Genomic DNA, 113,037 nt, shown 5'->3' with positions numbered 1-113,037 from the left:
GCGTGGGTTCGCCGCCGGTCGTCGGGCACGCCTCGGACGGCAGCCAGGCGAAGCGCACCTCGTACGCCGCGCCGGGCTGCAGGACGAGCGTGCTCGCCTCCAGCGAGGGGTCGGGCAGGGCCGCCGCGCCGTCGCCCGCCACGTGGGAGGCGACGGCGATCTTCGTGGGGTCCGCCGCACCCTGGGCGTCGCGCTGACGGCACCCGCGGCCTGGACGGTGCAGCTGCTGCCGGAGATGTTGGTGACGCGGAAGCTGCCGTAGACCTTGTTGTCGGCCTCGGCGGGGCCCGCGCTGCCGGTGGCGCCGAGCTGGGCCGCGGCGCAGACGGGCGAGGTGGCGGCCTCGGAGGTGTCGGGATCGGGCGAGCCCGTACCACCGCCGCCCGTGCCGCCCTTGCCCTTGCCTTCCTTCTTGCCCTTCTTGTCCTTCTTGTCCTTCTCCTTGGACTTGCCGGGTTTCTTGCCGGCGTCCTTCTGGCCCTTCTCGGGGTCCTTGCCCTGGCTGGAGCCGCCCTGCGCCTCCTGGCTGTTGCCCGCGATGGAGGGCCGGTCGTCCGAGCCGCCCCGGGAGTTGGTGACGTGCACCAGCGCCGGGACCGCGGTGCCGATGAAGAGCGCCGCGGCGGCGAGGCCGACGACGGCCTGGCGCTTGCGGGCCCTGCGGGCGGGGACCGCCTGCCGCAGATGGTCGAGGGAGCGCTCGTTCGGCTCGATCTCCCGCACGGCCTCCCGCATCATCCGCCGCAGCGCGAGCTCGTCCGAGCCCAGTTCGTCGGAGCGCAGTCCGTCCGGGCCCGGCTCGTCGGAGCCGGTGCCGTCCGCCGGCCCGGTGCCGCCCGCGGGGCGAAGCCCGTCGGATCCGTTTTCGGGGCCGTGATTCACGTTTCCGTTCCCGCCATGGTGCTCAGATCCGCCCTGCTCGTCACGCTCGCGCTCACTCATGCCGGCGCCTCCATCGCGACCCGGAGGGCCGCGATGCCGCGCGAGCCGTACGCCTTCACCGAGCCCAGGGATATGCCCAGGGTCTCGGCGACCTGCGCCTCGGTCATGTCGGCGAAGTAGCGCAGCACGAGGACCTCGCGCTGGCGCCGCTGGAGGCCTCGCATCGCCTTGATCAGCTCGTCGCGCTCCAGCAGGTCGTAGGCCCCCTCCTCGGCGCTCGCCATGTCGGGCATCGGCTTGGAGAGCAGCTTGAGCCCGAGGATGCGCCGCCGCAGGGCGGACCGCGAGAGGTTCACCACGGTCTGGCGCAGGTAGGCGAGCGTCTTCTCCGGCTCCCGCACGCGCTTGCGCGCGGAGTGGACCCGAATGAACGCCTCCTGCACGACGTCCTCGCAGGAGGCCGTGTCGTCCAGGAGCAGCGCGGCGAGGCCGAGCAGCGACCGGTAGTGGGCGCGGTAGGTCTCGGTGAGATGGTCGACTGTGGTGCCCGCGGTCATCGTGTCGTCAGCGCCCTCGCGCTGGGCCGGGATGGCGGCGGGCCGCGCTGCGGGCATGGGCGCGATCACCGGCATACCGCCGGTCGCGCGGGTACGACGAGGGGGACGCAGCGCTGTCGCGCCTCTCGCCTGTACCGCTGTGAAGTCGAGTACCTCTGCCACGCCTGTTGGACACGCTTCCCCCCGTCAGGGTTGTACGCGTCCGGCATCGCGTTTGCGGCGAGTCGCGCGGGCACCGCTTGTGACGATGCATCAAATGCCCCCATGCGTACCAGCTCTTCCCCTATGCCCCATTTTTGCGGCGCCCAGGCCACCCCCGGAGAGTGACCGCTAAAGACGCCCCCCGTCCCGCTGCCGGTTGCAGTGATCGGGCGCGAAATCATCGAACGCCGAGATGATCCAGTTCAACCGTCCTGGCCACCGGGTTGGACACAGAACTTACACAGACCTCACAGAGATCTTGGCCCTGGGGCTGCATACCGATCAGTTCTTGGGGCATACGTCCGGGTTGGCCACTCGACCCGCGCGCTCAACCCGCCGTGAACTCCCCCGCCACCAGCTCCGCGATCTGCGCGGTGTTCAAGGCGGCCCCCTTGCGCAGGTTGTCCCCGCACACGAAGAGTTCCAGGGCAGTCGGATCGTCCAGCGCGCGCCGCACCCGGCCCACCCACGTCGGGTCGGTGCCGACCACGTCCGCGGGCGTCGGGAACTCCCCGGCGGCCGGGTTGTCGAACAGCACGACCCCCGGCGCGGTGGCGAGGATCTCGCGCGCGCGGTCGACCGTGACCTCGTCCTCGAAGCGGGCGTGGACGGTCAGGGAGTGCGTGGTCACCACCGGGACGCGTACGCACGTGGCGGCCACGCGCAGCGACGGCAGCCCGAGGATCTTGCGTGACTCGTCGCGGACCTTCATCTCCTCGGAGGACCAGCCGTCCTCGCGCAGCGACCCGGCCCACGGCACCACGTTCAGCGCCACGGGCTCCGGGAAGGGCCCCGTGTCGTCGCCGACGGCCCTGCGCACGTCCCCCGGGCTGGTGCCCAGCTCGGTGCCGGTCACGAGCTTCAGCTGGCGCCGCAGCGTCTCCACGCCGTCCCGCCCGGCCCCGCTCACGGCCTGGTACGAGGAGACGATCAGCTCGCGCAGCCCGAACTCGGCGTGCAGCGCGCCGACGGCCACGATCATCGACAGGGTCGTGCAGTTCGGGTTGGCGACGATGCCGCGCGGCCGTACGCGCGCGGCGTGCGGATTGACCTCGGGGACGACCAGCGGGACGTCCGGGTCCATCCGGAACGCGGCGGAGTTGTCGACCACGACGACGCCCTTGGACGCGGCGAGCGGCGCCCACTGCGCGGCCACCTCGTCGGGGACGTCGAACATGGCGACGTCGACCCCGTCGAAGACGTCCTCGGACAGGGCCAGGACCTCGGTCTGCGCACCGCGCACGGCCAGCTTGCGGCCGGCCGAGCGCGGTGAGGCGACGAGTCGGATCTCGCCCCAGATGTCGGCGTGCTGCGACAGGATCTGGAGCATGACCCTGCCGACGGCCCCGGTCGCTCCGACGACCGCGAGCGTCGGCTTACGGCTCATCGGCCGGTGCCTCCATAGACCACGGCCTCGTCCGTGTCGGAGTCCAGGCCGAAGGCGGTGTGGACGGCGCGCACGGCCTCGTTCACGTCATCGGCGCGGGTGACGACCGAGATGCGGATCTCGGAGGTCGAGATGAGCTCGATGTTCACGCCCGCGTCGCTGAGCGCCTCGAAGAACGTCGCCGTGACCCCGGGGTTGGTCTTCATGCCGGCGCCGACCAGGGAGATCTTCGCGATCTGGTCGTCGTAGCGCAGGGAGTCGAAGCCGATGGCCGAGCGGGTCTTCTCCAGGGCGTCGATGGCCTTGCGGCCCTCGGCCTTGGGGAGGGTGAAGGAGATGTCGGTCAGGCCCGTCGAGGCGGCCGACACGTTCTGCACGACCATGTCGATGTTGACCTCGGCGTCCGCGATCGCGCGGAAGATGGCGGCGGCCTCGCCCGGCTTGTCCGGCACGCCGACGACCGTGATCTTGGCCTCGGAGGTGTCGTGCGCGACACCGGAGATGATGGCCTGCTCCACCTTGCGGGCTCCTTGCTCGGAGTGTGCTTCGTTGCTGTTGCTGACCCACGTTCCCTGGAGCCCGCTGAAGGACGAGCGGACGTGGATCGGGATGTTGTAACGGCGCGCGTACTCCACACAGCGGTGGAGGAGCACCTTGGACCCGGAGCTGGCCAGCTCCAGCATGTCCTCGAACGAGATCCAGTCGATCTTCCGCGCCTTCTTGACCACACGCGGGTCGGCGGTGAAGACACCGTCGACGTCCGTGTAGATCTCGCAGACCTCGGCGTCGAGGGCGGCGGCGAGGGCGACGGCGGTCGTGTCCGACCCGCCGCGGCCCAGCGTGGTGATGTTCTTGCCCTCCTGGCTGACGCCCTGGAACCCGGCGACGATGGCGATGTTGCCCTCGTCGATCGAGGTCCTGATCCGCCCGGGGGTGACATCGATGATCCGCGCCTTGTTGTGGACGGAGTCGGTGATGACGCCGGCCTGGCTGCCGGTGAACGACTGGGCCTCGTGACCCAGGTTTTTGATCGCCATGGCGAGCAGCGCCATCGAGATCCGCTCACCCGCGGTCAGCAGCATGTCGAATTCTCGCCCGGCGGGGATCGGCGATACCTGCCCGGCAAGATCGATCAACTCATCCGTCGTGTCGCCCATCGCGGACACCACGACAACGACCTGATGGCCGTTCTTCTTGGCGTCGACGATTCTCTTGGCGACCCGCTTGATGCCCTCGGCATCGGCTACGGAGGAGCCTCCGTACTTCTGCACGACAAGGCCCACGTGCGCTCCTCGCTCAATTCCGTTGTGCGGTCGGCTCAGTTTAACGAGCGACCGAAATTCGCCTCGCGGATATCACATCGTGAGATGTCCCGCTCACGAGTTGATCACCTCAGGCATACGTTCCCGCTTGTCGGGTCGTACGTTCCGGCCGCTCGGCTGGGCACATGCCCGCTGCGGAGCGCAGCACTCCGGAAAGTGGGGCGGGTCACACACCCCCGCCCGGTCCCGCGAACCGTGGGGCCGCGCCGTGTGCCCGCGCTATTTGACCGTCCGCAGGCCCAGCGGCCCCGCGATCTCCTCCGCCATCACCTTGCCCGCCTCCTCGGCGAGCGAGTCCTCCATGAGGTCCTCGTCCGTGTCCAGGCCGTCGAGGTCTTCCAGGGGCTGGTTCAGGCGGACGTGGGCCACCAGGGACTGGAGCGCGCGCAGGGCGGCGGACGCCGTGCCTCCCCAGTTCGAGAAGTACGAGAACTGCCACCACCACAGGGCCTCGGTCGTCCGGCCCGCGCGGTAGTGGGCCAGGCCGTGGGAGAGGTCCGCGACGACGTCCGCGAGGTCGTCCGAGATCCGGGCGGGCACCGGCGCCTTGCGGGGCTCGTACGGGTCGAAGACCTCGGAGTAGACGTCGATGGGGGCCAGCAGCTCCGCGAGGCGCTGACGGAGGTCGTCCACGTCCTGCTCGGGGCCGAGGTCCGGTTCGTACCGCTCCTCGGGGACGATGTCCTCGTGCGCGCCGAGGCGTCCGCCGGCAAGGAGCAGCTGGGAGACCTCAAGGAGCAGGAAGGGGATCGCCGAGTCCGGCTCGGCGCCCCGCGCGACCTCGCGGACCGAGACGATGAAGCTCTCGATCTGATCGGAGATCTGGACCGCGAAATCGTCCGGATCGTCGGTCACGGTGTTCAGCGTGGCGTCAGACATCTAGGAGTCGTCTCCCCTCGAAAGCGCGGCCCAGGGTGACCTCGTCCGCGTATTCCAGATCTCCCCCGACAGGGAGCCCGCTGGCCAGGCGGGTGACCTTCAGGCCCATGGGCTTGATCATGCGGGCGAGGTACGTCGCTGTCGCCTCGCCCTCCAGATTCGGGTCGGTGGCCAGGATCAGCTCCGTGACCGTGCCGTCCGCGAGCCGCGCCAGGAGTTCCCGTATGCGCAGGTCGTCCGGGCCCACGCCCTCGATCGGGCTGATCGCCCCGCCGAGGACGTGGTACTTCCCGCGGAATTCACGGGTCCGCTCGATCGCCACGACATCCTTCGGCTCCTCCACGACGCAGATGACCGAGAGGTCGCGGCGCGGGTCGCGGCAGATGTTGCAGAGCTCTTCCTGTGCGACGTTCCCACAGGTCGCGCAGAAGCGGACCTTGTCCTTCACCTCAAGGAGGGCGTGCGCCAGGCGGCGCACGTCCGTGGGCTCCGTCTGGAGGATGTGGAAGGCGATCCGCTGCGCGCTCTTGGGACCGACGCCGGGCAGCCTGCCCAACTCGTCGATGAGGTCCTGAACCACGCCTTCGTACAACGGAACGCCTTTCCTGAAGTCCCTGAAGGACAGTGCCGAGTCTCTACGTACGGTAGATGGCCGAGGGGTTTCTTAGAAGGGAAGGCCCGGGATGCCTCCGCCGCCGAGGCCCTGGGCCAGCGGGCCGAGCTTCTGCTGCTGGAGGGTCTGCGCGTTCTCGTTGGCCGCCTGGACCGCCGCGACCACGAGGTCCGCCAGCGTCTCGGTGTCCTCCGGATCGACCGCCTTCGGGTCGATCACCAGGGCGCGCAGCTCGCCGGAGCCGGTGACCGTCGCCTTGACGAGGCCACCGCCCGCCTGGCCGTCGACCTCGGTGCGCGCCAGCTCCTCCTGCGCGGTCGCGAGATCCTGCTGCATCTTCTGGGCCTGCTGGAGCAGCTGCTGCATGTTGGGCTGGCCACCACCGGGGATCACGATCAGCTCCTGGTTTCTCACGGGTGCGATGAGCGGGTACAACGGGCGGGGTATCCGCCTGAAACGAGCCTACGTGGTCGGGGGTGCCGCCGCCCCAGCACTCTTTCGAGTGAGAGATGCCGTCTTCCTATACCTGATCAAGCGACTCTTCCGGGCGGAAAAGCCGTGAAACCGGGCTCACGCCCACCCATTGGGCGGTAGGACTTGTGCCACCCCATCGGCACGGGATGTCGCGCCGCCGCAGGGAGCAGGCCGCAGGGAACTGTCAGGATCTCGTAGAGCTCGTAGAGGAGTGCCGGGTGAGCCAGCCGGAGATGCAGCCCGAGGGGGTGCCCCCCGAAGGGCAGGGTGCGGGGGCCGGACCGGGTGCGGGCGGGCAGCGGCTGGGAGATCTGACCGGGCGGGCCTTTCCGCACGGCGACTGGGGTGAGCCCGCCGAGCGGCTCGACGAGCTGTACCGGTGGGTGGAGCGGGGCGCGCTGGAGACCGCCGAGTGGTATCTCACCGACCGGGGCTGGAAGCGGCGCGGGGCGCGGCTGCTGCGGGCGGGCACCGCGCTGGGCGCCGTGGGCACGGGGGTGCTGCCGCTGCTCGATCTGGCCGGGGCCGTGAGCGGCGTGGCCACGTGGGGGTTCGTCTCGCTGCTCGCCGGGGCGGCGTGCGTGGTGTGCGACCGGTTCTTCGGGCTCACGTCCGGGTGGATGCGGGACGTGGCGACGGCGCAGGCCGTGCAGCGGCGGCTCCAGGCGCTCCAGTTCGACTGGGCGTCCGAGAGCGTGCGGGAGGTCCTCGGGCCGACGGAGGGCACCGCAGGGGAGGCGGCCGAGCGGTGCCTCGGGGTGCTGCGGAAGTTCTCCGAGGACGTGACGGAGCTGGTGCGCGCCGAGACGTCGGACTGGATGGTGGAGTTCCGGGCGGGGCCGGTGCCGCTGGTCATGCAGGCGATGGTCCCCGGCGGCCCGCCCCGGGAGGCGCACGCCGCCCCTGGACGGTTCCCGCTGCCGCCGGGGGCGCGACCGAACATGCCCCGGCAGCGGCCGCCGGAGCCGAGGTAGCGGGCGCCGGAGCCTCGGTGGTGCTGCGGGCGCCACCGGTGGCAGTTGCCGTCGGTCACCGGCTTCGCCGAGTTCGTCCTCAATCGCCGGACAGGCTTCTTGATCTCAGGGTTCTCAGCTGTAGATGATCATCGAGCCCTGCGCCAGGCTCCGTGTCGTCGCCGCGTGCAGGCCCAGCCAGACGTGGCGCTCCCGGGCGTACGGGCTCGCGTCCGGAGGGATCGGGGCCGCCCGCTCCTCCAGGGACGTGGGAGCCGCCGGCGGCGTCGGGGCCAGCGGGGGGTTCGCCGGGTCGATGCCGATGGACGGGGCGACGAACTCCAGCTCCCGCAGGAGCGCCTGGGAGGAGCCCAAGGGGCCGCCGCCCGCGAGGAGTTCGTCATTGGACAGCGGCGCCGGGAAGTCCACCGGGACGTACGCGCCCGCGTGGTCGTAGTGCCAGACCAGGTGCGACCGCTGGGCCGTGGCGTCGAACATCTCCAGCAACTGCTCGTAGTCACCGCCCAGTTCGTCCACCGGTGTGACCTCCAGGCCGCAGATCCGCAGGAGGTAGGCGCGGCGCAGGAAGTGCAGGGCGTCGTAGTCGAAGCCCGCGACCGGGGCGACGTCGCCGGACAGGCCCGGCATGTAGGAGAAGACGGGGACCGACGGGAAGCCGGCCGCGTGCAGCGCCTTGTCGTAGGCGGCGATCTCTTCCGCGAAGGGGTTGTCGGGACTGTGGCACAACACATCGACGAGCGGGACCAGCCACAGGTCGCAGGCCAAGAAGGACTCCTCGGGTCAGGTCGGACGGTACGTGCGTCGTGCGCAGCCGTGCGTTGCCTCGCGTGCAGGCAGCGTAGTCGTGCTCCGGGCCCGCTAGCTGCCCCTGTGCAGGTCCCATACCCACACGCCGTTCGCCCACTGCCCCGGGCGGCCGACGAGTGCGTCGACGGTCGTGCGCAGTTGACCGTCGTTCGGCTGCGGGGGCAGGACGAGGACGCCCGCCTTCCAGAACTTCAGGTCCTCGCGGGCCGCCGCGCGCCAGGCGGGGGTGACCTGCGGGATGCGGCCGCTCTCGCTGACCTGGCGCAGGAGGTTCGAGGTGTTGCGGGGCGAGGGACCGTAGATGCCGACGCGGTCCGGGCCCCAGGGGCCGTTGAAATAGCCGCCGGGCAGGCGGAAGCCCAGGTCGGCGGTGGTCTGCCAGTGCAGGGCCTCGGCGTGGGCGGCGTCCGGCACGGGGATCGGTACGAGCGTCTCGTCCTCGCCCAGGTGGTCGCGCCAGGTGCCCTGGGCGATGTACGGCGGCACCTCCACGCGGTCCACGGCCTTCAGCGGCGCCGGCACGATCGGCAGCAGGGCGACGGCGACGGCCGCCAGGCCCGCGTACCGGGCGGCGCCCAGCCCCTCGTAGGCACGGACGCCTTCGTACGTGGGGGCGGGCCGGGGTGTCAGCAGGCGGGCGAGGGCCAGCGCGAGCAGCATGCCGAGCGCGGGGGCGCACACCATGCCGACGCGCGACTCGATGACGGACTCGAAGAGCGGCCGGTCGGAGAGCAGCGCCCACGGGCCGGGCAGGACGATGTCCGTGAGCGGGATACGGAACTTCTGGCCGAGTGAGAGCAGCGCCGCGCCGAGCACCGTGACGGCGAGCGCCTTGACCACCGCGCGCTCCCACAGCCGGACGACGATGGCGAAGGCGAGGGCGGCGAGCGGCCAGCCGTAGAAGGCGTTCTGCTCGGTGGGGTTGATGGCGAGGGCGTCGGCGGTGTCCTTGTTGCCCGCCAGCGAGCGTTCCGCGAAGGAGAGGAAGGCGAGGGGGCTGTTGTTCGCGTGGTCGCCATGGAGCACGCTCTTGTAGCTCTGCGGACCGAAGAACTGCCAGTACAGAGGGAAGGCGACCAGGGGGAGGGTGACCGCGAGGGCGATGCCGAGGCCGCGCGCGAGCGGGCGCCAGGAGGCGCGCGCCACGTCCCGGCGCACGAGGGCGTAGGCGGCGGCGAAGAGCAGCATGCCGAGCACGGCCAGGAGCAGCGGCTCCTCACCCAGGAAGATCTGGTACGTCGTGAACAGGCCGAGGACGACGCCGTCGCGGACGACCCGGGTGCCCTCGCACAGCCGCAGCGCCCTGTCGATGATCAGCGGGATCATGAACAGGACGATGAAGTTCGGATGGGCGTTCGCGTGGCTGATCATCGGGGGCGCGAACGCGGCGAGGCCCGCTCCGACGGCGGCGGCGCCCCGGTGCGGCACGAGCCGTTTGGAGATGAGCCGGTACCAGCTGACGGCGGTGGCGGCGAGGCCGCCGGTCATCGCCACGTTCAGGGCGAGGGCCGGGCCGAAGAGCCAGGTCAGGGGTGCCAGGGGGACGGAGAGGCCGAGCATGACCGTGTTGGCCATGAGGTTCACGCCGTCGGGGAAGTTCTGGAGGGTGGTGAACAGCGGGTTGTCGAAGTTGCGGACGTTCTTGGCCGTCACCGCGAAGAACCACTCCCACTGGTTCTGGTCCTGCATGGAGTCGATCAGGTAGCGGTGGTCCGGCGACGTCCAGCGTCCCGAGTACAGGACGAACGACAGGGCCAGGAAGCAGAGCGTGGCGAGGAGGTCGGCGCGGCGGACCGCGCGGGCCTTGAGGGCGGTCAGTTCGGCGAGAACCCGTACGTAGTCCAGGGGGCGGACCTTGGAGCCCTCCTGGTGGGACCAGCGCACGGGCACCTCGGCGACCGGCCAGCCCGCCCGGCGGAAGTACTGGAGTATCTCGACGTCGATGCCCCAGCCGCGCAGCCGGGACGCGGCGAAGGCCTCGCGGGCGCGGTCGCCGTCGAAGAGCTTGAAGCCGCACTGGGTGTCGCGGATGCCGGGGACGGCGACCGAGCGTATGAGGAAGTTGCCGGTGCGGCCGAGCAGCTCGCGCAGGCGGTGCTGGTGGGCGCCGATGGTCGCGCCGGGGCGGGCGCGGGAGCCGATCGCCGCGGTGGGTCCCTCGGCGAGCGCCTTGTCGAGGTGGCCGAGTTCCTCTATGGGCGCGGCGAGGTCGGCGTCGGTGACCAGGACGCGGCGGCCGCAGGAGGCGAGGACGCCCTGGCGCAGGGCGTGGCCCTTGCCGCGGTTGCGCTCGCCGCGGATGAGCTGGACGCGGGGGTCGGCGGCGGCCGCCTCGGCGGCGATCTCCGCGGTGCGGTCGGTGGAGCCGTCGTCGACGACGATCAGCTCCCAGGCGCCCTGTTCCGAGGCGTCCAGGTGCGCGCGGATCGCGTCCAGGGTGGGGCCGAGGCGCCGTTCTTCGTTGTAGGCCGGGACGACGACCGTCAGATCGGGGCTCATGCGGCGGCCAGCCGTTCGATGAGGGTCAGGGAGTGCGCGTTGTACTCCCTGACGATCGCGTGGGCGCCCGCCGGGTCGCGGCGCACCAGGGCGTCGACCAGCTCGGTGTGCCGGGACCAGAGCGTGCCGCGCAGGTCACCGCCGCCGCTCTCGCTCCAGCGGCGCAGGTGCGTGACGGCGCAGACCCAGGACTTCACGCGCAGCCGGTGCAGGAAGTCAGAGAGGTGGGGGTTGCCGTAGAGGGCGCTCAGCTCGCGCCAGAAGCGCAGGTCGTAGCCGATCAGGACGTTCAGGTCGCCCGCGCAGGCCGCGCGGGCGGCCTCCTCGCCGCGGCGGCGTACGGAGAGCAGGGCGTCGTCGGCCATGTCGTCCCGGGACCCGCCCTTCGCCACCTCCTCCACGAGCTCGCGGAACATGCCGTCGGCCACCAGGCCGCGGGCCTGGAGCATGCCGCGGTAGTCGGCCAGGGTGTGCTCGTGGACGCGGAAACCGCGGTGCTGGTCGGCGTCGAGGAGACCCTGCGCCGTGAGGTTCACCAGGGCCTCGCGGACCGGCGTCGCGGAGACGCCGTACTGCTCGGCGATCTCCTTGACCGTGAACTCCTGGCCCGGCTCCAGCCGGCCGGCCAGGACCTCGTCGCGGAGGGCGTCGGCGATCTGCTGGCGCAGCGTGCTGCGGATGACGGCGGGGCCGTCGGGTCCGGGCATGGTGGTGGGCCTCCCCCGCGGAGTCTGACGTGGTCGCTCAGCTGACCTGATCGCTTAATGGTCGCTTCGTGCTCGCTTGTGAGCACGTCAGACTACGCGGTGAGGGTTTCGGTCCGGCTGCGGCGGTTCCCGGGGGCGGGCGCGGGGCCCGAGGCGGGCGTTCCACGCCACGTCCTGCGTCGCGTTGCGCTCCCCGCTCCACGCCACGCTCTACGCCATGTTCTACGCCACGTGTTCGTCCGCGGCGCTCAGGGCCTCGTCCAGTGCCGCGAGGCCCTCCTTGGCCTCGGCCTCGGTGATGGTGCACGGCGGGACCACGTGGGTGCGGTTCATGTTGATGAACGGCCACAGACCGTTCTTCTTCGCGGCGGCGCCGAACGCCGCCATGGGGGCGTTCGCCTCACCCGTGGCGTTGTAGGGCACCAGCGGCTCCCGGGTCTCCCTGTTCTTCACCAGCTCCAGGGCCCAGAACATGCCGAGGCCGCGCACCTCGCCGACGCTCGGGTGCCGCTCGGCGAGGTCGGCGAGGCCGGGACCGATCAGCTCGGCGCCGAGGCGGGCCGCGTTGTCGATCACGCCCTCGTCCTCCATGACGTGGATCGTGGCGACGGCGGCGGCGCAGGCCAGCGGATGGCCGGAGTAGGTGAGCCCGCCGGGGTAGGGGCGGCGGGCGAAGGTCTCGGCGATCGCGCCGGAGATGGCGACGCCGCCGAGCGGGACGTAACCGGAGTTCACACCCTTGGCGAAGGTCATCAGGTCCGGTACGACGCCCTTGAAGTGGTCCACGGCGAACCACTTGCCGGTCCGGCCGAAGCCCGCCATGACCTCGTCGAGGATGAAGACGATGCCGTACCGGTCGCAGATCTCGCGGACGCCCGCGAGGTAGCCGGGCGGCGGCGTCATGATGCCGGCGGTGCCGGGGATGGTCTCCAGGATGATCGCGGCGACGGTCTGCGGGCCCTCGAAGGCGATGGTGTCCTCCAGGTGCTGGAGGGCACGCTCGCACTCCTGCCGCTCGTTCTCCGCGTAGAAGCGGGAGCGGTAGAGGAACGGCGCCCAGAAGCGGACCACGCCCGCCGAACCGGTGTCGGAGGCCCAGCGCCGCGGGTCGCCGGTGATGTTGATGGCCTGCTGGGTGCCGCCGTGGTACGAGCGGTAGGCGGAGAGGACCTTCGCGCGGCCCGTGTGCAGACGGGCCATGCGGACGGCGTGCTCGACTGCGTCGGCGCCGCCGTTGGTAAAGAAGATCTTGTCCAGGTCGCCGGGGGTCCGCCCGGCGATGAGGCGCGCGGCCTCGGAGCGGGCCTCGACGGCGTAGGCGGGCGCGAACGTCGTCATCGTCGCCGCCTGCTCCTGGATCGCGGCGACGACCTTCGGGTGCTGGTACCCGATGTTGGTGTAGACGAGGCCGCTGGTGAAGTCGAGGTAGCGGTTCCCGTCGTAGTCCCAGAAGTAGGAGCCCTCGGCGCCGGCGATGGCCGGCGGGTCGATGAGCTCCTGGGCGGACCAGGAGTGGAAGACGTGTGCGCGGTCCGCGGCCTTCACGGCGGCGCCGGCCTGCGGGTTCGGCTGAGGGGTCATGGGGCCGAGGGTAAGTGTCCACCCAGTGGACACGACATGGGCGTCCTGTCTGACGTGTGCGGCGGAACCCGACACTGTGTCGCATGGCGGTGGACTGTGTCGCATGGCGGTGGGCGGAGGGCTCAGTCGCCATTGGCGGGGGGCAGCTCAGTCGTCGTCCCTGTCCGCCGCCACCTCGGCGTGCGGGACGCCGTCCGTCGTGCAACGGATCTCGTACGACAGGTCCTCCCGCTCGTCGTCGTCGCCCGGCTCCGCCTCCAGGCGGGCGACCGCCGCGGGGCCGCGCTCCACGTCGTCGTCGATGTGGAACCCGTCGGCGGGGCTCCAGGAGACGAGGAAGACGGCGCCGTCGGCGCGGCACTCGACGGTCGCCGCGCCGCCGGTGAAGCGGACGGTGGACCGCTCGGGGGCGGGTGGCGACGAGGGCGGGGCGACCGGCTTCTCCGCGGGCTTGTGCGAGGGCTTGCCCGAGGGCTTGCCCGAGGGCTTGCGCGGGGGAGGGGAAGCGGAGTCGCCGCCGGGAGTCCTCCGCGGTGCGGCCGGTGTCTCCGACGCCTTCGCCAGAGCCCTGCGCACCGCCGCCTCATCCAGCGGCCGGCTGTGCGCCGCGTCGCCCCCGCTGTCCGCACCGGCCAACTGCCAGGCGCCCAGCGCCCCCGCCGCCGTGCCCACGGCCACCCACGCCGCCGTGACGACGGCGCTCCGCCACTTCCTCATCCCGCCACTGTGCCGCATCGTTTCCTAACGCCCGGTTAAGACCCTGACAACGCCCCCGACAACGCCCCCGGTACAGCCCGCGGCCCGGCCCTGACTACGGTGGTTGTATGGCGCATCTTCTCGTCGTCGAGGACGACCCGCAGCTCCGCGGCGCGCTCGTGCGGGCCCTGCGCGACAAGGGGCACGCGGTGGCCACCGCCCCCAGCGGCATGGCGGGCCTCGACGCGGCCGTGACCAGCAGGCCCGACCTGGTCGTCCTGGACCTCGGGCTGCCGGACGTCGACGGGGCGCAGGTCCTGCGGATGCTGCGCGCGGTCAGCGACGTCCCCGTCATCGTGGCGACCGCCCGGGACGACGAACCGGAGATGGTCGCCGTCCTGGAGCAGGGCGCCGACGACTACATCGTCAAACCCTTCGGCGCCGCCCAACTCGACGCCCGCGTCAAGGCGGTCCTGCGGCGCCTCGGCGTGAGCGAGACCGAGGAGCCGCTGTGTGTCGGCGGCCTCCGCGTCGACCCGGCGTCCCGCGAAGTGACCCTGGACGGCGCGCCGGTCGACCTGACGCCCCGCGAGTTCGACCTCCTCGCCCATCTCGCCCGCCGCCCCGGCCAGGTCGTCTCCCGCCGCGAGCTGCTCGCCGAGGTCTGGCAGCAGCCGCTGGGCGGCGCCGACAAGACGGTGGACGTGCACCTGTCCTGGCTCCGCCGCAAGCTGGGCGAGACGGCGCAGCGCCCGCGCTATCTGCACACGGTCCGCACGGTGGGCGTGAAGCTCACGCCACCGGACGAGCCATCACCGTACGAGCCGCCACCGGACGAGCCCGTGGCCCCCGGGGACACGCACTGATGCGCCGCAGCCTCCTCCTCCTGACGGCGGCGACCACCGCGCTGGTCCTCACCGCCCTCCTCGTCCCCCTCACCCTCCTCACCCGCACCCACGCCGCCGACCGCGCCACGGCCGAGGCCACCGCACGCGCCCAGTGGGTGGCCCACGCCCTGGGGCCCGCCCTGGCCACCGCCGGTGAGCGGGAGACCGCCGAGCAGACGGTGGAGAGCGTCAACGGCAAGGACCTGCCGCGCACTTCGCTGATCCTGGCCGACGACACGGTCATCGGGCCGCGCGTCGAGAAGGACACCGCCACCACCGCCCCGGTCCGCCTGGCCCGCACCGGCCGCGCCTTCACCTATGAGCCCGCGTCCGGCGGCCGTCTGGTCCTGGTCCCCGTGCAGGGCGCGAAGAACGGCACGGCGGTCGTGCAAGTGACGCTCACCGAGCGGCAGTTGTACGCGGGCACGCTCGCCTCCTGGCTGGTCCTCGCGGGCATCGGCGTGGGCCTCGTACTCCTCGGGCTCCTGCTCGCCGACCGGCTCGGTGCCCGGCTGGTCGGCGCCACCCGCCGCCTCGCCGGTACGGCGGACCGGCTCGCCGCCGGTGACCTGACGGCACGGGCCACCCCGGAGGGCCCGCCCGAGCTGCGCCTGATCGCGGGTGAGCTGAACCGCCTCGCGGCCCGCATCGACGAACTGCTCGCCGCCGAGCGGGAGAACGCCGCCGACCTCGCCCACCGCCTGCGCACCCCGGTCGCCGCGCTGCGCCTGGACGCCGAGACGCTGCGGGACCCCAACGAGGCGCACCGCATCGCGGCGGACGTCGCCGCGCTGGAACACAGCGTCGACGACGTGATCCGCAAGGCGCGGCGCCCTCTGCGCGAGGCGCCGCGCGCGGACCTGGCGGCGGTGGCGCGCGAACGGGCGGCGTTCTGGGCGCCGTTGGCGGAGGACCAGAACCGCGCGGCCGACACCACGACGCCCGCCCACGCGGTCCCGGTGCCGGTCCCGGCCGACGAACTGGCCGCCGCGCTGGACGCGTTGATCGGCAACGTCCTCGACCACACGCCCCACGGCACGCCCTTCACCGTCACGGTCCGGCGCACCGCCTCCGGCGAGGCGGAGCTGACCGTCGCCGACGAGGGCCCGGGCTTCCCCGGCACCGCCTCCCCCGACCGGGGCACCAGCGGCGCGGGCTCCACGGGCCTCGGCCTGGACATCGCGCGCCGTACGGCTCAGGAGGCGGACGGCCGCTTCGAGACGGCGAGCACGGCCGACGGCGCCCGGGTCACGCTGACGTTCCCTCCCGCCCCGGAGACGGGGACGGAGACGGGGACGCCTGGGACGGAGACGGGGACACCTGAGACGGGGACGCCGGGCGAGGGAACGCCGTCCGTACCGCCCGCGCCCACTTGTTGATGCCCAGTTCGGGCCGGACCGCCGCGTACCCGCCGCAGTACTTGGTGAACTCCGCCGCCCGCACCCCGAAGCGGTGCAGTACCCGGTCGGCCTCGGTCAGCTGCCCCTTGGTCTTGGTCTCCACGAGGACGAGTCCGCTGTCGGCGGCGGCGGTACGTCCGGTCATCGTGTCCCGTACGACCAGACCGGCGTCGCAGGTGATGCGCTGCCCGTCGGCGACGAACGTGGCCCGCTGGTAGTCGGTGACGAGCGAGGCGGTGAGCCCCTCCGGGGCCGCTATCCCGTACGAACCCCTCAGCACACCGGCCAGGAAGCCCTGGCGCGCCTCGTCCAAAGCGTGGTCCTCGGCTTCGAGCCGCTGGCGGTGCTTGACGGTCTCGCCCCGCCCGCTCTTCAGCTTGATCTCGAACTGCCGCTCCCCGCTGTCCCGGTAGACCCGCTCCCGTATGCGGTAGCGCAGCCGCCTGCCCTGCCGGTGGTCGTGGAAGGTGCCGAGGTCGGGGGTGTCGTAGTACGTCGAGTGGTACCGGAACCAGCGCTTCCCGCCGATGCTGAGCGCCCGGAAGGGTCCGCAGGGCCGCCGGGGATCGGTCAGCAGCGCGGCGAAGTCCTGGAAGATCTCGACGGGGACCAGATAGCTGTTGTCGAAGCGGGCGAGCAGCTGCGCGCGGGCGTTCACCTCGTCCAGGGCGATGGGGTGCGCGGCGAGGGCGGCGCGGCCGATGGCGCGTACGGCGGGGTTCACACGGTCTCCTTCGGGTGGCTGGGGGCGATCGTGCGGGACCGGGTCGTGCGTCGTCGTTGCGATTCCTCATGGGGACGTCGGACCGTCTTCCGTGGGAACTCCCCGGACCGTACCGAAGGTTCCGGCTGGCGGAAGCGGACTTCCAGGATCATGAGGTCGCGTACGTAGTCGATCTCGCGCACGGTCCAGCCGAGCGGCTCCCCGAGGCGCCGCGCCAGCTCCGCGCGCAGGGCGGTCTCCTCGCGGTAGACGGCGTCCAGGGTGACGACGGCCCGCCGGTCGCAGGCGAAGAGGCGGGGATGGTCGGCGCCGTACATGACCACGAGCAGCACGGCCGAGAGCCCGGCGGCGACCGGCAGGCTCAGCGCGGGCAGCCCGCAGAGCAGGCCGAGCACCAGGGTGATGAAGTAGTACGCGACTTCCTGGTGCTGCAACGCGTCGGAGCGCAGCCGCACGATCGAGAGCACCCCGAAGAGCCCGAAGCCGAGGGCGAGTCCGCCGTCGCCGCCGACCGTCCCGAGCCCCGCGACGACCGCGAACAGGGCGACGTTCAGGGCGAGATAGGCCGGGACGAGCTCGCGCCTGCGGTGCCGCGGATAGAAGACGCCGAAGGTCAGCAGCGCGACGGCGGCCAGGTCGAGTCCCAGGTGAGCGCTGAGGGTCAGTGTGCTGTCCATGACCGGGACGGTAGGGAGCGGCGGGTTAAGGCCGCCCCTGCCGGACGTTAACGAACCTCTCGGGCCGTGGAGTACTTGCCAGCATGCTGCCATCACGACAGCATCCTTACTTACTGCTACGGCTGAGCACTGCTTACGCACGCGCTCACGTACACGCTTACGTACATCTCTCTCCCGGAGGCGCGTATGTCCCGCAAGCCTGTACACCTGGCCGTCTACGACACCTTCGCCGACTGGGAGACCGGCCACACCACGGCGTGGCTCGCCCGCGTCGGCTACGAGATCCGCACGGTCGCCCCGTCCGCCGCCCCCGTCACCTCGATCGGCGGCCTGCGCGTCCAGCCCGGCCTCTCCCTCTCCGAACTGCGCCCCGACGACAGCTCCCTGCTGATCCTGCCGGGCGCCGACCTGTGGGACACGAGCGACGACCTCGCGCCGTTCGCCCGCGCGGCCCGCGCGTTCCTCGACGCGGGCGTGCCGGTCGGCGCGATCTGCGGCGCCACGGCGGGCATCGCCCGCGAGGGCCTGCTCGACGACCGGGCGCACACCAGCGCCGCGCCCCTGTACCTGGCGGCCTGCGGCTACCGGGGCGGCGAGCGGTACGTCGAGGCCGACGCGGTCACCGACGGCGACCTGATCACGGCCGGCCCGACCGAGCCGGTCGCCTTCGCGCGGGAGGTCTTCGGGCGGCTCGGCGACGTCTTCGAGGGCGAGAAGCTCGACGCGTGGTACCGCCTCTTCCACGACTCGGACCCGGCGGCGTACGAGACGCTGAACGCGTAGGCGGGGGCGAGGAAGTGAACGCCGACGACATGCGAAGCCGCGCCCAACAGGACCTGCTGAGCCGCACCGCCCTGACCGTTTTCCGGCTGAACGGCCAGTTCCTCGCTCGGTCCGAGGAGCTGGCGCGGCCCGCGGGACTCACCGCCGCCTGGTGGCAGGTGCTCGGCGCCGTGCTGCGCGAGCCGCTGCCGGTGGCGGGGATCGCCCGCGCGATGGGCATCACGCGCCAGAGCGTGCAGCGCGTGGCGGACCTCCTCGTGGCCAAGGGCCTCGCCGAGTACGCGCCGAACCCCGCGCACCGCCGCGCCAAACTCCTGCGCCCGACGGAGCACGGCAGGGCGGCCGTGGCGAGGATCGACCCGGCGCACGCGGAGCTGGCGGGTTGGCTGGCGGCGGTGCTCGGTGAGGACGAGTTCGCCGATACGGTACGCGTGTTGGAACGCCTGTCCGAGGTGCTGGACGCGCTCTCGGACCCGGCGGCGGAACCTGCCACGGAGCCGGTTTCGGAACCCGTTACGGAACCGTAGAGAGCCGGGCGGCTCCCTCTGTCGTAGTGCCGCACTATTCTCACTCTGTTGCACACCAATGGGGGGAGGTCGGTGCGGCGATGGAAAAGCTCGGGCCAGGGGATCCGCAGCGGATCGGCGCGTATCGGCTGCTGGCGCGGCTCGGCGCGGGCGGCATGGGGCAGGTCTATCTCGCGCGGTCCGGCAGGGGCCGCACGGTCGCGGTCAAGCTGGTCCGCGAGGAACTCGCCGAACAGGACGAGTTCAGGAACCGTTTCCGGCAGGAAGTGCTGGCCGCACGGCGGGTCGGCGGAGCCTGGACGGCGCCGGTCCTCGACGCGGACACCGAGGCGGCGATCCCCTGGGTCGCCACCGGCTACGTCGCCGGGCCCTCGCTCCAGAGCGTCGTCTCGCGCGACCACGGACCGCTGCCCGAACGGTCCGTGAACATCCTCGCGGCCGGCCTCGCCAACGCCCTGAGGGACATCCACGCGGCGGGCATCGTCCACCGCGACCTCAAGCCGTCGAACGTCCTGGTCACGATCGACGGCCCGCGCGTCATCGACTTCGGCATCGCCCGCGCCCTGGAGACGGTCACCGACGGCGGTCTGACCCGCACGGGCGCGCTGGTCGGCTCGCCCGGCTTCATGGCGCCCGAGCAGGTGCGCGGCGACCGGATCACGCCGGCCTGCGACGTGTTCTGCCTCGGCTCCGTCCTTGCGTACGCGGCCTCGGGCGCGCTGCCCTTCGGCACGGCCAACAGCGGGGTGCACGCCCTGATGTTCCGCATCGCGCAGGAGGAGCCGGACCTGTCGGGGCTCCCCGAGAACCTGGCCGAGCTGATCGCGCTCTGCCTGCGCAAGGACCCCGCGTCCCGGCCCACCCTCGACGACGTCCTGGAGCGGACCGGCGCGCAGGACACCCTCAGCGAGGGCGGCCGCACGCTCGACCCCTGGCTGCCGGGTGCGCTCGTCGCCCAACTGGGGCGGCACGCCGTGCAGTTGCTGGACGCGGAGGATCCGGACGAGGCGGGGGCCGCGGGGTCGCCGGATGCCGGTGAGGGCAAGGGCGACAGTCCCGTGGCAGGGGCTGGCGTGGCCGGTTCCTCTGCGGCCGGCTCTGCCCAGGGCGGCCCTGAGGACAGCCACGCCTCTCAGGACAGCCACGCCTCGCAGGGCAGGGCCCCCGGGTCCGGCCCGGACAAGGCGGTCCCCGCGGCCCCGGACGCCGCGCCCACGCCACCGCCTCCGGGAGCGCCCGGCGCCGCGCCCCTCGACCACCTGCCCACCATGGTCGCCGGCCAGGCCCCGCCGCCCTCGCCGCCGCCCGGCGCCCCCTCGTACGGCTATCCCCAGCACGCCCAGCAGCACCCGCAGCATCCGCCGCACCCGCAGCCGGCCGCCTACGGCTACCCCCAGCAGCCCCCGCCCGGCTATGGCCCCACGCCTCCCTACGGCCCCGGCCTCTACACCCCCGTGCCCGCACCGGCACCCGAGCCGCCGCCGCGCCGCAGCGGCCGGTCGACCGCCGCGCTGGTCGCCGTCGCGTTGATAGTGGCCATAGGAGCGGGCGGCACGGTCTACGCCGTCATGAACGGCGACAGCGGCGAGAAGAAGAACGACTCCAGGAACTCCGCGAGCAGCGACCCGTCGGACCAGGACCCGGACCCCACCTCACCGTCACCGGACCGGACCAGCCCGGACCCGACCAGCCCCGACCCGACCAGCCCCGACCCGTCGCCCTCCACGGAGGACGACGAGGAAGGCGCCGTACCGGACAAGTTCCTGGGCTCGTGGTCCGGCGGCCTCGACAACAAGCACGGCCACCACACGCGCCGCCTCACCCTCCAGCAGGGCGAGACCGGCGACACGACCCTGTCCCTGACGGCGGAGGGACCACTGGAGACCGGCGGCACCTACCGCTGCGTCTTCGAGGGCGAGTTGGAGTCCGCCTCCGACGAGCGGCTGCACATCGGCCCCACCAGGATCACGGTCGGCGAGCCCATGTCGGCCTGCACCCCCGGCGAGCCCAGCGTCGTGACGATCCTCGGCAACGGCAAGCTGCGCCGCGCGAATACGGACGGCAAGGGCGAGTTGACGTACGACAAGGCCGGCTGAACGGGCCGTTCCGGCCGAACCGGCTGAACCCGCGGCGAACAACGTCCGACGGTCCGGCGAAGGCGGCCCCCGGCTCGCGCGGGCCGCCTACCCTCACCGCCCATGGAGTGGTTGAGCACCGAAAACACCATCGCCGTGCTCACGGCCGTCCTCGGCCTGCTCGCGACCGTCGGCGCGCTCTGGTACGAACGCCGGGTGCCGCGGCGGAAACGTATCGGCTACCGCGTCCAGATGGACACGGCCATAGGGGACAACGTCCGCACGGGCGGCGCCAACGCGCGCCTCGGCCTGTTCGACGAGACCCCCGAGATGTCCGACGCCACCCTCGTCCTGCTCCGCGTCGAGAACGACGGCTCGCAGGCCGTGTCCGACTCCGACTACACCGGCCGGGCCCTGCACGGGCTGACCGCCGTCTTCACCGGCCGCACCATCCGCGGCCTCGCCGTGACCGCGCCGACCGGCGCCGACCACCTGATGGAGCACTTCACGGCGGGCGCGGGCCTGCGGTACGAGGGCAGCACGCTGCACATCCCGCGCGTCCCGCTCAACAGGGGCCAGCACTACAAGCTGCTCGTCCTGCTCACCGGCGGGCCCGTGGGCGGCGAGGTCACCATGTCCGGCGGCATCCAGGCGGGCGAGGTGGTGCCCAACCGCTCGACGACGCCCGACGACAAGCCGCCGCTGCTCTCCCGGCCCGCGCGGCTCCTGACCGTCCTGCTCACCCTCTCCGTGGTCACGCTCGCCTCGATCATCGTGCTGCGCGACGCGGACCCGCCGCCCATCGAGTGCGCGACGGGCGAGCTGACGGTGCTCGGCTCGACGGCGTTCGCACCGGTCGCCGAGGAGCTGGCGGACAAATACGAGAAGGACTGTCCGGGCTCCGACATCACGGTGAGCGCGCACGGCAGCGCGGCGGGCGTGCGCGAACTGGACGACGAGGGGAAGAAGGCCGCCGGCGAAGACCGTACGACGGGGAAGGGCTCCCCTCCTCTCCTCACCTTCTCCGACGGCCCCAAGTCCGACGGTTTCCCGCGTCTGGCGGAGACGCGGGTGGCGGTCTCCGTCTTCGCGCTCGTCCTCAACGACCGTGTGCCGCTGCGGAATCTGAGCCGGCTCCAGGTGCGCCGCCTCTACCGGGGCGACGTACGCAACTGGAAGGAACTCGGCGGCCCCGACCTGCCCGTCGTCCTGGTGAGCCGTGGGTCGAGCTCCGGCACGCGTGACACGCTCCAACGCCGGGTGCTGGGCGGCGACTTCGAGATCAAGGCGTCGTCCAACGACTGCCTGGGCAAGGACGACCGGTCCGTGCCCGTGACGCGCTGCGAGCTGGACTCCACGGATCAGGTCCTGGACGCGGTGGGCCGCATACCCGGCGCCATCGGCTACAGCGAACTGCGCGCTGCCGAGGGGCTGACGGGCCTGCACCGCCTCGACCTGGACGGCCACGAGCCGTCGGTCGAGCAGCTGGCGGAGAGCGGCTACCCGTACCGCGAGATCGAGTACGCGTACACCTACGGGCAGCCCCCCGCGGACTCCCTGGCCTCCAGCTTCCTCGCCTACGCCCGCGGCACCGGCCTGGACGTCATCCGCACCCATGGCCACCTGCCGTGCGCGACGCCGGAGGGCTTGCGGATCTGCGGGGACGAGGCCGGGGGGTGAGCGGGGCGGGCCCTCGGCTTGGGCCCGCCCCGCCCTACCTCACGGCAGCCGGATCGTCCGCACCAGCGGCATGTCCGCGTACAAATCCGGATCGGTCGTCACCACGGGCCGGCCGTCCGGCCAGTCGGGCGTCGGCCGGGACAGGTGGACCGCCTGCCCCAGTCGCCACTCGACGCCGTCACGCAAGAGCGCGCCCAAGGCCGAGGCTCCGGCGAAGTTCAGCTCGACGATCTCGGCGGCGGGCAGCGCGCCCACGTGCTCGGCGAGCCCCTTCCGCATCCCGTCGGCCGCCGCGAGGCAGAGCGCCGGTACGTAGACGTGCCGGGTGGGCCCGTGCTCGGTGTTGGAGATGAACTGGGAGGCGAGCCGGTTGCCCGACCCCAGGGCGAGCAGGGCGGTCTGGTCGTAGATCACCGCCGTCGACCCGCTCACAGGCTGTCCACGGGCCGACCGGCCTCCAGGTCCTGCCAGGCCTTCTCGGCCCTGTCGTGGTCCTCGTCCGTCAGCGTCACGCCGAAGTGCGTCTCGCAGTACGCCTTGGCCTCCTCGTACCGCTTCTGAAGCTCCTCCTTGGTGGGCGTGGCGCCCGCCAGCTCAGCGATCAGATCACGCATGGTCATCCCGCGCTCGCGGGCGAGCACCATGAGCCGGTCGCGCACAGCGGGGTCAACCTTGACGGTGGTGTCAGCCATGACGACAGTATACCTCCGGTATACCGTCTCGGGCCGCTCAAGCAACGTGGTCATTCCGTTCCTTTCGGTGGGTGGACCCGGCCTCGCGGGTGCGGGCCGGGAGTCTGATGCCTGGGTCAGGCGAGCAACGGCACGGCGCCGCCCCGCAGCGCCGCTCTCGCCGCCATCCCGCCCCGCAGCGCCGCCGCGACGAACCCCGGCTCCCCCGGCGCCCGCCTCTCCTCGCCCTCGCGGGGCGCTCGCGGCGGGGGCGGCGAAGCCGGCAGCTTCCGTCGCAGCCGGTCCTTGAGCAGCGCGGCGGCCGAGTACACGCGCGGCGGCAGCCCCTGCGTCAGCGCGGCCCGCACCGCCGCGTCGCTCGCGCCGACCGCCCACCACTCCTCGACGAGCGGCGCGAGGCGGGCGGCCTCGGCGGCGCCGATCGCGAGCCGGGGTTCGCGCCTCCCGAGGGAGGCCAGCAACTGGGCCGCGGGCCCCGGCGGTTCCGCGTCGCGCGGCTGCGGCTGCGGCTGCGCCTCCGGGGAGGGAGGTTTTTCTTCCCTGGTCTTTTCTCCCGAAGGGAGAGGGCCCGCCGCCGCGGAGGGCGACACGCCGGGGGCCAGGTTTTGAACTTTTTCACCGTCACCCTCTGGGGGCTTCTCGTCGTACGGAGTATCGAAGACCTCGTAGACGGTGAAGAGTTGCTTAGTCTCCGGGTCCTTGCGGACGACTCGCTTCAAGTACCGGGATTCCTCCAGCTCACGCAGGGCGGCGGCGACCCGCATCCGCCCTTCCTTGCGTTGCTCGGCGAGCGAACGGACTGTGGCGCGGGCGCCGTTGGGCAGGCTGAGGAGGTACATCAGTACGCCTGCCGCGCACCAGGAGATGGACCTGTCGCGGAGAAGAGAGTTGGCGAAGCTGGAGAACGCGCGCGTGGGCGTCGTACGATGGATACGCATCTGGAGGTGTTTGCTCCGGGTGTCGAGCCCCCAGGTGTTCCCGCACCGTGGGGGCAATCTCATGCGCCGCCGACCGGCCGCGCTGTTGGCGGCGACTCTATGCCCCTGCAAAGTGGCGCACGCAAGTCTGAACTCCCGTTTCAGCAGCTCGCGTTCATCAACTTCACTCGTGCGAGTTAAGCGCGGCGCGCAGCAGCAGCGTGTGTACGCGGCGGTCCGCGCCGCTGGGCCGGTAGCGCCAGCTGGGCGGCCAGGTATGGCCCTCCAGCGCGGGTACCGGTACGTACGAGACGTGCCCCTGCCCGGCCGTCAGGCGGGTGACCCCGTCCGGCCACGACCGGTGCGACGTACTGCCGACCGCCACGAGGAAGTACACCGCGCGGCGCCCGTTCTCCTCCTGGACGATCGGCCCAGGATGGCCGCCCGTGAGCCACGCCAGCTCGTCGGCGATGGCACGGCCGGGGTCGCCGTCGACCCGTACGGCGTCGAACTGAACGCCCGCCTTGCGGAGTTGGAGGCCGGTGCGAGGGAGCCAGTCGGCCTGCACGTTGTACGTGTTCATGGGTTCAGCCAAGCGGTGGCGGGATAGCTTTTCCATGACTCTGCGTCGACTGCCGTGCACGGTCGGATACGGGCCGAGTGTGGTTGAGGCCGGTTGAGATCGGTTGAGATCCGGTGAGTTCGGAATACTTTCGGAGGTGACCGCGATGGCGCGGTCCGCGAACAAGGACGAGGCGGGCGGGGTCACGCACCTCGTCGCCGCCCTGGCCAGGGCCCTGCGGGAGCAGCAGCGGCTTTCCCAGACCGAGGTGGGTGCCATGACGGGCTATACGGCGTCCGCGATCAGCGCGATGGAGACGTGCGCGCAGCCGGCCAGTGATCAGATGCTCGTCAAGTTGGAGGGGGCGATCGGCTGCGGTCTGGGGGTGTTCGACAAGGCGCGGCAGTACATCCTGATGGACAAGTACCCTCCGCAGTTCAAGGACTTCTCTCTGATGGAGGCGCAGGCGGTCACGCTGTCCTCGTACCAGACGTACGTCGTGGACGGGCTCTTCCAGAGCGAGGATTACGCGCGTGCGCTGATCGGCGGTGGCTACCCGAAGCTGCCCGAGGCCAAGGTGGAGGAGCTGGTCGAGGCCCGCATGGCCCGCAAGGCCCTCTTCGACCGCGAGCCGACCGCGATGGTCGAACTGATCCTCGACGAGTCGGTGCTACGGCGGCCGTTCGGGAGCTGGGACGTTCTGCGCGGGCAACTGCGCTCGCTCGCCGAAGATGCCCAGCGGGACAATGTCAGCATCCAGGTGCTGCCCTTGGAGCGCGGGCTGCGCGGCACTCATGCGGGGGCTCGTGGCGACATGATTCTGGTGGAGACCAAGGAACACCACCACGTGGTCTACCTGGAGATCGAGGACGAGAGCCACCTCGTCAGCGATCCCGCCAAGGCATCCCAACTCGCCCACCGTTATGCGAAGATCCGAACACAGGCTCTGAGCCCGGACGACTCGCTGAGCCTCATCGAGCGGCTGGCAGGAGAAGAACGGTCATGAGCAGCACTCTGTGGTGGTTCAAGTCGAGCTACAGCAACGACAGCGGCGGCCAGTGCCTCGAAGTCGCCTACGAGTGGCGCAAGTCGAGTTACAGCAACGACAGCGGCGGGAACTGCGTCGAGATCGCCCCCTGCCCCCAAGCCACCACCTCCACCACCCACATCCGCGACTCCAAGAACCCCGAGGGCCCCACCCTCGCCGTCTCGGCGGACGCCTGGACCGCGTTCCTCTCCTGGGCCGAGTAGGGCTCCCCCGCGCGGTGGAGGCGGACCGGCCCCGGAGGTGATCCACCGGGCCGGGATCGCGGCGAGGCTGGTGGCATGACCACAGCAGCCGCACACGTCGCCCCCGCCCCGACTCCTCCCACCACCGCCCCCGCCTGGACCGTCCGGGTCGCCCACGCGCTGTCCCTGCTCGCACTCCCCGTCTGCGTGTGGCGGCTGCCCTTCGCCTTCGGGTACGGGATGGGCGGGGCGGCCCCGGACCCGGTGTGGTGGAACACGCCGTACGTGCTCGGGCTGAGCGTGCTCACCGAGCTGGCCGCGCTTCTCGGCCTCGGGTTCGTGCGCCGCTGGGGCGAGGTCTTCCCGGCCTGGGTCCCCCGCCTCGGCGGGCGACGCGTACCGCCCGCCGCCGTGATCGTGCCGGGGGCTCTCGCGGGGGTGCTCTTCAGCGCGCTGTGCGCCGACTGGCTCGCCCTGGCCTTCACCGAGGGCCCGCGAGGCTGGCCCTACGCCGACGGCTGGAACGTCCTCGCGATGACGGTGAGCGGACTGATGACGCTGTGGGGGCCGCTGCTGCTGATCCTCACGGTCGCTTACCACCGGCGCCGACGGTAGGCGCCGGGAGCGGTCCTGTCAGGTGCGGTAGCGGGGAAACGCGTCGGTTTCCAGCGTCCACCGGTCCACCTCGACGGTGTCACCGAACTTGTAGCGGCGGGGGGCGTCCGCGTAGCGCGGCTCCCCGGCGGAGGTGTCCGGCCCGGAGTGCACGGTGATCGTGCCGTCCCGGGGGTCGACGATCACGTAGACGGGGATGCCCATGCGGGGGTAGTCGCGGAGCTTGGTGATGTGGTCGTTGCCCGGGTTCGAGGGGGACACGACCTCGACCGCCACGGAGACGTCGGGGCCCAGCGTGGCGAACTCCTCCGTCTGCCGGTCGCGGACCTGGCGCGTCAGGAGGAGCAGGTCCGCCGACCGGCACAGACCGAGGTCGGGGCGGTGCACGCGGTTCTCCGCGAGAGCGACCGCGTCGCGGTCCTGGGACCGGATCTGGAAGACGACCTCCGACACGATCTCACCATGAGAATTTGAGGGGGACATCATGTGGACGGTGATCTCCTGATTCGCAATGTCTGCCCGCACCAAGTCGCCGCGGCACTCCGCAAGGGCCACGATCTCCTCGGCGTACTCACCGAGCTGCTGATACGTGACCGTCGGCTTGATCGACTCCACCGGCTGCGCACTCATCGGGCTACTCCTCGCTCGGGCATGACGGAGATGCTCTCCAACCGTAACGCCGCTCGCTGTCATGTCCGCCAGCCTTCCGGACATGCCGAAGGGGCGGGTCGCACTCCAGCGCGACCCACCCCTTCGAGTGAGCTGAACCCCGGACCCCGGGGCGGGCGGCTCAGACGAACGAGTTGATCTCGATCGTCTCCGTGCGGCCCGGGCCCACGCCGATCGCGGAGATCGGGGCGCCGGACATCTCCTCCAGGGCCTTCACGTAACCCTGCGCGTTCTTCGGCAGGTCGGAGAAGGTCTGGGCCTTGGTGATGTCCTCGGACCAGCCCGGCAGCATCTCGTAGATCGGCTTCGCGTGGTGGAAGTCGGTCTGCGAGTAGGGGAGTTCCTCCACGCGCTTGCCGTCGATCTCGTACGCCACGCAGACCGGGATCTGCTCCCAGCCGGTGAGGACGTCGAGCTTGGTGAGGAAGAAGTCCGTCAGGCCGTTCACGCGGGTCGCGTAGCGGGCGATCGGGGCGTCGAACCAGCCGCAGCGGCGGTCACGGCCGGTGGTGACACCGCGCTCGCCGCCGATACGGCGCAGATCCTCGCCGTCCTGGTCGAACAGCTCGGTCGGGAACGGGCCGGCGCCGACACGGGTCGTGTACGCCTTGAGGATGCCGATGACCCGGCTGATCTTCGTCGGGCCCACGCCCGTACCCGTGCAGGCGCCGCCCGCGGTCGGGTTCGAGGAGGTGACGAAGGGGTACGTGCCGTGGTCCACGTCCAGGAGCGTGCCCTGGCCGCCCTCGAACAGGACGACCTTGTCCTCGTCGAGCGCGTTGTTGAGGATCAGGGTCGTGTCGGCGACGTACCGCTTGATGTTCTCGCCGTGCTCCAGGAGCTGCTCGACGATCTGCTCCGCCTCGATCGCGCGGCGGTTGTACAGCTTCGTGAGGAGCTGGTTCTTGATCTCCAGCGCCGCTTCGACCTTCTGCTGAAGGATCGACTCGTCGTAGAGGTCCTGCACGCGGATGCCGGTGCGGTTGATCTTGTCGGCGTAGGTCGGGCCGATACCGCGCCCGGTCGTCCCGATCTTCCTCTTCCCGAGGAAGCGTTCGGTCACCTTGTCGACGGTCACGTTGTACGGCGTGATGATGTGCGCGTTACCGCTGATCAGCAGCTTCGACGTGTCGACGCCGCGCTCGTTCAGACCGCTCAGCTCGGAGAGCAGGACCGACGGGTCGACGACGACTCCGTTGCCAATGACCGGGACGCAGTCCGGGGAGAGAATCCCGGAAGGGAGGAGATGCAGCGCGTACTTCTGGTCGCCTACGACGACGGTGTGGCCGGCGTTGTTGCCGCCCTGGTAACGCACTACATAGTCCACGGAGCCACCGAGCAGGTCAGTGGCCTTTCCCTTGCCCTCGTCACCCCACTGAGCACCGAGCAGCACAAGTGCGGGCACAGGCGTACACCCCTTCCGGGCGGGGCATGTCCAAGGTCAGGGGCCGTAGCCGCCGTATGGGTGTGCCTTGGATGCTGCCCCGGAATAGACGAAGCCCCTGGCGCAATAGCGCAAGGGGCTCTTGCACAAAGATGCTACCCGAGGTCTCAAAGAACGGCTAAAAGAAAGGGCTCGCGGTGTCGGCTCGCGACCAGCTCCTCGTCGTCATCGACCCGGTCGCCCGGCGTGCGGACGGTGAGTCGGTACGGATCGCGAGGGATGTGCTCGGCGCGGGTGCGGCGGTGCGCTTCTGTCTGCCGGACGGGCCCGAGGACTTCACGAAAGCCCTGGCCAGGCGGGGTGCACGCCGCCTCGTGGTGATCGGTGACGACCGTGCGCTGCTGCGGGCCGTACAGGCGCTGCACCGGGAGCGGGGGCTGGCCGCGTCCGCGCTCGGGCTCGTCCCCGTGGGGGCCGCGCAGACGCTCGCGCGCACGCTCGGCGTGCCCGCCGGGGCGGTCGCGGCGGCGCGGAACGTCCTCGATGGGGCGGAGCGGCGGCTCGATCTGCTGGTGGACGAGAGCGACGGGGTGGTGCTCGGCGATCTGCGGATCCCGCCGGTGGACGGCGGGCTGCTGTCCGGCCCCTCGTCCGGCCTGGCGTCCGATCCGTCGTCCGGCCGGGCGGTCGCCTCCGCCGTGTCCGCACGTGCCTCCGGTCTCTCCCGTGCCTCCGCCGCCGAGGGGCACGCGTGGCTGCGGACCTGCCAGTCGTTCGTACGCACCCTCGCCACGCGGCCCTCGCGGGTGGCGGCGCCCCCGGCGGCGGGGCCGTCGCGGCTGCGGGTCGAGGCGGACGGCGTCACACTGGTCGACCTGGACCAGCCGGTGGAGGGCGTGCGCGTCACCACGGGGAACAGCGGCCTCGCGCAGGTGGAGGTGCGGCCCACCTCGGTGGGCGCGGAGGCGGCGCCACTGCGGGTACGGGCCCGGAGCGTCACGGTCTCGGGGGCGGACTTCCGTTACCGCGCCGACGCGGTGGTGGCGGGACCGGTCCGCACGAGGACCTGGACGGTTCATCAGGGGGCGTGGGGGCTGACCCTGCCGGGCTGAGGCCTGTTCTCCGAGGTCGCCCCTTCAGTCGCGGCCGAACGGGCCCTCACGGTGGGACCGGAACAGCTCCTGCAGGGAGCTGGGGGGGCGAAGCCCCACCAGGGGCGCGGGGAACTGCGCGACCAGCCGCGACGCCCCCGCGGACCCGACGACACCCACGGCCGCCCCCCGCCCCCGGTTCACACCTCGACACGCAACTCCCGAAAGCCCCGGATCACGAAGTTCGGGGCGCGCCGAGGCTCCGCGGCGAGCCGTAGCCCCGGGGCCCGGCGCAACAACGCCCGCATCGACGCGGCAAGCTCGATGCGGGCCAACGGCGCCCCGACGCAGTAATGGACACCCGCGCTGAAGGAGAGGTGGGGGTTGTCACGGCGGGCGAGATCCAGTTCGCCGGGGCGGGTGAACACCGCCGGATCATGGTTGGCGGAGCCGAAGAGCAGGGCCAGTTCGGAGCCGCGCGCAATGGTGGTGCCGTCGATCTCGATGTCGTCGAGTACCCAGCGTTCGAAGAGCTGGAGCGGCGTGTCGTAGCGCATCAGCTCCTCCACGGCCGTGGGGACCAGGCCGGCCGGGTCGGCGCGCAGGGCGGCGAGCTGGTCCGGGTGGCGCAGCAGCGCGTACCAGCCGTTCACCGTGGCGTTGACGGTCGCCTCGTGCCCCGCGTTCAGGAGCAGCACGCAGGTGGAGATCATCTCCTGCTCACTGAGCGACTGCCCTGACTGACCGGACTGACCGGCATACGCCGACTGCCCTGCCTGCCCTGCCTGCCCTGACTGCCCGGCATCGGTTGCCGCGATCAGGCCCGAGATCAGGTCATCCCCCGGCTTGTCCCGCCGAGCCGCGATCAACTCCCGCAGGTACGCCGAGAATTCGAGCGATGCGGCGACCGCTCGGGCCGCCGTCTCCTCGGAGGGTTTCAGTTCGTACATCCCGCAGATCGCCGCCGACCAGGGCCGCAGCAGGGGCCGGTCGCTCTCCGGGATGCCCAGCATCTGGGCGATCACCGCCACCGGCAGCGGCTCGGCGACGCGCGCCGCGAGGTCCCCGCCTCCGTCCGCCACCAGGTCACGTGCCAGGCCGTCCGCCGACTCCTCCACGTACGCACGAAGTCGCTCGACCGTGCGCGGCGTGAAGGCCTTGGCGACGAGGCGGCGGATGCGGGTGTGCGTGGGCGGCTCCAGGTCGAGCATGCCGTTGTCGTTGAGGACGTGGAACGGCTCGTGCTCGGGTGGCGGGGCCGGGCGGCCGAACTCCTCGTGGGTGAAGCGGTGGAGATAGGTGCGGCCGAGGCGGCGGTCGCGCAGCAGGGCGGAGACGTCCGCGTGGTGGGGGATCAGCCACTGGTCGGTGGGCGCGTTGTAGTGGACGCGGCCCGCCGCACGGAGCCTGCCGTACGCCGGGTAGGGGTCGGCCACGAACTCCGCTGCGGCGGGGGTGAAGACCTCGGAGGGATCGAAGGGTGCGGGCGGCGTCATGGCGGGACGCTAAGGGGTTCGCGGGGGTCGTGAACAGCCTGCGGGTGCTTCGTGGCTTGTCGCGCAGTTCCCCGCGCCCCTTGGGGGCGTTGTCCGGGGGCGTCCATCAGCCCGGTGTCACCAGTCTCGCCTCGTACGCGAAGACCGCCGCCTGCGTCCGGTCGCGCAGCCCCAGTTTCACCAGGACCCGGCTCACGTGTGTCTTGATGGTGGACTCGGCGACCACCAGGTGGGAGGCGATCTCCGCGTTCGACAGACCCTGCGCGATGAGCACCAGGACCTCCGTCTCGCGCTCGGTCAGCTCGCCGTACTGCTGCGCCTGGACCGCCGCCGATAGCCGCGGCGTCTCCGCCATCCGGGAGAACTCGGTGATCAGACGGCGCGTCACGGTGGGCGCGAGGAGCGCCTCACCGGAGGCCACCACCCGTACGCCGTCGGCCAGTTGGCGGGCCGAGGCGTCCTTGAGGAGGAATCCGGAGGCGCCGGCGCGCAGCGCCTGGTACACGTACTCGTCCAGGTCGAACGTGGTCAGGACGAGCACCTTCGACGCGCCGTGGGACGCGACGATCTCGCGGGTCGCCTCGATGCCGTTCAGCTCGGGCATACGGATGTCCATCAGGACGACGTCGGGAGCGAGTTCACGCACCCGCTCGATCGCCTCCCGGCCGTTGACCGCCTCGCCGACGACCTCGATGTCGGGCATGGCGTTGAGGAGGACGGAGAACCCTTCGCGGACCATCATCTGGTCGTCGGCGATGAGAACGCGGATGGTCATGCGCGGTCCTCCCCCGCCTGGCCCGCCTGATCGATGGGGTCGATCCGGTCGGTCCGGTCGGCCCGGTCGGCGAGCGGCACCGGCAGGAAGACGGTGACCTCATAACCCCCCTCGGGCGTCGGTTCGGCCGTCATCTCGCCGTTCAGCATGGTGACGCGCTCCCGCATGCCCGTGATGCCGTGGCCCGCGCCCGGGGACGCTTTGACGAGGCCGGTCGCCGGGCCGTTGACGATGCGCAGACCGAGGCCGCCGAGGACGTACCCGACCTCCACGCGGGCCGGGGCGCCGGGCGCGTGACGCAAGGCGTTGCTGAGCGCCTCCTGCACGATGCGGTACGCCGACAGCTCGACGCCCTGCGGCAGCTCACGGACCGCGCCGGTGATCACCTTGTCCACGGTCAGGCCCGCGTCGCGGACGTTGTCCAGGAGCCGGTCGAGGTCGGCGAGGGTGGGCTGCGGGGCGTCCGGCGCCTCGTAGTCCTGCGCCCGTACGACACCGAGGACGCGGCGCAGCTCGGTCAGCGCCGCCACCGCGTTCTCTCGGATGGTCACGAACGCCTGCTCCAGCTCGGGCGGCGGGTTCTCCACGCGGTAGGGCGCGGCCTCCGCCTGGATGGCGACGACCGACATGTGGTGCGCGACCACGTCGTGCAGCTCGCGGGCGATCGTGGTGCGCTCCTCCAGGAGCGTGCGCTTGTCGCGCTCGATGGCGGTGACGGTGCGCTGCACGGTGACCTCGTGCTCGGCCTCGCGGCGCACGTGCGCCATCGTGGTGACGAGCAACGCGACCGCCGAGAAGAACAGCAGCACCGGGGCGTCGGATCCGGAGCCGTAATAGCCGTCGTCGATGTACCACTCGGCGGCCAGGGAGTACACCGCCGTCGTGAGCCACATCCACAGGGCGGTGCGCGGTCGGGTGCGGGCGGCCACCACGACCATCACCACGATGTGCGCGAAGAAGGCGGCGGGCGTCCACGGCCAGCCGTCCGAGCTGTTCCCGAGCGCCGCCGCGAACGGGGCCGCGGCCAACGACACCCAGAAGGCACCCACCGGCCTGACCAGCGTCATCAGCACGGCGGCGGCCGGGACGAGACCGGTGAGGAAGTACGCGACCTCGTTGCCCCCGAGGCCCACCTGGTAGGAGATGCACACGGTGATCAGGGCGGCGGACACCACCAGGGCGTGCGGGCCCCAGAGGGCGTACCGGCGTATCCGCCGCGGGAGGAGGCGGGCCGTCAGCCCGCCCGTCGTCCGGGGAGGCAGCAGCCGGTAGACGAAGGCGTCGCGGAACAGCGCCTCGCGCAGGCCGCTGAAAGCCTCCCGCACGAAGTGGAACTCGGGGCTCTTCGGGCCTCTGGCCTTGAGCTGCTCAGTCGTATCGGTCACGGCTACGACGGTACGGGGGCGCGGCGGGCGGGTCGTCCGCAGCGAGAGGGGTTCCGGCATGTCCGTCGCAGGTACTACTCGTCGCAGGTACTACTCGACGGCCCGGGGCCTTGCCCGTAACCGGGGCCTTGCGCGGGCCCGGGGGCCGGGCCGGGGCCCGCGGCTCTGGCTCTCCCGCGCCCCGCGGTGCGTACGCCCCACCCGTGCGCCGGCCCCACTGCGGCCGGCCCTACTGCGGCCAACCCCGCCGCGACCTGCCCCGCTGCGCCCACTGCCCCCGTGCTCATGGGCGCGGAACGCCGCCCAGCAGACCGCGAGCGCCACCGCGAACACCGGCAGCCAGGCCAGGCGGGCCGACGCCCAGCCGAGCCCGTCCGGCACCGTGTGCAGGCCCGGCAGCGGGGCGCCGGTGAGCAGACCGAGCGCGGTGACCGCCATCAGAGCCGTCTGGTGCCAGAGGAATATCGTCATCGCGGAGAGGTTGACCAGGGCCACCGCCGCCCAGGCCGCGGGGGCACGCATCCACCGCCGCGAGCGTTCCCGCAGCAGCAGCGCGATGCCGCACTGGGCGAGGCCGAACGTGACGGCCGCCAGGGTGGGCGGGTCGAGGTTCGACACCGCCTCGCCGGGGACGCCGACCATCGACGCCGGATAGCCGCCCCACAGGATCAGCCCGGCGGTGGCCGCCGCCCCGCCGACGAGCAGCACCCCGCCGGAACGCCGTGTCAGCTCGCCGCGTGTCCAGGCCGCGCCCAGCGTGTAGGGCACGAGCCAGCCCGCCGCCACGTTGACCCAGCCGAGCCAGGCAGGCCCGCCGAAGCCGAACCGTATGGCATCCACGTGCAGGACGACGGCCAGCGGCCACAGCGGATGGAGCCGCGCCACGAGCGGCGTGAGAGCGGTGAGCACGGCGAAGACCAGCAGGAACCACAGCGGGGAGAGCGCCAGCTTGAGCAGGGCGCGCACCGTGTCCGCACCCGTGCCCGACACGACCAGGCCCCCGCCTATGGCGGCCCACACCACGAGCAAGGTGGCGACCGGCCGGAAGAGACGGCCGAGCCGGGCCGCGAGCCACGGGCCGTGGCCGATGCCCCGCTCCCGCGCCGACGCGTGGCTCTTCGCCGCCACGTGCCCGCCCACCAGGAAGAACACCGCGAGCGTCTGGAAGACCCAGGAGACCGGCGCGAGCCAGGGCAGGTGCCGCAGAGGGCTGTCGCCGTGGAGCACGCCGCCCTCCGACACCAGAGCGGTGACCAGCCAGTGGCCGCCCACCACGCCGAGGACGGCGAAGGCCCGCAGGGCGTCCACGGCGCGGTCCCGCTCGGGCGGTGTCGCGGCGTCGACGCGCCGGACGCTCCCGACCATTCGCCGCATCGGGGCCCGTACAAGCCGTGTCCGAGTCCTTCCGAGCCGTACCGGTTCAGGCATGGCTGACCTCCGCGTCCTGCCCGCGCACGATCCGCGCGAGGCTGTCGAGCGAGACGGAACCGGGCTTGAGGTAGTCGCTGTGGCCGCCGCTCCCGGCCGCGAAGACGCGGGCCCCGAAGCCGCGGGACACCGGGTCGGCACCGAAGCCGGCCGTGGTGCCGAAGAGGTCGACGCTGTGGTGCGGCACGCCGGAGATCCAGTCGTCGGCGCCGCGGCCCGCCCATATCCGGGCCGTGGTGCTCAGGTCCGCCGCCCGGTCGACGCCCGTGCCGGGGCTGCCGTACAGCGCGATGTCGGTGACGTCGAGAACGCGGCCACGCGGGCCCGAGGCGGCGCTCGCGCAGACCACGGAGCCGTACGAGTGGCAGAGCAGGGAGATCCGCGCGCGGGCGTTGACGCCGTGCAGTCGGCGCACGAAGGAGCGCAGCGCGGGCGCCGCGTCGTCCGCGCGGCCGGTGGTCAGTACGGCGGGGCTGACGGTCCCCGGCGTCTCGTACCCCAGCCAGGCCACGACGGCCGCGCGCGGGCCGAGCTCCTCCCGCAGGGCGAGGGCGCCCGAGCGGAACCTGCCGTACGCGTCCAGGGAGGTGTCGGAGCCCGGCACCAGGACGGCGACGCGGTCCGCGCCCGCCAGGTCGCCGAAGACCTCCGCGGTACGGCCGGCGCCCCGCCCGTCGAAGGCGAGGAACCGCCGCCCGGGCGAGGCCATGGCGCGCAGCACGGCGGCCCGGTCCCGCGCGCCGTACCGCTCGGCCATGCGGGCGGCCTCGGCGGCGTTGGCCCTGTTCGTGTCGTAAGCGGCGGTCAGCTTCGGGGCCGTGACACGGCCGAGGGAGGCGGGGGCCGGGGCAGGGATCTCGGAGCGCGCGGCGCCCGACACCGGGAGCGCCACGGCCAGGGCGACACCGGCCGCCAACAGAGTGCGGCGCAGCCGCCCGGCCCTGAACCTCATCGTGCGCCTTCCCTCCGCCGCGCGGGCCGGTGCTCCGACTCGCTTCCGTGGAAGGAAAGTTAGGTATCAGGCCCCGTCGCCCACATCACGCCGGGGTATGCAGTCGCCAGGTGGCTCTCCGGTATTACGGGTATCCCTGGGGATCATCCTCAGGGGCCGCCCCCCGCCCGGGGACGTACACCCCGCACCGGTCCTGACGCGCGCCTCACGGCACCGGCCTCAGAACGGCATGAGAACGGCATCAGAACGGCATCAGAACGCCAACTGCGCGATCTCCTCCGCCACCACCGCGCAGGCGTCCGCCGCCGGGTCGATCAGCGGGAAGTGGCCCACGTCCTCAAGGAGCGTGAGGCCCACGACCTCGCCCGCCCTCGCCGCCGCGTCCGCGTACGCCTCGGCCACGGCGTGCGGCACGGTGATGTCGGCGCGGCCCTGCACGACGGTCGTGGCGATGCCCGTCGGGAGCAGTGCCGCCGGATCGGCGTAGGGCAGCCGCTCCTCGAACCTGGCGCGGCCGCCCAGGAGTTGGGCGGACGCGCCGCCGCAGACCTCCAGCGCCTCGGCGACCGTGAAGTCGGCGATCGGCGCGAGCGCGACGACACCACGCAGCGGGGCCGGGCGTTCGGTGCGCCACGCCGCGTCGGCGGGCAGCAGGTGCCGCGCGGCCGCCCACAGCGCGAGGTGGCCGCCCGCGGAGTGCCCGGTGGCGACCGTGCGGCGCGGATCGGCCGACGGCAGGGCCTTGCGTACGAGCGCGGGGAGGGCGTCGAACGCGGCGGCCACGTCGTCGAAGGTCTCCGGCCAGCGCCCGGCGACGGGTCCTTTGCCGCCCTGCGCCGGGATGGAGCCGCCGCGCCGGTACTCGACGTTGGCGACGGCGAAGCCCCGGCGCGCGAGGAAGTCGGCGAACGGCGTTACATGCCGCCGGTCGTACGGCGCGCGCCAGGCGCCGCCGTGCAGGACGACGACCAGCGGCGCCGGACGGGCCGTGTCGCCCCGGGGCGCGTAGAAGTCGACGACCTGGTCGGGGTGTGCGCCGTACGCGGCGGTGGCGTCCGGCTCCACGGCGGGATGAGAGAAGGCCGATGCCTCCTCGGCGGCATCGCGGGCCACGGCGGCGTCGTCCGGCATGCGGGAACCTTTCAACAGCGGTGCGGCTGGCGGGCCTGGTCCCGGTCCTCCGGAGCCCGGAGGACCGGGACCAGGCTGACCAAGATGACCAAGCTGACCAAGATCCGCCGGACGCTACCAGCCCGGCGTACGCGCGGGAATCACCCGCCCGCCGGGCCTCGCCACGGGCCTCACAGCCGGCCTTGCGCCAGGCCTCACGACTCCAGGATCTCCGCGAGGACCCGCGCCGCCCGTTCGGCGTCGACGAAGGACACGTACAGCGGTGTGAATCCGAAGCGCAGCACGTCCGGCGCGCGGAAGTCACCGACCACGCCCCGCTCGGTCAGCCGCTTCATGACGTCCCCCGCAAGGGGGGCACCTCCCTGCTCGAACGAAGTTGAGAGCTTGGGGGAGCAGCGCAGCGCGACCTGGCTGCCGCGCTCGGCGTGCGCCTCCGGAGTGAGCGACTCCACCAGCCCCTTCGGTACGTACGCCTCGACGCACCGCAGGAAGAAGTCCGTCAGGGCGAGCGACTTGGCCCGCACCGCGTCCATGGAGACGCCGTCCCAGACGTCGAGCGCCGCTTCGAGGGCGAGCATGGAGAGGATGTCGGGCGTGCCGACGCGCCCGCGCAGCGCGCCCTCGGCCGCCTCGAACTCGGGCCGCATCCCAAAGGGCTCGGCGTGGGAGTTCCAGCCGGGCAGCGGCGAGTCGAAGCGGTCCTGGAGCTCTGCGCGCACGTAGATGTACGCGGGCGAGCCCGGGCCGCCGTTCAGATACTTGTATGTGCAGCCCACCGCGAGGTCGACGCCGTGCGCGTCCAGGCCGACGGGCAGGGCGCCCGCCGTATGGCACAGGTCCCACACGGCGAGGGCGCCCGCCGCGTGCACGGCGGCCGTCAGGCCGGGCAGGTCGTGCAGGCGGCCGGTGCGGTAGTCCGCGTGGTTGAGCAGCACGGCGGCCGTACGGGGGCTCAGTGCCGCGGGCACCTCGGCCGGGGTGAGCGGGGTCAGGCGGCAGCCGGTCAGCCGGGCGGCGGACCGGGCGATGTAGCCGTCGGTGGGGAAGGTCGTGGCGTCGACGATGATCTCGTCCCGCCCCTCGTCCCGGGCCCCGGTACCCGCGTCCTCGCCGCGCGCCAGGCGTACGGCCGCCACCAGCGCCTTGAAGACGTTCACACTGGTGGAGTCGCCGACCACGATCTGGCCGGGGGCGGCGCCGACCAGCGGGGCGATGCGGTCGCCGATGCGCTCGGGCGCGGTCCACCAGCCGCTCTCCTCCCACGAGCGGATACGCAGCTTGCCCCACTGGCGGTCGATGACGTCCGCGACGCGCTCCGGCACGTGGGCGGGCAGGGCGCCCAGGGAGTTGCCGTCCAGGTAGACGGTGTCGTCGAGGACGAACTCCGCGCGCTTGCCGCCCAGTTCGTCCTCGGCGTCCAGGGCCTTGGCCCGGACATGCAGGTCAGACATGGCTCCTCGCCGTCCACAGCTCGGGGAACACGTTCACCGACGCGCGCTTCTCCAGCCAGGCCACGCCGGCCGAGCCGCCCGTGCCCGTCTTGGAGCCCATCGCGCGGCGGGTGGCGACCAGATGGTCGTTGCGCCATCGCCAGACCAGTTCGGCGACGTCCGTCAGCGTCTCGCCGAGGCGGGCGAGGTCGCTGCTCTCGTCACCGGAGTAGAGCTCCGTCCAGACGGCCTCGATCTCGGGCGACGGCACGTACTTCTTCGACAGGTCGCGCTCCAGGACGGCGGCCGGGATCGCGTGGCCGCGGCGGGCGAGCAGCCTGAGCACCTCGTCGTACAGGCTCGGCTCGTGCAGCGCCTTCTCCAGCTCCGCGTGGACGCGCGGCGCGCCCCGGTGCGGGACCAGCATGGACGCCGACTTGTCGCCGAGCAGGAACTCCATGCGACGGTACATCGCGGACTGGAACCCGGAGCCCTCGCCGAGCGAGCCGCGGTAGGAGTTGAACTGCGCGGGCGTCAGCCCGGCGAGCGGCTTCCAGGAGTGGTTCAGGGCCTCCAGCTCGCGGATGCTGCGCTTGAGCGCGGCCACCGCGACGGGGATGTCGTCGCGGCGCAGGGCCTTCGCTGCGGTCTCCCACTCGTGGACGATCACGGTGAACCACAGCTCCATGACCTGGGTGGTGACCAGGAAGACCATCTCGCCGGGGTCGTTCGAGCGGAGGTGCTGGAGGTGGGTGAGGACGTCCGCCTGGACGTAGTCCTCGTACGGGGTGGTGCCGGCGAAGTCGAGGTTCGGGGCCTCGTGCGTCTCGACGGGCGTCTCGACCGGCGTCTCATGCGCCTCTGGGGACATCGCTGTCTCCTCGTACGTACTCCGGGTAGCGGTCCGCCCCTGCCGTTACCGACACGGGGGCCCCGGTCCCCACCGGAATCTTCCGCAACTTTCGGGGAAACGGCAAGGCACGCCAGTTCGACGACAGTGGCTACGACGCTACGGTGCTTTCACCCTGCAACGCGGCGGCGCTCCCGGCAGGCCCGCAGGTGCGCGGCGTTCCCGCAGCCCCGCACCGAGTGCCAGACGCCGCTGTTGTTGCGGGAGCGGTCGTAGAACGCGGCGGCGCAGGCGGGATTGCGGCAGATCTTCAGGCGGCGCCAGACACCCGAGGCCTGGGCGAGCAGCGCCTCGGCGAGCACCGCGGAGGCCAGCCAGCGGGCACCGGCGCCCTCCGGCTCCACGGTCAGCGTGCCGTCGCCCGCCAGGCCGACGACGACAGGGGCGGAGGTGAAACGCACCGCGGCCCCGCTCCCGTCCCCCGCGGCGAGCGCGCGCCGCACCTGGTCCCGCAGGCAGCGCAGCTTCGGCAGGTCCTCGTCCGTCAGCACGAGGTGCACGTCGGGGCGCCCCGTCTCGCGGGCCCAGCCGCGCACGGCTCCGTCGGACCACTCCTGGGCGGCGCCGAGGGCGCCGTCGCCCAGCAGGTCGGGCAGGTCGGCGGAGCCGGGGCGGCCGACGGGCGCGGTGTTCAGGAGCTCCTGGACGAGGGCGAGGCCGCCGGGCGCGGGGCTCAGGCAGTGGCGCTCGGTGGCTGGCCAGTTCATGCCTCTCAAGGTACCCGCCCTCACGAGGACATGAGCAAACCGCTTACAGTGCTGTCAGCACTATGGAACGCCATGGAACACCATGGAACGCCATTCGCACCAAGAGCCCCGGAGGGCCGCATGGAAGCCACGGAAGCGACGACGGAAGCCACCGAGAAGAAGGCAGCCACACCGGAAGCCGCGCAGCTGAACGGATCGGAGGCCTCCCGCGCCGCCCGCGTCCTCGGCCGCCCCTTCGACATCAACGGCCTCACCGTTCCCAACCGCATCGCCATGGCTCCCATGACCCGCGAGTTCTCCCCCGAGGGCGTGCCGGGCGCGGACGTCGCGGAGTACTACGCCCGGCGCGCGGCGGGCGGTGTCGGCCTGATCGTCACCGAGGGCACGTACGTCGACCACCCCTCGGCCGGCAGCAGCCACCGCGTCCCGCACTTCTACGGCGAGGCGGCGCTCGCGGGCTGGCGCGCGGTCGTGGAGGCCGTGCACGCCGAGGGCGGGACGATCGTGCCGCAGATCTGGCACGTCGGCGCGGCCCGCGACGAGGGCCAGGGCCCGATCCCCTCCGCGCCCCCGATGGGCCCCTCCGGCGTCGGCCTGGACGGCGAGGCCAAGGGCCACGCGATGACGGGCGCCGACATCGACGCGGTGATCGCCGCCTTCGCCGACAGCGCGGCCGCCGCCGAGCGGATCGGCTTCGACGGTGTCGAACTGCACGGCGCCCACGGCTACTTGATCGACCAGTTCCTCTGGGGCACCACCAACCGCCGCACCGACGGCTACGGCGGCGACCTCGCTTCCCGCACCCGCTTCGCCCGCGAGATCGTCGAGGCGGTGCGCGCGGCGGTCTCGCCGACGTTCCCCGTGATCTTCCGCTTCTCGCAGTGGAAGGCGAACGCGTACGACGCGAAGCTCGCCGCCGACCCGGCCGAGCTGGAGACCTTGCTGGCTCCGCTTGCCGCGGCAGGGGTCGACGCGTTCCACGCTTCCACGCGCCGCTACTGGCTCCCGGAGTTCGAGGGCGAGGACCTGAACCTCGCGGGCTGGGTCAAGAAGCTCACCGGCAAGGCCACGCTGTCCGTCGGCTCGGTCGGCCTCGACAAGGAGTTCCTGGGCGCGGGCTGGACCAAGGAGACCGCCTCCACCGGCATCGACCTGCTCCTGGACCGTATGGAGCGGGACGAGTTCGACATGATCGCGGTGGGCCGCGCGCTGATCGCCGACGCGGAGTGGGCGAACAAGGCGGTGACGGGCCGCCTGGCGGAGGCGGAGCCGTTCGACGCGAAGCTGCTGGGCGAGCTGCGCTAGCGCCCCACAGGGGCGCGGGGAACTGCGCGACCAGCCACAACGCACCCACAGCCGCACAGACCACCGGCCCGCATCCGCGAAACTGCGGGCCCGCGGACAAGGTGGTCACTGCCCCAGCGCCCCACAGGGGCGCGGGGAACTGCGCGACCAGCCACAACGCACCCACAGCCGCACAGACCACCGGCCCGCAGCCGCGAAGCTGCTGAGCGAGCTGCGCTAGCGCCCCACAGGGGCGCGGGGAACTGCGCGACCAGCCACAACGCACCCGCAGCCGCGAACTGCGGGCCCGCGGCCACGGGCATGCGGCATGCGGCATGCGGCATGCGGCATGCGGCATGCGGGCCCGCGGTCAACCGACCGCGGGCCCGCCCACACTCAGCCCAGCGTCTTCGCCGCCGTCTCCGACGAGTCCCGCAGGAAGCCCGCGCAGCGCTCGTACTCCTCCTCCTCGCCGATGGCCTGCGCCGCCCGCGCCAGGGCGTGCAGCGCGCGCAGGAAGCCGCGGTTCGGCTCGTGCTCCCACGGCACCGGGCCGTGGCCCTTCCAGCCGCTGCGGCGCAGGGCGTCCAAGCCGCGGTGGTAGCCGGTACGGGCGTACGCGTACGACTCGACGACGCTGCCGCGCTCGAACGCCTCGTCGGCGAGCTGCGCCCAGGCGAGCGAGGACGTGGGGTACTTGGCGGCGACGTCGGCGGGGGGCGTGCCGTTCGCCAGCAGCTCGCGCGGCTCCGGGTCGTCGGGCAGGTGGGTCGGGGGCGGTCCCCGAGCAGATCCTTGTGAATGGCCATGGGCCAAGTCTGCGGCATCGCGCCACGAAGAAGGCCCCGGGTCACCCGACCCGGGGCCCTAACCGCGCGAAGCGGGGTGTTACTTCAGCTTCGTACCGGTCGAACGCAGGTTCGCGCACGCCTCGGTGACGCGCTGGGCCATGCCCGCCTCGGCGAGCTTGCCCCAGGTGCGCGGGTCGTACGTCTTCTTCGAGCCGACCTCGCCGTCGACCTTCAGGACGCCGTCGTAGTTCTTGAACATGTGGTCCGCGACGGGACGCGTGAAGGCGTACTGGGTGTCGGTGTCGAGGTTCATCTTCACGACGCCGTTCTCCAGCGCGGTGGCGATCTCCTCGGCGGTCGAGCCGGAGCCGCCGTGGAAGACGAAGTCGAACGGGGACTGCTTGCCGTACTTGGCGCCGACGCCCTCCTGGAGGTCCTTGAGGAGCTCGGGGCGCAGGACGACGTTGCCCGGCTTGTAGACGCCGTGGACGTTGCCGAAGGACGCGGCCAGGAGGTAGCGGCCCTTCTCGCCGAGGCCGAGCGCCTCGGCGGTGCGCAGCGCGTCGTCGACGGTCGTGTACAGCTCGTCGTTGATCTCGTGGCTGACGCCGTCCTCCTCGCCGCCGGTCGGGGTGATCTCGACCTCAAGGATGATCTTCGCGGCGGCGGCCTTCGCGAGCAGCTCCTGGCCGATGGCCAGGTTGTCGGCGAGGGTCTCGGCGGAGCCGTCCCACATGTGGGACTGGAAGAGCGGGTTCCGGCCGGCCTTGACGCGCTCGGCGGAGACGTCGAGCAGCGGGCGGACATAGCCGTCCAGCTTGTCCTTCGGGCAGTGGTCGGTGTGCAGCGCGATCGTCACGTCGTACTTCGCGGCGACGATGTGCGCGAACTCGGCGAGCGCGACCGCGCCGGTGACCATGTCCTTGCTGTACTGGCCGCCCAGGAACTCCGCGCCACCCGTGGAGATCTGGATGATGCCGTCGCTCTCGGCCTCCGCGAAGCCGCGCAGCGCGGCGTGCAGGGTCTGCGAGGAGGTGACGTTGATGGCCGGGTAGGCGAACTTGCCTGCCTTCGCCCGGTCGAGCATCTCGTTGTAGACCTCGGGAGTTGCGATGGGCATGTGTCCGCTCCTTGTGATGTGCGGGTGGGGTGCTGTGCTGCTTGACCCTGACCTGGGGGCGACGACATCGTCGCCCCCATCTTTCCAGACGTGGCCGTCTTTCCGGACGTGGCCGTCTTTCCGGACGTGGCCGCCCTTCCGGAATCGGCCGCCGGTCCGGGCGCCGCCGTCAGTCCAGGCCGAGGTCGTCCTTCGAGTACGCGAAGAGGTACGGCACGCCCGCGCCCTCGGTGATCTTCTCGCCCGCCCCGGTGGCCCGGTCCACGATGGTCGCGACGCCGACGACCTCCGCACCGGCCTCGCGCACGGCCTCCACGGCGGTCAGCGGCGAGCCGCCGGTGGTGGAGGTGTCCTCGACGACGAGCACGCGGCGCCCCTTGATGTCCGGGCCCTCCACGCGGCGCTGCATGCCGTGCGCCTTGGCGGCCTTGCGGACGACGAAGGCGTCCAGGCGCTTGCCGCGCGCGGCGGAGGCGTGCAGCATCGCGCCGGCGACCGGGTCGGCGCCCATGGTCAGGCCGCCCACGGCGTCGAAGTCGAGGTCGGCGGTGAGGTCGAGCAGCACCTGGCCGACCAGAGGGGCGGCCTCGCCGTCGAGGGTGATGCGGCGCAGGTCGATGTAGTAATCGGCTTCGAGACCCGAGGAGAGGGTCACCTTGCCGTGCACCACGGCCTTGTCCTTGATCTGCTGGAGCAGAGCGCCACGTACGTCGTCAGTCATGCCGCTCAGCTTAAAGCCGCGTCCAGGTCCAGGTCGTCGCCGTCTCCAGCGGCTCGATGGGGGTGACCAGGCGCGGCGCGGTGTTGAGGCCGTTGGGCGGGCCGGTCTGCGGCTCCACGCACACGGCCGCCTCCTGCTCGTCGTAGACGACGACCCACTGCTCGCGGCTGGTGACGTTCACCGCGAGCCGCCCGGGCCAGGTCAGTGTCACGTCGACACCCTCGGGCATGCCGAAGCAGTCGTCCCAGGGGCCGGGCCGGGGGTCGACGCGGCGGCCGGTGGGCAGGTGGTCGTCGCCGCGCTCCTCCTGCCAGGCGGGCGAGAAGTCGACCCGTACGGGGTCGCCGCCGCCGTCCAGGGAGCGGTTGAACCACGGGTGCCAGCCCGCCTGCGCCGGGAAGGAGTCGCCGTACGTCTCGATGCCGAGGCGCAGCGTCAACGCCTCCTCGGTGAGTTCCACGATCTGGGTGACGCGCCCCGGGTAGGGCCAGGGGTCGGTGAGGTCGTACGTGAAGACGGCCTCCGTCTTCGAGGAGCGCGCCGTGCGCCATTCGGCGTCGCGGGCGAAGCCGTGGATGGCGTGCGGCGGGGAGTTCAGCGGCATCTGGTGGACGGTCGCGCCGTCCCGGAACCGTCCGTTCTCGATCCGGCCGCACCACGGGATCATGGGGAAGGCGCCGTACCGCTCCCCCTGCCGCAGCAGCTCGACGCCGCCGATGCGCAGACTTCCGATACGGCAGCCGTTGCCCGGCCGCACGGTCACTTCCGCGTCACCCGCGGTCAGCATCACGTCTTCTGTACTCACCGGGCCGACCCTACGGCGTACGCGGTCACCGGCGGCGGCGCAGGGCCCGGCCGACCACGATCGCCGAGGCCACCGCGAGGGCCGCGGCGGGGGCGGCCCAGCGGAGCGTGGCACCGGCGGAGAGCGTCTCGGGGGCGGGCGCGGGGGCGTACCGGCCGCGCGGCGGGGCGTGGTCGACCTCCTCGGCGCTGCGGCCGATCATCGTGCGGCGGGCGTGGGCGGCCTCGGCGGGCGGCACGTCGAGGTCGCTCACGTCGTCGATGCCGTCAACCCCGTCGATACCGTCGATACCGTCGACGTCGAGGTCGCGCAGCTCTTCGTCGTCCTCGACGTTGACGGCGTCGTCCACCTCGATGTCGTCGAGATCCTCGTCGTCGACACCGTCGTCGACACCGTCGTCGGCGTCGAGGTCGTCGCTCAGCGGGTCGAGCGAGGGCGGCGGCACCTCCGTCTCGAAGACGGTGGGCGCCGGGACAGCCGAACCGGGCGGGCCGGAGTCCGCGGGCGCCGCCTCCGCGAGGCCTTCCGCGAACCGTTCGAGGAGCCTGCGCACAGCGGATTCCACAGCCTGTGGAGAACTTTCCGTGATCCGCCCCTCGGCGGCCGCCGTCCCGCCGAACACCACCGTGGTGCCGGTGCCCCCGGCGGCCGGCATCAGCCGCACGGTCAGCGCGAGCTTCACGGAACCGGAGCCGCGCACCTCCGCGCCCTCGCCCTCGATCACGTACGTCCCGTCGGCGCGGCCCTCGGCCCGCGCCACGCACCGGTAGGTGACGGTGTGCCCGCCGGCGCGCACCTTGAGCCGCCCGGAGAGCGGCTCGGCCGCCTCCTCCGCGTCGCGCTGAAGCCCGGGCACCGCCCCGGCGACCCGCTCGGGGTCCGCCAGGACCTGCCGGAGACGCTCTGCCGAGACCGGAACGAACACCTCATGCTCCATGACAGTCGAGCCTACCCACGCACACGCTTCCATGTACGCCTCTTGCGCTGCCCGCGTACGTCAGTTCGCGTAACGCGGATGCACCAGGGTCGACGCCGGGAGGCCCGCCACCCTGGTCGGCCCGGCCGAGCGCACCCCGGCCCGCACCAGCGCGGAGCCGGTGGCCTCCCGCAGCGCGGGCCGCGCCCGCGAGGCCAGGACGAACCCCCAGTCGCGGGCCCCGCGCGCCCTCTCCGACGTGCGGTCGGGCCCGGCGGCGAACCCGGACTGCCGGCCGCCCACGCGGTACGGCACGGTCCGCAGCCCCGCCGCGCGCACCGACGCCTCCACCGTCCAGAAGGCCTGCGGCCGGATCGACACGGGCCCGGCGTGCACGGCGAGGCGGCCACCGGGGGCGAGAACGCGCGTGGCGAGGCCGTAGAACTCCAGGGAGTACAGCTTCGTGCCGGCGGTGATGCCCGGGTCCGGCAGGTCGGAGAGCACCACGTCGTACGTCGCGCGCGCGGAGCGGAGCCAGCGGAACGCCTCGGCGTGGACCACCCGCAGCCGCGGGTCGCGGTAGGCGTGGCCGTTCAGCTCGCTCAGGGCCGGGTCGTGGCGCGCCAGGTCGACGACGCCCGCGTCCAGTTCGACGATGTCGAGGCGGCGCACCCCGCGGTGGCGCAGCACCTCGCGCGCCGCGAGGCCGTCGCCGCCGCCGAGGATGAGCACGCGCGCGTGGGGGCCGCGCAGCGCGGGTGCGACGAGCGCCTGGTGGTAGCGGCGCTCGTCGCGTCCGCTGATGCGCAGCCGCCCGTCGAGGAAGAGGTCGAGGGAGTGGCGCCGGCCGCCGGTGAGGACGACCTCCTGCACGTCGGTCCGGACGGCGACGCGCGCGTCCGCGCCGTAGACCGCCCGCCGCGCGGCCCGCTCAAAGTCGTCGACGAGCACGGCGGCCGAGGCGAGCACGGCCAGGACAAGGACGTTCGCCGTGAGCACCGCCCAGCGCCCGCGCGCGCTCAGGCTCCGCCCGAACAGGCCGAGGACGAGCGCACAGCCCGTGACCGCGTTGACGGCGCCGGTGAACAGGGCGCCGGTGAGCTGTCCGAAGGCCGGAAGCAGCAGGAACGGGAAGGCGAGTCCGCCGACCAGCGCGCCCACGTAGTCGGCGGCGAACACGTCGGCGACGGCGCCGCCGGCGTCCTGGCGCCGGATGCGCTGGATGAGCACCACGAGGAGCGGCACCTCGGCGCCGATGAGGACGCCGATGGCCAGGGAGAACGCGGCGAGGAGGTAGCGCGAGCCGCCCGCCCACACCTCGCCGCGGTCGCCGGTCCAGGCGAAGGCCGCGTACAGCGCCATGGCGCTGCATCCGCCGACCAGCGCGAGCGCCGCCTCGATGAGCCCGAACGAGGTGGGGGCGCGGCGCCGCAGCCGCTTGGCGAGCAGCGAGCCGATGCCCATGGCGAAGACCATCACGGAGAGCACGACGGAGGCCTGGGTGACCGAATCGCCGATCAAGTAGGCGGCCAGGGCGACGAGTTCGAGTTCGTAGACGAGCCCGCAGGCAGCGCAGACGAACACGCCCACCAGAACGAGGAACCGTCCTGCCCTGGGCGAGACGGGCAACCGCACCGTCGACTCGTCGAGCATCCGAGAACGCTACGTCACCACGCGCACGAGCCAAGTCCCCCACACGGGTGCACATGGGGCCGTCACCCGGCCGTGCCGCCGGGCCCCGACACGCCCCGCGACCGTTCGCACGCGGGCGGCGGCACCGCCCACGGCCACCGCTAGGCGGCCCGCGGCACTACCCACGGCCACCGCTACGCGGGCAGCGGTGCCCGTACGCCCACCTTCGACCGGGTGGCGACCAACTGGCCGTCCTGCGGGTACGCGTGCCACGTGCGCCACATCACCGCCCCCTCGTGCCGCTGGGCCAGCAGGGCGGTGAAGGCGTGCGGGCTGCCGGGGAACACCCCGGCGAGACCGTGCGGGTGTTCGCTGACGAGGGCGAGCAACTCCTGCGCGCGGCCCGCGAATTGCCCCCGGGACAGCGTCTCCACGCGCGCGGCGAACTCGTACTCCCAGTCGCCCACCCGCTTGGACACGCCGAGGGGGAGGGGTGTGCTGCTGCCGGGGATGCAGGCCACCGTCTCGGAGCAACTGCCCTGCTCCTCTTCGAGCAGCACCTGGTGCGAGGCGCCGAGAAGTCTCAACTGCATTTTGGCGTCGGCCAGTTCCACGTCGAGCGTGGCGAGCGCGGGCAACGGCTCGCGGCCAAGGGCCCAGGCGAGGTCCTCGGCGCGCGTGTCGGTGTAGACGGTCTTCAGGGTCGTGAGCATGGGTCGGCTCCGCTAACACGCAATGGAGGTGGGGCCGGCGCACCCGGATCGGATACCGGGAGGTCGGGAATACCGGCTCGTACCCACGAGGCCGTCACGTACAGCTATCCAGGGTTCGGTTCGTCAAACCCAGAAATGTGCGACGGACGTCCGAGGGCGGTACTGGCGCTAAGAGGGAATCATGGTCGACGACAGTGCCACAGCGTTTTTACCCAACTTCGTAGGGTTTCCATTCCCCTGGGGGCTGCACAGTTCAACTGTTCAATGCCGCAACCGTGCCGGACAACAACAAAGCGCCCGGCGGGAGTTGCCTGCCCCCGCCGGGCGCCGGCTGGAACCGGTGGACCAGCTGCCCCGTGTCAGCTGCCTCCGCCGCATCCACCCCCGCCACCACCGCCACCACCGCACGAGGAGCTGCCGCCCCCGCACGAGGAGCTGCCTCCGCAGGAGTGACCGCCGTGGTGGCCGCCGTCGCCACCGCCGCTGTCACCGCCGCCGACCCACCAACTGCCGCCGCCCGCCGCGCCCGACGCGGTGCCCGAACGCCACGAGGAGCGGGAACGGCGGCTGCCGTTCCGACCGCTTGCCCGGCTTCCTCCGCTTCCTCCGCTTCCTCCGAAGTTGACCGCCGCGACCACGGCGGCGATGAACACTGCGACGAAGATGAAGGCCACGAACACGGCCACCACGCCCCTTCCGTTCCCCCGAAGCGCGGTCCCCCGTGGGCCTCGCTCCTTGCGTGACAGGGGGATGCCCCCGGGCACGGCGGCCCAAAGCAGAGTTGAGGAAGTCCAGAGGTTCGGCGCAGGATGGCGGCCATGACCTCCACTTCCGGGAGCGGGCGCCCGCTGCTCAACCGCCGCCTCGCCGAGTTCGGTACGACGATTTTCGCCGAGATGTCCGCCCTCGCGGCCACCACGGGCGCGATCAACCTGGGCCAGGGCTTCCCGGACACCGACGGCCCCGAGTCCGTCCGCGAGGCCGCGGTGCGGGCGCTGCGCGACGGCCGCGGGAACCAGTACCCGCCGGGCCCCGGCGTCCCGGAGCTGCGCACGGCCGTCGCCGCACACCAGCTCGACCGCTACGCCCTCACCTACGACCCCGACCTGGAGGTCCTCGTGACGGCGGGCGCTACCGAGGCGATCGCGGCGTCCCTGCTGGCCCTCGTCGAACCGGGCGACGAGGTCATCGCGCTGGAGCCCTATTACGACTCGTACGCCGCCTCGATCGCGATGGCGGGCGGCTCCCGGGTCCCGGTGACCCTGCGGCCCTCGGACGGCCGCTTCCACCTGGACCTCGACGAGCTGCGCGACGCGGTCACCCCCCGCACTCGGCTGATCCTCCTCAACACCCCGCACAACCCGACCGGCACGGTCCTCACGCGCGCCGAGCTGACGGAGATCGCCCGCCTGGCGGTCGAGCGCGACCTGCTCGTCATCACCGACGAGGTCTACGAACATCTGGTCTTCGACGACGCCGAGCACATCCCGCTCGCCTCGTTCCCCGGCATGCGCGAGCGCACGGTCAGCATCGGGTCCGCGGGCAAGACGTTCTCGTTCACCGGCTGGAAGGTCGGCTGGGTGACCTCCACGCCCGCTCTGGTGGCGGCGGTCCGCTCGGCGAAGCAGTACCTGACGTACGTGGCCTCGGGCCCGTTCCAGTACGCCGTCGCGGAGGCGCTCGCCCTGCCCGGCTCCTTCTTCGCCGACTTCCGCGCGGACATGCGGGCCAAGCGGGACCTGCTCAGCGAGGGCCTGGCCGCGGCGGGCTTCGACGTCTACCGCCCGGCCGGCACGTACTTCGTGACGACGGACGTCCGCCCCCTGGGGGAGAGGGACGGCTTCGCCTTCTGCCGCGCGCTGCCGGAACGGGCCGGGGTCGTCGCCATCCCGAACGCGGTCTTCTACGACCACCGCGAGGCGGGCGCGCCCTTTGTCCGTTTCGCCTTCTGCAAGAAGGTCTCCGTCCTCGAAGAGGCCGTGTCCCGGCTCAAGGCAGTGGCGCGCTGAGTCCGGTACGGGTACGCCAAGAGCCCGGCCGGGGCTTGTCCCCCGGGCCGGGCTCCCGTACGCGTACGGGCCCTCAGGCCTCGTCGTCGCCCGGCTTCTCGTCCTCGACGGAGTCGACCTCGGACTCCAGGCCGAGCTGCTCGACGAGCCAGCGGTCGAACTCGATCGCGGCGCGCACCCAGCTGACCGTCGACGACACGAAGTGCTCAAGGGAGACTCCGGTGCCGATCAGCATCTGGGCCTCGCCGATGAGGCGGACCGTGCCGTCGTCGTGCGTGTGGCTGTAGACCTTCGGCCACAGCGTGCGGCGGTTCCAGTCGTCGATCGACTCCAGGAGCTGCTGCTTCTGCTCGATCTGGTGGGGCCGGTCGTAGAACGTCCGCACCGAGAAGACCTGCTGGTCGTCCTCGCCACGGAACATGAAATACGTGCGGAACTCCTCCCACGGCGCCGCGAGGTCACCCTCGTCGTCGACGACGTGCTTGAGCTCCATCTGATCCAGGAGCTGCTTCACCAGGTCCTGGTCGGGGACGACGGGGCCCGCCGGTCCTGCGCCCTGCTGCGGTTCGGGCTGTCCCCCGAAATTCGGAATCGAGGACGGGTCGATGCTCACGTGCTGTGTCCCTTCGTATGGATGGGCCCATCCTCTCCCAGGATGGGCCCCCCGGGGCAAGCCCGGCTCCTCGTCTGCCGTGTTTCCGCCGTTCGCCGACTGCGGACAGAGCGTGGCCGGTCGCAACCACGGACGGCCCGCGGACGGCGTACGTGCGAACCGGGCAGACGAGAGGCCGCTACCCGCTACAACGACTTCCCCGTGGCCGGGCCCACCCGCAGGCCCTCCCCGGCACGATCCACCCGCACCGTGTCACCGTCCTTGACCTCGCCCGCCAGGATCTCCTTGGCGAGGCGGTCGCCGATGGCCGTCTGGATGAGGCGCCGCAGGGGCCGCGCGCCGTACGCCGGGTCGTTGCCCTCCAGGGCCAGCCAGTCCAGCGCCTCGGGCGTGACGTCCAGCGTGAGGCGCCGCTCGGCGAGCCGCTTGGCGAGGCGGTCGATCTGGAGCCCCGCGATGCCCGCCAGCTCGTCCTTGGTGAGCGCGGAGAAGACGACCAGGTCGTCGAGCCGGTTGAGGAACTCGGGCTTGAAGGAGGCCCGGACCACCTCCAGGACCTGCTGCTTCTTCTCCTCCTCGCTCGTCAGCGGCTCCACGAGGTACTGGCTGCCGAGGTTGGACGTCAGGACCAGGATGGTGTTGCGGAAGTCCACCGTCCGCCCCTGCCCGTCGGTGAGCCGGCCGTCGTCGAGCACCTGGAGCAGGACGTCGAAGACCTCCGGGTGCGCCTTCTCGACCTCGTCGAGCAGGACGACCGAGTACGGGCGCCGCCGCACCGCCTCGGTGAGCTGGCCACCCTCTTCGTAGCCGACGTAGCCGGGCGGGGCGCCGACGAGCCGCGCGACGCTGTGCTTCTCGCCGTACTCGCTCATGTCGATGCGGACCATGGCCCGCTCGTCGTCGAAGAGGAAGTCCGCGAGGGCCTTGGCCAGCTCGGTCTTGCCCACGCCGGTCGGGCCGAGGAAGAGGAACGAACCGGTGGGGCGGTCGGGGTCGGCGATCCCGGCGCGGGTGCGCCGCACCGCGTCGGAGACGGCGCGCACGGCCTCGCTCTGGCCGATGAGCCGCTTGCCGAGCTCGTCCTCCATGCGCAGCAGCTTCTGCGTCTCGCCTTCGAGGAGGCGCCCGGCGGGGATGCCGGTCCAGGCTCCGACGACGTCGGCGATGTCGTCCGGGCCGACCTCCTCCTTGACCATGGTGTCCTTGGACTGGACGGCCTCCTCCTCGGCCTCGGAGGCGGCTTCGAGGTCGCGCTCCAGGGTCGGGATCTCGCCGTAGAGCAGCTTGGAGGCGGTGTCGAAGTCGCCGTCGCGCTGGGCGCGCTCGGCCTGGCCGCGCAGCTCGTCGAGCTTCTCCTTCAGCTCACCGACGCGGTTGAGGGACTGCTTCTCCTTCTCCCAGCGGGCGGTGAGGCCGCGCAGCTCCTCCTCCTTGTCGGCGAGGTCGCGCCGCAGCTTCTCCAGGCGCTGCTTGCTCGCCGGGTCGGTCTCCTTGCTGAGCGCCAGCTCCTCCATCTTCAGCCGGTCGACGGCGCGCTGGAGCTCGTCGATCTCGACGGGCGAGGAGTCGATCTCCATGCGGAGCCGGGACGCGGCCTCGTCGACGAGGTCGATGGCCTTGTCGGGCAGGAAGCGGGAGGTGATGTACCGGTCGGAGAGCGTGGCGGCGGCCACGAGCGCGCTGTCGGCGATCTGGACCTTGTGGTGGGCCTCGTACCGCCCCTTGAGCCCGCGCAGGATCGCGATGGAGTCCTCCACGGACGGCTCGGCGACCAGGACCTGCTGGAAGCGGCGCTCCAGGGCGGGGTCCTTCTCGATCCGCTCGCGGTACTCGTCGAGGGTGGTGGCGCCGACCATGCGCAGCTCGCCGCGGGCCAGCATCGGCTTGAGCATGTTGCCCGCGTCCATGGCGGAGTCGCCGCCCGCGCCGGCGCCGACGACGGTGTGCAGCTCGTCGATGAACGTGATGATCTGCCCGTCGCTCTCCTTGATCTCGGAGAGGACGGTCTTGAGCCGCTCCTCGAACTCACCGCGGTACTTCGCGCCGGCGACCATCGCGCCGAGGTCCAGGGAGACCAGCCGCTTGTTCTTCAGCGACTCGGGGACGTCGCCCTTCACGATCCGCTGGGCGAGGCCTTCGACGACGGCGGTCTTGCCGACGCCGGGCTCGCCGATGAGCACGGGATTGTTCTTCGTGCGCCGGGACAGCACCTGCACGACCCGCCGGATCTCCTGGTCCCGCCCGATGACGGGATCGAGGCGCCCCTCGCGGGCCGCGGCGGTGAAATCGGTGCCGAACTTCTCCAGCGCCTTGTACTGACCCTCGGGGTCGGGTGTGGTCACCCGGCGCCCTCCCCTTGTCGTCTCGAATGCGTTCAGAAGCTTCTTGTCGGTGGCCCCGTGTTCGGCGAGGGCCTCCCCGGCCCGGCCGCCCTTGGCGGCGACGCCGATGAGCAGATGCTCGGTGGAGAGGTACTCGTCGCCCAGCTCCTTCGCGCGCTGCGCGGCGTCGGCGATGACGGCCAGCAGCTCGCGGTTGGGCTGCGGCGGAGCGACGGTCGAACCGGCCACGCTCGGCAGCGCGGCGAGGACCCGCTCGGTGTCCGCGCGCACGGCCGCCTGGTCGGCGTCGACCGCGGCGAGCAGGTCGATGATGTTCGCGTTGTCCTCACCTTCCAGCAGGGCGAGGAGCAGATGTGCCGGGGTCAGGTCGGGGTGCCCGTCCTTCAGGGCCCGGTCGCCGGCCGCGTTGATGGCGGCGCGGCTCCTGTTCGTCAGCTCTGCGTCCACGTGCGCTTGACCTCCTTACGGGTCCAACCAGCGGCCAGGGGTCGGGTACCCCTCACTCTGACTAGCTCAACGTACACAAAGTTGAGTCTATTCCACTCAAGGCAGGAACCGGAAGGCGGCCCGGCTATGTTCCGTCCCATGAGCCCGAGCCAGAGCCAGACCCCGAACGCACCAGCCGCCCGGATCGACCCGCGTCAGCCGCCCGAGCCCTACCTCAGCTTCTGGCGTGAACGACACCTGTGCACCTTGACCACGCTGCGGCCCGACGGGACGCCCCACGTGGTGCCGGTCGGCGTGACGTACGACGCGGAGGCCGGCGTCGCCCGCGTCCTCGCGCGCAAGACGAGCCGGAAGGTCGCGCACATATCGGCGGCGGCGGGCGTGCCGGACGGCCCCAGGGCCCGGGTGGCGGTGTGTCAGTTCGCGGGGCGGCGCTGGGCGACGTTGGAGGGCCGCGCGACGATCAGGACGGAGCCGGCGCTGATCGAGGAGGCCGAGCTGCGCTACCAGGAGCGCTACGAACGGCGCCCGTCGCCCAACCCGGACCGGGTCCTGATCGAGATCGAGGTGACGCGGGCGCTGGGGAAGGCGTGAGGCCCGGATGCCGGGCCCCCTGCCCCCGCGCACGCCACAGCGGCGCCACCGTGTTCAGGTCCACGGTGGCGCCGCTGCTGGGGGAAGTACCTGCGCGATTTACAACGACGGGGGAATCGCGTCAGGCACTGCGGGGGGTGGCTGTGACGTTGTCCGGGGCGCCCGCCATCGCACCCGGGTCCTGCTGTTCCTGCTCTCCGACAAGCTGGTGGTCGCGCCGGTCGAGATTGACGAAGACCATCCCGTACCGAATGGCACACCGCACGGGCTGCGGCGCTCCTCGCGGCCGCCGAAGGCACCGGTAGGCGCGGATCTCCTCCTGGTCGTCACGGGTGACGACGATCGGCTCACCGAGCAAGGTCACCATCAACGAGTCACCGCGGTGGGGGATCGCGGTCACGAGATCGATGAAGTGCCAACCGGAGCGGTAGGCGGTGGCCATTTCTCGGCGGAACGTGCGGTCGTCGGGAGGGGTGCTCATGCCGCGTCACCCTCCGGAACGACATGCCACGACAGATCCGGCCGCGGGCCGGCGATCGCGGATCCGCCGGCCGGCTCGCTGTGCCAGGAGAGATCCAGAGTGGTCACTGCGCCCAGGGCCAGCCCGACGGAGAAGGTGGTGACAAGCACCGAGCGAAGCATGCGCTTAAACATGGTCGGCTTCGTCCTCACTTGGTAGGTTCCTCTCCCCCGGCTCAACAAGACGATGTCTCAATCGAGCACGTCAAAGCCACAGGGTCGATGCATCATGTTCCTGCACGTTCAGGACCCTGGGGGGTGGAGATTTGCTCACAAGAGACGCCAAACCGACACATCCTCACCCCGCGACCCCACTTTGTGACGAGGGTGCGAGGCTTTACGCCAGTGCACTGAGCAATGGCCGTCTGGCACGGTCCGAGGCCGAGAACGCGCCCTGCCTCCTGGAGTCGAGCCTGGTGCGCCCGGACCCGGACGACGGGGACTGGTTCCGTCCGATCGCTCCGTCCGCCGCGCTCGCCCAGCGGATCAACCCCATCGAACGGGAAATTCAGGACCGGCGGCGACTCGCCGTGCAGCTCACCGATCTCTTCGAGCCATTTATGGCCATCACGGCCCGGCCCGAGCCGACGGCGCATTCGATCACCGTGCTGGAGAGCGACGCAGACATCGACGCCGCCATCGAACGCGCCACGTCCGAGTGCCGCTTCGAGATACTCACCGCCCAACCCGGCGGCGGCCGCAGCGAGGACTCGCTCACCGTGGCACTGCAACGCGGCCAGACGGTGCTCGAACGCGGCATCACCATGCGCACCCTCTACCAGCACACGGTCCGGCACAGTCAGGGAACTCTGGCGTACGCGGCGCGCATGGCCAAGGGCAAGGTGCACATCAGAACCCTGGAAGAGCTCATCGACCGATTGATGATCTTCGATCGCACGGTCGCGCTCATTCCCGCGCGGGAGGACCGCCAGGTCGCCCTGGAGCTGCGCCATCCGGGCATCGTCGAGTACCTCGCCAAGGTCTTCGAGCATCAGTGGAGCCGAGCGACCCCGCTGCTCGACGAAGTGCCGTACGCCCCCTCCACGGACGGGATAACCGGCGTCCAGCGCTCCATCGCCAGGCTCCTCATCGAGGGCCACGTCGACGAGGCCATCGCCCGCCGCCTCGGCATGAACGTCCGCACCTGCCGCGCCCACATCGCCAAGATCGCCGCCGCCCTCGGCAGCGGCAGCCGCGCCCAGCTCGGCTACCTCATCGCCCAGTCGGGAATCCTCGACCAGGACCGCCCGAAGTGACCACCGAAGCCCACCCCCACGGCCCGGACACGCTGTGCGAGGCGGGCGGACGCCTGTACGCACGGGCGCTGCGGGAAGGCCGCGTCCCCCTGCGGGACGCCGAACAGACGCCCTGCCTCATCGACTTCGAGCTGCTGCTCACGGACGCCGAGGACACCCGGTGGCTGCGCCCCGTCGCCCCGGCGCTCGCCCTGCCCCGGCTGCTCGACACCATCGAGCAGGACATCGCGCACCAGCGGCGCCGCGAGGCCCGGCTGGCCGACACGTTCGCGCCGCTCATGGCGATCACCCCCGGCCCCCGCCTCCCGGACGCCCCCTCCACCATCACGGTCCTGCGAGGACTGCCCCGCATCGGCGAAGCCGTCGACCGGGCGCTGAAGGCCGCCACCGAAGAGGCCCTCTGCATCCAGCCGGGAGGGACCAGGCCCCCCGAGGTACTGGCACGCTCCCTCGCGAGCGCCCAGGGGCTCCTCTCCCGCGGCGGCCGCCTGCGCACCCTGTACCAGCACACCACCCGCCACTCCCTGCCCGTCCTCGCCTATTACGAGCGCCTCCAGGGCGATGTCGAGGTCCGCACCCTGGACGAGCTGACGGAGCGTCTCTTCGTCTTCGACCGCTCCGTGGCCTTCATCCCGGCGAACAAGGACCGTGACGTCGCCCTTGAGCTGCGCCATCCCGCCCTCATCGACTACCTCGTCACCACCTTCGAGCGGCTGTGGCGCCTGGCCACCCCCATGTATCCCCGGTCGGCGAAACTCCCCTCGGGCAGAGGCGTCACGCCGCGCCAGCACGCCATCGCCACCCTCCTCGTCGAAGGCCTCACGGACGCCGAGATCGCCGACCGCCTCGGCATGAACATCCGCACCGCCCGCGATCACATCGCCAAGCTCGCCGCCACCCTCGGCAGCGGCAGCCGCGCCCAGCTCGGCTACCTGATCGGCCGGTCAGGAATCCTCGCCCACGGCCCCCGGGGCTCCTGACCCGCGGCTGCGCCCCGGCCCGCCCGCGCGGGGCGACCAGCGCGGCACAGAAGTAGACACTTCAATGAGGGGACGGCTCCCCCCTCGCGTCCCCCTGCATAGAATCGCCGCGCTTCAACTGAGCGGGAGGGAGCGCACATGCGCAGCGAACACGCGCCACACGCCGTGGAGGAACTCTGCGAGGAAGGCTCCTCCGTCTACGCACGCGCCCTCCGTGAGGGCGGCGTCCGCGTCGAGGACTCCGAACGGGCGCCCTGCCTCGTCGACTTCGGCCTCCTGCGCCCGGACGCCACCGACGCCCGCCGGCTGCGTCCCACCGCCCCCGCCACCGCCCTGCCCCGCCTCCTGCGCGCCATCGACGACCGAATCGCCGAGCAGCGGGCGCGCGAGGCGCGGCTCAGTGCCGCGTTCGCTCCGCTCATCGCGCTCGACGCGGAGCTGTCCGCCGCCGCGGACGCCCCCGCCATCACCGTCCTCGACGGCCTCGAACAGATCAACGCGGCCATCGACCACGCCATGGCGGACGTCGCCCAGGAGTTCCTCGCCATCCAGCCCGGCGGCACCCGCCCGCCCGAGACGTTGGCCGAGGTCTTCCCCGCGACCAGGCGATCCTCCGCCGGGGCTGCCGGATGCGGACCCTCTACCAGCACACGACGCGCCATTCCCTGCCCGTGCTCGCCTACTTCGAACAGCTCGACGGCGACACCGAGGCCCGCACCTTGGACGAGGTCACCGACCGTCTCTTCGTCTTCGACCGGACCGTGGCCTTCATCCCGGCCAGCAAAGACCGCACCGTCGCCCTGGAGCTGCGCCACCCGGCGCTCGTGGAGTACTTCGCCACCACCTTCTGGCGGCTGTGGCGCCTGGCCACCCCCATGTGGCCGCAGGCCGCCCCCCAGGTCTCCGAGGGCGGCATCACCCCACGCCAGCGCGCCATCGCGGGCCTGCTCGTCGAGGGCCTCACCGACGCCGAGATCGCCGACCGCCTCGGCATGAACATCCGCACCGCCCGCGTCCACATCGCCAAGCTCGCCGCCACCCTGGGCAGCGAGAGCCGCGCCCAACTGGGCTATCTCATAGGGCAGTCGGGGATTCTCGAACACGACCTGTGAGGGCTGTCGGCCAGTCGGCTGCCGCGTCAGCCGCCCGCCCCGATCCACTCCCGCAGCAGCTCCTCCCGCTCGGCGGCCCGCGGCGTTCCCTCCTCCCGGCGGCGCCCCCACTCCGCCATCGCCGCCAGCGTCGTCAGGAGCGTGCCCGCGCCCTGCGTCAGGTGGGCGAGGAGATCGCGGGAGAGGTCGTGCTCCGTCGGGGAGTAACCCGTCGCCGCCGCGGTGTACGCGGTCAGTTCGTGTGCGGCGCCCTGCGTGTCGGTGAGCCGTACGGTCATGGTCGGCGCCGCGTCCGCGCCGCCGAGGCCGACCGTCAGGGCCATGTCCACCAGGGCGCCCACCTGCCGCTTCAGCGTCTTCACGGGGGCACCGTCGACCGCCAGGGCGCGCACGTCCTCCCACGGCCACAGGCCCGACTGCCGGTCGCCGAGGGCCACCACGCCCTCCGGGGTCAGGCGCACGCCGGCGGCGAGCCCGGACGGCTTCGCGCCCACGTACACATCGCCCTCGGCGATCCAGAACAGCCCCACCATGGCCATGGAAATCCACTTCCCCCCGCGACAACGCGACAACACACAACGCCCAGCACACTTCAGGTCGACCACCGCAACGCGCGAAGGGGCCGGGAGGTTCCCCTCCCGGCCCCGCGTGCGTCATGAATGAGGGCGGTCGTTACTGCTCCGTCGCTCTCTTGGGCCGCCAGACCACCAGCGCGCTCGCCTGCTGCACGTCCTGGTACGGGACGAGGTCGCGGCGGTACGAGGCGTGCACCGCCGCTTCCCGCTGCTGTATGGCGGCGGCGGCTCCGTCCACGGCCGCGGAGAGTTCCGCGACCCGCGACTGGAGCGCCGCGACCTGGTTCTCCAGCTCGATGATCCGCTTGATGCCGGCGAGGTTGATGCCCTCCTCCTGCGACAACTGCTGCACGGTGCGCAGTAGTTCGATGTCACGCGCGGAGTAGCGGCGGCCCCGACCCGCGGTGCGGTCCGGGGAGACCAGGCCCAAGCGGTCGTACTGGCGCAGGGTCTGCGGGTGGAGGCCGCTCAGCTGGGCGGCCACCGAGATGACGTACACCGGCGTCTCGTCGGTGAGTTGGTACGGGTTGCGACGACGGCCGACCCTCTCCATGGGTCACGCTCCCTTCGCGGCCTGGAACAGTTCTGCCCGCGGGTCGACGCCCGCAGTCGCCTTGCGGTAGGACTCCAGGGCTTCCTTCGCCGGGTCCGACAGGGATGCCGGGACCGACACCTCCACCGTCACCAGCAGGTCGCCGCGCGTACCGTCCTTGCGGACAGCGCCCTTGCCGCGGGCGCGCATGGTGCGGCCGTTGGGCGTGCCCGGCGGCAGCTTCAGGGTGACGGCGGGACCGCCCAGTGTCGGGACCTTGACCTCACCGCCCAGCACCGCCTCGGGGTACGTCACCGGCACCGTGACCGTGAGGTTGTCGCCCTTGCGGCCGAAGACCGGGTGGGTGTCGACGTGCACGACCACGTACAGGTCACCGGCGGGGCCGCCCCGCTCGCCGGGGGCGCCCTTGCCGCGGAGCCTGATCCGCTGGCCGTCGCTGACCCCCGCCGGGATCCGCACCTGCATGGTGCGGGACGACTTCGCGCGCCCCGAGCCGTGGCAGACGTCGCACGGGTCCTGGGCGATCAGGCCCCGGCCCTTGCAGTCCACGCACGGATCGGTCAGCGAGAAACCGCCGCCGCCGCCCCGCGAGACCTGGCCGGTGCCGACGCAGGTCGGGCACACGCGCGGCGTGCCGTTCTTGTCGCCGGTGCCGGAACAGGCCTTGCAGGCGGCCTGGGAGGACATGCGCAGCGGCACCGTCGCGCCGTCCACCGCCTCCGTGAAGCTCAGCGTGACCTCGGACTCGATGTCCTGGCCGCGCCTCGGCTGCGTACGCGTGCCGGTACCGGCACCCGCGCCGCCGCGGTTGAACAGGCCCCCGAAGACGTCACCGAGGCCGCCCCCGAAGCCGCCGCCGGCCGCTCCGCCCCCACCCGGGCCGCCGCCTCCGAAGAGGTCGCCCAGGTCGAAGTTGAACGATCCGCCGCCGCCTCCGGGGCCCGGCCGGAATCCGCCGTTGCCGAAGAGGGCACGCGCTTCGTCGTACTCCTTGCGCTTCTTGGGGTCCCCGAGGATGTCGTTCGCCTCGGAGATCTCCTTGAAGCGCTCCTCCGCCTTGGTGTTGCCCTTGTTGGCGTCCGGGTGGTTCTCGCGGGCGAGTTTCCGGTACGCCTTCTTGATCTCGGCTTCGGTGGCGTCCTTGGGGACGCCGAGGACCTTGTAGTAGTCCTTCTCGATGAAGTCCTTGGTGCTCATCCCCGACGTCCCTCCTTACTCATCTCGATGCCGTCAGCCCTCGTCCGGGCCACCGGTCTCCTTCTCGTCCGAGGCCTCCGGAGCGGTTTCGGCGGACTCGTCGCCCTTGACCGTCTGCGCGCCGGGCTGCGGTTCGGCGACGGCCACCCGAGCGGGGCGGATGGTGCGCTCGCCGATGCGATACCCCGGCTGAAGGATCGCGACGCACGTCGTCTCGGTGACATCCGGTGCGTAGCTGTGCATCAGGGCCTCGTGGATCGTCGGGTCGAAGGGCTCACCCTCCTTGCCGAACTGCTGGAGACCCATCTTGGCGACGACGGTCTCCAGCGCCTCGGCGACCGACTTGAAGCCGCCGACGAGTTCGCCGTGCTCACGGGCGCGGCCGATGTCGTCGAGGGTCGGGAGGAGCTCGGAGAGGAGATTCGCCGAGGCGACCTCCTTCACCGCCACCTTGTCCCGCTCCACCCGGCGGCGGTAGTTCTGGTACTCGGCCTGTAGCCGCTGGAGGTCCGCCGTGCGCTCGTTGAGCGCGGTGCGCACCTGGTCCAGCTGGGCGGTCAGGCTCACATCCTGGGCGGACGTCTTGCTGTCCGCGTCCCCGGCCGGGGCCGCCGGGCCCTCCTCGGTGGAGGGCTCGGCGGCCTTCGGCGCCGCGTCATCAGGGGTGGCGCCAGAGGGGACGTCAGGCTTCTCGGCGTTCTCGCCAAAACCCGGGGTCTCCTCGGTCATCAGGCGGCGCCACCCTTCTGGTCCTTCTCGTCGTCGACGATCTCGGCGTCGACGACTCCGTCGTCCTCCTTGGCCTGCTCGGCGCCGGGGGCCGTGCCCTCGCCGCCGGCCGCCTGCGCGGCCTGGGCGTCGGCGTACATGGCCTGGCCCAGCTTCTGCGAGACGGCCGCGACCTTCTCCGTCGCGGTGCGGATCTCGGCCGTGTCCTCGCCCTTGAGCTTCTCCTTCAGCTCATTGACGGCTTCCTCGACCTCGGTCTTGACCTCGCCGGGGACCTTGTCCTCGTTGTCCTTGAGGAACTTCTCGGTCTGGTAGACGAGCTGCTCGCCCTGGTTGCGGGACTCGGCGGCCTCGCGGCGCTTGTGGTCCTCGTCCGCGTACTGCTCGGCCTCCTGGCGCATGCGGTCGACCTCGTCCTTCGGCAGCGAGGAGCCGCCGGTGACGGTCATCTTCTGCTCCTTGCCCGTGCCGAGGTCCTTCGCGGTCACGTGCATGATGCCGTTGGCGTCGATGTCGAAGGAGACCTCGATCTGCGGGACGCCGCGCGGGGCCGGCGGGAGGCCGGTCAGCTCGAACATGCCGAGCTTCTTGTTGTACGCCGCGATCTCGCGCTCGCCCTGGTAGACCTGGATCTGGACCGACGGCTGGTTGTCCTCGGCCGTCGTGAAGATCTCGGAGCGCTTCGTCGGAATCGTGGTGTTCCGCTCGATGAGCTTCGTCATGATGCCGCCCTTGGTCTCGATGCCGAGGGACAGCGGGGTCACGTCGAGGAGCAGGACGTCCTTGACCTCACCCTTGAGGACACCGGCCTGGAGCGAGGCGCCGATGGCGACGACCTCGTCCGGGTTCACGCCCTTGTTGGCGTCCTTGCCGCCGGTCAGCTCCTTGACGAGCTCGGCGACGGCCGGCATGCGGGTGGAGCCACCGACGAGAACGACGTGGTCGATCTCGGAGAGCTGGATGCCCGCGTCCTTGATGACGTTGTGGAACGGCGTCTTGCAGCGCTCCAGGAGGTCGGACGTGAGCTGCTGGAACTGGGCGCGCGTGAGCTTCTCGTCCAGGTGCAGCGGGCCCTCGGCGGAGGCCGTGATGTACGGGAGGTTGATCGTGGTCTCCGTGGAGGAGGACAGCTCGATCTTGGCCTTCTCGGCCGCCTCGCGCAGGCGCTGGAGCGCCATCTTGTCCTTGGAGAGGTCCACGCCGTGGCCGTTGTTGAACTGCTTGACCAGGTAGTCGACGACGCGCTGGTCCCAGTCGTCACCACCGAGGTGGTTGTCGCCGTTCGTGGCCTTCACCTCGACGACGCCGTCGCCGATCTCAAGCAGCGAGACGTCGAAGGTGCCGCCACCGAGGTCGAAGACCAGGATGGTCTGGTCGTCCTTGTCGAGGCCGTAGGCCAGGGCGGCGGCGGTGGGCTCGTTGACGATGCGCAGGACGTTCAGACCCGCGATCTCGCCGGCCTCCTTGGTGGCCTGGCGCTCGGAGTCGTTGAAGTACGCCGGGACGGTGATGACCGCGTCGGCGACCTTCTCGCCCAGGTAGGCCTCGGCGTCACGCTTCAGCTTCTGGAGGATGAACGCGGAGATCTGCTGGGGGTTGAACCCCTTGTCGTCGATGTCCACCTTCCAGTCGGTGCCCATGTGGCGCTTGACCGACCGGATGGTCCTGTCGACGTTGGTGACGGCCTGGCGCTTGGCCACCTCGCCGACCAGCACCTCGCCGTTCTTCGCGAAGGCGACGACGGACGGCGTGGTCCTGGCGCCCTCGGCGTTGGTGATGACGGTGGGCTCGCCGCCTTCGAGAACGCTGACGACGGAGTTAGTCGTGCCCAGGTCGATGCCGACCGCACGTGCCATTTCGGTTCCTCCAGAGGTACATCTTGAGTGGATCTGACTCAAGCATGCAGGAACGCTGCGCTGGCGTCAACAGATGTGAGTCGGAGGGGCTCAACTCTTATCCGGGGCTTACGCGCAAGGTGGCCTCCCGGGGGTCCGTGTTCGGCTGCGGGTCTGTGGTCGGCTGGGCGCGCAGTTCCCCGCGCCCCTTCGGGGCACGGCAGCGCGGCAAGGGTTGCCTGAGCGACGCAGATCACCGCCTTGCTGGCTACAGTGCGGCGGAGTAAGTGGGTAGTCTCAGACGGACTGCATAAGTTACCGCTTAGTAATCAGTCGTAGTCCGCTACGAAGTCCCGCCTCGCAGGCCCGAGGAGCCCCCAAATGCAACTCGCCGCGATCATCGTGTCGCTGGTCCTAATCGCGGTCGGCGTCGCGCTGTTCGGCCGTGCCATCGTGCAGATCTACCGGTTCATGCGGCTCGGCCAGTCCGTGCCCGCCGGCACCCGGACCGACAACCCAGGGCAGCGCACCCTGACCGTGGCCAAGGAGTTCCTCGGCCACACCCGCATGAACAGGTGGGGCATCGTCGGCGTCGCGCACTGGTTCGTGGCGGTGGGCTTCTTCTCGCTGCTGCTGACCATCGTCAACGCCATCGGCCAGCTCTTCAAGGCCGACTGGATGCTGCCGGTCATCGGTGACTGGGCGCCGTACAACGTCTTCGTCGAGTTCCTCGGCACGATGACCGTCCTCGGCATCCTGACGCTGATCGTCATCCGGCAGCTGAACCGCCCGGACAAGCCGGGCCGCAAGTCCCGCTTCGCCGGCTCGAACACGGGTCAGGCGTACTTCGTCGAGTCCGTCATCCTCATCGTCGGCGTCTGCATCTTCACGCTGCACGCCCTGGAGGGCGCCCAGCACCATGTGGACGGCTACGAGGCGTCGTTCTTCATCTCGTACCCGCTGGTGTCGGCGCTGGAGGGCCTGGACGTCTCCACGCTCCAGAACCTCACGTACTTCTTCGCGGGCCTGAAGATCGCCACGTCCTTCATCTGGATGATCACGGTCGCCCTGAAGACCGACATGGGTGTGGCCTGGCACCGCTTCCTCGCCTTCCCGAACATCTGGTTCAAGCGGGACGCGGACGGCTCCACCACCCTCGGTGAGCTCCAGCCGATGACCTCCGGCGGCAAGCCCATCGACTGGGAGGACCCGGGCGAGGACGACACCTTCGGTGTCTCCCAGGTCGAGCAGTTCTCCTGGAAGGGCCTGCTGGACTTCTCCACGTGTACCGAGTGCGGCCGCTGCCAGTCGCAGTGCCCCGCCTGGAACACCGGCAAGCCGCTCTCCCCGAAGCTCCTCATCATGTCGCTGCGCGACCACGCGCACGCCAAGGCGCCGTACCTGCTCGCGGGTGGCGGCAAGTCCATGGAGGGCGAGGAGAAGGCCACCGAGGAGCAGCTGAAGGACGTGCCCGCCGCCGCCCTCGCGGAGGCCGAGCGCCCGCTGGTCGGCACCCTCGAAGAGAACGGCGTCATCGACCCGGACGTCCTGTGGTCCTGCACCACCTGCGGCGCCTGCGTCGAGCAGTGCCCGGTCGACATCGAGCACATCGACCACATCGTCGACATGCGCCGCTACCAGGTGATGATCGAGAGCGCGTTCCCGTCGGAGGCGGGCACGATGCTCAAGAACCTGGAGAAGAAGGGCAACCCCTGGGGCCTCGCCAAGAAGCAGCGCGTGGAGTGGACCAAGGAGGTCGACTTCGAGGTCCCGATCGTCGGCAAGGACGTCGAGGACCTCACCGAGGTCGACTACCTCTACTGGGTCGGCTGCGCGGGCGCCCTGGAGGACCGGGCCAAGAAGACCACCAAGGCCTTCGCGGAGCTGCTGCACATCGCGGGCGTCAAGTTCGCGATCATGGGCGGCGACGAGAAGTGCACGGGTGACTCCGCCCGCCGCCTCGGCAACGAGCCGCTGTTCCAGCAGCTCGGCCAGGAGAACGTGGCGATGCTGAACATGGCGTACGGCGAGGACGACGACGATCCGGAGACCAAGAAGCCGAAGTCGGCGAAGAAGATCGTCGCGACCTGCCCGCACTGCTTCAACACCATCGCCAACGAGTACCCGCAGCTCGGCGGCGAGTTCGAGGTCATCCACCACACGCAGCTGCTCCAGCACCTCATCGACGAGGGCAAGCTGATCCCGGTGACGCCGGTCGAGGGTCTGATCACGTACCACGACCCCTGCTACCTGGGCCGTCACAACAAGGTCTACACGCCCCCGCGCGAGATCATGAGCGCCGTCCCCGGCCTGCGCCAGCAGGAGATGCACCGCCACAAGGAGCGCGGCTTCTGCTGCGGCGCCGGTGGTGCCCGGATGTGGATGGAGGAGCGGATCGGCAAGCGCATCAACACGGAGCGGGTCGACGAGGCGCTGTCCTTGAACCCGGACATCGTGTCGACCGCCTGTCCGTTCTGCCTGGTCATGCTGACCGACTCGGTCAACGGCAAGAAGAACGACGGCCAGGCGAAGGAGTCCCTCCAGGTCGTCGACGTCGCCCAGTTGCTGCTCGACTCGGTGAAGACGCCGGTCGATCCGGCGGGTGACGAGGAGTCGGCGGACTCGCCGGAGCCGGAGCCGGTGAAGTAGCCGCCGGGTCAGGGTCGTACGTACAGGCCGGTTCCGCCTTCTGGCGGGGCCGGCCTGTTCGCGCGCCCGGGTCAGGCGGCGCCCGCGAGCAGCTCGCACCAGACCAGCTTGCCCCGCGGGCCACGGGGCGGGCCGGGCGCGCACCAGCCCCACCCGTCGGAACATTCCCGTACGAGGCAGAGCCCCCTGCCCGACTCGTCCGCCGGGGAGGCGGTGGCCGGGGCCGGTGGGGTGGGGTCGGTGCACCGCTCTCGCCAGCGCCGCGCTCCTGCTCGCCGGGTGCGGGGCCTTCGGGATCGGTGACGCGGACGGCAAGGGGGGCTCCGACGGGCCGTCGAAGACGTTCGCGCGTCCGCCCGCCGGCAAGCCCGCCCAGGACCCCGCACCCGGCGACTTCAACGGCGACGGCTACGACGACCTCGCCACCGTCCTGACCTCCACCCGCAAGGCCAAGAACGGCGGCAAGTACGAGCGCAACACGCTCACCGTCGTCTACGGCTCCGCCAAGGGCCTGCGCCCCGAGTGGTCGCAGCGCCTGCCCGCGGGTACGAACGACTACGGCGCGGCGATCGGCAGGCTGCTCCGCGCCGACCTGGACGGCGACGGTTTCACCGACCTGGCCACCTACGCCGACGGCACCAAGCTGCCCCGGGCCACCTACGTCCTCTACGGCGGGCCGCGCGGCCTCTCGAAGCGCCACCCCGTCAAGGCGGAGGCGTTCCGGTCCGGCGGCTCGGGTCCGGACGCCGGTTTCCGGCCCGCCGCCGCGGGCGACTTCGACGGGGACGGGCACGCGGACCTCTTCGACGGCAGGACGATCCTGTTCGGGCCCTTCCCCCGCGGCGGCGCCCCCGCCCGGCAGGGAGAAGTCCCCGGCGGTCATCCGAACCCCGTACAGGCCATCGCGGGCGACTACAACGCCGACGGCCGCACGGACGTGGCCCTCACGTACCCCTGGGACGCCAAGGAGTACGACCAGAACGACGACCCGCCCACCGGCCGTCCCCCGCAGATCGACTACTACCAGAGCGGCCCCGGCGGCCTCAGGAACAGCGACCCCGTACCGCCCGGCCTGGACTCCATGTCCACGTACGACGGGCCGCGCCAGGGCGTGGCCGGGGATGTCGACGGCGACGGGGTCGACGATCTCGTGGCCAACGGTGAGCACTACATCGAGGGTCCGGGAGCCGAGAGCAAGCTCACCCTCATCCACGGCTCGAAGGCGGGCCCCGGACGCGGCAAGGCCTCCCGGATCCTGGCCGGGAGCGGCACCTGGTGGGGCAGCACGCCGATGATCGGTGACGTGACCGGTGACAAGAAGCCCGACCTGGTGGCGAGCAGGCCCGGCTTCAGCCTCCGTGACACGGACCGGCTGCTCCTGTTTCCCGGGGGCGCGGAGGGGCCCGCCATGGAGGGGCACCAGGTCGTACGAGGGGACGACCCGGATCTGCCCGGTGACGTGGAGGCGTTCCGGTTCGAGCCGGAGGACCTGCTCGACGTCGACGGAGACGGCCGCCGGGACCTGATCGTCCGCTCCCACCACCACGCCCGCCCGTACGAGGACTTCGTGGTGCTGAGCGGTACGCCGAAGGGGTTCGTACCGAAAACGGCGCGGCACTTCACCTCCGACGACGTGGGGGTGCGGGTCGGCCGCCGCTGAAGCAGCCCCGTTCATCCGGCGGCCACCCCACCCCTTCCCCCGCTTCCGTCGCACAACCCTTCGTACGCCTCATGAGTCACACACCCGGAACCAGCCCTGCCCAGAGGTTCACTCCGAGTCTGGGGCTGAACTGGCCTGCCACTTCCGGGAGTACCCGTGCGCGTAAAAGATCTGGCCGTCACCGCCACTGTCGCGGCCCTCGCGGCGGCAGGGCTGACGCTCCCGCTGGCGGGTCCGGCGAGCGCCGCCTCCGCCCTGAGGGACGACTTCAACGGCGATGGCTACCGGGACCTCGCGATCGGCTCACCGCACACCAACTCCGTGACGGTCACCTACGGTTCGGCCTCCGGCGTCGGCCCGGGGCGGGCCACGACCCTCACCCAGGACTCCTCCGGGGTGCCCGGCGTACGGGAGGCCGAGGACGAGTTCGGGGAGAACGTCACCACCGGTGACGTGAACGGCGACGGCTACGCCGACCTGATCGTCGGCGCCCCCGGCGAGAAGGTCGCGGGCAAGCCCTCCGGTTCCGTGACCATCGTCTGGGGCGGCAAGAACGGCTTCACCTCCGGCGGCCGCGTCCTGAACTCCCCGGCCGACACCGCGGGCCGCTTCGGCGAGGCCACCGTCTGGACCGACTTCGACGGCGACGGAGCCGCCCAGCTCGCCGTGGTCAGCGGCGACAACTGGTGGTACTACGCCGGCGGCGGCGAGAACGGCCGGGCATACGGCCTGGAGGTCGACTTCATCCCCGAGGGCACCCGCCTGGACGGCATGCTCGCGGGTTACTTCCGGCACAAGGACGGCATCAGCCTGGTCCTGTACGGGGAGCGCGCCGACGGCGGCGCCTGGACCGCCCACATGAAGGGCGGCGCGGGCGATTACGGCTACCGGGCGGAGATCCTCGGCGAGGGCGACGACCCGACCGCCACCCGCGACGCGGCCACCGCGGGTGACGTCGACGGCGACGGATACACCGATCTGATCACCGGCAACTCCCGCGACGGGCAAGGCGGCAAGGGCGGTTCGGTCACCGTACGGTTCGGTGGCGAGAGGACCTACGACGAGCCGACGTTCGGTACCCCGACGACGTACCACCAGGACAGCCCGGGCGTACCCGGCGCCGACGAGGACGGCGACGGCTTCGGCGCATCCGTCTCCGCGGGCGACGTGACCGGCGACGGCCTCCCCGACCTCGCGGTGGGCGCGCCCGGCGAGAACGTCGACGGGGTGGCCGGTACCGGCGGCGTCACGCTCCTGAAGTCCTCCGGCGGCTCCTTCACCTCCGGCAAGGCCTGGCACCAGGAGACCGCGGGCGTACCCGGCGTCGCCGAGCCGGACGACCACTTCGGTACGTCCGTACGCCTCAAGGACATCAACAAGAACGGCCGGGCGGACCTGGCCACCGGCGCCACCGGCGAGGACATCGGCACGACGCGGGACACCGGCGCCGTCTGGGTCCTGCGGGGCACATCCACGGGCCTGACCTCGTCGTACGCGGCCTCCTTCAACGGCAAGGACTTCGGCGTCGGCGGCGCGGACGCGGGCTTCGGCCACACGCTCCGCTGACGTTCCCCTCCCCCCCCACCTTTCCCTCTTTCCCTCTCATCCAGCTGGAGATCTGTCAGTGACTCAGTACGTGCGCAAGGCTGCGCGCAACAAGCTCCTCGCGGCGGGCGCGCTCTGCGCCGCCACCGCCCTCGGCCTGACCGGCCTGACGGCGGGCAGCGCGGCCGCCGCCCCCGCGAAGCCGCGGACCGACTACAACGGCGACGGCTACGCGGACCTCGCGGTCGGCGTGCCGGGCGCCACGGTCGGCGGCCAGGCCAAGGCCGGTTACGTCAACGTGGTCTGGGGCGGCGCGAAGGGCCTCGGCGGCCACGGCTCGACCACCGTCAGCCAGGCCACGACCGGCGTGCCGGGCACCGCCGAGGCGGGTGACGGCTTCGGCAGGACCATCGCCTCGGACGACATGAACGGCGACGGTTACGGCGACCTGGTCGTCGGCACGCCCAAGGAGGCGAACTCGGCGGGCCTGGCCGCCGGCACCGTCACCGTCGTGTGGGGCTCCGCGACCGGCTTCAAGGGCGGCTTCACCGCCGCCAACGGCGCCTTCAGCGACGCGAACTACGGCGCCCTGCTCACCACCGGCGACTTCGACAAGGACGGCGACAAGGACATCGCCCTGTCCACCCACTTCGACGAGAGCAGCGCGCTCTCGATGCGGCCGGGCCCGTTCACCGCGGGTTCGCCCTCCGAGCTGTCCCGGATCAGCGGCTGGCGCTTCGGCGGCCCGCGGGCCCTCACCAGCGGTGACTTCGACGGTGACGGCGGCGCCGACATCGCGGTGTCGTACGCCACCTCGGACATCGCGGGCACCTCGGTGATGAGCCGCGCGTCCGGCGAGTGGACGCGGCTGTGGTCCGCGGGCGAGCACAGCACCTCCGCCCTGGCCGCCGGTGACTTCGACGGCGACGGCTCCACCGACCTCGCCATCGGCGCCGTCCAGCGCGACCCCGAGAGCGAGTCCTTCCTCTGTGAGAACAGCCTCGGCGGCGCCATCCTCACCGTCTACGGCAAGAAGGGCGGCGCCCTCGGCGGCGGCGGCGAGTCCTGCACCACGCAGAACGGCCCGTACGTCGGCGGCGAGCAAGAGGCCGAGGACAACTTCGGCGCGCACCTCGCCGTCGCCAACGTCGACCAGGACGGCATCGACGAGCTGATCGTCGGCGCCGACACGGAGGCCGTCGGCACCGCGAAGAAGGCGGGCTCCTACTGGGTCCTGGCCTCGACCGGCACCGGCCATTCCCTCGTGGGCCCCGCCTTCAGCCAGAACTCCACGGACGTGGCGGGTACGGCCAAGGCCGGCGACCGCCTCGGCGCGGACGTCACCACCGGCGACTACAACGGTGACGGCTACCCGGACCTCGCGGTCGGCGCGCCCGGCGAGGACGGCAAGGGCGGCGTCTGGTACGCCCCGACCCCGAAGGACGGCCCGAATCCGCCGGTCACCTCGGTGACGCCGGGCAAGCTGGGGCTCTCGGGTGTGACGCAGTACGGGGCGGTGCTGGGGAAGTAGGCCTCCGGTACGCCTCGTGAGACAGGCACGGGAAGGGGCGGGAAGGGGTACGTGATCACCCCTTGCCGCCCCTCCCCACCTCTGGAACCCCGGCAACCCCGCCCCCCAACTGACCTCCCCCGTACAACCCTTGGCGCCCTCCGGCGGTCTCCCCTTCGCCGACCACAGCGTGACGCCAGGGCCAATGCCCGGTGAACGCGCTGGTTCCGCAGCCCATTGATCGCGGGTGCCCGCCAGGCATCCCCGCATGCCGCAGGAGAACCGCATGGCCAAGCACAAGCGCACCACCACCGCCGCCGACGCCAGACCCGGGCGCATACGCCTCGCGGCGGCCACGGCCGTCGCCGCCGCGATGTCCGGCGGCCTGCTCGCCGCCACGGCGACCACCGCGTCGGCCGCGCCCACCCCCGCCACGCAGCCCGACGCCGACTTCAACGGCGACGGCGCCGCGGACCTCGCCACCTCCGCCTCGGGCGCCAACGTCGCGGGCCAGGCCGGAGCCGGCCAGGTCACCGTGACGTACGGCGGCGCCGAGCGGCACCACACCACGTACAGCCAGAACAGCCCGGGCGTGCCCGGCTCCGCCGAGAAGAACGACAGCTTCGGCATCGACAGCGCGTACGGCGACTTCAACCGCGACGGGTACGACGACCTCGCGGTGGCCGCGATGGGCGAGGACGTCGGCTCGGACGTCGACGGCGGCACCGTACAGATCCTGTGGGGCTCGAAGAACGGCCTGTCCGGCGGCACCACGCTGAAGGACCCGCGCCCCACCAAGCACGACTACTTCGGCGGCCCCCTCCAGGCGGGCGACTTCGACGGCGACGGCAAGGACGACCTCGCCATCGGCTCCCGCTCCGGCGCGGCCACCATCGACGTGTACGAGGGCGGCTTCACCCGCGCCGGTGGCACCGGCAAGCACTACACCGTCACCCCACCGATCCACAGCGGCGAGGGCGCGGGCCCGTTCAACCTGCACTCCGGTGACGTCAACGGCGACGGCAAGGACGACCTGATCGTCGACGGCTACTCCGTCGCCGGCGGCGAGAACGCCAACCTCTGGCTGCCCGGCAGTGCGAACGGCGTCACCACGACCGGTGTGCAGCGGCTCCCCGGCGGCGTCATCACCGACGTGGGCGACACGGACAGCGACGGCTACGGCGACATCATCATCGGCTTGACGTGGGACGACGGCATCTCCGGCGCGCACAAGGGCGGCACCGTGTACGTCGTGAAGGGCAAGTCCACCGGCCCGTACGGCGGCAGCCAGGTCATCACCCAGGACACCGAAGGCGTGCCCGGCAGCGCCGAGAACGGCGACGCGTTCGGCACCGAACTGGACCTCGGCGACATCAACGGCGACGGCCACCTCGACCTGGTCGTGGGCACCCCCGGCGAGGACCTGGACGGCGTGACCGACGCGGGCTCCGTCACCGTCGTCTACGGCGCGGCGGACGGCTCCGGCCTCTCCACGGCCGGCTCCGTCCTGCTCAGCCAGAACACCCCGGGCGTCGCCAACTCCAACGAGAAGAACGACGTCTTCGGCACCGACGTCCACGTCGACGACCTCAACGACGACGGCCGAGGCGACATCGCGGTGGGCACCCCCGGCGAGAACTCCCAGAACGGCGCCGTCTACCTCCTGGACTCCAAGGCGGACGGCACGCTCTCCGGCACGGCCGGCGTCTACACCTCCACCGTGGGCATCTCCGCCAAGGGCGCCCCGACCTTCGGCTACACCTTCGCGGACTGACCTCCCCCTGCCTGCCCTGACCGCCGGGTCCCCGCTTTCCGAGCGCGGGCCCGGCCCCTACCCCCGGAGCCCCCGTGCGCATACGCACCTATCTCCTCGCCGCGTCCCTGACCACGACCGGCCTGCTGGCCCTCCCCCTGACAGCCACCGCGGCGCCCGCCGACCCCGCCCCCCTCGTCGGCGACTTCGACGGCGACGGCTACGCGGACCTCGCCGTCGGCGTCCCCTCGGGCACCGTCGGCGGCAAGGCGAAGGCCGGCTACGTCAGCGTCGTCTTCGGCGGCGAGGACGGCCCGGGCACGGGCGGCGTACGCCGCATCACCCAGGCCACCGTCGAGGTGCCCGGCACCCCCGAGACCGGCGACCGCTTCGGTGCCGCCGTCACCACCGCACACGTGGACGACGACCAGTACGCGGACCTCGTCATCGGCGCCCCCGGCGAGGACCTGGGCGCCAAGACCGACGCCGGTTCCGTCACCGTCCTGTACGGCACCGGCGACGGCTTCGCCCTGGCCGACACCGCCGCCCGCGGCGAGCACGTCGGCGACGCGTACGGCCTGGCCCTGGCCGCCGCCGACTTCACCGGCGACACGGACGTCGACCTGGCGATCGGCGGCAAGGACAAGGTCGTCGCCAACCTCAACCCGTACGCGGCACGCACCGAGCCCGTCATGGCCGACCGCATGGGCGGCCGTGCCCCCGTGATGACGACCGGAGACTTCGACTCCGACGGCAGCCCCGAGCTGGCCGTCGCGTACTACACGCAGAACCAGCCCTCCACGCAGTCCCACATCCAGCTCTACCGCCACAACACGGACATGTCCCGGTTCACCGGGTACTGGAACAGCGACAACGGCGCCGCGAACGCCCTGGCCGCCGGCGACTTCAACGGCGACGGCCACGACGACCTCGCGCTCGGCGACTGCCGCGAGATCGCCGACGAGAACATCGACAATCCCTGCGGTCCGGAGCGGTTCGCCAAGGGCGGTGGCATCCACATCCACTACGGGAGCAGCCGCGGGCTCGTATGGGAGGGCCAGACCCTCAACCAGGACACCCCGGGCGTCCCCGGCGTCGCCGAGACGGGTGACGACTTCGGCAACGCCCTCACCGTCGTGGACATCGACGCCGACGGCATGGACGACCTGATCGCGGGCGCCCCCGGCGAGGCCATCGGCGGCGCGGCGCGCGCGGGCAGCGTCACGGTCCTCAAGGGCGGCGCGCAGGGCATCCTCGACGCGTCCGGTGCGGCGAACGCGAACGCGTCGGCGTTCCAGCAGGACTCGCCCGGCATCCCCGGCGCCGCCGAGAAGGGGGACGCGTTCGGCGCGGCCCTCACCACCGCCGACCACAACGGCGACGGCCGCCCCGACCTGTCCGCGGCCGCCCCGGGCGAGAACGCCTCGGCGGGCGGCGTCTGGGAGCTGCCCTCCGTCACGGCGTCCGGCGTCAAGGCCCTCACCCCGAACTCCCTCGGCCTGCCCGCCTCTTCGCACCCGTACGCGTACGGAGCGGTGCTGGCCCGCTGACCATCCGGGCCCGCGTCGAACCCCGAAAACCCCTCATGGTCCCCTCAGGGTCCCCTTAGGGGTTGTCACAGGTCGGCCGCAAAGCCTCTCTCCTCCCAAGGAGGGACGACCGCACTCCGTAAGACCAGGTACGTTCGATTCGTGGCTGGATTCAGGATCGGACGCGGCCGGGACAACCGCGCCCCGCGACCGCAACAACAACCGCGGCAACAGCCGTACGGGCAGCAGGCCCCCCAGGGGCAGCAGCAGCCGTACGGCTACCCACCCGCGCCCCCGAACCCGCAGCAGTACGGCGGCGGCCCCCCGTACGGGGGCGGTGGCCCGCAGTATGGCGGTGGCGGCCCCCAGTACGGGGGCGGCGGCCCGCAGCCCGGCAGAGGCGGCCAGCAGTGGCCGCAGGCCGACGGCGGCGGCCACGGCGAGCCGGAGTACTTCGGCGGCCCGGGCGACCGGGGCCACGGCCCCCAGGACGGCTACGACCCGTACGCGGCCAACAACCCCGGGCACACCCAGGCCTTCTCCATCGGCGAGGACCCCTACCACCAGGGCGACACCTACCGCGCGGGCCAGGCCCCGGCGGGGCCGATCGGACCGCGCCTGCACTGGAAGGACCTGCTGCGCGGCATCGTGCTCCGCCCGGGCCCGACCTTCCTCCAGATGCGGGACTACGCGATGTGGGGCCCGGCCCTCGTCGTGACCTTCCTCTACGGCCTGCTCGCGATCTTCGGCTTCGACGACGCCCGCTCCGACGCGGTCAACGCCACGCTGTCGGCGGTGATCCCGTACGTCCTCACCACGGGCGTCGCGATCACCATCAGCGCCTTCATCCTGGGCGTGGTCACGCACACCCTGGCCCGCCAGCTCGGCGGCGACGGCGCCTGGCAGCCGACGGTCGGCCTCTCCATGCTGATCATGTCCCTGACGGACGCGCCGCGCGTGATCGTGGCGATGTTCTTCGGCGGCGGCCAGTCCTTCGTCCAGCTCCTCGGCTGGGCGACGTGGCTCGCGGCGGGCGCGCTGCTGACGACCATGGTGAGCAAGTCCCACGACCTGCCGTGGCCGAAGGCGCTCGGCGCGGCCTCGATCCAGCTGCTCGCGATCCTGTCGATCATCAAGCTGGGCACGTTCTAGCGGCGACGCGACGAGGAAGGGCCCGGCGGACGCTCAGTCCGCCGGGCCCTTCCCGCGTGTACGCACGTCACCGGTCAGGCGTCGAGAACCTGCCCGGCCCGCTTCACGACGGGCGGCTCGACGCTCCACGGGAAGTTGATCCACTCATCGGTGCGCTTCCACACGTACTCGCACTTCACGAGCGAGTGCGACTTCTCATAGATCACGGCGGACCGCACCTCGGCGACGTGGTCGAGGCAGAAGTCGTGCACGAGCTTCAGCGTCTTGCCGGTGTCGGCGACGTCATCGGCGATGAGCACCTTCTTGTCGGTGAAGTCGATGGCGTTGGGCACGGGCGCGAGCATGACGGGCATTTCCAGCGTGGTCCCGACGCCGGTGTAGAACTCCACGTTCACGAGGTGGATGTTCTTGCAGTCGAGCGCGTACGCGAGCCCACCGGCGACGAAGACGCCGCCGCGGGCGATGGAGATGATGATGTCGGGCCGGTACCCGTCGTCGGCGATGGCCTGCGCGAGCTCGCGCACGGCGCCGCCGAACTTCTCGTACGTAAGGTTCTCGCGTACGTCACTCATGCTGGATGTCACACCTGTGTCCGATGGAAATTGAGGAAGGACCGGGAGGCGGTCGGCCCGCGCTGCCCCTGGTAACGCGACCCGTACCGCGCCGAGCCGTAGGGCTCCTCGGCGGACGAGGTCAGCCGGAACAGGCACAGCTGCCCGATCTTCATGCCCGGCCAGAGCTTGATCGGCAGAGTCGCCAGATTCGACAGCTCCAGGGTCACGTGCCCCGAGAACCCGGGGTCGATGAACCCCGCGGTGGAGTGCGTGACGAGCCCGAGCCGCCCGAGGCTGGACTTGCCCTCCAGCCGGCTGGCGAGATCATCGGGAAGGCTGACGACCTCGTACGTGGAGGCGAGGGCGAACTCCCCGGGGTGGAGGATGAACGGTTCGTCGCCCTCCGGCTCCACCAGCCGCGTCAGGTCGGCCTGCTCCACGGAGGGGTCGATGTGTGGGTAACGGTGATTCTCGAACACCCGGAAGTAGCGGTCCAGCCGCACGTCGATGCTCGAAGGCTGCACCATGGATTCGTCGTACGGGTCGATCCGTACCCGTCCGGAGTCGATCTCGGCCCGGATGTCCTTGTCTGAGAGAAGCACGCACCGAGGATACGCAGAGCGCGCGGGCCCGCCACAATCTCCTGGACGGTGACGACCCCGCGCGCCTGAACCGGATATGCCCCGGGTGTGCCCGTGCCGACGGCTGCCGCTCGGCTCCTGCTCGGCTCCTGCTCGGCTACTGCTTCTGCAAGGCCACCGGCACGGCGTGCCGGAGCCGGGCGCAGCGCGGACAGCGGATGAGCCGGCCCGGCCCGAGGCCGGCCTGCTGCATCGGGAACGACGCGGTGCTGAACACGTGCCCTTCGGCACATCGGACGACGGTGCGCTCCATCAAGTCCTCGAGTCCCTTCCCCAAAGCCGTGTGTGAACTCGTACGTCTGAGACCCGTTTCCGAGCCGACGACGAAAGCCCACATTACGGTATGAAAGGGACGCCACTTCAAGCGGCACGACCACAGCGGCGACCCCTCGGCGGTCCGCCTACGGTACGCCCCAACTCCCTCCCACCGCACGGCGCATCCACGCCCCGCACAGCACACGGGCCCCGCGGCGGCGGCGCCCGGGGCCCGTGATGAGGTAGAGTGTGCGACGGTACGCAACCGCTTCCGGCGGCGCGTTTCGCGGGTGTAGTTTAGTGGTAGAACATCAGCTTCCCAAGCTGAGAGTGCGAGTTCGATTCTCGTCACCCGCTCCACAGTGCAGCCCCAGGCCAACGGCCTGGGGCTGTTGTTGTCCGGGCCGCTTTGCGGCCGCGTTCCCTTCGGGTGCCCTGAGCAGAGGTCGTGCGGACGTCCCAGTGCCGTCCCTGGGCGACTGTGCGGGCAGCCATGTCGCTCCCCAGGCTGTAGCACGCCGCGCGGCCGCCTCAACTGCCTTGCCGTACGGCTTCCCACGGCTGTGGACCCGCCGGGAACGACGCGACTACATCGACGAAGCCTTCCTCGTGAGCTCAGCTGTTGCTGGGATCTGCCGGTCGGCCGAGCAGTCGGCGTAGCTGTGGGGTGCCGAGTGCGACCGCTGCGCCGACCACTAGTACGAAGGCACCGACCAGCAGGAAGTAGGCCGCCGGCGACAGTACGGCGGTCAGCCGGAACAGCTGGCCTCCCACCACCACACCCACGGCACCGAACATGCCGTTCACCGCGAGCAGACGGCTGGTGCTGCCGGGCGGCGCGACCGTGGCGGCCAGCGCCAGACCGGCCGGGGCGAGTGCGATCTCGCCACAGGAGTAGAGCAGGTAGACCAGCAGCAACCATTGCGGGCCGACCGGTCCGTGCTCGGCGAGCCGGGCCGCGACGGCCATCAGCAGAAAGCTGAGACCGGCTGCGATCAGCGCGCCCGCGAATTTGACGGGTACGTCGACGCGCGGCCCGGCACGCAGCCAGAGCCGGGCGAAGAGCGGGGCCACCATCAGGACGAAGAGCGGGTGCACGGACTGAAACCAACTGGCGGGGACCTCGAAGCCGAGCAGATCCCGGTCGGTGTGCCGCTCGGCGAAGAGGCTGAGCACCGAGCCGCTCTGCGCGAAGATCATCCAGAACGCGGCGGAGGCGGCCATCAGCGCGGTGAATCCGGCGAGCCGGCGTTCGGGAGCCGCTCCCAGCGCGTGGGTCCGGCGCAGTGAACGCAGGTACCAGAAGGGGAGGGCGACCGTGGTCACGCCGAGGACGGCGAGCACCACGGGGAGAGGCAGCAGCCCGCACGCCGCCGGCACCACCAGGAGCGCGCCCACCGTCCCAGTGGCCCAGGCGGCACGCCGGAGCATCGCGGCAGCCTCGGGGCGGGGCATCGGGCGGGGCGGACGCGCGCCCACGTCGCCGTACCGGCGCCGGCCGAGGGCGAACTGGATCAGCCCGGCCGTCATGCCGAAGGCGGCCGCCGCGAAACCGAGGTGCCAGGCGACGCGCTCCGCCAGCAGCCCGGTGACCACGGGGGCGATGAGCGCGCTGATCTGGATGCACATGTAGAAGAGCGAGAAGGCCGCCTCGCGGCGGCCCTGCCCGTCCCCGCCGACCCCCGCCACCATGGCCGCCATGGCCGGCTTGACCAGGCCTGTTCCCGCGACGACCAGCAGCAGCCCGGCATAGAGCGTGCCCGTCACCGGAACCGCGAGCACCGCGTGGCCGCAGGTGATGAGCACACCGCCGAGCAGCACGGCCCGGCGCGCGCCCAGCACCCGGTCGGCGAGCCAGCCGCCCGGCAGGCCGGCCATGAAGGTGAGCGACATGTACGCGGCGAAGATCGCGGTGGCGGACTGCGGCGCCATGCCCATGCCGCCACGAGCCTCGGAAGCAGTCAGGTAGAGGACCAGGATCGCCGCCATGCCGAAGAAGCTGAACCGCTCCCACAAGTCGACCGCGAGCAGGGTTGTGAAGCCGGGCCTGCGACGGCTCCCTGCCCGTACCTCCGCGGCGAGGGCGGTCGTCGGCGCTGCGTCCGATGGGGTCGGGGAGGCGTCCACCGGAAGTCACCCGGCCGGTTTGAGCGCCACTCCGGCCAGCATCGCGAGGCCCGGGTCGGGGGTCTCGGCCGGTTCGGGACGCCACAGCGGGGCACGGACCACGCCGGGTTCCACCAGCTCGAAGCCCTCGAACAGCGCGGTGAGTTCCCGGTTGTCGCGCCAGATCACCTGGCTCACCGCGCCCCGGTACTGCTCGGCCGCCTCCGGCGCCGCCCTCGGCACCTCCTCCGCGCCGGCGTGCGAGATCACCAGGGCGCTGCCGGGTGCCAGCCGCTCGGTGTACCGGCGTACCAGGGAGGGCGGATCGTCGCCGTCCGGGACGAAGTGCAGTACGGCGGCGAGGATCAGCGCGACCGGACGGCCGAAGTCGATCAGCCGACGGGTGTCCTCCGCGTCCAGGATCTCCTGGGGCTTGTACAGGTCGCCCTGGAAGACGGCCGCTCTGGGTTCATCGGCGAGCAGCGCCCGGCCGTGTGCGACGGCCACCGGGTCGATGTCGACGTAGACGACCTTGCTGTCCGGATGGGCGGCGAGGGCCACGTCGTGCACGTTGCCCTCGGCCGGAATGCCGGAGCCGATGTCGAGGAACTGCCGTATGCCGAGCGCGGACAACTCGCGTACCGCGCGCCTCAGGAAGGCTCGGTTGGCCTTGAGGGTGGCAGGGAGGTCGGGGTTGCCGGCCACGACCTTGCGGGCCAGTTCCCGGTCCACCGGGAAGTTGTGGGTGCCGCCGATCCAGTGGTCGTAGACCCGGGCGATGCTCGGAGTGTCGATGTCGACCTCCGGTGGGGCCCAGGCGGGGCGTTCCAGTTCGGTGCCCTGACGTTCCACGGGTCTCTCCTCCAGTAGGGGTGGGGCGGGGTCGGCGGTCACGCCGTGAACACCGGGAGCTCTTCGAGGCCGCGCATCATCAGGCTGCTGCGCCAGCGCAGTTGGTCCGCGTCCACGGCGAGCCGCAGTGCGGGAAAGCGCGCGAGGAGGCGGCTGAGGACGATCCGCCCCTCCAGCCGGGCGAGGGGGGCACCCAGGCAGTGGTGGATGCCGTGGCCGAAGGCGACCGAGGCGGTGTGGGGGCGGGTGATGTCCAGGCGGTCCGGGTCGGAATAGCGGGCCGGGTCGCGGCCGGCGGCGCCGAGCGAGATGGTCACGAACTCGCCCTCGGGGATGATCACGGAACCGACCTCGACGGGCTCGGTGGTGAACCGCCAGGTGGCGTTGGTGACCGGACCGTCGTGGCGGAGGAACTCCTCGACGGCCGCGGGCCACAGCGACTCGTCCGCCGCGAGCTGCCGACGCACCTCGGGATGAGTGAGCAGTCCCACGGTGCCGTTGCCGATGAGGTTGACCGTGGTCTCGTGGCCGGCCACCAGCAGCAGGAACGCCATGGAGATCAGCTCGTCGGACGACAGCGCGTCGCCGGCGTCCTGGGCGTGCACCAGATCGGTGAGCATGTCGTCGGCCGGTTCGGCCCGCTTCGCCTCGATCAGCGCCTCCAGGTACGCGATCATCGACGCGCCGGCCTCGCGCACCTCGTCGGTGCCCGCGCCCGAGACGAGCAGGTTGGACCAGCGGCGGAAGGCGGACCGGTCGCCCGGGGGCACGCCGAGCAGCCAGCAGATGACGGTGAACGGCACCGGGAAGGCCAGTGCCTCCATGAGGTCCAGCCGCCCGTACCCGGTCATGGCGTCCAGCAGTTCGTCGGTGAGCTCGGTGATACGCGGCCGCAGGGACTCGACCCGGCGCGCGGTGAAGGCCCGGCCGACGAGCCGGCGCAGCCGGGTGTGGTCCGGCGGGTCGCTGTCCAGCATGTGCACGCTGAGGACATGGGGGAACTGGCTGCGCTCCCCCGACTCCGCGAGGAACTCCCGCTGTCTGTCGGGATCGGCGAAGTTCCGCGGGATGAGGTCCCGGCCGACCCGCATGTCCTTGCTCAGCCGGGGGTCGGCGAGCAGCGCCCTGGCGTGCTCGTATCCGGTGACCAGCCAGGTGCGCAGGCCGTTCGGTGTGGTCACGGGCACGGCGGGCGCGGTCCGCCGCAGGTCGGCCAGTGCCTTGTGCGGGTTCTGGTGGAAGGCTGGGGTGAACAGGTCGATCGGCGGAGCGGTCTGCCGGGCTTCGGTGCGTGCCATCGTCAGACTCCTTCCGTGACGTCGGCGGCGGCCCGGTCCCCCGCGTAGCGGGCGAGCTCCCGGTAGATCTCGAAGGGCCGGTCCCGGCCGGTGTCGCGCAGCGGCCGCAGCGGGGCGGTCTGGTTCTTGTGGGCGGCGCCGCTCTCCCACGCGGTGAACGCCTCCCAGTCCGACCAGCGGCTGACCACCACGTAGGAGCGCGGGTCGCCGAGGGCGTGCAGCAGTTTGTTGCCGAGCAGGCCGGTGGTGCCCGCCATCCGCCGGCTGGCCTCGTGGTAGGCGGGCAGGACCCGGTCCGGGTCGTCGCTCAGGTGGTAGAGCACCACCTCGATGGCACCGCCGGTCACGATGCGGCGCCGGACAGGGCGGCGACCACCTGCATGGTCGTCATGGAGCCGCCGAAGCGGTACGGGTGCAGCTTCTGACGGTGTTCCAGGTGCCGGTCGCTGGTCTCGAACTCGCGGAACAGCGGCTCGTTCATCCAGTCGCTGACGATGTAGTAGACGCCGTCCTCCTCGGTGCTGCGGGACAGCCACTGACCGAGGTTGGCGGGGTGGGTGGTGACCGAGTCGCCGACCTCGCGCCACACCTTCTCGAAGTCGTCCTCCATGCCGGGCTTGATCTGCATCCGCAGCATGACCCGGAAGACCTTCTCGGCGGGTTCGGGCATGTCAGATCCCCCCGTCGACGTTGAGGGTTTCGCCGGTGATGTACGCGGCGGCGTCGGAGAGCAGGAACAGCACCGGGCCCGCGAGTTCCTCGACGGTGCCGAGGCGGGCGAGCGCTGTCTTGCGGGAGTAGGTGGCCCGCAGTCCGTCGGCGCGGTCGGCGGGCATGGTGGCGAAGGCCTCGGTCTCGATGACGCCGGGGGCGACCACGTTGACCCTGATGCCCTGCGGGCCGAGTTCCTTGGCGAGTGAGCGGGTCAGCCCGATCATGGCGGCCTTGGCGGCGGTGTAGTGGGCACGCAGCGGGATGCCCGCGGCGGCTCCGCGCGAGCCGATGTTGACCACCGAGGAGCCGGTGCCGAGCAGCGGCAGCGCCTGCTGGATGATCCGGTAGGCGGCCGTGAGGTTGGTGTCGATGATCCGCGCCCACTCGTCGGCGGGCAGTTCCGCGAACGGGATGTGGCTGATCACGCCCGCGTTGTTGACGATCCCGTCGAGCCGTCCGAAGCGGTCCCTGGCCTCGCCGACGAGGCGGTCGACCTCGGCGGTGTCGCCGACGTCCGCGCGGATCACGTGGTGGTCGCCGGCCGTCTCCTTCAGCGCGGCGGTCAGGCTGTCGACGGCCTCGCTCTCCTGCCGGTAGCAGGTGAGGACGTCGGCGCCGGCTTGGGCGGCGGCGAGGACGATGCCGCGCCCGATGCCCCGGGTGCCGCCGGTGACGAGGAGTTTCCTGCCGTGCAGTGCGAGTTCCATGGGATTCCCTCCGTGGCTGGGCCGCGGCTCAGACGCAGCCGTCGACGTGGATGTTCTGGCCGCTCACGTCAGCCGGCGTGGTCACTGATGAGGAACAGCACGGCCTGGGCGATGTCGTCGACGGTGCCGAGCCGGCCGAGCGCGGTGAAGGAGGCGAAGGTGGCGCGTTGCCGCTCGGCCTCTTCGGCGGGCAGTTCGTCGAGCGCCTCGGTGGCGATACGGCCGGGCGAGACCGTGTTGACGCGGATGCCGCGCGGTCCGAGCTCCCGGGCCAGCGAGCGGGTCATGCCGACCAGCGCGGACTTGACGGTGGTGTAGTGGACGCCGCCGGCCATGCCGATGAAGGCGACCGTGGAGCCGATGTTGACCACCGAGGAGCCGGCGGACAGCAGCGGCAGGGTGCGCTGGGTGACCAGATGGGTGGCGGTGAGGTTGCCCTGGAGGGTGGCCGCCCACTCGGCGGGTCCGAGGTCGGCGTACGGCTGGGGTCGGAAGGTGGCGGCGTTGTTGACGACGGCGTCGAGGCCGCCGAGGCTCGCCTCGCACGCGGCGGCCAGCCGGTCCACGTCCGCCTCTTCGGCGGCGTCGGCCCGCAGCACCTGGTGCTTGCCGAGCGTGCCGGCCAGTTCCTCCTCCAGCGTGGCGACGGCGGGGCCCGGGGCGCGGTAGCAGGTGACGACGTCGGCCCCGGCCCGGGCCGCGGCAAGGACGATGCCCCGCCCGATGCCGCGGGTGCCGCCGGTCACCAGGACGCGCTTGCCCCGGAGCTGCCGGCCGGCCCGGGCCGCGGTCTCCACCTTGGCCTTGATCAGCCGCATCTGGACCGCGGTGTTGCGGTTGAGCCTGGCGGTCATCCCGGCGTCGTCGATCGGGGCGTCGGGCTTCATCTCGAAGTCCTGGATCCAGCGCATCCGTACGCCGCCGGGCACCTCCTCGTACTCCCAGCGGATGTTCATGTACGCGAAGGGGCCGGTCTCCACCCGGCGGGCCGCGACGGTGCGGGTGGCCGGGTCGGGGGTGCGCTCGGACACCCAGCTCCAGACCGTGCCGTTCTCGTCCGGGTGCAGGGCGAGGCGGAAGGTGACGGTGTCGCCGTCCCGGCCGAGGATCTCGGCTGAGGCGTACTCGTTGAACAGGCGCGGCCAGGCGGCCACGTCGTTGGTCATCGTCCACACCAGGTCCATCGGTGCCTCGACGACGATCGCGTTGTCGGTGTGTCCTGTCATCGGACTCGGGCCTCCGTGAGCCGGGCTTGGACATAGGAGACGGTCTCGAACGGGGTTCGGGTGTGCGCCAGGTCGCCTTCGGGAATCTGGATGCCGTACTCGCGCTCGATGCGGTTGACGAGTTCCAGCAGGGCCAGGGAGTCGTAGCCGAGGTCGACGAACGCGGTGCCGGCGAAGTCCTCGCCGTCCAGGTCGGTCTGTTCGTCGACGCCGGCGCTCGCGCGCAGGATTCGCCGGATGTCGTCGAGGGTGAACTCCGCCATGGGGAGCCGCCTTTCGTACGTGGTGGGTGGTGGGCCGGTCACTTGGTGGGGGCGTCGCGGTCGCCGGCGCCGAGGACCAGTGCGGAGGTGAAGCCGCCGTGGCCGCGGGCCAGGACCAGGGCGGTGCGCGGGTCGGTCTGGCGGGGGCGGTCGAGGACGAGGTCGATCTCGCAGCCGGGAGCCGTCCGGCCGAGCCCCGCGGTGTGCGGGACGACACCGGCGCTCAGGGCGAGCAGCGCGGTCGCCACGTCCAGCGCGGCGCCGCCCGCGTACAGGCGCCCGGTGAGGGTCTTCGGCGCAGTCACCGGTACGCCGCCGGGGCCGAAGACCTCGGTGATGGCGCGGGCCTCGGCGAGATCCTCGGCGGGCGTGCCGGAGGCGTCGGCGAAGACCACGTCGATGTCGCCCGGGGCGAGCCCGGCGTCGGCGAGGGCCCGCCGGACGACGGACACCAGCACGGAGTGCCGCGTGGTGGAGCCGTCCGCCGTGGGATCGAACCCGGCTGCGTAGCCCCGCAGTTCGCCGTAGGCCGGGACCCCGCGGGCGCGTGCCGCCTCGGCGTTCTCGACGACAAGGATGGCGCCGCCCTCGCCCGGGACGAAGCCGGACGCGGCCGCGTCGAAGGGCAGGTAGGCGCGGGCGGGATCGTCCTCGGTGGACAGCCGCCCGGTGGATGACTGCGCCACCAGGCCGTACGGGCACAGCGAGGCGTCGGTGCCGCCGCTGAGCACGAGCCGGGAGCCGGTGTCCAGCAGCCGCCGCGACTGGCCGAGGGCGTCGAGGCCGCCGGCCTGCTCGCCGCAGATGACCCCGCAGGGGCCGCGCATTCCGTGCCGGATGGAGACCTGGCCGGTGGTGGCCGCGTAGAACCAGGCGATGGACTGGTAGGCGCCGACCCAGGAGGAGCCCTTCTGGTAGAGGTTCTCCATTTCGTGCTGACCGAACTCGGTGCCGCCCGAGGAACTGGCGGTCACCACCGCCATCTCGTACTCCGGCAGGGCCGCCGGGTCGGCGGCGGCGTCCGTGAGGGCGTCCTCGGCGGCGGCCAGCGCGAAGTGGGTGAAGCGGTCGGTCTGCGGGACGAGCCGCCCCGGCACCTGTTCGCCCGCGCGGAATCCGGGGACCTCGCCCGCCACTTGGACGGGGTAGCCGGTCGGGTCGAATCGGGTGATCCGGCCGAGGCCGCTCTTGCCCGCGAGCACCGACTCCCAGTGCCGGGCGGCGCCGAGTCCGGTGGGCGCGACCACGCCGAGCCCGGTGACCACGGACCGGCCGCGGCGGCCGGGGCGTATGCCGGAGGCGCTCATGCCGCCTCCCGGTAGCCAGGCGCGGGCCGGCCCAGAACCATCGCCGTCTGGAAGCCGCCGAATCCGCTGCCCACACTGAGCACCCGCTCCATACGGTGCTCACGCGCCGTCACCGGCACATAGTCAAGGTCGCATTCGGCGTCGGGCGTGGACAGGTTGGCCGTCGGCGGCACGACCTGATGGCGCAGGGCCAGGGCGCAGGCGGCGATCTCCAGGGAGCCGATGGCGCCGAGCGAGTGCCCGATCATCGACTTGATGGAGCTGACCGGCACCTCGTAGGCCCGCTGTCCGAGACTGCGCTTGAACGCGGCGGTCTCGTGCCGGTCATTCTGCTTGGTGCCGGAGCCGTGCGCGTTGATGTAGTCGATGGCGCCGGGGTCGAGCCGTGCCCGGTCCATCGCGACCCGGATAGCCTCGGCCATCTCCCGGCCGTCGGGCTTGAGTCCGGTCATGTGGAAGGCGTTGCTGCGGCCGGCGAAGCCGAGGATCTCGGCGTAGACGGTGGCGCCGCGGCGCCTGGCCGACTCCAGCTCCTCGATCACCATGACGGCGGAGCCCTCGCCCAGGACGAAGCCGTCGCGCTGTCCGTCGAAGGGCCGGGAGGCGTGCTCGGGGTCGTCGTTGTTGGCGGTGGTGGCCTTGATGGCGTCGAAACAGGCGGAAGTGATGGGTGACAGCGGGGCGTCGGTGGCACCGGCGAGCACGATGTCGGCCGTGCCCTCCTCGATCAGCTGAACGCCGTGTCCGATGGCGTCCAGGCCCGAGGTGCAGCCGGTGGAGATCAGCGCGACCGGCCCCTCGGCGCCGGCCTGCCGGGCCACCTCGACGGCGAGGGTGCTGGGCACCATGTAGCCGTACAGGTGGGGGACGCCGTACCTGTGGTCGACCAGCCAGTCGCGGCCGCCGTCGGAGAGGACGGCGTACTCCTCCTCCAGGCCCATGGTGCAGCCGACGGCGCTGCCGATGCTCACGGCGACCCGTCCCGGGTCGGCGCCGGGCAGTTCGACGCCGCTGTCGCAGGCGGCCTCGCGGGCGGCGACGACCGCGAACTGGCCGGCCCGGTCCATCCGGCGGACCTCCTGGGGGGTCAGTCCGGCGGCGAGCGGGTCGAAGTCGCACTCCGCGGCGACCTGGGAGCGGAACCCGTCCGGGTCGAACAGGCTGATGCGGCGGGTGGCGGTGCGGCCGGCGGTGAGCAGGTCCCAGTAGGCGTCCCGCCCGATCCCGCCGGGCGCGACGGCGCCCACCCCGGTGATCACTGCGCGTCGGTGCGGCGCTGTCATCGGGCCGCTCCCACATCGGGGTTGCCCGCGGACGCGTCGAGCGGTTGCTCGGTGTCGACGTGGCCCAGTTCGGGGCGCGGTGCGAGCGGGGAGAGGTGGAAGACCGCCTCGGCCGGCACGGAACCGGTGTTGACCAGGCGGTGGCGCACCCCGATCGGGACCAGCAGCGAGTCGCCGGGGTCGAGTTCGACCGGAGCGGCGCCGTCCAGGCTCATTTCGAGGTGACCCTGGATCACATGCAGGAACTCCTCGGAGTACGGGTGGTAGTGCTCGGTGACGTGGTGGCCGGCGGCCAGTCGCAGCACTCCGCCGAACCCGGAGGTACAACCCACGGTCCTGGGGCTGAGGGTGACCCGGATGTCGCCGCCGCGCTTGGTGTTGGCGGCGACCTCGTTCGCGTGGACCTTGGTCGTGGCGGGGGCGCTCATCGGGTACCGCCCAGGTTCGCCGAGCGCGGTGCACTGGTCTGCGGGCCCTGCTGGGGCGTCCAGGAGTAGAAGGGGACGGCCATGGCGTCCTTGGGCTCGCGCCAATTCGGGTCGTAGGGCGAGATGAACTGGCCGAGCCGGGTGTTGATCTCCTCGTAGAGCGGGTGGCTGCGCGCCTTGTAAAGGTTCGGCGCGATGTCCTGGTCGGCCTCCACCAGATGGAAGTACAGGTTGTGGAACGCGAACAGCGTCCGCCTCGACACCCCCACCAGATGCGGCAGTTCGGTGCTGTCCGAATCGGCGAAGACCTGCGCGACGCCCTCGGCGTCGGCGAGGTCCATCCTCGCCACGATCAGCGTTCGGTGCACGATGTCCTCCCGGCTTGTCGGTTCTGTGTTCACCCTGGTCGGCGGAGGTCGAGACGCTCTCGAGGGCGCCTGGAGAACCGCTGACGGGCCTCGGTGCGCGGGCGGGAGACAGCACAACGGCCCGCCGCACGTGGGGTGCGACGGGCCGTGAGGGGTCGTGCTACCGGCGGACGTCGGCCTTCATCAGGGTCACGCCGCCAGAGCTGTCGCCGACGGCACCATCTCCGGCCGACCGCCCGTTCGGTACGCACTCCATCGAGGTGCCCCGCAACAGGAGGATCAGGGCCTGCCGGGTGAGTCGGGGCACGGAGTACAGCAGCTCGGCGTCCGACGTCAGGTGTTCCTGGACGAGGTGGACGTCGACGAGGTAATCGAGGAGTGTCTCGGCGTCACCGATGCCGGGACCCAGCCTTGCCACCACCTCGGCGAGGCTCCAGTGGGGGCGCTCACGCTGGAGCAACAAATGCAGCAACTGCTGGGAGCGGGCCGGCAGATGCCGGTGGCTGGCGGCCACCGTGGCCATCAACGACTTGGTTCCGTCGGGGAGTTCGAGCAGCATCCGGTGGTTGCCGCGCAGTCGTGACGCCAGCCGCGCCGCGGACCAGCCGGGCCGGGCGGTGAGCCAGGCCACCGCCCTGATCGCCAGCGGGAGTCCCTCGCAGATCCCCATCAGCTCCTGCACCGCCGTGGGGTCCTCCTGCCGCGAGCGCTCCCCGGCGACCCGGTCGTAGAGCTGGAGGGACTCCTCGGGGGACAGGGCGGGGAGAACGATCTTCCGGCCGGTGGAGAGGCTGTCCGCCCGGTAGCGGTTGGTGGCGATCACCGCGCAGCCGGAGCCGCCCGGCAGGACGGCACGGATCTGGGAGGCGGTGAGCGCGTCGTCGACCACGACCAGCACCCGGCGGTCGGCGGTCCAGGTGCGGAAGAGCCGGCTGAGCTCGTCGAGCCCGGCGGGCTGTGCCCGGCGCTGGATGCCACAGGCGGTGAGACAGGCCGACAGCACGTCGACGAGTTGTTGGGAGCCCTCACCGACGGCGGACAGGTCGATGAAGAGCTGTCCATCGGGAAAGCGCGGGCGCAGGCGGTGCGCGGCACGCACGGCGAACGCGCTCTTCCCCACGCCGGGCGGGCCGTGCACCTCCACGACCCGCATTCCGGTGCTGGGCCGGTCGGCACCCAGGAACGTCTCCAACTGGTCGAGTTCCCGTTCCCGTCCGACGAAGTCGCCCACATCGGCGGGGAGCTGGGCCGGGCCCGGGACGGCAGGCGGCCGCCGGGCCCGGTTTCGGTCTTGGCCGCGGCCTGCCCCCTGAGGTGGCCGCGGTCCGCGAGCACCTCCTGGTGGAGCCGCTGCAGCTGCGCCGAGGGTTCCAGTCCGAGTTCCTCGACGAGATGGCTGCGCAGGGTCCGGAAGGTGTTGAGGGCGTCCGGGCGGCGGCCGCAGCGGTGCAGGGCCCGCATCAGCTGTCCGGCGAACGCCTCGTGGGTGGGGTGGCCGCGGAAGGCTTCGGACAGCTCGTCCAGCACGGCGTGGTGGCGGCCGAGTTCGAGCTCCAACGAGAAGCGTTGCTCCTGGACGCTCTTACGGCGTTCCTCCAGCTGGGTCGACCAGGCCGACAGCCGCCGTCCGGTGCTGACGTCGACCAGGGCTCCGCCGTGCCACAGGGAAAGGGCCGACTTGAGGGTGCGAGCCGCCTCCTCCCCCGCGCCGGTGCGCAGGTGTGCCATCCCCTGTTCGGCGAGCTGGTCGAAGCGGTAGGCGTCCACCGACTTCTTGTCGTCCAGTCGCAGTTCGTACCCGCCCACTCGGGTCAGGATGGCGGGGCAGCTGTGCGGTGGGCGAGATCCGAACGGCGCGCCGTGCTGTTCGGTGGCCAACAGCAGCCTGCGGCGCAGTTGATAAATGTATGTTTGCAAGGTGGTCAGCGCGCTGAGCGGTGGGTGGTCCTCCCACAACTCCTCGCACAGCTGGTCCACGCTGACCAGCGAGTTGACGTTGAGCACCAGCAGGGCCAGCACCTGACGCAGCTTGGGGGCCGACGGTGTGACGTCCTCCCCGTTCCTGCGTATTCGCATAGAGCCCAGCAGACCGATCTCTATCACTGCATTCCCCCTGAGTGTGCCGCCATTGTGGGCCGGCGACCTTCGCCTGTTCACCTTCCTGCTTCATTTATTTCGAAGAGAAACATTACCTACGGGCGAGTCTTCAAAAATTGCCTCGCCTTTGCCCGGGAAAGCGATTTCAAGAGAAGTTGAACCCAGAAAAAACCCCGTGATTCCCGGTTGTGGCATATCGAGTTCCACTCCGGCCGAATGCCGCATCGCCCACTTCTCGCCTTGCCCACATCATATGCCTAAGGGCACATAAATGACAAGATGCACCCTTATGTGCGCGGTGCGGCGTCCGACACCCTCACAGCCTCAGCTCGACCCGGTACTCCGCCAGCCAGGTGTTCAGCTGCAGCACCATCTCCATGCTCGCCCGCTCCACCCACGCGAAGGCACCGCTGGGGGCCGCCGCCGCGCCCAGCGCCACCCGGGTCGCCTCGGCGTCCAGCAGCGGGGCGACCGGCGCCGCCCGGTCCGCGGCCACGTCCCCGAAGCGGTGGCGCACGAACTCGCCGTACGCCGCCTCCTGCACGGTCGGATAGGCGCTCTTGGGCCGGTTGAGCACCGGCTCCGGCAGCAGATCGGCGACGGCGGCCCGCAGCAGGCTCTTCTCCTGGCCGCCCACCCGCTTCAGCTCGGCCGGCACGTTGTAGACGTACTCCACCAGCGCCCGGTCGCAGAACGGCGGGCGCAACTGCACCCCGTGCGCCATGCTCATCCGGTCGGCCCGGTCCAGATGGGTCGGGGCCCACCGGGTCAGCGCCAGATAGGTGACCTCGCGCGCCCTGCGCTCGGCGGGGCTCTCCCCGGCCACCTGCGGGACCTCGGTGAGCGCGTCGCGGTAGTGCTGGTCGGCGTACTCCATGAAGTCCAGCTCCTTGCGGAGCGTACGGTCCACGAGCGAGCAGCCCAGCCCGCCCGCGGCGGCGTCATGCCCGCGCTCGAACGAGACCCACGGGAAGGTGGTGGAGTTGCTGTGCGCCGGGTCGTACGCCCAGAAGTAGCCGTTGAACACCTCGTCGGCGGTCTCCCCGGAGAGCACGGCCGTGATCCCGGCGCCGCGCAGCGCCTCGAAGAACAGCAGCAACGAGACATCCATGTCGCCGAGCGGCGAGGGCGCGTCCTGGCAGCGCAGGGCGGCGGCGTGGGTCCGCGGGTCGGCGAGCGCCCCGGTCTCCAGCAGGATTTCGGTGTGCTCGGTGCCGATGTGCTCCGCCGCGAGGGCCGCGTAGGGGGCGTCGGGGGTGGCGCGCATGGTCGGGTGCGGCTCGAAGTTCTCCGCGTAGCCGGTGAAGTTCACCGAGAACGACCTGAGCGCGCCCCCCGCCGCACGCCGCTCCCGGGACGCGAGCGCGGTCAGCGCGCTGGAGTCGATCCCGCCCGAGAGCATCGCGCCGACCGGCACGTCCGCGCGCAGATGCGTCGCCACCGCCTCCGACAGCAGCCGGCGCACGGTGGCGAGGGTGGTCTCCAGGCTGTCGGTGTGCGGGCGGGCGGGCAGCGACCAGTAACGCCGGTGGCCGGTGCCCGGTGCCCGCACGGTCATCGCGTGGCCGGGCAGCACCTCGCGGGTGCCCCGGAACACCCCGGTGCCCGGCTTGCGGCTGTGTGCGAACAGCTCCCGCAGTCCGTCGGCGTCGACCACCGGCCCTACCGCCGGATGCGCCAGCAGCGCCTTGGGCTCGGAGCCGAAGACGACCCCGGAGGGGGTCAGGAAGTAGCACAGCGGCTTTACGCCCAACCGGTCGCGGACCAGCAGCAGTTCCTGCCGCCGTACGTCCCACACGGCCAGGGCGAACAGGCCCTCCAGCCGCTCCGGGAACGCGGCGCCCCACTCCAGGTAGGCGTGCAGCGCCACCTCCGCGTCACCGCCCGAGGTGAACCGGTGCCCCTTGGCGGCCAGTTCACGGCGCAGCTCCACGTGGTTGGTGATACTCCCGTCCAGGGTCAGCACGGCCACCGGGCTTCCGGACTCCGACTCCACGAGGGCCGGCTGGTCCGCGTGCTCGGGGTCGAGCAGAGCGAGCCGGCGGTGGGCCAGCGCGGCATGCCCCTCGATCCACTCCCCGAAGCCGTCCGGGCCGCGGTGCGCGAGTGCCGCCGCCATCGCCCGTACGGTGGGCGCCTCCGGTGTCAGGTCCCGCTCGAAGTCCACCCAGCCGGCGATTGCACTCATCGTGGTGTCCTCTCGTTCGCTGCGTCTGATGGGGGTGTGCCGTTCTCGGGTGTGCCGTTCTCGTCCGGGACGCGGGTGACATGGGTGACCTCCACCAGGGAGAGCCCGTGCCGGGCGACGGCCTCCCGGAACTCGCCGTATCCGGGCGCCCCTGCGCCGCGCACGGCGATGCCGAGCCGGCGTGGGGCCGCGTCTCCGTAGCGGCGGTACAGCTCCAGATAGCCGCGCGCGGTGTGGTCCGCGTCGTCGACCAGGGCGAACCGCACCGGTCGCCGCTGCCCGCGCCAGGTCAGCTCGCCCACCGAGCCGCCCGCGAAGTTGTGCCGCCAGCCGCTGCCGGTCGCCACCACCAGGGCGCCACCGAGGGTGTGCACCCCGGCGGGCACGGTGTACGGCCGCCTGCTGCGCCGTCCCGTGAAGTGCAGCAGCGCGAGCCGCTCGGCCACCGGACCGGGATCAGGGCGGGACAGCAGCTCCCGCATCCGGACGTCGGCCGCGTCCCGCTCCGCCCCTCGCGGCAGATCGCGTACGACGACGGGGGTCACGACAGCACCACCGCGGCGGCCGTCAGCGCACAGCCCGCGATCGCGAGGCAGGTGCGCACCAGATGCCAGTCGCGCCAGGCCGGGCGGGGATCCCGCCAACCGGGGCCCAGGTCCTCGGGCCGGGTCCGCTTGACCGTCCGGTTGATCGGCACGTTCCGGGTCTGCGACACCACGGCAACCCCCGCCATACAGAGGGCGGCGGCCGCGAACAGCACTCGGGGGACGCCCGACGCCCGTACCGCGAGCCCGACGTCCACGGCCGTGGAGCCGGTGACGATGAACGGCATGATCCGGTCGTAGCGCCTGCCGAGCAGGATGTGCGTGGACACGTACCGCTCCGGGGTCATCGCGATCAGCGCGGGCATCACGCTCACCGCGACCGCGAAGAGCACCCCCGCCACCAGGCCGGTGCCCGTCAGCACCAGCACACTCAAAGCCTCCACCACCGCTTCCGCCCTCCTTCAAGTCCTGCGTCGCACTTCGGGCCTGGAACAGATCGAACCTGTCAGCCACTCCTCGGACGGCACTCGAATCCGCCTGGGAGCGCGCCGCTCCGCACAGGTTCCGTTCGTCCGCGCCGCGAGCCCGGTTCGAGGACCCGGGTGTTGCATCGGCTCGCCGAAACCGAACGCATTCCCACTACCTTCGAGGAGCCGGTATGGCGGACGAGACGACCGAAGTACTCATCGTGGGCGGCAGCATGGTGGGCCTCGCCCAAGCCCTGTTCCTCGCCCGGCAGGGCATCCGGCCGCTGCTGGTGGAGCGGCACGCGGAGATCTCGGCGCACCCCCGGGCGCAGGCCGCGAGCCCGCGGACCATGGAGCTGCTGCGTGCGCTCGGCCTGGAGGACGCGGTACGGGCGCGGGAGAACCCGCACGCCCAGTACGGCGACATCCTCCAGGCCGAGTCGCTCACCGGGACCGAACTCGGCCGGTTCGACGGCCCGTTCCGCCACGACCCGAACGACGTGGGCACCACCGGTTGGACCCTGATCGGGCAGGACCGGCTCGAACCGGTGCTGCGGGAGCGGGCCGAGGAGCTCGGCGCGGACATCCGATTCGCCACCGAGATGACGGGGTTCACCCAGGACGCGGAGGGCGTCACGGCCGTCCTGCGCGATGCGGGGGACGGCTCCGAGCGAACCGTGCGGGCGCGGTACCTGGTCGCGGCCGACGGCTCACGGGCGCCGATCCGCACCTCGCTCGGCATCGGCCATCACGGGCAGGGCGTGTTCGGCCGGCAGATGAACATCATCTTCCACGCCGACCTCGACCCGTACGTGGCAGGGCGCACCTTCTTCCTCTGCTTCGTCAGCAACCCGGCCGTCAAGGGCGTACTCGGCAAGCTCGGCGGCGCGGACTCCGACCGCTGGGTGCTCGCGCCGAGCCTGCCGCCCGGGGCCGATCACCGTGCATACGGCACCGAGGACTGCGTGGAACTGGTGCGGGCCGCCGTGGGGGTGCCCGATCTTCCGGTCGCGGTGGAGTCCGCGACGAGCTGGGAGATCGCCGCCTGGGTCGCGGACGGCTTCCGCTCCGGACGGGTGCTGCTGGCCGGTGACTGCGCGCACGTCATGCCGCCCACCGGAGGGTTCGGCGGCAACATGGGAATCCAGGACGCGCACAACCTGGCCTGGAAGCTCGCCCGGGTGCTGCGCGGGGAGGCCGGTCCCGGGCTGCTGGACACCTACGAGCAGGAGCGGGCGCCGGTCGCCGAGTTCACCGTCGACCAGGGTGTCATCCGCTACCTCCAGCGCAGCGGCCTCGACGAGGCGGCCGCGGCCCGGCACCGTCCCGAGACCACGGTGCTGTTCGGCCATGTGTACCGATCGGACGCCGTCATCGTCGAGGCAGGCGACGAGGATACCGCCGTGGTCGAGGACCCGACCACGCCTAGCGGCCGCCCCGGCACCCGCGCTCCCCACCTCTCCCTGGTCCGTCAGGGCAAGGAGATCCCGCTCCACGACCTCCTCGACGGCGACTTCTGGCTCCTCGCCGGCCCGAGCGGCACCGCCTGGCAGGAGCCCGCGGCCACGCTCGGCCTGTCCTTCCACCGCGTCGGCGCGGAGGAAGTCCCCGAGGTCGTCGAGCGCTTCCTCACCCGCTACGGCGTCCAGGACACCGGGGCGGTCCTGCTCCGCCCGGACGGCTTCATCGCCTGGCGCGGCACCGACCTGCCGGAGCACCCCGCCAGGTCCCTGACGACCGCCCTCGACACGGTGCTGCACCGCACAGCCCCTTGAGGTTTCGCCCGCGCACACCACGGCCGCGGCGCTCCAAGACGGAGCACCGCGGCCGTGGTGTGCGCGGAGCGCCCTTTCCGGAGGCGAACGCCTACGCCCGGTCCAGGACGGCCCGCAGTGCCGCGATCGCCGCGCGGTCGACCCGCCCGCCGCGCCCCGCGGTCGTACGCCACCCGACGAACCCGTCGGGCCGTACCAGAACCGCCCCACCGGCCGACAGCCCGTACCGGCGACGGAAGGACCCGTCCTGGTCCCACAGCCTGGTGCCAAGGCCGATGCGGACGACCTTCAGGCCGACACCGAGGCGGGCCGCCTCCTTCTCCACCGCGCCGGTCCACCGCCCCGCCATCTCGTCCACGAGCAGCGTGAACCCGTCGCCGTACAGATCGATGACGGACACCGGCCCCTCGGGACCGTCGAGCTGGAGGTGCGGGGCGCGCGCCCCGGGCCGGGCCCCGGGATGCGCGGGGTCCTCCACGATCGAGTCGGGCGCCCCCTCCTCCACGGCGAAGGCGCCGGAGCGGTAGCAGTATCCGAACGTCATGGTCGTCTCGTCCAGCAGCTCCCCGGCGACCTCCTGGTACTGCTTGCCCTCCCGCACCGCGAACCGCAGCATGGCCTGCCGGACGGTCTCCTCGGCCACCGGCCGCCGCTCGGCGTCGTAGCTCTCCAGCAGCTTGGGACCGGCCGTGCCGGACAGCACCATGGCCAGCTTCCAGGCGAGGTTGTACGCGTCCTGGATGCCGGTGCTGGCGCCGAACGCCCCGGTGGGCGGCATCACATGGGCGGCGTCACCGGCGACGAACACCCGGCCGGTCGCGAAGGTGTCCGCCACGCGCGCGGAGATGTCCCACGCGGGCATGTCCACCGACTCGATCTTCAGCGGCAGATCGGGCACCCCGACCGCGGCCCGCACCAGGGCGGTGCAGCGCTCCTCGGTGAAGTCCTCGGCGCGCTGGCCCCGGTCGGGGAAGAAGGAGACGTTGATGACCCAGCGGCGGTCGTTGTCGATGGGGATGATCGTGCCGCGTACCTCGGGGTTGTTGACGTACGCCGCGATGATCCGGCGGCCGCGCAGCGCCTCGGTCAGGTCGGCCTCGAAGAAGAAGCTGACGAGGTTGGTGATGGTGCCCCGGCCGTGCGCCCCGATGTCCAGCATCTGGCGCAGCGGGCTGCGACTGCCGTCCGCCGCGATCACGTAGTCGGCATGGATCTGCGCACTCGCCCCGGTGGACAGGTCTGTGGTGCTGACCAACACCCCCTCCGCCTCCTCCTGCAGCGCATCGACCCGGGTGGAGAAGCGGACGTCCGCGCCGGCCTCGACGGCCCGCTGCCGCAGAATCGGCTCAAGTTGGTTCTGGTCGATCAGCGTCCACTGGGTGGGGCTGATCCGGCCGATGTCCTCCGGGGAGGCGTTGGGCATCCGTACGCGTTCCTTGCCGGCGAGGCTCTCGACGTGCACCAGGTCGGTGTTGCCGGAGATGGGGGAACGCCCGGCACGTACCCGCTCCTCCATGCCGACCGCGCGGTACAGCTCCATGGTCCGCGGGTTGATGGCGCGGGCCTTGGGGTGGGTGGAGGTGTCGGGGTGACGTTCCACCAGGGTGGCGGAGACGCCGTGATGGGCGAGGAAGACGGCTGCGGACAGTCCGGTCAGCCCGCCTCCGACGATGAGCACGGGGGTCCGGTGCGGCTTCATGCTGCCTCCTTGTGGGCGGTGACCAGGGTGTGGGTGCCGAGCAAAGGCTGCGCGTCGTCGTCCGTGAACCCGGCCCCGAGCAGCCAGGCCCGGCAGTCCGCGACCCGGTACTCGGAGCCGTCGGGGCTGACCAGCCGCATGTGCAGGCTGCTGAGCAGCCGCTCCGGATCGCTGCGGTCGTCGTCGATCATCCGGTCGTAGACGAGGACCGTGCCGCCGGGCCGCACTGCCTCGAAGACCCGGCCGAGCAGCTCGCGCCGCCGAGTGGTGTCGAAGCCGTGCAGGATGTGGCCGAGGACGACGACGTCGGCCGGCGGGATCGGGTCGGTGAAGAAGTCGCCGCCGGCGAAGGCGACCCGGTCGGCCAGGCCGAGGCCGCCGATGTGCTCGGTGAACAGCGGCCGTGTCCGCTCCAGGTCGAAGCAGGTCGCCTGCAAATGCGGGTGCGCCCGTACCAGGACGGCCGCGAGGTTGCCGCGCGCGCCGCCGAGGTCGACGAACGAGAAGTGGCGGCCCCAGTCGAGTCGCCGGGCGAGTTCGGTGCCCATCCGGTCGCTGTACGCGTCGAGCCCGGCCAGGAACCGCTTCATCTTGGCGCGGTCCTTGTGCCGGTCCCCGACGAAGCCGCCCTTGTCCGAGTCGAGGTGCTGGGGCTCTCCGGAGCGCAGCGCTTCGGTGAGCCGGCCCCAGGTGCCGTACAGCGTCTCGTTGGTGAGCTCGACGAAGCCGCCGAGGTACGAGGAGGAGTCCGGCACCAGATAGGCCCGCGCCAGCGGGGAGTTGCGGTAGCGGCCCTCCGTGCGCTCCAGCAGACCGAGCCCGACCAGGGCGTCCAGGAAGTCCGGGACCATGCGGTGGTGGGTGCCGGTGCGCCGGGCCAACTCGGCCGCGTCGGCCGGGCTTTTGGCGAGCGCGCCGAACACGCCGAGGGTCACGGCGCTGTGCAGCACCTTGGCGGCGCAGTCGGCAATGGTCAGCCGGATCAGCGGTCCGGGGTCGACCACCGGGGCCGTCTGCGGGTCTTCGGTCGTTGTCACACGAGCCTCCTGGTCTGCCTCTGCCTGTTCTTCGGCCTGCGTCCTGCGTCGTACGGCTGTGCAGTGCCGACGATGGTCGCGAGCCGTCGATTCGGGCTCGAAGGGCGCTGAAGGGCGACCGGGGCACGGAGGCCCGACGTACGTGAGCCGCCCTCCCGGGTGGGAAGGCGGCTCGCGGGCGGTGGATGAAGAGGGGTCAGTTCCCCTCGGCGGCTGCCTCGTGATCCTGGTGGTCCTCGCCGCGCAGCGGGAGGTTCTTCATCGTCAGGGCGGCCAGCAGCCCCAGGAGGAGGACCGGTACGGCGGTGAGGAACACGGGCGTGAGCGCGGCGGCGTACGACTGCTCCACGGCGTTGCGCACGGGCTCGGTGAGCCGGTCCAGTGTCTCGGTCGAGTTCAGCGCGTCGGGGTCGATGCCGCGCAGCGCGTCCGCGGGCGTCCGCTCGGCGATCTCCTCGGTGAGCCGGTTGTAGAAGATCGAGGCGAACAGGGAGATGCCCACGGTGGTGCCCAGTTGCCGGGCGAAGGACACTGTGGCGTGGACCGCGCCGATGTCGTCGCGGGGCGCGGTGTTCTGCGCGGCCATGGTCAGCACCTGCATGTTCAGTCCGGCGGCGACGCCGAAGACCAGCATGTAGCCGATGACCACGGCACGGGAGGTCCCGGTGTCCATGGTGGCCAGCAGCAGCGCCCCCACGATGCCGATGGCCATGCTGAGCACGGGGTACCACTTGTAGCGCCCCGTCTTGGTGATCGCTGCGCCGCTGATGACGGAGGAGGCGACCAGGCCGAACATCATGGGCAGCAGCACCACACCGGACATGGTCGGGCTGGCTCCGGTCACGACCTGGATGTAGATGGCCAGGAAGTTGACCGAGCCGAGGAAGACGATGCCCGCCGCGACGCTCACCAGCACGCTGACGCTGAAGGTGGAGTCTCGGAAGAGGTGCAGCGGGATGACGGGTTCGGCGGTGCGGCGCTCGGCGGCGATGAACGCCACGGCGAGCAGCACCGCGCCCGCGGCGAGCGCGAGGATTCGCCAGTCCAGCCACTCGTACTTCACTCCGCCCCAGCTCGCGGCCAGGGTGAGTGCGACGATCGCGGCGCTGAGCAGGACGAAGCCGGTGTAGTCGATGTGCGCGGGGCGCTCGGCGCGGGGCAGGTGCAGACAGGTGGAAACCAGCACCAGGATCACGACGCCCACGGGCAGATTGATCAGGAAGACCCAGTGCCAGCTCAGCAGGTCGGTGAGCCCGCCGCCGACGGCGGGCCCGGCCAGCGCGGCGAGCGCGAAGACGATGCCGAAGAGGTTGAAGTACTTGGCGGCCTCACGCGGGTTGAACAGCTCCCCGATGATGGCGAGCACGGAGACGAAGAGGCCGCCGGCGCCGATGCCCTGTACGGTGCGGAACAGGATGAGCTGGTCCATGGACTGGGCGGCGCCGCTCAGCGCGGAGCCGGCGAGGAACACCGCGACGGCGATCAGGAAGATCTTCTTCCGGCCGAAGAGGTCGCCGAGCTTGCCGTAGACGGGCGTGGTGACGCTGGCGGCGATGATGTACGCGGTCGTCACCCAGGCGAACACGTCGAGACCGCCGAGGTCCCCGACGATGCGGGGCAGCGCGGTGGCCACGATCTGCGAGTCCAGCATGGCCAGGAAGACGGCCAGCAGGCAGGCAATGATGACGGGTCGGATCCGGGTCCGGGGTGGGGAGCCGACGGCGGTGAGCGGGCTGTCGGCCCCTGTGGCGCGGGAGGGCACGGTGATTTGCCTTTCGGGCTGGAGTGGGTGCCATCCCCGTCCCGCCGGTCGTGCTCGGCCGGCGTCATCTGCGGTGGGATCCGTCAGGGGATCGCTGTGGACTGCGGTGGAGTGCGCGTACGGCACGAGTGCCTCTCGTGCCGTACGGCGGGTGGCCGGCCCCGAGCGGGGGATGATCGCGACCGGCCACGTCGGTCGGGAGACGACGGGTCGCCGGTCTGCGTCAGGGGACGAGGACGACCTTGCCGAGCTGAGCCCGGGCCTCCATCAGTTCGTGTGCCTTGACGGCCTCGTCGAGACCGAGCCGATCGTGGACGATCGGGCGCACCTTGCCGGTGGCGATCATGTCGAGCAGGTCGCGCTGTCCCGCGGCGATGGCCTCGGGCTTGTTGTAGAGCATGGCGTAGAGAGCGAAGCCGGCCACGGTCTTCATCCGGCTGAGCATCAGCGGGTGGACGGGCTGGATGTCACCGCTGGCCGAGCCGTAGAAGACCAGCCGGCCGAACTGGGCGGTGAGGGCGACGCTCTTGGTGAGGATGTCGCCGCCGACGGTCTCCAGAACGACGTCCACGCCCCGGCCTTCGGTCGCTGCCCGGACCTGCTCGTCCCAGTCGTCGTCGGTGTAGTTGACGGTGACATCGGCACCGAGGTCACGGACGAAGTCCAGCTTGGCCTGGGTACTGGCGGTGGCGATCACCTTGCCGGCACCCATCGCCTTGGCGATCTGCACGGCGAGGTGGCCGACACCCCCGGAGGCGGCGTCGATCAGGATCGACTCACCGGGCTTGAGCTGGCCGGACTCCTTGATGGCGTGGTACGCCGTCTGGGCCGGGCTGGGCAGCAGGGTCGCCTCGGCGGCGTCCATGGTGTCCGGGATGGCCATGGCCCAGGCGGCGTCGGCGGTGACGTAGTCGGCGTAGGCGCTGTGGTCGACATCGACGACGATACGGTCCCCGACGCCGACGTGGGTGACGCCGTCGCCGAGTGCCTCGACGACGCCGGCGACATCGCCGCCGGGGGCGCCGGGCAGCGTGGCGTGACCGCCGATCGGGATGCCTTGACGGCGCTGGACCTCGGCGAACGTGACGCCGATGGCCTCGGAGCGGATCAGCACTTCGCCCGGTCCGGGCTGCGGCTTCTCCGCCTCTTCGACACGCAGCACCGAGGGGGCCCCGTGCTCGTAGTGGCGGACGATGCGCATGGTGTTCTCCCAACTAGGAGGTGTTGTCGAGCCGCGGACGCGTGATCGCGGCTCCGCCCAGGGTTCCGGGTTACATGGAGTGGATTACCGACAGCAATTACATGCCGTCGCGCATCTTTATTACATGCTCTTCAGCATGCAGTTGTCAAATGGCACATCGATGATTTGATGCATTGGCTGAAAGACGGTCAGGGAACGAGCACCACACGGCCGAGCTGGGAGCGCGACTCCATCAGCTCGTGCGCGGCCGCGGCGTCCTTCAGCGGCAGCTCGGCGTGGACGACGGGACGGACCTTGCCGGAGGACACCATGTCCAGCAGCTCCCGGGCGCCCTTGGCCATGACGTCCGGCTTCTCGCCCATCACGCCCCACATGCTGAAGCCCATGACGATGCGGTTGTCGAAGATGTCGGCGACCTCGATGGCCGGCAGCTCGCCGCCCGCCGCGCCGTACACCACCGTCCGCCCGAACTGGGCGGTGAGGTTCACGGACTTGGTGAGGATGTCCCCGCCGACGGTCTCCAGAGCGACGTCCACGCCCCGGCCACCGGTCGCGGCGCGCACCTTCTCGTCCCAGCCGTCCTCGCCGTAGTCGACGGTGACATCGGCGCCGAGCGACGCGGCGAAGGCCAGCTTCTGTGCCCCGCGGGCCGCGGCGATGATCTGCCCCGCGCCGAGCGTCTTGGCCATCTGGACCATCAGATGGCCGATACCGCCGGCCGCGGCGGTGATCAGCACGGACTCGCCGGGCTGGAGCTTCGCCGCCGTGACGATGACGTGGTAGGCGGTCTGGCCGGGAATGGGCAGCGAAGTGGCCTGGCCGGCGTCGATCCCCTCGGGGACGGCGAACAGCCAGTCGGCCTGGGTGACGACGTACTCGGCGTATCCGTCGTGGGCGACCCCGGTGACCACCCGGTCACCGACGCTCACCTGGTCGACGCCCTCGCCGACCTGCTCCACGACGCCCGCGACATCACCGCCCGGCGAGCCGGGAAGGGTGGCGGGACCGCCGACCGGGATGCCCTGACGGCGCTGGCACTCGGCGAAGTTGACCCCGACCGCCTCGGTGCGGATCAGCACCTGGCCGGGACCGGGGACAGGGGCGTCGGCCTCTTCGAGCCGCAGCACCGAAGGGGCGCCGAACTCGTGGTGTCGGACGATGCGCATGGACGTACTCCTCTTTCTCTCGCGTGCACTACGGCGATCTCCCGTGGCGTGCACGGCAGGGGTTTCTCTTGCGTGGGGTACGGGGTGCGGGATGGGGAACGAGTCCGGATCAGGCCGGTGTGAGCTCGACGAGCGAGCGCACCGGTCCCAGGCCGACCGCTCGGCGCAGCGAGAGCCCGGCCGCGGCCGCCAGCTCGCGCAGTTGCTCGGTGGTGCGCATCCGCCCGCCCAGATAGACGAGCATCCGCAGGTCCAGATCGGTCTGGTCGGTCTGTACGTCGAGCAGGCCCTCAAGGACCATGACCCGGCCGCCCGGACGGACGGCTTCGGCACAGCGCCGAAGGATTTCGGCCGCCCGGTCGTCAGGCCAGTTGAGCAGGACGTTGGACAGCAGATACACATCGCCGTCGGCGGGCAGCGGATCGAAGAAGCTGCCGACCACCGCACGGCAGCGCTCCTGGAGACCGGCGGCCGCGAAGTCCCGCTCGGCCGCCGCCGCGGGCCCCTCCAGGTCGACCAGGGTGCCCCGCGCGCCCGGGGTCGCGTCGACGACCGCCGCGAGCAGATCACCGCTGCCGCCACCCACGTCGACGACATGCCGTACACCCTGCCAGTCGCCCTGAGCCAACAGCTCGGGGAGGACCCAGCGCATGCTCGCCGCCATCCGCCGGGCGAAGGCCTCCGCGAGCGCGCCGTCCGACTCGACGTCCGTCCAGAACTCCTGCCCGTAGAGCGCGGAGTAGACGGGTGCGCCGGAGCGCACGGCGTCGAGCAGGCCGAACACCGCGGCCTCGCCCCGGCCGGTCGGGCCGTCCAGGCGGAGCCAGTCACGGCCCGAATCCGGGACGTCGTGGCGCAGCAGGCCGCCGAGCTCGGTCGGCTCGTAGCCTCCTTCGGGGAGCGTGCGGTAGATCCCGGCGTTCACCAGATGGCCGAGGAGACGGCCCAGAGCGGTCGCGTCCACCTCCGCGGCACGGGCCAGCGTCTCGACCGTCACCGCTCCGGCGGCCATGTGGTCCGACAGTGCGAGGGTGGCGGCCACTCTGATGGCCATGGGAGTGATCAGGTCGCTCTTCTCCAACAACTCCTGCGACCAGGGGGGATTGCTCACTTCGTCCTCTCACGCGCATCAGCTGTGTGGGGGGTGCGAAAGGCGCCACGTCGGCCGAGGGGGGGTGTCCCTTCGGCCGTCTCGGCCCCTTCGTCAGACGGTGCCGAACCAGGTGGTGACGGCTGCGGTCAGTGACTCCCGCAGCTCCGCCTCCGGCATGTCCCGGTCCGCGGCCCAGGCGACATAGCCGTCGGGGCGGACCAGCAGACCGGCCAGCTGCGGCTCCTCGGCGCACTCCGCCCGCACATGCTGGAGCCGGCCCGACCAGGAGACGCCCGCGGCCCACTTGTCGTACACCTGGCCGATCTGCGCGTCGCCGGTCAGGTCGAGCAGCACGCCGGTACCACGCTTCAGGTACTTGGGCAGGGGCCGGACGCCGTCCTCGGTCTTCAGCTCCAGGTCGCGGGCGAAGTCGCCGAGAAGCCGGTGCTCGGGGCCGTCGATCGGGTAGCGGACGGTGACGCCGCTGAGCATCTCGGCGAGGTGGCGGTTCACCTGCTCCTTGCGCATGAGGTCGGTGAACAGCTCGCGCAGCGGGGTGACATACGGGTCCGGGTTCATCAGCGCGATCTGCGCCCGGGTGTTGGCCAGCACCTTGCGGGCCGGGGCCTGACGCTCGTGGTCGTAGCTGTCGAGCAGGCCATCGGGGGCCCAGCCGTGCACCGCGGCGGCGAGCTTCCAGCCGAGGTTGAAGGCGTCCTGGAGGCCGAGGTTGACGCCCTGGCCACCGACCGGGAAGTGGGTGTGGGCGGCGTCGCCCGCAATCAGCAGCCGGCCCTCGCGGTAGCGGTCGGCCTGGCACGCGGAGTCGGTGAAGACGGAGAGCCAGCGCGGCGAGTGCGCACCGAGGTCGTCGCCCCAGATCTCGCGCAGGCTCGCGGTCAGCTCGTCCAGGGTGAGTTCCGCGCCGGGCTCCCGGTCGGCCTCGAAGTCGAACGTGGACACCCGGTGGTAGGTGTCGTCGAGCGGCACGCAGAACAGCAGACCACGTTCGGTGCGCTCCATGCCCATGGGAGCGTTCTCGCGGTCGGCGAGGATCACGTCACCGAGCCGGGCGGTGACCCGGCCGCCGGTGCCGGGGAAGGCGATGCCGGCCTCCCGGCGAACCAGGCTACGACCGCCGTCACAGCCCACCGCGAACCGGGCGCGCACGGTGTAGGTGCCGTCGGGGCCGGTCACCTCGGCCTCGACGCCGTCGGCGTCCTGGCGTATCGCGGTGACCTCGTGACCCCGCCGGATCTCGGCGCCGAACTCGGCGGCGCGCTCCTCCAGCAGGCGTTCGGTCCTGGTCTGCTCACAGAGCAGGGCGTAGCCATGGGCGCTGTCGAGGGTGGAGAAGTCGACCCACTCGTCCAGGCCGGCGAAGTGACCGTTGTTCCAGGAGCGGGCACCTTCGCGGAACCGCTTGAGCAGGCCACGCCGGTCGAGCGACTCCAGGGAACGGGCGTGCAGTCCGAAGGCCTTGGAGTGCGGCGTGCGCTCGGGAAGCCGCTCGAACACGACCGCTCGGACGCGGGAGATACGAAGTTCCGCGGCGAGCAGCATGCCGACGGGGCCCCCGCCGACGATCAGCACGTCGAAGTCGACGTCGGTGTCGTAGGAGATCTCGAAGTCGCGATCGGGCTCGGGGGCCGGGGGCGCGGGATGGGACATGGGGTCCTCCAATGGAACTGGGGCGTTATATGTTCGCGCACAGGTATATGCTTAATGTCATGCAGTAGATGGAGAGCATACAGATGCTCGTCTGCCGTAATCAACTCGCTTAGAATGCGGACATGGACACTTCGACTCAGCCCCCGCCGCGGGCAGCGGATCTGCTCGACGCTGTCGGCCCCGCCTTCTCCCGACTGCGGCGTGCGCAGGCGCTGAATGTGGAGAAGCAGGTGTCCCGCAAGGACTTCACCAGGACGCTGGTGCTCAACATCGTCCAGGACGGGCCGGACCAGGAGGGCCAGGAGATCACCGTCGGTGTCGTGGGCGAGCGACTCGCCGTCGACCCCTCCGTCGCGAGCCGGATGGTCTCCGACTGCATCACCGCCGGTTATCTGATCCGCGCGGCCTCACAGCGCGACGGCCGCCGCACGATCCTCCAGCTCACCCCGGAGGGGCACGAGACACTCGCCCGCTTCCGCCGCCACCAGCGCGCGGCCTTCGAGCGCATCACCCGGAGCTGGCCGGAGGAGGAGCGGCTCGAGTTCGCCCGCCTGCTCATCAAGTACGTGGACTCGGTGGGTGAGTTGCAGCAGGACTCGGGCTCCGCCTGACCGTCCGGCGAGCCCACGGGAAAGGGCCCGCGGCGACCGCCGCGGACCCTGGCCCTAACTCGTCCCCGTACGGGAGCCTCGTACGAGAACTTTCCGAAGTACCGCCGTGAGCACCGCGGTCTCCTCGCCTTCCGGGTCCGCGCCCGGTGACCGCCACGCGACGACACCGTCCGGCCGTATCAGTACCGCGCCTTCGGGGCGCAGACCGCCGTAGCGCTCGCCGAAGGTGCCGTCCGGATCGGCCAGCGTGCCCGCCCCGCCGCCCGTACCCGGCAGCACCCGGTGGGCCATGAGTTTCAGGCCCAGCTCGGCGGAGGCGGAGACGGCGGCCGAGAGCCACTCGTGGCCGCGCTCCCCGGTCAGCAGGACGAAGTCCCGCCCGAACAGGTCGAGCGTGGAGACGGGTCCGCCGCCCCGCGACAGCATCACATACGGTGCCCGGGTCCCCGGCTCCCCGCGCAGCGCCCGCGGATCGGAGGCGACCGGAAGATCCGCGCCGACCGGCTCCTGGACGATCGCGGCGGAGCGGTACGCCTGGCCCGATGTCACCGTCACGGCGTCCGCGACGGCGGCCCGCTGCTCCGGGGTGGCGGTGCCGGAACGCAGGGCCAGCTGGAGGTACCCCTGCTCGGCCGTGTAACCGGCCACCGGCCGCCGTTCGGCGTCGTACGTCTCCACAAGGCCGGCCCCGCGATGCCCTCGACCACCAGGGCGAGCTTCCAGGCGAGGTTGTGGGCATCGGCGATACCGGTGTTGGCCCCGTACCCCCCGGTCGGCGGCACCACATGCGCCGCGTCCCCGGCGAGCAGCACCCGCCCGTGCACAAAGCCCTCGGCCACCTGCTCCGCCATGTCCCAGGGGAAGCGCGAACGGATCGTCACCTCGACTCCGGGCGCTCCTATGGCGGCTCCCACCAGCTCGGCACAGCGGCCGTCGGTGAAGTCCTCCAGGCTCTCGCCGTCCTCGGGCCGGTACTCGACGATCAGCGTGCCCCCGGACAACGTGTCGTCATGCACGAGGATGCCGGTGACCTGATCGTTCTTCACATGAACCACGCTGTAGCGGCGCTCCCCGAGCACCGGGCGCAGATCGGCGCCGAACGCGATGCTCACATGCCGGGACAGCACCCCGCGCCCCTGCCGGGGCACCTTCAGCGCCTCCCGCACGGTGCTGCGCGGCCCGTCGCAGGCCACCAGATAGGAGCTGCGGAAGGTACGGGTGCCGGCGTCGTCACCGAGGACGGCGGTCACTCCCTCCGGGTCCTCCGCGAAGGACAACAGCTCCGTACCGAACCGGAGGTCGGCGCCGAGCTCCACGGCCCGGTCCCGCAGCAGCGGCTCCAGGCGGTCCTGCGGCAGCAGCAGCAGCCGGGACGGGGTGAGGTCGCCCAGGTCCTCGTCGCCCTCCAGCTCCTCCTTGCTGAACAGCACCTCTCCCGCCAGCGAGGCCACCCCGGCACGAGTGCGGTGGGTGGCGAACCCCGCCCCCTCCTGTACGGCCGCATCCTCGACGCCGGCCTGCCGCAGCAGCTCCCCGGTCCGGGGGTAGTAGCCGACGGCCCTCGGATGGATGGACGTACCCGGATGGCGCTCCACCATGGTGCACCGGACCCCGTGCCGGGCGAGGAACACGGCGGTGGACAGCCCGACGAGGCTGCCGCCGACGATCAGTACGGGTGCGCTGTCGGAAGGGTCGGAAGCGGTGGTCATCGCACAGTCCCTCTCTGGGATATCGGCCTCGGACATCGGCTCTCGGAACGGACGTCGGTCCTGCTCACGGGGTCGGCAGCCCGGCCCGTCCCAGGGCCAGGTAGTCCACGACCTCCCAGTGCTCCGCGACCTTGCCGCGCTCGATGCGGAACTGGTCACAGGTGCGCATCTGAAGCGGCAGCCCGGAGGGGCCGCCCCGCTCCACGCGCCGGTGAGTGTGCCGGTCCAGGTCACGAAGACCATCACCCGGTCGTCGGCGGCGACGATGTGGTCCACGGTGGTGACCAGGTCGGGAAAGGCGGCGATGTTGTCCGCGAAGAACGCCTTGAACGCGTCGAGGCCGTCCGGCACCGCGTCCGTACGCATGTTGTGGTGCCGGTAGTCCTGGTGGTAGTAGCGCTCGGCCAGCTCCAGCCGGTGCTCGCTGAAGACGTCGCGGTACGCGCCGAGCACCAGATCCGCGTTGGCCCGCTCGGTGTCGCTGTGCGGGCCGTGCAGACCGGGGGCGGCCGGCTGACCGCTCTGTTCCGGACCGTACTCCACGCCGTGCGCGGCGAGCACGTCCCGGTCGGCCACGTTCCAGTGCTCGGCGACCCTGCCGTCCCGCAGCCGGTACAACTCGGCGGTGTGCAGCCGGAGTTCGGCTCCCGAGCGGGTGCGTCCGGTCCAGGTCGCGAAGAGCATCACCCGGTCGTTGTCGGCCACCAGGTGGTCGATGTCCGCGCGCAGCTCCGGGAATGCACGGTCCGATGTCCGCCAGCCCGCCGCCGGATCGTGCTCGACGCAGTCGGCATGGAAGAAACGGTCCGCCTCCTCAAGGCGGCGCTCGCGGTGGAGCGTCCCGTACAGCTCGCGGACCAGCTCGGCGTTGCGCGTGCGCTGCCCGGCGGGGATCACGGTGGTCATGGGGTCCTCTCGGCTCGGCTCTTGAACAAGGGGAGGATCGGGGGAAGGCGACCGCTCAGGCCTTGAGCGCGTACGTCGACCAGTAGGAGTCGGCCTCGAAGCCGAGCTTCCGGTTGAGCGCGACCACGGCCGTGTTGGCGGTGTCGTCGAAGACCTGGACCAGCGCGAGACGGCCGTTCTCCCGGGCGGCCCCGAGCAGCAGTTCGGCCGTCAGCCGGCTGGCCAGACCACGCCGCCGGTGCTGCGGCAGCACCAGCCGCTCGCCGACGTCCGCCATCGGACTGTCGCGCAGGAACACGGTGGCGTACGCGACGATCGCGGTGCCGTGCTCGGGCAACGCCGCCACCACATGGGGCAGATGCCCGGCCCGCTCCGCCTCGGCCTCCCGCGCCCGCACGTCGTCGGCGGAGGGACGCCGCACCCGGGCCTGGCCGTTGACCCGTTCCTCCAGCGCGCTCCAGGCCCGCGCGTAGGACTCCACCAGGTCGTCCGGGCAGGCACCCTGCCACGCCATCAGCCGGTAACCGGGCACCGGCCGGGCCGCAGCGGCCTGCAACACCGCGCGGGCGGGCCCGGCCAGCCGCAGCCGATGGCGCACGCTCTCGCCGATGAGTTCCGCGCCGAGCTCCGCCGCGAAGCGTTCACCGGCGGCCGCCCTGGGCGCGTCGGCCAGCAGCAGATCCCGGCCCCGCTCCCGCAGCGCCGCCAGGCCCGCGGCCGCCAGGGCCCGTCCGGCACCGCGCCGCCGGTATCCGGGGAACACCCACAGCGAACCGTGTCCCGGTCCGCTCGGATCCCCCAGATCGAGCCCGAGCTTCAGCACACCGGCCGGGGTGCCGCCGTCGTACGCGACGAGCACGATCCGCTCGGTCCCGTGCCGCCGCTGGAACAGCCGCGCCAGCAGCGCCTCCGTGACCGGCGGATCACCGGGCAGCTCCAGGCTCATGGTCTCCCGGAACCCGGGAAGCAATGCGGCGATGGCCGCCGGCTCATCGCCGTCGAGGCTACGAATCTCCATGCCCCACACGGTGGCCCGGACCTCTCGAAGCACCGTCGAGGACAACTCGACACCGGGCACCAGCGCGGAAAGAGGCGGGCCCCGTCGCACTCCAGGAGTTCCTGGAAGACGACGGGGCCCGGTACTACGGGTGGGGGCTGATCGGACCCGTCAGGCGCCGCCCGTCACGCGGAGCGTCTCGCCGTTGGTGTTTCCGTTGGCGGCCGAGCCGAGGAAGACCACGGCCCGGCCCACGTCCTCGGGCGCGGACATCCGGCCCGACGGCAGGGTCTTTCCCTTCTCCTCCAGGAAGCGCGGGGGCACATGCGCCCGCACGGTCTCGGTGCTGGTCTGCCCGGGCACCACCATGTTGACCAGGATCCCGTCGGGCCCCAGCTCCCAGGCCAGGCTCCGCATCAGCCCGAAGAGCGCGGACTTGCCCGCGCCGTACGCCCCCGCCCCGGCCTTGCCGGTGTCCGCGAGGCCCGCGCCGAGCAGCACGACCCGGCCCCACGGCCGCCCGCGCATCCACGGCAGCACCGCCTGAAGGGTGTGGAACACGGCGTCGACACCGGTGCGCAGCACCTCCTGCCACTGTTTCGCCGGTACGTCCTCGAAGCGCGGCACCGGCTGCCCGGGCCGCGGGATCGCCTCGCTCCAGACCACCGCGTTGGCCACCAGCACATCGATGCCGCCCCATTCCTCGGCGACCCGTCCCACCGCGTCCCGTATGCACCGCTCGTCCGCGAGGTCGTAGCGCACCACCAGCGGTGTCCCGCCCGCCTCGGTCACCAGCCGGGCGGTCTCCAGGGCCCCGCCCTCGTTGCTGTGGTAAGTGATCGCGACCCTCGCGCCCTCCTCCCCGTACGCCACGGCCGTGGCCCGGCCGATGCCCGAGGAGGCGCCGGTGACCAGCACGACCTTGTTCCGCAGATCCGTCCTCATGACTCCACCTCGGTCGTCGTCGGGGCACAGTGGCCGATGCTCTGCGCGTGCCGGAAGAAGTCCTCCGGGTCGTAGGCCCGCTTCACGGCGCGCAGTCGGAGACGGTTCGCGCCGAAGTACTCCGTCTCCCAGTCCCCGCCCACCCGTGAGCTGGGGAAGTTGATGTACGAGCCGCAGGCGAGCGGCTCTAGTGCCGTCGCCGCGCGGTCCGCCAGCGCGGTCAGCCGCGCCGGCGCCGCCGGGTCCGTCGCCGCCTCGCGGCAGGCGAACTGATAGCCGATCAGGAACCGTGCGTTCCGGTGGGCGTAGGCGGTCGCGGTGCCCGGCACCCGGCTCGCCGCTCCGCCCAGCGCGATGCACAGCAGATAGCGCTCCTGGCCCGCCGCGTCGAGAGCGGGGTCCCAGGCGTCGAGCAGCGCCGCCGACTCATCCCGGGTCGCGGCCCGGGCGGTCAGCCGATAGCTCTGCCTGGTGTACGGATGCCGGTGCCCCTCGGCTCCGGGACCGGTTCCGGTACGGCGGCACTGGGCCACCGTCTTCGAGCCGCACAGCGCCTCGTGCATCACCTCGGCATACCCGCCCCGCGCACCGACGGTCCGGCTCAGCGGCTTGCTCCCGGCCCGTTCCGCCAGCTCGTCCAGCCCGGCGCACAACGCCTCGTCCGGGCCCAGGTGCACGCCCCAGACCTTGACCACGGGACGCCCGCCGGGCCCGAACATGCCCGGCAGCACCACCAGCGAGGTGCCGAGTTCGTCGGGACCGTCGACGGCCCACTCCTGCCAGGCCGTCAGCACCCGCACGGCGTCGTCGTACGCCCACAGTGTCTCGAAGCCGGTCATCTCGGGCGCGTCGATCGGGAGCACCTCGAACTCCGTGACCACCCCGAAGGTGCCTCCGCCGCCACCGCGCAGCGCCCAGTACAGATCGGGCTCCTCGGTGGGCGAGCAGCGGACGGTCCGGCCGTCGGCGAGCACCACGCGTGCCGCGGTGACCCGGTCGCTGCCCAGCCCGAACCTCCGTGTCTGCCAGCCGATCCCGCCACCGGTCAGGAAGCCGCCCGCGGCGACCGTGGGAAACGTGCCGGTCACGATCTGCCGCCCCTGGGTCCGCAGGACGTCCAGCGCGTCCAGCGACTGGGCACCCGCCCCGAGCCGCACCACGGGCCCCTCGGCCACGGCGTCGTTCATCCGGGACAGGTCGACGACCAGCCCAGCACCGGTCGACCAGCCGTTGAAGCTGTGGCCGCCACCCCGGATGTGCGGCCGCACCCCGTGCTCCCGGGCGTGGCGCACGCACAGCGCGACATCCCGCTCGGAGGCGCAGTACGCGACGGCGTACGGCTCGATCGTGTCGTACTCGGTGTTCTGGAGCTGTCGGGCCAGAGCGAAACCCGCCTCGTCCGGCAGAACCAGGTCCCCGTCGAGCCGGTCCCGCAGCGCAGCCGCCCGCATCAGTCGCCGATGCCGAACTTGCTCGCGGTCACCTTGGAGCCCGCGTGTTCGCGCAGCTTGGTGCCCTGAGGGTCGAAGAACTCGGCGCCGCCGGTGCCCTGCCACTCGATGTCCGAGATGAACTCGCCCGACACCCGGACATGTGCCTCCCCCACATGCTTGCCCTCTTGATCGGCGGCCAGGATGTGGAAGCCGTACTCGAAACTGTCCGGGCCCGTGGCACGCCAGGTGCCCAGGCCGATGTTCTTGGTGTTGAGCTGGGTGGAGACGACCGAGCCGTCCGCCGAGAAACAGACGAGCCCGGGAACGGCCTTCCCGTCGTCGTCCAACTGCGTGGTCCAGGTGCCGACCAGGCGTGCGTCGCTCATCACAGATCTCCTCGATTCTCTGGGGAAGCTGGGGGAGGGGGATGTCCCGGCCAGGCTTCCGGCCCCCTCTCGAAACCCGATCGAGACGTCCTGTAGCTGGACGGCTCCTCCTGCGGAGGACGGCACTGGGGCCCGAACCCCGGATGCCAGAGCGCGGCCACATGCATGGACCCGAGCGCCACCAGGGCCCGGTAGGACGGCAGCAGGAGGAAACGCACGAGCCCCCGCCACAGAGCGCCCGGGGTGGTGCCGCGGGGCGGTGCGGCGATCTTGTCGGGATGCCCCTCGGGCAGGAACTCCGGATTGAACGGACGAAGGGACACAGCACTCCTAGGTGTCGACGCGCGGAGTCGTCAAGCAGCGCGGACGGCCATCTCCACACCGCCGTCAATGGGCAGAGGCAGCGACACATAGCCGCTGCCGGAAGACCGGACATGGGCGAGAAACCCCGCGCACAGCGTCTGAACGTCCCGCACGCCATGAGCCACCACCACCGCGCCTGGCAGCATCCGGGGCTCCACCAGCTTCAGCCGCGCGAGGAAGGACTCCGGCGGACCACCGAGCAGCAGCAGATCGACAGGCCCGGGGACGGTCGCCTGCAACCGCTCGGGACCACCCACCCGCACCTCCGCGTACTGCCCGAGTCCGGCCTCCTCGACCGCCGCCGCGGCGGCCTCGGCGCGTACGGTGTTCGGCTCGTAGCAGATGACCCGGCCACGCCCGTTCTCGCTCATCGCCGCCGCGAGCCCGGCGGTGGACGAATCGTACGGACAGCCGATCTGGAGCACATTGAGCGGTCCGGCCGCCAGAACCAACTGCCGGAGGAGGATTCCCGTGGCGGCTTCGACGGAAGGCACGGCGGAGCATTCGGTGAAAGAAGCGGCATTGGGCATGCGGAACTCCCCGTCACGAGGTTCGAGACATTCGAGGTCTCTCGGCCCGAGCGTTACAGATACCGCCCCCACGAGCGACGGCCCTGGATGCTTTCCCGAGCGAGCCTTCAGCCGCGCTCCAGACCCGCACCGGCCGAGCGCGTGCCCCCGCCGACGCCGGGCACGCTCCTGCGCACCTCCCCTGGGCGCACGTCCGCGGACCTGAGTGCGCAGCCGCTGCGTTCGCCTGCGGTTTCGCCGCGCATACCGACCTGGCCCCACAGGGTGCGAGGTGGTGTTCGTCGACATCGGCTCCAAGGGCAAGCAGGTATACGGCCCGGCGAAGCAGGACTCCGGAAGAGAGCCGGAAGGCGGCGGCAGAGGTCGATCGGCCTTGCGGGCGGCAGCCGGACGTGAGTCGGGCGGCAGGGGGACGTGAGCGGGGAGGGGCAGGCTCAGGGGTGTCAGCGGGTCAGCCGTGGTCGGAGACGGTCGGGCGGATCGTGCTGGCGCTTGTCCGTCTCGACTCCCGGGGAACTCCCATGCGTACTTTCCGCAGCCGCACCACCGTCCTCGCCGCCGCCGGCGCCGCCGTTCTCGCCCTCTCTCTACCGCCTGTGGCGGGGGCGACGCTGCGGCCAAGTCCGTCGGGGCCGGTGGAGAACACCCACCACCGTCACGGTGTCCTCCTCGAAGTCCACCGGGTCCACGCATGTGGCGGGGGGTGCCAAGAGCGGTGCCGCCGGCTGCACCACCAAGGACGTCTCCGTCAGCGCCGACCGCCACGGTGGTCCGCCGTACACGCACATCGTCCTCACCGCGAAGAACACCTCGGGCCGCAGCTGCACGATGACCGGTTTCCCGGAGATCCAGTTCCTGGAGAGCCACCGCGAGAACGTGCCGACGGTCGCCAAGAGCAAGCCCGCCGCGCCTGTCGTCCTCAAGGCCGGCGCCCCCGCCTACGCCCTCGTGAAGCTGTCGGACGGCGGTGTCCACGAGGGCAACGAGGTCGTCACCGGCTTCTCCGTCACCCTGCAGGGCGGCGGCGGCATCGCCGCCGTCACCGTGCCCGGTGAGGGTGGCATCGCCGTGGATCCGGCGAGGTGGGCCACCGGGTACTGGACTTACCAGCTCCGCAACGGCGCCGACACCTTCTGAGCCGTCGGCCTTGCGGCCAGGCCGGCCAGCGCCGCCGCCTCCTCCGTGCCCTCCTCCGCACCGAACACGTGCACCACCAGGCCCGGTTCGCCGGGCGCCGCCGGGACGTGGAGGCTCTCGAAGTCCAGGGTGAGGACGCCGGTCGCCGGGTGGCGCAGGCGTTTGCTGCCCGACGCGCACATCACTATCTCGCCGCTGTCCCAGATGCGGCGGAACTCCGCGCTGCGTGCGGTCAGTTCGGTGATCAGGGACGCCAGTTCCGTGTCGTTCGGGTAGCGGGCCGCCGCCACCCGCAGCTGGCCCACTGCCTCCGCCGCCCGGTCGGCCCAGTCCGGGTGCACGTCGTGGGAGGCGGGGTCGAGGAAGACGTAGCGCGCGTTGTTGCGGTCGCGCCGGGGCGGGTCGGCGAGGCCGCCGAGGAGTTCGGCGCCGAGGGCGTTCCAGGCGACCACGTCCAGGCGGTGGTCGGTCGCGAACGCCGGGAACCCGTCGGCCACGGCGTCCAGGACGCGCCGCAGCAGAGGGCTGACCCGGGCCTCCGGTGCCGGGCCGCGCCCGGCCGTGGCGAGAGTGGTGAGGGTGGTGAGGTGGGTGCGCTCCGCCGCGTCCAGGGCGAGCGCCCGCGCGAGTGCGTCGAGCACTTCGGGGGACGGCTGGGTGGCACGCCCCTGTTCGAGGCGTACGTAATAGTCGACGCTGATGCCGGCCAGCTGGGCCAGTTCCTCGCGCCGCAGGCCGCGTACCCTGCGGCGGTGGCCGCCCGGGAGACCGACGTCCTCCGGCGTGACCCGGGCCCGGCGGGCGCGCAGGAAGCCGCCCAGTTCCCGGCCCGTGTCTCTCCCGTCACTCTGTATGCCGCCGCTGCCCATGGACACCAGTATGGGTGGGACTGCCGGTACCAGGAACGCCGTTCCGCCGTCGCGCAGGGGGCTGGTCGGCTGCCGCCGTGCGCGAGAGCGTGGCGTCCATGAACGCGAAGAAGGTGCTCGTCATCAGCGCCCACCCCGATCCCCGGTCCCTCAATGCCGCCCTGGCCGATTTCGCCGTCGGTCATCTGCGTGCCGCCGGGC

The 113,037-nt window shown here is 71.7% G+C and carries 102 protein-coding genes, 1 tRNA gene and 6 pseudogenes (2 of these 109 only partly in view); 29 read left to right on the top strand and 80 right to left on the bottom strand.

What is annotated here, in order from left to right:
- From ACOBQB_RS29840 to ACOBQB_RS29810, 7 genes are all read right to left on the bottom strand, one after another.
- Positions 1-942 carry the 5' portion of a hypothetical protein gene (locus ACOBQB_RS29840; protein ID WP_423596000.1) on the bottom strand. The gene continues 117 nt to the left of window position 1, outside the view, so only the first 942 of its 1,059 coding nucleotides appear in the window; its start codon is at positions 940-942; the stop codon falls past the left edge of the window.
- Entirely contained in the window at positions 939-1,514 is a 576-nt protein-coding gene (locus tag ACOBQB_RS29835; RefSeq protein ID WP_392140598.1) for a SigE family RNA polymerase sigma factor, read from the bottom strand. Before ACOBQB_RS29835 ends, ACOBQB_RS29840 begins: the two co-directional genes overlap by 4 nt.
- A gap of 454 nt (positions 1,515-1,968) precedes the next feature.
- Positions 1,969-3,027, bottom strand: a complete 1,059-nt coding sequence (locus ACOBQB_RS29830) for an aspartate-semialdehyde dehydrogenase (protein ID WP_423595997.1) — start codon at positions 3,025-3,027, stop codon at positions 1,969-1,971.
- A complete protein-coding gene (locus ACOBQB_RS29825) occupies positions 3,024-4,310 on the bottom strand; it encodes an aspartate kinase (protein ID WP_423595995.1) in 1,287 nt (428 codons plus the stop codon). Before ACOBQB_RS29825 ends, ACOBQB_RS29830 begins: the two co-directional genes overlap by 4 nt.
- 258 nt (positions 4,311-4,568) lie before the next feature.
- The gene (locus ACOBQB_RS29820; RefSeq protein WP_423595993.1) at positions 4,569-5,228 is read right to left on the bottom strand and encodes a DUF5063 domain-containing protein; all 660 of its coding nucleotides are present in this window, start codon (positions 5,226-5,228) and stop codon (positions 4,569-4,571) included.
- Complete coding sequence (gene recR, locus ACOBQB_RS29815; RefSeq protein ID WP_125514107.1) at positions 5,221-5,820, bottom strand: recombination mediator RecR; 600 nt, start codon at positions 5,818-5,820, stop codon at positions 5,221-5,223. The genes ACOBQB_RS29820 and recR overlap by 8 nt, the downstream gene beginning before the upstream one ends.
- A 72-nt stretch (positions 5,821-5,892) precedes the next feature.
- On the bottom strand, positions 5,893-6,234 hold the full coding sequence (locus tag ACOBQB_RS29810) for a YbaB/EbfC family nucleoid-associated protein (RefSeq protein WP_223779124.1): 342 nt from the start codon (positions 6,232-6,234) through the stop codon (positions 5,893-5,895).
- Between the two features lie 299 nt (positions 6,235-6,533).
- Between ACOBQB_RS29810 and ACOBQB_RS29805 the strand changes: the two genes are divergently transcribed.
- Positions 6,534-7,289, top strand: coding sequence for an SLATT domain-containing protein (locus ACOBQB_RS29805; protein WP_423595991.1), 756 nt, complete (start codon positions 6,534-6,536; stop codon positions 7,287-7,289).
- A gap of 114 nt (positions 7,290-7,403) precedes the next feature.
- On the opposite strand, the gene ACOBQB_RS29800 is transcribed toward ACOBQB_RS29805, so the two are convergent.
- The 5 genes from ACOBQB_RS29800 to ACOBQB_RS29780 form a co-directional block, all read right to left on the bottom strand.
- The gene (locus ACOBQB_RS29800) at positions 7,404-8,054 is read right to left on the bottom strand and encodes a hypothetical protein (RefSeq protein ID WP_423595989.1); all 651 of its coding nucleotides are present in this window, start codon (positions 8,052-8,054) and stop codon (positions 7,404-7,406) included.
- 93 nt (positions 8,055-8,147) lie between these two features.
- Positions 8,148-10,595: a dolichyl-phosphate beta-glucosyltransferase gene (locus ACOBQB_RS29795; RefSeq protein WP_423595987.1), complete on the bottom strand. Its 2,448-nt coding sequence runs from the start codon at positions 10,593-10,595 to the stop codon at positions 8,148-8,150.
- Entirely contained in the window at positions 10,592-11,302 is a 711-nt protein-coding gene (locus ACOBQB_RS29790; protein ID WP_423595985.1) for a GntR family transcriptional regulator, read from the bottom strand. The genes ACOBQB_RS29795 and ACOBQB_RS29790 overlap by 4 nt, the downstream gene beginning before the upstream one ends.
- A gap of 222 nt (positions 11,303-11,524) precedes the next feature.
- The gene (locus tag ACOBQB_RS29785; protein ID WP_423595983.1) at positions 11,525-12,883 is read right to left on the bottom strand and encodes an aspartate aminotransferase family protein; all 1,359 of its coding nucleotides are present in this window, start codon (positions 12,881-12,883) and stop codon (positions 11,525-11,527) included.
- Between the two features lie 147 nt (positions 12,884-13,030).
- Positions 13,031-13,600 carry a hypothetical protein gene (locus ACOBQB_RS29780; protein ID WP_423595981.1) on the bottom strand — a complete coding sequence of 190 codons (570 nt, stop codon included), beginning with the start codon at positions 13,598-13,600 and terminating at the stop codon, positions 13,031-13,033.
- Positions 13,601-13,707: 107 nt separating this feature from the next.
- Here ACOBQB_RS29780 and ACOBQB_RS29775 point away from each other — a divergent pair, with 107 nt between their 5' ends.
- Together ACOBQB_RS29775 and ACOBQB_RS29770 are read left to right on the top strand one after the other, a co-directional pair.
- Complete coding sequence (locus tag ACOBQB_RS29775) at positions 13,708-14,445, top strand: response regulator transcription factor (protein ID WP_423595979.1); 738 nt, start codon at positions 13,708-13,710, stop codon at positions 14,443-14,445.
- A pseudogene (locus ACOBQB_RS29770) lies at positions 14,445-15,674 on the top strand (sensor histidine kinase); the annotation flags it as partial. The gene ACOBQB_RS29775 and the pseudogene ACOBQB_RS29770, both read left to right, overlap by 1 nt.
- 40 nt (positions 15,675-15,714) lie before the next feature.
- On the opposite strand, the gene ACOBQB_RS29765 reads toward ACOBQB_RS29770, so the two are convergent.
- On the bottom strand, positions 15,715-16,590 hold the full coding sequence (locus ACOBQB_RS29765) for a VTC domain-containing protein (RefSeq protein ID WP_423595977.1): 876 nt from the start codon (positions 16,588-16,590) through the stop codon (positions 15,715-15,717).
- Positions 16,587-17,267, bottom strand: coding sequence for a DUF4956 domain-containing protein (locus ACOBQB_RS29760; protein ID WP_423595975.1), 681 nt, complete (start codon positions 17,265-17,267; stop codon positions 16,587-16,589). Before ACOBQB_RS29760 ends, ACOBQB_RS29765 begins: the two co-directional genes overlap by 4 nt.
- A 186-nt stretch (positions 17,268-17,453) precedes the next feature.
- Between ACOBQB_RS29760 and ACOBQB_RS29755 the strand changes: the two genes are divergently transcribed.
- The 4 genes from ACOBQB_RS29755 to ACOBQB_RS29740 all read left to right on the top strand — a co-directional run bounded on the left by ACOBQB_RS29755 (position 17,454) and on the right by ACOBQB_RS29740 (position 22,332).
- Positions 17,454-18,050: a DJ-1/PfpI family protein gene (locus tag ACOBQB_RS29755; protein WP_423595973.1), complete on the top strand. Its 597-nt coding sequence runs from the start codon at positions 17,454-17,456 to the stop codon at positions 18,048-18,050.
- Between the two features lie 29 nt (positions 18,051-18,079).
- Complete coding sequence (locus ACOBQB_RS29750) at positions 18,080-18,577, top strand: MarR family winged helix-turn-helix transcriptional regulator (protein ID WP_423598843.1); 498 nt, start codon at positions 18,080-18,082, stop codon at positions 18,575-18,577.
- Between the two features lie 80 nt (positions 18,578-18,657).
- Positions 18,658-20,673: a serine/threonine-protein kinase gene (locus ACOBQB_RS29745; protein ID WP_423595971.1), complete on the top strand. Its 2,016-nt coding sequence runs from the start codon at positions 18,658-18,660 to the stop codon at positions 20,671-20,673.
- Positions 20,674-20,775: 102 nt separating this feature from the next.
- Complete coding sequence (locus ACOBQB_RS29740; protein ID WP_423595969.1) at positions 20,776-22,332, top strand: substrate-binding domain-containing protein; 1,557 nt, start codon at positions 20,776-20,778, stop codon at positions 22,330-22,332.
- A gap of 39 nt (positions 22,333-22,371) precedes the next feature.
- Here the strand turns inward: ACOBQB_RS29740 and ACOBQB_RS29735 are convergent, their stop codons facing one another.
- From ACOBQB_RS29735 to ACOBQB_RS29720, 4 genes are all read right to left on the bottom strand, one after another.
- Complete coding sequence (locus ACOBQB_RS29735) at positions 22,372-22,764, bottom strand: hypothetical protein (protein ID WP_423595967.1); 393 nt, start codon at positions 22,762-22,764, stop codon at positions 22,372-22,374.
- Positions 22,761-23,024 (bottom strand): hypothetical protein, encoded by a 264-nt coding sequence (locus tag ACOBQB_RS29730; RefSeq protein WP_223775842.1) that lies wholly within the window; start codon positions 23,022-23,024, stop codon positions 22,761-22,763. The genes ACOBQB_RS29735 and ACOBQB_RS29730 overlap by 4 nt, the downstream gene beginning before the upstream one ends.
- A gap of 116 nt (positions 23,025-23,140) precedes the next feature.
- Entirely contained in the window at positions 23,141-23,962 is an 822-nt protein-coding gene (locus ACOBQB_RS29725) for a hypothetical protein (protein ID WP_423595964.1), read from the bottom strand.
- A 163-nt stretch (positions 23,963-24,125) separates the two neighbouring features.
- Positions 24,126-24,524, bottom strand: a complete 399-nt coding sequence (locus tag ACOBQB_RS29720) for a hypothetical protein (RefSeq protein WP_423595962.1) — start codon at positions 24,522-24,524, stop codon at positions 24,126-24,128.
- Positions 24,525-24,669: 145 nt separating this feature from the next.
- On the opposite strand from ACOBQB_RS29720, the gene ACOBQB_RS29715 reads away from it, so the two are divergent.
- From ACOBQB_RS29715 to ACOBQB_RS29705, 3 genes are all read left to right on the top strand, one after another.
- Positions 24,670-25,509: a Scr1 family TA system antitoxin-like transcriptional regulator gene (locus tag ACOBQB_RS29715; protein ID WP_423595960.1), complete on the top strand. Its 840-nt coding sequence runs from the start codon at positions 24,670-24,672 to the stop codon at positions 25,507-25,509.
- Positions 25,506-25,754 (top strand): DUF397 domain-containing protein, encoded by a 249-nt coding sequence (locus ACOBQB_RS29710; protein ID WP_423595958.1) that lies wholly within the window; start codon positions 25,506-25,508, stop codon positions 25,752-25,754. The genes ACOBQB_RS29715 and ACOBQB_RS29710 overlap by 4 nt, the downstream gene beginning before the upstream one ends.
- Before the next feature lie 75 nt (positions 25,755-25,829).
- Positions 25,830-26,348, top strand: a complete 519-nt coding sequence (locus tag ACOBQB_RS29705) for a hypothetical protein (protein ID WP_423595956.1) — start codon at positions 25,830-25,832, stop codon at positions 26,346-26,348.
- Positions 26,349-26,366: 18 nt separating this feature from the next.
- On the opposite strand, the gene ACOBQB_RS29700 is transcribed toward ACOBQB_RS29705, so the two are convergent.
- Positions 26,367-26,978, bottom strand: a complete 612-nt coding sequence (locus tag ACOBQB_RS29700) for a Uma2 family endonuclease (protein ID WP_423595954.1) — start codon at positions 26,976-26,978, stop codon at positions 26,367-26,369.
- 160 nt (positions 26,979-27,138) lie between these two features.
- Positions 27,139-28,422, bottom strand: coding sequence for an adenylosuccinate synthase (locus ACOBQB_RS29695; RefSeq protein ID WP_423595952.1), 1,284 nt, complete (start codon positions 28,420-28,422; stop codon positions 27,139-27,141).
- A 176-nt stretch (positions 28,423-28,598) separates the two neighbouring features.
- Here ACOBQB_RS29695 and ACOBQB_RS29690 point away from each other — a divergent pair, with 176 nt between their 5' ends.
- Positions 28,599-29,513 (top strand): diacylglycerol kinase family protein, encoded by a 915-nt coding sequence (locus ACOBQB_RS29690; protein WP_423595950.1) that lies wholly within the window; start codon positions 28,599-28,601, stop codon positions 29,511-29,513.
- 179 nt (positions 29,514-29,692) lie between these two features.
- On the opposite strand, the gene ACOBQB_RS29685 is transcribed toward ACOBQB_RS29690, so the two are convergent.
- The 9 genes from ACOBQB_RS29685 to ACOBQB_RS29645 all read right to left on the bottom strand — a co-directional run bounded on the left by ACOBQB_RS29685 (position 29,693) and on the right by ACOBQB_RS29645 (position 39,706).
- The gene (locus ACOBQB_RS29685; RefSeq protein WP_423595948.1) at positions 29,693-30,988 is read right to left on the bottom strand and encodes a cytochrome P450; all 1,296 of its coding nucleotides are present in this window, start codon (positions 30,986-30,988) and stop codon (positions 29,693-29,695) included.
- Positions 30,989-31,094: 106 nt separating this feature from the next.
- Complete coding sequence (locus ACOBQB_RS29680) at positions 31,095-31,763, bottom strand: response regulator (RefSeq protein ID WP_423595946.1); 669 nt, start codon at positions 31,761-31,763, stop codon at positions 31,095-31,097.
- Positions 31,760-33,148: a sensor histidine kinase gene (locus ACOBQB_RS29675; RefSeq protein WP_423595944.1), complete on the bottom strand. Its 1,389-nt coding sequence runs from the start codon at positions 33,146-33,148 to the stop codon at positions 31,760-31,762. The genes ACOBQB_RS29680 and ACOBQB_RS29675 overlap by 4 nt, the downstream gene beginning before the upstream one ends.
- 90 nt (positions 33,149-33,238) lie before the next feature.
- The gene (locus tag ACOBQB_RS29670) at positions 33,239-34,522 is read right to left on the bottom strand and encodes an acyltransferase family protein (RefSeq protein WP_423595942.1); all 1,284 of its coding nucleotides are present in this window, start codon (positions 34,520-34,522) and stop codon (positions 33,239-33,241) included.
- 46 nt (positions 34,523-34,568) lie between these two features.
- Entirely contained in the window at positions 34,569-35,528 is a 960-nt protein-coding gene (locus tag ACOBQB_RS29665; protein ID WP_423595940.1) for an alpha/beta hydrolase, read from the bottom strand.
- Positions 35,529-35,780: 252 nt separating this feature from the next.
- Positions 35,781-36,659, bottom strand: coding sequence for an alpha/beta hydrolase family protein (locus ACOBQB_RS29660; RefSeq protein WP_423595938.1), 879 nt, complete (start codon positions 36,657-36,659; stop codon positions 35,781-35,783).
- 194 nt (positions 36,660-36,853) lie between these two features.
- A complete protein-coding gene (kynU, locus tag ACOBQB_RS29655; protein WP_423595936.1) occupies positions 36,854-38,110 on the bottom strand; it encodes a kynureninase in 1,257 nt (418 codons plus the stop codon).
- On the bottom strand, positions 38,103-38,960 hold the full coding sequence (locus ACOBQB_RS29650; protein ID WP_423595934.1) for a tryptophan 2,3-dioxygenase family protein: 858 nt from the start codon (positions 38,958-38,960) through the stop codon (positions 38,103-38,105). The genes kynU and ACOBQB_RS29650 overlap by 8 nt, the downstream gene beginning before the upstream one ends.
- Before the next feature lie 149 nt (positions 38,961-39,109).
- Positions 39,110-39,706 carry a CGNR zinc finger domain-containing protein gene (locus ACOBQB_RS29645; RefSeq protein ID WP_423595932.1) on the bottom strand — a complete coding sequence of 199 codons (597 nt, stop codon included), beginning with the start codon at positions 39,704-39,706 and terminating at the stop codon, positions 39,110-39,112.
- Positions 39,707-39,892: 186 nt separating this feature from the next.
- Here ACOBQB_RS29645 and ACOBQB_RS29640 point away from each other — a divergent pair, with 186 nt between their 5' ends.
- Positions 39,893-41,011, top strand: a complete 1,119-nt coding sequence (locus ACOBQB_RS29640; RefSeq protein WP_423598841.1) for an NADH:flavin oxidoreductase — start codon at positions 39,893-39,895, stop codon at positions 41,009-41,011.
- A 375-nt stretch (positions 41,012-41,386) separates the two neighbouring features.
- Here ACOBQB_RS29640 and ACOBQB_RS29635 read toward each other — a convergent pair.
- The 7 genes and pseudogenes from ACOBQB_RS29635 to ACOBQB_RS29605 all read right to left on the bottom strand — a co-directional run bounded on the left by ACOBQB_RS29635 (position 41,387) and on the right by ACOBQB_RS29605 (position 47,688).
- Positions 41,387-41,799: pseudogene (locus tag ACOBQB_RS29635) on the bottom strand (DUF3151 domain-containing protein).
- A 79-nt stretch (positions 41,800-41,878) separates the two neighbouring features.
- Positions 41,879-42,901, bottom strand: coding sequence for a class II fructose-bisphosphate aldolase (gene fbaA / locus ACOBQB_RS29630; protein ID WP_423595930.1), 1,023 nt, complete (start codon positions 42,899-42,901; stop codon positions 41,879-41,881).
- Between the two features lie 169 nt (positions 42,902-43,070).
- On the bottom strand, positions 43,071-43,622 hold the full coding sequence (gene pyrE, locus ACOBQB_RS29625; RefSeq protein ID WP_125514075.1) for an orotate phosphoribosyltransferase: 552 nt from the start codon (positions 43,620-43,622) through the stop codon (positions 43,071-43,073).
- A gap of 10 nt (positions 43,623-43,632) precedes the next feature.
- Positions 43,633-44,427: an aldose 1-epimerase gene (locus tag ACOBQB_RS29620; protein ID WP_423595927.1), complete on the bottom strand. Its 795-nt coding sequence runs from the start codon at positions 44,425-44,427 to the stop codon at positions 43,633-43,635.
- 25 nt (positions 44,428-44,452) lie between these two features.
- Positions 44,453-45,364, bottom strand: coding sequence for an SRPBCC family protein (locus ACOBQB_RS29615; RefSeq protein ID WP_423595925.1), 912 nt, complete (start codon positions 45,362-45,364; stop codon positions 44,453-44,455).
- Positions 45,365-45,424: 60 nt separating this feature from the next.
- Positions 45,425-46,996: a polyamine aminopropyltransferase gene (locus ACOBQB_RS29610; protein ID WP_423595923.1), complete on the bottom strand. Its 1,572-nt coding sequence runs from the start codon at positions 46,994-46,996 to the stop codon at positions 45,425-45,427.
- 173 nt (positions 46,997-47,169) lie between these two features.
- Entirely contained in the window at positions 47,170-47,688 is a 519-nt protein-coding gene (locus tag ACOBQB_RS29605; RefSeq protein WP_423595921.1) for a DUF2617 family protein, read from the bottom strand.
- Positions 47,689-48,506: 818 nt separating this feature from the next.
- On the opposite strand from ACOBQB_RS29605, the gene ACOBQB_RS29600 reads away from it, so the two are divergent.
- Positions 48,507-49,697 carry a pyridoxal phosphate-dependent aminotransferase gene (locus ACOBQB_RS29600; protein WP_423595919.1) on the top strand — a complete coding sequence of 397 codons (1,191 nt, stop codon included), beginning with the start codon at positions 48,507-48,509 and terminating at the stop codon, positions 49,695-49,697.
- A 73-nt stretch (positions 49,698-49,770) separates the two neighbouring features.
- Here the strand turns inward: ACOBQB_RS29600 and ACOBQB_RS29595 are convergent, their stop codons facing one another.
- Complete coding sequence (locus ACOBQB_RS29595; RefSeq protein ID WP_423595917.1) at positions 49,771-50,310, bottom strand: YbjN domain-containing protein; 540 nt, start codon at positions 50,308-50,310, stop codon at positions 49,771-49,773.
- Positions 50,311-50,495: 185 nt separating this feature from the next.
- Entirely contained in the window at positions 50,496-53,099 is a 2,604-nt protein-coding gene (clpB, locus tag ACOBQB_RS29590) for an ATP-dependent chaperone ClpB (RefSeq protein WP_423595915.1), read from the bottom strand.
- A gap of 138 nt (positions 53,100-53,237) precedes the next feature.
- Between clpB and ACOBQB_RS29585 the strand changes: the two genes are divergently transcribed.
- Positions 53,238-53,693 carry a pyridoxamine 5'-phosphate oxidase family protein gene (locus ACOBQB_RS29585; protein WP_423595913.1) on the top strand — a complete coding sequence of 152 codons (456 nt, stop codon included), beginning with the start codon at positions 53,238-53,240 and terminating at the stop codon, positions 53,691-53,693.
- A gap of 121 nt (positions 53,694-53,814) precedes the next feature.
- Here the strand turns inward: ACOBQB_RS29585 and ACOBQB_RS29580 are convergent, their stop codons facing one another.
- Positions 53,815-54,174, bottom strand: a complete 360-nt coding sequence (locus tag ACOBQB_RS29580) for a hypothetical protein (RefSeq protein WP_423595911.1) — start codon at positions 54,172-54,174, stop codon at positions 53,815-53,817.
- Entirely contained in the window at positions 54,171-54,323 is a 153-nt protein-coding gene (locus ACOBQB_RS29575; RefSeq protein ID WP_423595909.1) for a hypothetical protein, read from the bottom strand. Before ACOBQB_RS29575 ends, ACOBQB_RS29580 begins: the two co-directional genes overlap by 4 nt.
- Positions 54,324-54,463: 140 nt before the next feature.
- Here ACOBQB_RS29575 and ACOBQB_RS29570 point away from each other — a divergent pair, with 140 nt between their 5' ends.
- The 3 genes and pseudogenes from ACOBQB_RS29570 to ACOBQB_RS29560 all read left to right on the top strand — a co-directional run bounded on the left by ACOBQB_RS29570 (position 54,464) and on the right by ACOBQB_RS29560 (position 57,560).
- Positions 54,464-55,468 carry a helix-turn-helix transcriptional regulator gene (locus ACOBQB_RS29570; protein WP_423598839.1) on the top strand — a complete coding sequence of 335 codons (1,005 nt, stop codon included), beginning with the start codon at positions 54,464-54,466 and terminating at the stop codon, positions 55,466-55,468.
- Positions 55,465-56,448 carry a helix-turn-helix transcriptional regulator gene (locus tag ACOBQB_RS29565; protein WP_423595908.1) on the top strand — a complete coding sequence of 328 codons (984 nt, stop codon included), beginning with the start codon at positions 55,465-55,467 and terminating at the stop codon, positions 56,446-56,448. The genes ACOBQB_RS29570 and ACOBQB_RS29565 overlap by 4 nt, the downstream gene beginning before the upstream one ends.
- Before the next feature lie 138 nt (positions 56,449-56,586).
- A pseudogene (locus tag ACOBQB_RS29560) lies at positions 56,587-57,560 on the top strand (LuxR C-terminal-related transcriptional regulator).
- 26 nt (positions 57,561-57,586) lie between these two features.
- Here ACOBQB_RS29560 and ACOBQB_RS29555 read toward each other — a convergent pair.
- The 5 genes from ACOBQB_RS29555 to dnaK form a co-directional block, all read right to left on the bottom strand.
- Positions 57,587-58,099 (bottom strand): hypothetical protein, encoded by a 513-nt coding sequence (locus ACOBQB_RS29555; RefSeq protein WP_423595906.1) that lies wholly within the window; start codon positions 58,097-58,099, stop codon positions 57,587-57,589.
- 133 nt (positions 58,100-58,232) lie between these two features.
- Positions 58,233-58,688 (bottom strand): heat shock protein transcriptional repressor HspR, encoded by a 456-nt coding sequence (locus ACOBQB_RS29550; RefSeq protein ID WP_423595904.1) that lies wholly within the window; start codon positions 58,686-58,688, stop codon positions 58,233-58,235.
- 3 nt (positions 58,689-58,691) lie between these two features.
- Positions 58,692-59,885 carry a molecular chaperone DnaJ gene (dnaJ, locus tag ACOBQB_RS29545; protein WP_423595902.1) on the bottom strand — a complete coding sequence of 398 codons (1,194 nt, stop codon included), beginning with the start codon at positions 59,883-59,885 and terminating at the stop codon, positions 58,692-58,694.
- Positions 59,886-59,918: 33 nt separating this feature from the next.
- On the bottom strand, positions 59,919-60,614 hold the full coding sequence (gene grpE, locus ACOBQB_RS29540; RefSeq protein ID WP_423595900.1) for a nucleotide exchange factor GrpE: 696 nt from the start codon (positions 60,612-60,614) through the stop codon (positions 59,919-59,921).
- Positions 60,614-62,470: a molecular chaperone DnaK gene (gene dnaK, locus ACOBQB_RS29535; RefSeq protein WP_423595898.1), complete on the bottom strand. Its 1,857-nt coding sequence runs from the start codon at positions 62,468-62,470 to the stop codon at positions 60,614-60,616. The genes grpE and dnaK overlap by 1 nt, the downstream gene beginning before the upstream one ends.
- 360 nt (positions 62,471-62,830) lie before the next feature.
- Between dnaK and ACOBQB_RS29530 the strand changes: the two genes are divergently transcribed.
- The 7 genes from ACOBQB_RS29530 to ACOBQB_RS29500 all read left to right on the top strand — a co-directional run bounded on the left by ACOBQB_RS29530 (position 62,831) and on the right by ACOBQB_RS29500 (position 74,247).
- Positions 62,831-65,098, top strand: coding sequence for a (Fe-S)-binding protein (locus tag ACOBQB_RS29530; protein ID WP_423595896.1), 2,268 nt, complete (start codon positions 62,831-62,833; stop codon positions 65,096-65,098).
- 226 nt (positions 65,099-65,324) lie between these two features.
- Positions 65,325-66,758 (top strand): FG-GAP repeat domain-containing protein, encoded by a 1,434-nt coding sequence (locus ACOBQB_RS29525; protein WP_423595894.1) that lies wholly within the window; start codon positions 65,325-65,327, stop codon positions 66,756-66,758.
- 156 nt (positions 66,759-66,914) lie between these two features.
- Entirely contained in the window at positions 66,915-68,324 is a 1,410-nt protein-coding gene (locus tag ACOBQB_RS29520; RefSeq protein ID WP_423595893.1) for an FG-GAP-like repeat-containing protein, read from the top strand.
- 58 nt (positions 68,325-68,382) lie between these two features.
- Positions 68,383-69,834: an FG-GAP repeat protein gene (locus ACOBQB_RS29515; RefSeq protein WP_423595891.1), complete on the top strand. Its 1,452-nt coding sequence runs from the start codon at positions 68,383-68,385 to the stop codon at positions 69,832-69,834.
- Between the two features lie 265 nt (positions 69,835-70,099).
- Positions 70,100-71,587 (top strand): FG-GAP repeat protein, encoded by a 1,488-nt coding sequence (locus ACOBQB_RS29510; RefSeq protein ID WP_423595889.1) that lies wholly within the window; start codon positions 70,100-70,102, stop codon positions 71,585-71,587.
- Between the two features lie 74 nt (positions 71,588-71,661).
- Positions 71,662-73,116 carry an FG-GAP repeat protein gene (locus ACOBQB_RS29505; RefSeq protein ID WP_423595887.1) on the top strand — a complete coding sequence of 485 codons (1,455 nt, stop codon included), beginning with the start codon at positions 71,662-71,664 and terminating at the stop codon, positions 73,114-73,116.
- 141 nt (positions 73,117-73,257) lie between these two features.
- Complete coding sequence (locus ACOBQB_RS29500; protein ID WP_423595885.1) at positions 73,258-74,247, top strand: Yip1 family protein; 990 nt, start codon at positions 73,258-73,260, stop codon at positions 74,245-74,247.
- Between the two features lie 74 nt (positions 74,248-74,321).
- On the opposite strand, the gene ACOBQB_RS29495 is transcribed toward ACOBQB_RS29500, so the two are convergent.
- Together ACOBQB_RS29495 and dcd are read right to left on the bottom strand one after the other, a co-directional pair.
- Positions 74,322-74,819, bottom strand: coding sequence for a phosphoribosyltransferase (locus tag ACOBQB_RS29495; protein ID WP_205034608.1), 498 nt, complete (start codon positions 74,817-74,819; stop codon positions 74,322-74,324).
- Between the two features lie 8 nt (positions 74,820-74,827).
- Complete coding sequence (gene dcd / locus ACOBQB_RS29490) at positions 74,828-75,403, bottom strand: dCTP deaminase (RefSeq protein ID WP_423595883.1); 576 nt, start codon at positions 75,401-75,403, stop codon at positions 74,828-74,830.
- Between the two features lie 580 nt (positions 75,404-75,983).
- Here dcd and ACOBQB_RS29485 point away from each other — a divergent pair.
- Positions 75,984-76,057: transfer RNA gene (locus ACOBQB_RS29485), tRNA-Gly, on the top strand.
- A 255-nt stretch (positions 76,058-76,312) separates the two neighbouring features.
- Here ACOBQB_RS29485 and ACOBQB_RS29480 read toward each other — a convergent pair.
- The 18 genes and pseudogenes from ACOBQB_RS29480 to ACOBQB_RS29395 all read right to left on the bottom strand — a co-directional run bounded on the left by ACOBQB_RS29480 (position 76,313) and on the right by ACOBQB_RS29395 (position 91,525).
- Positions 76,313-77,824 (bottom strand): peptide MFS transporter, encoded by a 1,512-nt coding sequence (locus ACOBQB_RS29480; protein ID WP_423595881.1) that lies wholly within the window; start codon positions 77,822-77,824, stop codon positions 76,313-76,315.
- Between the two features lie 6 nt (positions 77,825-77,830).
- Positions 77,831-78,634 carry an SAM-dependent methyltransferase gene (locus ACOBQB_RS29475; protein WP_423598837.1) on the bottom strand — a complete coding sequence of 268 codons (804 nt, stop codon included), beginning with the start codon at positions 78,632-78,634 and terminating at the stop codon, positions 77,831-77,833.
- 59 nt (positions 78,635-78,693) lie between these two features.
- Positions 78,694-79,953 (bottom strand): cytochrome P450 family protein, encoded by a 1,260-nt coding sequence (locus tag ACOBQB_RS29470; protein ID WP_423595879.1) that lies wholly within the window; start codon positions 79,951-79,953, stop codon positions 78,694-78,696.
- A 2-nt stretch (positions 79,954-79,955) separates the two neighbouring features.
- The gene (locus tag ACOBQB_RS29465; protein ID WP_423595877.1) at positions 79,956-80,300 is read right to left on the bottom strand and encodes an antibiotic biosynthesis monooxygenase family protein; all 345 of its coding nucleotides are present in this window, start codon (positions 80,298-80,300) and stop codon (positions 79,956-79,958) included.
- Positions 80,297-80,623 (bottom strand): antibiotic biosynthesis monooxygenase family protein, encoded by a 327-nt coding sequence (locus ACOBQB_RS29460; RefSeq protein WP_423595875.1) that lies wholly within the window; start codon positions 80,621-80,623, stop codon positions 80,297-80,299. The genes ACOBQB_RS29465 and ACOBQB_RS29460 overlap by 4 nt, the downstream gene beginning before the upstream one ends.
- Before the next feature lies 1 nt (position 80,624).
- Entirely contained in the window at positions 80,625-81,374 is a 750-nt protein-coding gene (locus ACOBQB_RS29455; protein ID WP_423595873.1) for an SDR family NAD(P)-dependent oxidoreductase, read from the bottom strand.
- Positions 81,375-81,442: 68 nt separating this feature from the next.
- Positions 81,443-82,072 (bottom strand): annotated as a pseudogene (locus tag ACOBQB_RS29450) (SDR family NAD(P)-dependent oxidoreductase); the annotation flags it as partial.
- Positions 82,073-82,150: 78 nt separating this feature from the next.
- Positions 82,151-82,600: pseudogene (locus ACOBQB_RS29445) on the bottom strand (SRPBCC family protein); the annotation flags it as partial.
- Positions 82,597-82,863, bottom strand: coding sequence for an acyl carrier protein (locus ACOBQB_RS29440; protein WP_423595871.1), 267 nt, complete (start codon positions 82,861-82,863; stop codon positions 82,597-82,599). The pseudogene ACOBQB_RS29445 and the gene ACOBQB_RS29440, both read right to left, overlap by 4 nt.
- A 38-nt stretch (positions 82,864-82,901) precedes the next feature.
- Positions 82,902-84,170: a ketosynthase chain-length factor gene (locus ACOBQB_RS29435; protein WP_423595869.1), complete on the bottom strand. Its 1,269-nt coding sequence runs from the start codon at positions 84,168-84,170 to the stop codon at positions 82,902-82,904.
- The gene (locus ACOBQB_RS29430) at positions 84,167-85,453 is read right to left on the bottom strand and encodes a beta-ketoacyl-[acyl-carrier-protein] synthase family protein (protein ID WP_423595867.1); all 1,287 of its coding nucleotides are present in this window, start codon (positions 85,451-85,453) and stop codon (positions 84,167-84,169) included. The genes ACOBQB_RS29435 and ACOBQB_RS29430 overlap by 4 nt, the downstream gene beginning before the upstream one ends.
- Entirely contained in the window at positions 85,450-85,881 is a 432-nt protein-coding gene (locus ACOBQB_RS29425) for a cupin domain-containing protein (protein WP_423595865.1), read from the bottom strand. The genes ACOBQB_RS29430 and ACOBQB_RS29425 overlap by 4 nt, the downstream gene beginning before the upstream one ends.
- Complete coding sequence (locus ACOBQB_RS29420) at positions 85,878-86,249, bottom strand: TcmI family type II polyketide cyclase (protein ID WP_423595863.1); 372 nt, start codon at positions 86,247-86,249, stop codon at positions 85,878-85,880. Before ACOBQB_RS29420 ends, ACOBQB_RS29425 begins: the two co-directional genes overlap by 4 nt.
- Before the next feature lie 160 nt (positions 86,250-86,409).
- A complete protein-coding gene (locus tag ACOBQB_RS29415; RefSeq protein ID WP_423595861.1) occupies positions 86,410-87,480 on the bottom strand; it encodes an NB-ARC domain-containing protein in 1,071 nt (356 codons plus the stop codon).
- 110 nt (positions 87,481-87,590) lie between these two features.
- Positions 87,591-88,325 (bottom strand): annotated as a pseudogene (locus tag ACOBQB_RS29410) (AfsR/SARP family transcriptional regulator); the annotation flags it as partial.
- A gap of 337 nt (positions 88,326-88,662) precedes the next feature.
- On the bottom strand, positions 88,663-90,534 hold the full coding sequence (gene asnB, locus ACOBQB_RS29405; protein WP_423595859.1) for an asparagine synthase (glutamine-hydrolyzing): 1,872 nt from the start codon (positions 90,532-90,534) through the stop codon (positions 88,663-88,665).
- Positions 90,531-91,079 carry a hypothetical protein gene (locus ACOBQB_RS29400; RefSeq protein WP_423595857.1) on the bottom strand — a complete coding sequence of 183 codons (549 nt, stop codon included), beginning with the start codon at positions 91,077-91,079 and terminating at the stop codon, positions 90,531-90,533. The genes asnB and ACOBQB_RS29400 overlap by 4 nt, the downstream gene beginning before the upstream one ends.
- Positions 91,076-91,525, bottom strand: coding sequence for a DUF1772 domain-containing protein (locus ACOBQB_RS29395; protein WP_423595855.1), 450 nt, complete (start codon positions 91,523-91,525; stop codon positions 91,076-91,078). Before ACOBQB_RS29395 ends, ACOBQB_RS29400 begins: the two co-directional genes overlap by 4 nt.
- Positions 91,526-91,737: 212 nt before the next feature.
- On the opposite strand from ACOBQB_RS29395, the gene ACOBQB_RS29390 reads away from it, so the two are divergent.
- Positions 91,738-93,321, top strand: a complete 1,584-nt coding sequence (locus tag ACOBQB_RS29390) for an FAD-dependent monooxygenase (protein ID WP_423595853.1) — start codon at positions 91,738-91,740, stop codon at positions 93,319-93,321.
- Between the two features lie 91 nt (positions 93,322-93,412).
- Here the strand turns inward: ACOBQB_RS29390 and ACOBQB_RS29385 are convergent, their stop codons facing one another.
- The 7 genes from ACOBQB_RS29385 to ACOBQB_RS29355 form a co-directional block, all read right to left on the bottom strand.
- Positions 93,413-95,107, bottom strand: a complete 1,695-nt coding sequence (locus ACOBQB_RS29385; RefSeq protein ID WP_423598835.1) for an FAD-dependent oxidoreductase — start codon at positions 95,105-95,107, stop codon at positions 93,413-93,415.
- Positions 95,017-96,057 carry a methyltransferase gene (locus ACOBQB_RS29380; RefSeq protein ID WP_423595851.1) on the bottom strand — a complete coding sequence of 347 codons (1,041 nt, stop codon included), beginning with the start codon at positions 96,055-96,057 and terminating at the stop codon, positions 95,017-95,019. The genes ACOBQB_RS29385 and ACOBQB_RS29380 overlap by 91 nt, the downstream gene beginning before the upstream one ends.
- A 196-nt stretch (positions 96,058-96,253) precedes the next feature.
- A complete protein-coding gene (locus ACOBQB_RS29375; protein ID WP_423595849.1) occupies positions 96,254-97,819 on the bottom strand; it encodes an MDR family MFS transporter in 1,566 nt (521 codons plus the stop codon).
- A gap of 223 nt (positions 97,820-98,042) precedes the next feature.
- Positions 98,043-99,020, bottom strand: a complete 978-nt coding sequence (locus ACOBQB_RS29370) for a quinone oxidoreductase family protein (protein ID WP_423595847.1) — start codon at positions 99,018-99,020, stop codon at positions 98,043-98,045.
- A gap of 188 nt (positions 99,021-99,208) precedes the next feature.
- Positions 99,209-100,186, bottom strand: coding sequence for a quinone oxidoreductase family protein (locus ACOBQB_RS29365; protein WP_423595845.1), 978 nt, complete (start codon positions 100,184-100,186; stop codon positions 99,209-99,211).
- 109 nt (positions 100,187-100,295) lie between these two features.
- Positions 100,296-101,297, bottom strand: a complete 1,002-nt coding sequence (locus ACOBQB_RS29360; protein WP_423595843.1) for a methyltransferase — start codon at positions 101,295-101,297, stop codon at positions 100,296-100,298.
- 93 nt (positions 101,298-101,390) lie between these two features.
- Complete coding sequence (locus ACOBQB_RS29355; RefSeq protein WP_423595841.1) at positions 101,391-102,950, bottom strand: FAD-dependent monooxygenase; 1,560 nt, start codon at positions 102,948-102,950, stop codon at positions 101,391-101,393.
- A 122-nt stretch (positions 102,951-103,072) separates the two neighbouring features.
- Here ACOBQB_RS29355 and ACOBQB_RS29350 point away from each other — a divergent pair, with 122 nt between their 5' ends.
- Positions 103,073-103,561 carry a MarR family winged helix-turn-helix transcriptional regulator gene (locus ACOBQB_RS29350; protein WP_423595839.1) on the top strand — a complete coding sequence of 163 codons (489 nt, stop codon included), beginning with the start codon at positions 103,073-103,075 and terminating at the stop codon, positions 103,559-103,561.
- Between the two features lie 54 nt (positions 103,562-103,615).
- Here ACOBQB_RS29350 and ACOBQB_RS29345 read toward each other — a convergent pair whose 3' ends face one another.
- The 7 genes from ACOBQB_RS29345 to ACOBQB_RS29315 form a co-directional block, all read right to left on the bottom strand.
- Positions 103,616-104,209: a hypothetical protein gene (locus ACOBQB_RS29345; protein WP_423595837.1), complete on the bottom strand. Its 594-nt coding sequence runs from the start codon at positions 104,207-104,209 to the stop codon at positions 103,616-103,618.
- Complete coding sequence (locus ACOBQB_RS29340) at positions 104,113-106,176, bottom strand: FAD-dependent oxidoreductase (RefSeq protein ID WP_423595835.1); 2,064 nt, start codon at positions 106,174-106,176, stop codon at positions 104,113-104,115. Before ACOBQB_RS29340 ends, ACOBQB_RS29345 begins: the two co-directional genes overlap by 97 nt.
- A gap of 55 nt (positions 106,177-106,231) precedes the next feature.
- The gene (locus ACOBQB_RS29335; RefSeq protein WP_423595833.1) at positions 106,232-107,194 is read right to left on the bottom strand and encodes a GNAT family N-acetyltransferase; all 963 of its coding nucleotides are present in this window, start codon (positions 107,192-107,194) and stop codon (positions 106,232-106,234) included.
- A gap of 150 nt (positions 107,195-107,344) precedes the next feature.
- Entirely contained in the window at positions 107,345-108,118 is a 774-nt protein-coding gene (locus tag ACOBQB_RS29330; protein WP_423595831.1) for an SDR family NAD(P)-dependent oxidoreductase, read from the bottom strand.
- Positions 108,115-109,569 (bottom strand): FAD-binding oxidoreductase, encoded by a 1,455-nt coding sequence (locus ACOBQB_RS29325; RefSeq protein ID WP_423595829.1) that lies wholly within the window; start codon positions 109,567-109,569, stop codon positions 108,115-108,117. Before ACOBQB_RS29325 ends, ACOBQB_RS29330 begins: the two co-directional genes overlap by 4 nt.
- Positions 109,569-109,937: a hypothetical protein gene (locus ACOBQB_RS29320; protein WP_423595827.1), complete on the bottom strand. Its 369-nt coding sequence runs from the start codon at positions 109,935-109,937 to the stop codon at positions 109,569-109,571. The genes ACOBQB_RS29325 and ACOBQB_RS29320 overlap by 1 nt, the downstream gene beginning before the upstream one ends.
- A gap of 353 nt (positions 109,938-110,290) precedes the next feature.
- Positions 110,291-110,830 (bottom strand): O-methyltransferase, encoded by a 540-nt coding sequence (locus tag ACOBQB_RS29315; RefSeq protein ID WP_423595825.1) that lies wholly within the window; start codon positions 110,828-110,830, stop codon positions 110,291-110,293.
- Positions 110,831-111,490: 660 nt separating this feature from the next.
- Between ACOBQB_RS29315 and ACOBQB_RS29310 the strand changes: the two genes are divergently transcribed.
- Complete coding sequence (locus ACOBQB_RS29310) at positions 111,491-111,967, top strand: DUF4232 domain-containing protein (RefSeq protein WP_423595823.1); 477 nt, start codon at positions 111,491-111,493, stop codon at positions 111,965-111,967.
- Here ACOBQB_RS29310 and ACOBQB_RS29305 read toward each other — a convergent pair.
- A complete protein-coding gene (locus ACOBQB_RS29305; protein WP_423595821.1) occupies positions 111,934-112,836 on the bottom strand; it encodes a helix-turn-helix domain-containing protein in 903 nt (300 codons plus the stop codon). The two genes, ACOBQB_RS29310 and ACOBQB_RS29305, sit on opposite strands and share 34 nt — an antisense overlap.
- A gap of 98 nt (positions 112,837-112,934) precedes the next feature.
- On the opposite strand from ACOBQB_RS29305, the gene ACOBQB_RS29300 reads away from it, so the two are divergent.
- Positions 112,935-113,037 carry the 5' portion of an NAD(P)H-dependent oxidoreductase gene (locus ACOBQB_RS29300; RefSeq protein WP_423595819.1) on the top strand. The gene runs 722 nt beyond the window's last position, so only the first 103 of its 825 coding nucleotides appear in the window; it begins with the start codon at positions 112,935-112,937; its stop codon lies off the right edge, out of view.

The sequence above is a fragment of the Streptomyces sp. G5(2025) genome (assembly GCF_049542075.1).
Classification (GTDB): Bacteria; Actinomycetota; Actinomycetes; order Streptomycetales; family Streptomycetaceae; genus Streptomyces.
This window is presented reverse-complemented; position numbering and strand designations above follow the sequence as displayed.

Bases quoted from the DNA above. Each gene is read 5' to 3' on its own strand.
- ACOBQB_RS29835 (WP_392140598.1), bottom strand. From the start codon at position 1,514: ATGCCGGTGATCGCGCCCATGCCCGCAGCGCGGCCCGCCGCCATCCCG.
- ACOBQB_RS29830 (WP_423595997.1), bottom strand. From the start codon at position 3,027: ATGAGCCGTAAGCCGACGCTCGCGGTCGTCGGAGCGACCGGGGCCGTC.
- ACOBQB_RS29820 (WP_423595993.1), bottom strand. From the start codon at position 5,228: ATGTCTGACGCCACGCTGAACACCGTGACCGACGATCCGGACGATTTC.
- ACOBQB_RS29795 (WP_423595987.1), bottom strand. From the start codon at position 10,595: ATGAGCCCCGATCTGACGGTCGTCGTCCCGGCCTACAACGAAGAACGG.
- ACOBQB_RS29790 (WP_423595985.1), bottom strand. From the start codon at position 11,302: ATGCCCGGACCCGACGGCCCCGCCGTCATCCGCAGCACGCTGCGCCAG.
- ACOBQB_RS29785 (WP_423595983.1), bottom strand. From the start codon at position 12,883: ATGACCCCTCAGCCGAACCCGCAGGCCGGCGCCGCCGTGAAGGCCGCG.
- ACOBQB_RS29780 (WP_423595981.1), bottom strand. From the start codon at position 13,600: ATGAGGAAGTGGCGGAGCGCCGTCGTCACGGCGGCGTGGGTGGCCGTG.
- ACOBQB_RS29775 (WP_423595979.1), top strand. From the start codon at position 13,708: ATGGCGCATCTTCTCGTCGTCGAGGACGACCCGCAGCTCCGCGGCGCG.
- ACOBQB_RS29760 (WP_423595975.1), bottom strand. From the start codon at position 17,267: ATGGACAGCACACTGACCCTCAGCGCTCACCTGGGACTCGACCTGGCC.
- ACOBQB_RS29755 (WP_423595973.1), top strand. From the start codon at position 17,454: ATGTCCCGCAAGCCTGTACACCTGGCCGTCTACGACACCTTCGCCGAC.
- ACOBQB_RS29750 (WP_423598843.1), top strand. From the start codon at position 18,080: ATGCGAAGCCGCGCCCAACAGGACCTGCTGAGCCGCACCGCCCTGACC.
- ACOBQB_RS29745 (WP_423595971.1), top strand. From the start codon at position 18,658: ATGGAAAAGCTCGGGCCAGGGGATCCGCAGCGGATCGGCGCGTATCGG.
- ACOBQB_RS29740 (WP_423595969.1), top strand. From the start codon at position 20,776: ATGGAGTGGTTGAGCACCGAAAACACCATCGCCGTGCTCACGGCCGTC.
- ACOBQB_RS29730 (WP_223775842.1), bottom strand. From the start codon at position 23,024: ATGGCTGACACCACCGTCAAGGTTGACCCCGCTGTGCGCGACCGGCTC.
- ACOBQB_RS29725 (WP_423595964.1), bottom strand. From the start codon at position 23,962: ATGCGTATCCATCGTACGACGCCCACGCGCGCGTTCTCCAGCTTCGCC.
- ACOBQB_RS29720 (WP_423595962.1), bottom strand. From the start codon at position 24,524: ATGAACACGTACAACGTGCAGGCCGACTGGCTCCCTCGCACCGGCCTC.
- ACOBQB_RS29715 (WP_423595960.1), top strand. From the start codon at position 24,670: ATGGCGCGGTCCGCGAACAAGGACGAGGCGGGCGGGGTCACGCACCTC.
- ACOBQB_RS29710 (WP_423595958.1), top strand. From the start codon at position 25,506: ATGAGCAGCACTCTGTGGTGGTTCAAGTCGAGCTACAGCAACGACAGC.
- ACOBQB_RS29705 (WP_423595956.1), top strand. From the start codon at position 25,830: ATGACCACAGCAGCCGCACACGTCGCCCCCGCCCCGACTCCTCCCACC.
- ACOBQB_RS29700 (WP_423595954.1), bottom strand. From the start codon at position 26,978: ATGAGTGCGCAGCCGGTGGAGTCGATCAAGCCGACGGTCACGTATCAG.
- ACOBQB_RS29685 (WP_423595948.1), bottom strand. From the start codon at position 30,988: ATGACGCCGCCCGCACCCTTCGATCCCTCCGAGGTCTTCACCCCCGCC.
- ACOBQB_RS29680 (WP_423595946.1), bottom strand. From the start codon at position 31,763: ATGACCATCCGCGTTCTCATCGCCGACGACCAGATGATGGTCCGCGAA.
- ACOBQB_RS29670 (WP_423595942.1), bottom strand. From the start codon at position 34,522: ATGCGGCGAATGGTCGGGAGCGTCCGGCGCGTCGACGCCGCGACACCG.
- ACOBQB_RS29665 (WP_423595940.1), bottom strand. From the start codon at position 35,528: ATGAGGTTCAGGGCCGGGCGGCTGCGCCGCACTCTGTTGGCGGCCGGT.
- ACOBQB_RS29660 (WP_423595938.1), bottom strand. From the start codon at position 36,659: ATGCCGGACGACGCCGCCGTGGCCCGCGATGCCGCCGAGGAGGCATCG.
- kynU (WP_423595936.1), bottom strand. From the start codon at position 38,110: ATGTCTGACCTGCATGTCCGGGCCAAGGCCCTGGACGCCGAGGACGAA.
- ACOBQB_RS29650 (WP_423595934.1), bottom strand. From the start codon at position 38,960: ATGTCCCCAGAGGCGCATGAGACGCCGGTCGAGACGCCCGTCGAGACG.
- ACOBQB_RS29645 (WP_423595932.1), bottom strand. From the start codon at position 39,706: ATGAACTGGCCAGCCACCGAGCGCCACTGCCTGAGCCCCGCGCCCGGC.
- fbaA (WP_423595930.1), bottom strand. From the start codon at position 42,901: ATGCCCATCGCAACTCCCGAGGTCTACAACGAGATGCTCGACCGGGCG.
- pyrE (WP_125514075.1), bottom strand. From the start codon at position 43,622: ATGACTGACGACGTACGTGGCGCTCTGCTCCAGCAGATCAAGGACAAG.
- ACOBQB_RS29615 (WP_423595925.1), bottom strand. From the start codon at position 45,364: ATGGAGCATGAGGTGTTCGTTCCGGTCTCGGCAGAGCGTCTCCGGCAG.
- ACOBQB_RS29610 (WP_423595923.1), bottom strand. From the start codon at position 46,996: ATGCTCGACGAGTCGACGGTGCGGTTGCCCGTCTCGCCCAGGGCAGGA.
- ACOBQB_RS29605 (WP_423595921.1), bottom strand. From the start codon at position 47,688: ATGCTCACGACCCTGAAGACCGTCTACACCGACACGCGCGCCGAGGAC.
- ACOBQB_RS29600 (WP_423595919.1), top strand. From the start codon at position 48,507: ATGACCTCCACTTCCGGGAGCGGGCGCCCGCTGCTCAACCGCCGCCTC.
- ACOBQB_RS29585 (WP_423595913.1), top strand. From the start codon at position 53,238: ATGAGCCCGAGCCAGAGCCAGACCCCGAACGCACCAGCCGCCCGGATC.
- ACOBQB_RS29580 (WP_423595911.1), bottom strand. From the start codon at position 54,174: ATGAGCACCCCTCCCGACGACCGCACGTTCCGCCGAGAAATGGCCACC.
- ACOBQB_RS29555 (WP_423595906.1), bottom strand. From the start codon at position 58,099: ATGGCCATGGTGGGGCTGTTCTGGATCGCCGAGGGCGATGTGTACGTG.
- ACOBQB_RS29550 (WP_423595904.1), bottom strand. From the start codon at position 58,688: ATGGAGAGGGTCGGCCGTCGTCGCAACCCGTACCAACTCACCGACGAG.
- dnaJ (WP_423595902.1), bottom strand. From the start codon at position 59,885: ATGAGCACCAAGGACTTCATCGAGAAGGACTACTACAAGGTCCTCGGC.
- grpE (WP_423595900.1), bottom strand. From the start codon at position 60,614: ATGACCGAGGAGACCCCGGGTTTTGGCGAGAACGCCGAGAAGCCTGAC.
- dnaK (WP_423595898.1), bottom strand. From the start codon at position 62,470: ATGGCACGTGCGGTCGGCATCGACCTGGGCACGACTAACTCCGTCGTC.
- ACOBQB_RS29530 (WP_423595896.1), top strand. From the start codon at position 62,831: ATGCAACTCGCCGCGATCATCGTGTCGCTGGTCCTAATCGCGGTCGGC.
- ACOBQB_RS29510 (WP_423595889.1), top strand. From the start codon at position 70,100: ATGGCCAAGCACAAGCGCACCACCACCGCCGCCGACGCCAGACCCGGG.
- ACOBQB_RS29495 (WP_205034608.1), bottom strand. From the start codon at position 74,819: ATGAGTGACGTACGCGAGAACCTTACGTACGAGAAGTTCGGCGGCGCC.
- ACOBQB_RS29470 (WP_423595879.1), bottom strand. From the start codon at position 79,953: ATGGCACGCACCGAAGCCCGGCAGACCGCTCCGCCGATCGACCTGTTC.
- ACOBQB_RS29460 (WP_423595875.1), bottom strand. From the start codon at position 80,623: ATGCCCGAACCCGCCGAGAAGGTCTTCCGGGTCATGCTGCGGATGCAG.
- ACOBQB_RS29455 (WP_423595873.1), bottom strand. From the start codon at position 81,374: ATGGAACTCGCACTGCACGGCAGGAAACTCCTCGTCACCGGCGGCACC.
- ACOBQB_RS29440 (WP_423595871.1), bottom strand. From the start codon at position 82,863: ATGGCGGAGTTCACCCTCGACGACATCCGGCGAATCCTGCGCGCGAGC.
- ACOBQB_RS29435 (WP_423595869.1), bottom strand. From the start codon at position 84,170: ATGAGCGCCTCCGGCATACGCCCCGGCCGCCGCGGCCGGTCCGTGGTC.
- ACOBQB_RS29430 (WP_423595867.1), bottom strand. From the start codon at position 85,453: ATGACAGCGCCGCACCGACGCGCAGTGATCACCGGGGTGGGCGCCGTC.
- ACOBQB_RS29425 (WP_423595865.1), bottom strand. From the start codon at position 85,881: ATGAGCGCCCCCGCCACGACCAAGGTCCACGCGAACGAGGTCGCCGCC.
- asnB (WP_423595859.1), bottom strand. From the start codon at position 90,534: ATGAGTGCAATCGCCGGCTGGGTGGACTTCGAGCGGGACCTGACACCG.
- ACOBQB_RS29390 (WP_423595853.1), top strand. From the start codon at position 91,738: ATGGCGGACGAGACGACCGAAGTACTCATCGTGGGCGGCAGCATGGTG.
- ACOBQB_RS29370 (WP_423595847.1), bottom strand. From the start codon at position 99,020: ATGCGCATCGTCCGCCACTACGAGCACGGGGCCCCCTCGGTGCTGCGT.
- ACOBQB_RS29365 (WP_423595845.1), bottom strand. From the start codon at position 100,186: ATGCGCATCGTCCGACACCACGAGTTCGGCGCCCCTTCGGTGCTGCGG.
- ACOBQB_RS29355 (WP_423595841.1), bottom strand. From the start codon at position 102,950: ATGTCCCATCCCGCGCCCCCGGCCCCCGAGCCCGATCGCGACTTCGAG.
- ACOBQB_RS29350 (WP_423595839.1), top strand. From the start codon at position 103,073: ATGGACACTTCGACTCAGCCCCCGCCGCGGGCAGCGGATCTGCTCGAC.
- ACOBQB_RS29340 (WP_423595835.1), bottom strand. From the start codon at position 106,176: ATGACCACCGTGATCCCCGCCGGGCAGCGCACGCGCAACGCCGAGCTG.
- ACOBQB_RS29335 (WP_423595833.1), bottom strand. From the start codon at position 107,194: ATGGAGATTCGTAGCCTCGACGGCGATGAGCCGGCGGCCATCGCCGCA.
- ACOBQB_RS29330 (WP_423595831.1), bottom strand. From the start codon at position 108,118: ATGAGGACGGATCTGCGGAACAAGGTCGTGCTGGTCACCGGCGCCTCC.
- ACOBQB_RS29325 (WP_423595829.1), bottom strand. From the start codon at position 109,569: ATGCGGGCGGCTGCGCTGCGGGACCGGCTCGACGGGGACCTGGTTCTG.
- ACOBQB_RS29320 (WP_423595827.1), bottom strand. From the start codon at position 109,937: ATGAGCGACGCACGCCTGGTCGGCACCTGGACCACGCAGTTGGACGAC.
- ACOBQB_RS29315 (WP_423595825.1), bottom strand. From the start codon at position 110,830: ATGCCCAATGCCGCTTCTTTCACCGAATGCTCCGCCGTGCCTTCCGTC.
- ACOBQB_RS29305 (WP_423595821.1), bottom strand. From the start codon at position 112,836: ATGGGCAGCGGCGGCATACAGAGTGACGGGAGAGACACGGGCCGGGAA.